Below are 115,343 nucleotides of genomic sequence, written 5' to 3' on the forward strand. Positions count from 1 at the left end.
GGTCCGACATCTAATCCGTCACCTTGGGGAAAAACCACTGGACCGGCATGATCCAGAAAGCACCATGCCCCAATTAAACGCTTGTGCTGGCTGGGCAAGGCTCGCTTAATCACGGTACCTTGTCCAATTTCCGCACTACGCAAAGGAAACTCCTGGATAAACCGGTTTACATATTTTTCACAATCGTCCGAATTGGAAAGCTCCGTATAGCTGCTATTGGTCATATGCCTATCCCTGAATTTCATGAACGTGACTGCTTTTGACAGTTTTTAATCTATTGTCATCAATCATATAGATTCTTCGTCATTCAGCCTATAGTTAAGTTAATACAGTGAATACCATGGATAGGACAATATTATTTTTGAAATTTTCTTCATAAAACAAGGTTTAAGCGCGATAAATTATTGGCTATTTTTACCCTATTCATATGAATTTTATAGGAAAAAAATTTTTTGTCACAATTATAGCAACGACTTACCGAGTATTCTGTATACAGATATTTTTCCTCAGCATACTATTTCCCCCTGACCAATCTGCTATAAGAAGAGGATAATCATGTCCCAGGGACAGCAGGAAAAGTTTCATTACTCTGAAAATCAAGAATATAATCATATTGGGAACAATGAAGATAAATATTCAAATATCGGAACTGCCATTTTACCCAAGCGGCTGTGTACGCTCGCCAATCAAAAACAGATAGAACAACAACTAGAATATCCTAGCACCCGTATTCCGGAACAATTTCAACAATACTATCTGGACTATCAAAATAAGCACCAACGACAGTTTTTAAAATGCGTCAATTTTATTGGTCAGCTGACTTTTTTAGGCTATTTCTTTGTCGATTGGGTTTTATTACCGGACATTGGCATGCTGTCTGGTATTGCACGGCTCAGTCTTGTCATCTTGGCACTGTCGGTCAACTGGCTGGCTTTCCGCTACTGCAAGAATATTAAAATTCTGGATAGTCTATTACCGGCTTCTGTTGCAGCTGCAGCAGCAATATGGCTTGAACTGCTGTATTTATCGCAGAGTCCCGTTGTGAATACGTATCTCTACGCCAGCATCATTTTTATTTTATTGGGCAATTTATGCATACAGGTATCTTTTCGTAATTCCATTTTTAGTTCCCTGCTGATTAGTGCTGTGATTTTTAATGGCGTATTCAGGTTAGTCAGCGTCCAGGAACTGATTTTATTTTCACTCATTTACGCGCCGGTTTTATTGCTCAGCATGTATATCAGCTGGAATAACACCTTAAATTCAAAACGTAATTTTTTGCGGGTGTTACTCAATGACTGGAACTATTACACCTTAACTGAAATGGCGCATACGGATGAACTGACCCAGCTGTATAACCGCCGACAATTTTTACAACTGGCCGAACAGAGCATACAGCAATGGCCCAAATATAATTTAACCTGTCTATTGATGTTTGATATCGACTTTTTTAAGAATATTAATGATACCTATGGCCATGATGTGGGAGATGAAGTGCTGCGGGTACTGGCTGATATTACCCGCCGGGAAATGCGTCATAGCGATGTACTGGCACGTTTTGGGGGTGAAGAATTTATTGCTTTGCTGCCAGATACCACACTGGAAGATGCGATGAACATTGCCAACCGCTTATGCCGAAAAATTGAAAGCCATCAAATTTGTGTTAAAGATAAGTGCTTCTTTAATTTCAGTGTGTCGATTGGAGTATCACAACTGCAGCCCAATCAAAGTGATTTAAACCTGCTCATTAAAAATGCCGATATTGCACTCTACCAAGCCAAGAAAAATGGACGCAATCAGGTGGCAATTTATACCCATGAATAATTAGAAATTATCCTCATCGAAACGGTCTTGGTCTATTTTATAAATATGAAAACTGCGCTCGACTTGCACCCCCAAACCAAATTCAATCATCAGTGATGTGAGTTTGTCACCATCTATTAGAACAATTCCTGATTTTCTGGCGGATTCGATGGCTTCTTTACTGAAATTAGATGTGGTAATAAATACGCCTTTCTTGGCTACCTGATCAGCCAATGCACCTTTAAATTGCTGAATATCCGGACGGCCAACGGTATTTTCCCAACGTTTGGCCTGAATATAAATTTTATCGAGTCCTAAACGATCTTCACTAATGATTCCATCAATTCCACCATCATTCGTTTTACCAATCGCTTGTGCTGCATCTTGATGTGATCCTCCGTAACCCATTTCAACAAGTAAATCGACCACAAGCTTTTCAAAAAATGATGGGCTATTTTCTTTAACCAGCTTCAACAAGTCTGTTTTCAAATTTGATAAAAGTAATTCAGTGGTTGTTTGAATAATTTCTTCAGGTGTACTGTTCACCTTATTATTTTTATATAGGTTTAATGCGACAAAGCTCTTTTCTGTAGAGTGAATCATATCTAAATTTTCAGCTCGTCCTAATTTAAACTCAGAAAAACCATCAAACTGGGCTAAAAACTCATTCGTTATAGCTGATAAGTTGTTTAAATCTATTGTTTTACCTAAATCACTAATTTCACAAAATGCTCTTTGTGGCTGTCTAATTAGACCAGCTTTAACTAAATACGTTTTCGCCCAAGATACTCGATCTTTAAAAATATTTTTCCCACTTGGAAGTGACTTATTTAAATCTTCTTCAGATAACTTCGAACGTTGTGCAAGTAATTCAGCTGCTTCAGAAATTTTTATTGCCCTTTCCTGCTCTGCTAATAACTTCATAAGTGGCAGCATGAGTTGATCATAAGTAGGCAATGACATTCTAATTCTCTTTAAACATTTAATTTTTAATAATTATATAAAAAAGAGCGCCTAAGCGCTCTTTTTAATTTCAATAATTCTAGGTTTCTAAACTGCCGCGAGCATCTTGCACAAAATTCGAAGCAACACTTTGAATTTTGCTCATGGCGTAAATTTGGCTAAAAGCTATCGCTTTTAGAAAGCCAAATTTACTCCCACTCAATCGTCGCTGGTGGTTTAGATGACACATCATAAACTACACGTGAAACATCTTTAATTTCGTTCATGATACGCGTTGAAATCTTGTCTACCAGTTCATATGGAAGATGCGCAAAACGTGCAGTCATAAAGTCCACAGTTTCAACGGCACGAAGTGCAATCACCCATGCATAACGACGACCATCACCTACCACACCTACCGATTTAACCGGCTGGAATACAGCAAAGGCTTGTGCAGTTTTGTCATACCAACCGCTGGCACGAAGTTCTTGCATGAAGATGTCATCCGCCAGACGAAGAATATCGGCATATTCTTTTTTCACTTCACCCAAAATACGCACGCCCAAACCTGGACCCGGGAACGGATGACGATAAAGCATCTCGTGTGGTAAACCTAAAGTGGTACCTAAACGGCGTACTTCATCTTTAAACAGGTCACGGATTGGCTCAACCAGTTCAAAGGCTAAATCATCTGGTAAACCGCCCACATTGTGGTGTGATTTAATCACATGTGCCTTACCGTTTTTAGTTGCAGCAGATTCAATCACGTCAGGGTAAATTGTACCTTGAGCCAGGAAATTTACGCCATCCAGCTTACGTGCTTCTTCAGCAAATACTTCAATGAATTCACGACCAATGATTTTACGCTTTTTCTCTGGATCGGTTTCACCTGCAAGTGCAGACAAGAAACGGTTTTCAGCATCGGCGCGAATTACACGGATACCCATGTTTTTCGCAAACATATCCATCACTTGCTCGCCTTCGTTCAAACGAAGCAAACCGTTGTCTACGAATACGCAAGTCAATTGATCGCCAATGGCTTTATGAAGAAGCGCAGCAACTACAGATGAATCTACGCCACCTGAAAGACCAAGCAATACTTTTTGGTCGCCAATCTGTTCACGTAACTGCTCAACACGCAGGTCGATGATGTTTTCAGAGTTCCAGAGATTACGGCAACCACAAATGCTGTGTACGAAGTTAGACAGTAACTCGGCACCTTTTGCAGTATGGGTCACTTCCGGATGGAACTGCACGCCATAGAAACGGCGTTTTTCATCGCTTACTGCTGCAAATGGACAGCTTGGTGTACTTGCAGTCACCTGGAAACCTTCCGGAATCGCACTGACTTTGTCACCATGGCTCATCCAAACATTGAGTTTGTTTTCGCCATCGTCTAAATCACCCAGAAGCTGGTCACGAACCAAAACGTCTACCGCAGCATAACCAAATTCATGTACGGTACCTGGCTCTACTTTACCGCCAAGCTGTTCTGACATGGTTTGCAAGCCGTAGCAAATACCCAATACAGGTACACCCAGGTTGAATACAACTTCAGGCGCGCGTGGACTACCTTCTTCATGAACACTTTCCGGACCACCCGACAAGATGATACCGTTTGGTTTAAATGCGCGAATGTCTTCTTCAGACATGTCATAGGCATACATTTCAGAATATACGCCAGCTTCACGTACACGACGTGCAATAAGCTGACTGTATTGAGAACCGAAATCCAGGATCAGGATGCGGTCTTCAGTGATTTGAGTATTGGTAGTCATGACAAACAACTATGCAAGGCAAACGAAATAAGCGCTGCATTCTATCATTTTTCGGCGCATTAAGCACACTATTCGCACAAGGCTTGCATTCAATTGATTGCATTATATTTCGATCATAAAAAAAGCACCCTGTTCGAGTGCTTTTTTATTTCTTAGATTAGCATTTGAACCGCATCTATATCTGTGGATTCATTCAAATCAGTATCGACTTCAGCAATTACTTTCACTGTACCAACCAAGTTCAAGCCTATCAGGCTGCATACGTCAGGATCCACGCTATACCCATTTCTCCCGAGCGATCTTTCAGTTCAAAATGATGCTTATGGGTTTTTCTGACAATGACTCCGGAGAGCGTGACCGCAGTTTCATCTGGAGGCTGCTTTGCTTCTGTAACCGTCACCATGTTTTGAGCAGCTTCATTCACGTTCATCTGATCACTTTTACCTGCCCATGATGCTGTAGAAAACATTATACCAGAGATAAAATTGCCCATAACATTTGCTTCTTGATTGACTTTACCAAGGTGACTCCATCAAGCTTTATTGAAGCAGATTTGCTTAATTTATGTACGCAGTTTTTTATATCGCATGTACAGCTTTTATGCAATTACAAAAATGGAAGATGCATGCTTAATATTTTTTATCTTCATATACTCACGATTTTTCAATCCTATAATCTACACTGAATTTTCCTGCCCCATGCAGCATCAAAAATAGCAGACCACCGGTCATCGCCATATTTTTCATCAAGTTAATACTATCTTCAGCACCCCCATGAAACAATAATGCGGTCATCAAACTGAATACTGCCAGAGCTAAAGCGGCAAGGCGGGCTTGAAACCCCAATAACAAAGCGATTCCCCCACCCAATTCAACCAGAATGGTTAAGGGAAGTAGCGCACCGGGTACTCCCATCGACTCCATATAACCCATGGTCGCAGTATAGGCTGTGATTTTCCCCCAGCCAGCTACAATGAAAATATAGGCTATTAATACACGTGCAACCAAAGCGATAAAGGCATCAGTTTGCAGGCCCTGCACCAGATTTTTTATAAAAGTATTCGGATTAAACATGAGGTCACCTTTTGATTTTTGTTTTAATGACCTCTACATCCTAAGCCTGTTTTTATCGGGGTCAATAAATAATTTGTAAGATAAATCGTTGCTCAAAAAGGGAAAGATGAAAATGCAATTAATTTTCTTTTTGGTACTGACTTTCATGCCCCAGACTGCTAGGATTTCAGCACATTTTTGCTATCTGTAGCGCCATGGAACTGCTTGATTTTATCTTACACGTTGATGCCCATCTGCTCGAATTTATCACCGATTACGGCGTGTGGATTTATGCCATTCTTTTCTTGATTATTTTTGTGGAAACCGGTCTGGTGGTGATGCCATTTCTGCCGGGTGACAGCCTGCTGTTTGCGGCAGGAGCCTTAGCGGCATCCACAGGCGCAATGAATCCTTATATTCTGGTCATCTTGCTGTTTATTGCCGCAGTATTGGGCGACACGCTGAATTATCATATTGGTAAATTTATTGGACCGCGTGTCTTTGAAATTGAATCACGTTTCATTAATAAAAAGCATTTAATGTATACGCAAAAATTCTTTGAAAAACATGGTGGTAAAACCATTATTTTTGCCCGCTTTGTTCCTTTCGCCCGTACTTTTGCCCCGTTTGTCGCCGGTGCAGGTCACATGAATTATAAATATTTCCTGAGCTTTAATATCATTGGTGCCATTTGCTGGGTCGGTTCTTTTGTAATTTTGGGCTACTTATTTGGCAATATGCCGATTGTCAAAGATAATTTTACCCATCTAATTTTTGGCATCATTATTATTAGTGTCTTGCCGGGCATTATTGGTTTTATTCGCCAGAAACTTAAAAAGGCGCATTAAAAGAAGCGAATTACAACGGGCAACATACACATAATCAGTAACATGGCCGATCCTTTATATAAGAGATCGGCTTTTATTTGCCTAGACTGTCCGGCCAAAATGGCCCGCCCAAAAAACATCCAGAACACCACCGTAGGCAACAGTACCAGACTGAACAGCGCAAATACCAAAACAAAATTGGTGGGATTGCTCCAGGTTTCAATCGGTAAAACACCAGCAGCAAATAATAAGGCTTTCGGGTTTTTGAAAGTAGAAAAGAACAGTTGGCGCGGCTGAATAGAACGATGATGTTGATTATGCTTTTCTAAATCTGACGCTTTCCACAAATGGAAGGCCAGCCATACCACATAAACAGCACTGCAAACATGCAGGATATGAATAAAGTTCGGCCACACCGGACTACATAAATGAATCAGTAATGCCCACAAATTAATGGCATAAAAATAGCCGAGCAATTTTGCCGGAATAAACAGACTGGTTCTGGCAATGCCTTGTTGATGCGCCGAGCTTGCAAGTAATGCATTGGTTGGACCCGGAATCATCAATACCGCAATCACCGCCAAGACAAAAAGCCAACTCTCGATCATACATACCCGACATTACCCTTAATTAGGGGCACACCTTATATGAAACAGATGAAAAGTGACAAGTATTTCTCGATAAAAAAACATCACCTGATGCGTTTAAAGATTCCATCGAAAAACAACAACCAATTGATATTAATAATATTTACATTGAAACATTTTGCTAATATTTTATCACCTCGCTGTCGGGCACAGCACCTCAACAGCGGGATAAATTGATGAATTATTGAACTTTATTGCGAACAATAATTGGGCAATTTTTGAATTTTGCCGCCTGAACCACAGCTTCCTGTTCACCCAATAGACGTGCCAATTCAGTGTTTTTGGTATTGGAAGATTGTCCCATATTGACTGAAACACTCGGACCAATTCCCCAGCCGCCATGACTGCCCCAACCGCCGCCCACCCCGACACCCACACCGACGCCAGTGCGTTTAGGTGCCTGCACACCATTATCGATATATTGCTGAATACGGTTATATTCACTTTGCAACTGCTGGCAATTCAGCGCTTGATACTGGGTCGGAGAAACATAACTCGGTTTCACCGTCGTTGCACAAGCACCCAATAAAACCGTACTTCCCAAAAGGAAGCCTAGATAAATCGTTTTCATGAGAAATCTCAATACTTATATATGCTCAATTTCATTGAACAACGATTGATAGGCTTGCGTCAATTTATGATCCGTTGCCAAATGGATTAAAGGCTGATTTTTAAGATGCGATTCCTTCATTAAAATGGACGGCGGCAACATGCTGTCTAATACAGGCAAGCTTTCATCCTTCAGCTGTTGCACCACTTCACGCGGTAATTTGGCCTGTGCCTGGAACTGATTCACCACAATCCCTTCAATTTCCAGACGCTCATTATGGTCATCCTGAGTTTCAATGACATTTTCAATCAGGGTCTGCAAGGCACGTTTTGAAAATACGTCACAATCAAAAGGAATCAGTACGCGACTGGCTGCAATCAGCGCCGACAAGGTAAAGAAGTTAAAAGCCGGTGGCGTATCGATATACACCCTGTCATATTGCCCTTGCAGTTGCTGCAAGGCATCCCGCAATTTATAAATCTTATGTTTCGACTCCAAGGCATGTGCCAGCGCACCCAAAGTCGGACTTGCAGGAATCACATCCAGATTTTTAAAAGGGGATTGATGCACATAGCGCTCCAGACCTTTATCCCGGTTCTTTAAAATGGAACCAATGGCATTGCTTAAAAGTCCTTTGCTTTGGGTGGCCCCCAGCACTTCTTCAAAATAGTTTTCAATATTGGGTTCCAGCGCCGGTTTATCCACGGTATAGGTCGCATCATCCCCCAATAGATATTGACTGGAATTGGCTTGTGGGTCGAGATCAATCAGCAAGGTTTTCAACCCCTGATGTGCGCTGATTGCAGCCAGATTGACGGCAATACTGGACTTGCCTACCCCACCTTTTTGATTAAAAACCACACGTATCAGCATTGGAAGCCCCTATCATTTATAGTTATCTATGAATTGCAGTTTAACTCACACGTCTTACATCTAAAATAATCATGTCTAACAATTAGCCAAAATTCGGCTTAATGATGACTAATCCCATAATGGCGATCAGTGCGACCACTGCAATCATTAAACCTGCGCGACGCTGCACCAGTAAAATACTGTCATCTTTTTTATAGGCTTTAATCAAGGAAGAAAATAACACCAAAAACAGGATGATCTTGGCATAAAACCAGGGTTGTACTTCAAAATTCTTGATCACTAATGAAGTTAGCCCGGTCAAAACAATAACCGTCATGGCAAGATGTTGCCAAGCGACCAGGAATTTTCGTGCCACCGGATTGGGCTGATTGTCCTTGACTCCAACAAATAAAGTAAAAGCACGTGCAAGGATTGCCCCAATCAATAAGGTCACAGCAATCATATGCACAATTTTTACCGTCAGCTGCATATCCATTGTTTAATCTTCCTTATTATTCTGCTTTGGGCGCATGTGCACATTCAGGACTTGGCGTGTCTTGTCCTTGCCATTCCGAAGGCAAAAAAGCATGAATGGCGAGGGCATGAATACGGCTTGGCGCAAGCAAGTCCCCTGCTGCTGCATAAATTTTTTGATGACGTTGCACTAAACGCAAGCCTTGGAAAATGTCACTGACCACAATCACCTTAAAATGCGATTCTTTACCCGGGAAATAGCCGCCATGACCGGAGGATTCGTTCACCACTTCCAAATGAACCGGTGATAACTCTTGCAGGCGTTGAATCAACTGTTGTTCTAAATTCATCAAGATGCTCCCAAATAGCTTAATCTCTGGTTTCAGTATAGCGTGTTCCGATTCAATCTTCGTGTCTGTCTACCCTATCATTCCTGCATTTCAAAATAAAAATTTCTTTTTAAATCTCAATTTTGTTTATAAAAGCAACAAATTTAAGCAAAATGGTTTTATTTTATGCAATCGACATAAGTTTTTTCACAAAGTTATTGACCCTATTTTTGCATAATGTATTATACACGGCATGCGGGAATAGCTCAGTTGGTAGAGCATAACCTTGCCAAGGTTGGGGTCGGGAGTTCGAGTCTCCTTTCCCGCTCAAAATTTTTTCATTTAGTTTTTTCACTTAAAAAACTTTATAGACTCCGCGGGAATAGCTCAGTTGGTAGAGCATAACCTTGCCAAGGTTGGGGTCGGGAGTTCGAGTCTCCTTTCCCGCTCCAAATTCTAAAAAGCCCTGATCGAAAGATTGGGGCTTTTTTATTGTTGATTTTAAACAATATTTTCTTTCCAAACTTATAAACTTAAAATGCTTAAAGCTAGTAAAAAGTTAAGATAGATCACTTGAAAATGGGCTTACGTGACCAAAAGTGCCCTGCAACCATCACATATAGATCAATATATTAAAGATTTTGCATAAATTTTAGTGAACATAGGCTGAGTAATTCTAAAAACTTAAAATACTTCATTCTGGCTTTTATTGAAGTCTTTTTCACTACTTTATAAAAATGGTGACCAAATTTGGTCACCAAAAATATATAATTAAAAAAAAAATCTTAAGTTAAAAAATTATTAATTTATGGAATAGTTTTTATTAAAAAACTTATTCTTCCTGCTTGAACTGGACTGTTCCCAGTATCCTAGACACGAGACAGCCTCATTTTGAAGCTGCCGCAAATGCTTCTGGGCTCATTCCTTAAATGACCGGCATTGTGGTAGGTATCGGGCTTTCATCATTCAATTTAGGAAGTGAGCAAATTGCGCAAGACATAGTGCAAGATCCCACCGGCCTTAAAGTATTCCACCTCATTCAAGGTATCAATACGACACAACACTTGAAAATGACTACACGTACCATCGCCATGTTGCACCTCTACATCCAGTATTTGATGCGGATGAATATCATCCGACAAGCCTGAAATTGATAGGGTTTCATGTCCGGTCAGGTTCAATATCTGCCGGTTCTGACCTTCCACAAACTGTAAAGGTAACACCCCCATGCCGACCAGATTGGAACGGTGAATCCGCTCAAAACTTTCAGCAATCACCGCTTTCACCCCCAACAGGTTGGTGCCTTTGGCCGCCCAGTCACGTGAAGAACCGGTACCATATTCTTTCCCGGCAATAATCACGAGTGGGGTTTGTTCTGCCTGATAGCGCATTGCCGCATCATAAATCGAGAGTTTTTCTGCACTTGGAATATGCAGGGTATTGCCACCCTCCTCGCCACCCAGTATTTCGTTTTTAATGCGGATATTGGCAAAGGTACCTCGCATCATCACTTCATGGTTACCACGACGGGATCCGTAAGAGTTAAAGTCTTTTACATCAACACCCTGTTGCTGCAAATATCGTCCGGCCGGACTATCTTGTTTGATATTGCCCGCCGGGGAAATATGGTCCGTCGTGACTGAATCACCTAATACCGCCAAAATCCGTGCCTGGCTGATCTGCTGAATTGGTTGTAGCGGCTGATCAATTTCTGCAAAAAAGGGAGGATGCCGGATATAGGTGGATTGTTCATCCCAAGCATAGGTTTGACTTTGGGGAATCTGGATCGCTTTCCACTTGGCATCGCCTTCAAAAACTTCCGCATATTCTTTATGGAACATCTCGGTATTCACATTTTGCAGTGCGGCATCGATTTCCGTCTGTGTCGGCCAGATATCTTTTAAATAAACCGCTTGGCCATCAAAGCCCTCACCTATCGGTTCAGTCGTGAGATCAGTTCGAATATTCCCGACCAGACCATAGGCAACCACCAAGGGTGGCGAGGCGAGCCAGTTGGTTTTCACCAGAGGATGCACCCGTCCTTCAAAGTTACGGTTTCCGGAGAGCACTGAAGCTACATTCAAATCAAAACATTGCACAGCTTCTTCAATTACTTCAGGTAAAGGTCCCGAATTACCAATACAGGTGGTACAACCATAACCCACCAGGTTATAACCCAGCTGATTCAAATAAAGCGTCAACCCTGCTGCATGCAGATAATCGCTGACCACTTTGGAACCTGGAGCCAGTGAACTTTTCACCCAGGGTTTCCGCTGTAAACCTTTTTCGATTGCCTTTTTGGCCAATAGCCCTGCTGCCAACATGACACTGGGATTCGAGGTATTGGTACAGGAGGTAATCGCTGAAATCACTACATCACCATGCTGCAACGGATATTTTGTACCATCAATTACACAAAAAGCATTTTCATGGGGCAGGTTGGCCTGTTTCGCTTCAACCGCTGTACCTCCCCCTCCTTCATTTTCCAGACGCTCTTTTTCTTCCTTGACCGGTTTTAAGGTCAAATCCATGAAGGCATGAAAGGTTTTTGGCACTTGTGACAAGAGTACACGATCCTGCGGGCGTTTCGGACCCGCCAGACTGGCTTCTACCGTCGACATATCTAAAGCCAGCGTGTCGGTGAAGACGGGCTCATCCCCCGGATTGCGCCATAATCCTTGCAACTTGCTATAGGCCTCTACCAAGGCAATTCTTTCCGGCTGACGTCCAGTTAAACGTAAATAGGAAAGCGTCACCTCATCAACCGGGAAAAAGCCACAGGTAGCACCATATTCAGGTGCCATATTGGCAATAGTGGCACGGTCAGCCAAGGGTAAGTCGGCCAGACCATCGCCATAAAATTCGACAAATTTTCCAACTACACCTTTTTGACGCAGCATCTGGGTAATGGTCAGCACCAGATCAGTTGCTGTAATACCTTCTTTGAGTTTACCGATGAGCTTAAACCCGATCACTTCCGGAATCAGCATGGAGATCGGTTGGCCCAGCATGGCCGCTTCCGCCTCGATACCGCCTACCCCCCAGCCTAACACGCCTAAGCCATTGATCATGGTAGTATGTGAATCGGTACCGACCAAGGTATCAGGAAAGGCAAAGCGCTGACCATCGACCTCATTACTCCAGACCACTTGTGCTAGATATTCCAGATTGACCTGATGGCAAATCCCGGTTCCTGGCGGCACCACGCGAAACTGATTGAGCGCAGCCTGCCCCCAACGTAGAAACTGGTAGCGCTCGCCATTGCGTTGCATCTCAATTGCGACATTCTGCTCAAAAGCTTGCGGGCTGGCAAAGTAATCGACCATAACCGAGTGATCGATGACCAAATCCACCGGTGACAGCGGATTAATTTTTTCCGGGTCACCACCGGCTTTGGCCACTGCGGCACGCATCGCGGCAAGATCAACCACTGCGGGAACACCGGTAAAATCCTGCATCAGCACCCGTGCCGGACGATACTGGATTTCCTGTTCTGAGGTTCGGTTGTTTAGCCACCCTGCCAATGCATGAATATGCTCGGTTTTCACCGTGAGCTGATCTTCAAAACGTAGTAAATTTTCTAGCAAGACTTTTAAAGATTTTGGTAGTCGGGACAGGTCACCTAACTGCACTTGCAATTTGGACAGGTTGAAAATCTGATAGTGTTCTGAACCGACGGTTAATGTTTCTAAAGTATTAAAACTATTGATATTACTATACTTAGCCATCTAGTTTCCCTCCGGCTTGATATGCTATTTTTATGATCACAGTCAACCATTCCTTTACTTACTGTATGCTAACTACACGGCGGGTTTGTTATTATTTATTATCAGATTGCGCTAGGTAGTTAAATGCAGGACTGCCAAGAAATTTTGCCAGAGAGTTGCCGACAGTTAATATCTGGCATTGACAATCTTTCTGCCAATTCCGTAAGGAGATTAAGGTAAATTGAACCGCGTATTTAACTGTATTTTCAGAGTGATTTCAGATCACTACGTAGCTAGGGCTGTTTTACAGATCGAAATGATAAAGTCATAAATTGCTTTTCAAAAAAGAAACTAATATGTTTCTTACAGGATCTAAAAGCAATAAATGTATCTACAATAAATAAGTCTTTACTTCAGCAAATCAAAAAAAAGACTAAAATTTCTCCAATAATTTCCTTCTTATTTAAAAATTACTCTTTTTTGTACTTCGACTGATAATCTAAGCCACTAAACTTTTATTCATCATCTTCCGCAAACATTGCTTCAATTTCATTCCACTGCGGAAATTTATACTTCTTTTTATCCACTTCAAATTGCAGGCCTACCGCATTAAGTACACTTTCAAATATGCTAAATGAACCTGTAAAATGGCCATTTTCTATCTCTGAAATTGTTGTTTTATTGACGTTGGTTTTGGCCTTCCACAAATTGTAAAACGGTTTCAAGCTCAGAAATATTTTGGATTTGATCCAACGGAATACCTTTCGTTATTTTATTCGGATATTTCATAAAATGTTGGATAGTTGAAATATTGCCGCCGGAGAGAGTATCTACGGCAACTGTGATATGTATAAGTTTGAGGGCAACTTCTTTTTGCGGTAATGAGAATCTGCAACAATCTATATTGGTTATCGATAAATTTATATCAAGAATCATGGCAAGTTGATCATGTGTTAGCCCAATTTTTTGTGCTGCAGTTAAAACAGCTTTAGCTAAGACCTTTTCGCTGTTAGTCATTTGTTCGATTACCCGCATTACAAAAGGTCTTTAGGTTCTACTACATAATTCGTACTGATGGTAGTAAAAATAGTTTTGAATGTGGTATTTGTAGTTGAATTGGGCTTTGTTGCATAAAGACTCTAAAGATAGAGCTGCCCCAAGTTACTTAAATTTAAGCGACAACTTGGGTATAAAGTTGACCTAATTCTATAAATTTATTTATGGACTGCCCCCACTTTCCTCACCAAATACGATTGATCCAATATGAACACATCCAATGACCCCTTACACGGCAAAAAGCTTGCTGACATTTTGAATGAGTTGCTAGATTACTATGGCGGCTTTGAAGGCTTGAGTCGTAAAATTGAAATTAGATGCTTTTGCATAGACCCAAGTGTTAAATCATCATTACGATTCTTGCGTACCACACCATGGGCACGTGAAAAAGTAGAAAGCTTATATTTGTACGTCTTACGCCAAAAGGCAAAACAGAAACCGTAGCCCCAGGCAACACCCCTCTCATCATAAAATTTGAACCGTACCGGGTTTGTGGGAGACTTTTATTTAACTGATGTTACGTAGTAATTGCATTTTAAGCATCTTCGCTACTACATGTTGTAGTCGATTTATAAATTACTAATAATCATTATATTAAACAATATAATGTTATTATTAATATGAAAAATCAGGATCAAAACATAGGTGACTTTTACAAACTAAAATGTCTAAAATAAAGTGACCAAAATAACATTAAATGATCTAAATTCATCAAAAATTTACCCTACTAAAAACCAAATAATACCAATTAAATCATATACTTATAATTAGTGTCATTTAATGGAATAAATCTCGGTGACCTTGCCAAGGTTGGGATCGCGAGTTCGAGTCTCGTTTCCCGCTCCAGATTTTAAAAAGCCCTGATCGAAAGATTGGGGCTTTTTTTATCCCAATAGTATACCCCACCCCATAAATCAGCAGCATTTCGCATAAGCTTGTCATTATTTATGTATTTCAACTGCTTAAAGATTCAGCATAATCGTGGCTTTTTAAAATAAAGTCCCCTTTTCAAGTGTTCAGGCACTGTGTATAACAATGAACCGGGAATGGAAACCGATAAGCATAGGCAAACATCGTAAAAAAACGGTAGACTATGCAACAATCAATGCAAGTAAAATGTCATTTGAGACAAAAAGAAGGTGAAGGTTGATGCCGCTCAATACCGTTGAAGAGCTCGTAGCAGATATCCGTGCAGGAAAAATGGTCATCCTGATGGATGATGAAGACCGTGAAAATGAAGGCGATCTGGTGATTGCTGCGACACACGTACGTCCTGAAGACATCAACTTTATGATCACCCACGCCCGTGGTCTGGTTTGCCTCACATTAAGCCGCGACCGTTGCCAGCAGCTCAATCTTCCGCTCATGGTCGATGCCAACGGCGCACAGCACGGAACTAACTTTACGCTTTCGATTGAAGCCGCCAACGGTATTACTACGGGTATTTCAGCCGCTGAACGTGCACATACCATTCAGACAGCTGTGGCCGCACATGCCAAGCCTGCGGACATTGTGCAACCGGGTCATATCTTTCCGCTGATGGCACAGCCCGGTGGCGTATTGCACCGTGCCGGTCATACCGAAGCCGGCTGTGATCTGGCCCGTCTTGCAGGACTCGAACCTGCTTCAGTGATTTGTGAAATCATTAAAGAAGATGGCACCATGGCGCGCCGTCCTGACCTTGAAATTTTTGCAGAAAAGCATGGTTTGAAAATCGGAACGATTGCGGATCTCATTCACTACCGCATGACCAATGAGCAAACGGTTGAACGTCTGGATCAGCAAACGTTAGATACCGAATACGGTACGTTTGAATTGTTCCGTTACCGTGAAATTGGTAATCCGGATATTCATTTAGCCCTGGTCAAAGGTGAGCCTAAACAGGGGGTCACTACCGTTCGCGTACATGGCTTTAGTCCGGCACGTGACTTGCTGAAAATTAACAAGCAAAATGGCGAACCGGCCTGGAATCTCGACAAAGCACTGAAAGAGATCGCATCTAGCGAGCGCGGTGTTTTGGTCTGGATTGGTCAGCGTCATTTACAGGACCTCGGTCCAGCACTGGAAAGCTTGACTACACCTAAGCCATCCAAATCCAGTGCTGCATTGTCACAGCAATACCAAACCATTGGTGTCGGTGCACAGATTTTACGTGATTTAGGGGTTGAGAAAATGAAGCTGCTCAGCTCTCCATTACGTTTTAATGCATTATCAGGTTTTAATTTAGAAGTGGTGGAATACGTCGCCGCAAATCAAACAACAGAGAAATAATCGAGGTTGCTATGGCAGTTCGCCGTATTGAAGGTATGTTACATCTCGCGAGCGAAGGCCGTTACGCGATTTTAGTGGGTCGTTTTAATAGTTTTGTTGTCGAACATCTTTTAGAAGGTGCAATTGATACATTGAAACGTCATGGTGTATCAGAGGATAATATTACCGTTGTTCATGCCCCTGGCGCCTGGGAACTTCCGGTGGTGGCTAAAAAACTGGCTGCTGCTGATCGTTTTGATGCCATTATTGCGCTTGGCGCAGTGATTCGTGGCAGCACGCCTCACTTCGATTTTGTTGCTGGTGAATGTGCCAAAGGTTTAGGCGTGGTTGGCCTGGACACTGGCTTACCAGTCATTAATGGTGTATTGACTACGGATAGTATTGAACAGGCGATTGAACGCTCGGGTACAAAAGCAGGTAATAAAGGCAGTGAAGCTGCCTTGACTGCAATTGAAATGGTTAACTTGTTAAAGGCTATTTAACGCTATGTCGCAAACACTTCAAGCAACTTATGCAGCAAAACGCAAAGCACGTCGTTTTGCTGTACAAGGAATTTATGAATGGCAGATGAGCCACAATCCGGTACATGAAATTGAAGCACGTACACGTGTGGAAAATGCCATGCACAAAGTGGATCTCGGCTATTATCATGAATTGTTGACTCAAGTGGTTGCCAATCATGAAGCATTGGATGCGCTCTTAATCCCTGTGCTTGACCGCGAAATTGATGCGCTTGACGGCGTTGAACTCGCTACTCTTCGTCTGGGTGCGTATGAATTGAAAGAACATCTTGAAATTCCATATCGCGTTGTTTTGGACGAAGCAATCGAGCTGGCTAAACATTTTGGCGGTGCAGACAGCCATAAATACATCAATGGTGTATTGGATCGTTTAGCAACAACTTTACGTGCAGCAGAAAAGCAACAAACCAACTAAATAAAGTAGATTTGTTGTATGGCTGAGTTCTCGATCATTGATACTTATTTTCATCGGCAGACTTCTGCGTCGGTCGATTTAGGTGTTGGTGACGACTCAGCCTTGCTCACCCCTCCTCCTCAGCAACAACTGGCCATCTGTGCCGATACATTGGTTGCCGGACGACATTTTCCCCTAGATACCTCTCCGCATGCCATCGGCTGGAAATCTGTCGCGGTGAATCTGTCTGACATTGCTGCAATGGGTGCCAAACCGCACAGCATCTTACTGGCATTGAGCCTACCCCAAATTGATCATGACTGGCTCAAAGGCTTTAGCCAGGGTTTATATGATTGCTGCGATCAATTTGGTGTGAGTTTAATTGGTGGCGATACCACCCAAAGTCCTCATCTCACTATTTCGGTTACCGCGCTTGGCTGGATAGAAACCGGCAAAGCCATCACACGTTCAGGCGCACAAGCCGGCGATTATGTCTGTGTCTCTGGTACAGTCGGTGATGCCGCATTTGCTCTGCACAATTTAGGACATCCGCTACAAAAGCGTCTAGATTATCCAACCCCACGTTGTCAGCTCGGTCAAAAGTTAAAGGGCCTGGCATCCAGCATGATTGATGTATCTGATGGATTGGCACAAGATTTAGGCCATATTTTAAAAGCGTCAAAGGTAGGGGCAACGCTGGAATTAAATCAGCTGCCGATCAGTCCAGATTTACAAAATTTAACTCAAGAACAGCAATGGCAATATGCCCTCGCGGGTGGCGATGACTATGAGTTATGCTTTACAATAAGCCCGCAAAATTATGAAAAGCTTTTGCAACAACAATTAGATGTCAACATTAGCAAGATTGGACAAATAACCCAACAAACTGAATTAACTTTTGTGCAGAATGGCGTAGATCATTCGCTGCAATTTCATGGATATCAACACTTTGCATAAACCTGCGATTCACTTTAAAGACATGTCCTGGTACAACCGCTTTATCGTTTTTTGCGGTGTCGGATTTGGTTCCGGGTTGTTACCCAAAGCGCCAGGCACTTTTGGTTCGGCCTTTGCATTGCTGTTTATTCCTGCCTGGCTTGCAATTGGCTTTACCGTCTCCATTATTGCCATGATTTTAATGTCACTTATTGGCATTTATATTTGCGGGCAAACCGCTAAAGTCATGGGCGTACATGACGATGGCCGCATTGTTTGGGATGAATTTGCTGGACAGTCAATTACGTTTCTGCCCCTGATTTACTTTGCACAAATGAGCTGGCTTTGGGTACTTGTCGGATTTGTCCTGTTCCGTTTATTCGATGTCTGGAAACCCTGGCCTATTCGTGTCATCGACCGTCAGGTCGGTGGCGGTTTCGGCATTATGTTTGACGATATTATTGCCGGCATTTGGGCCGCAATCTGTATTCTCGTGTACCTCAACATTTCAATGGCTTAAGCCAAGTTTTTAAGGTGTATTATGTCAACTTCTGTGATTATTCTTGCTGCCGGCAAAGGAACTCGAATGCGTTCGAGCCTACCCAAAGTATTGCAGCCGCTCGCAGGACGCCCTCTACTCGGCCATGTCATTGAAACTGCTAAAAAATTAAATGCCAAAAATATTATTACCATTTTTGGACACGGCGGTAATTTAGTTCAACAAGCCTTTGCACAGGAAAATGTACAATGGGTCGAACAAGCTGAACAGCTGGGTACAGGCCATGCGGTTAAAGTGACTTTACCGGTACTTCCTACCGATGGCGTTTCACTGATTCTTTCCGGTGATGTACCTTGCATTAGCCAGGACACCTTGGAAAAACTGCTTGCTGTTTCACGTGAAACAGGCATTGGTCTGGTTACCCTGACTTTAGCGGACGCAACAGGCTATGGCCGTATCGTACGTGAAAACAATAAAATTCAGGCCATTGTTGAGCATAAAGATGCCAGCGATGCACAGCGTCAAATCAAGGAAATCAATACCGGGATTTACTGTGTCAGCAATGCCAAACTGCATCAATGGTTACCCAAATTAAGCAACAACAATGCCCAAGGTGAATATTACCTGACGGACATTGTGGCCATGGCGATTGCCGATGGTCTTGAAGTGGCTTCCGTTGAACCGGAACGTGCCTTTGAAGTGGAAGGCGTGAATGACCGGATTCAGCTGGCCGCTTTGGAACGTGAATTCCAGGCCTATCAGGCCAAACTGCTGATGCAGCAAGGCGTGCATATCATTGATCCAAGCCGTTTTGACCTGCGTGGCAAGCTTACCACCGGTCAAGATGTTCGCATTGATATCAACGTGATTATCGAAGGTGATTGCGAACTAGGTGATCATGTTGAAATTGGTGCTGGCTGTGTAATTAAGAATAGTAAAATTGCTTCAGGCACCAAGGTCCAACCCTACAGTATTTTCGACAATGCCGTGGTCGGTGAAGATACGCAAATTGGACCCTTTGCCCGTTTACGCCCAGGTGCCAAGCTGGCCAATGAAGTGCATATTGGCAACTTTGTCGAAGTGAAAAATTCCACGATTGGCCTCGGTTCCAAAGCCAATCACTTTACCTATTTAGGGGATGCCGAAGTGGGCGCAGGTTCAAATATTGGTGCCGGTACCATTACCTGCAATTATGATGGGGCCAATAAATTTAAAACCATTATTGGTGATTCAGCCTTTATCGGCTCGAACAGTTCCCTGGTTGCCCCGGTCAGTATAGGCAATGGTGCAACTGTCGGCGCTGGCTCAGTCATCACACGTGATGTAGCAGAAAATAGTTTGGCCTTTGAACGATCTAAACAAGTGGCTAAAGAAAACTATCAACGCCCCCAAAAACTGAAAAAATAAGAGGATTATAAATATGTGCGGAATTGTCGGTGGCGTTGCAGAACGTAATATTAGCAATATTTTAATTGAAGGCTTAAAGCGCCTTGAATACCGTGGCTATGATTCAGCAGGTGTTGCGCTGATCAATGGCGGTCATGTCCTGCGCGAACGCCGTGTAGGTAAAGTGATCAATCTGGAACAGGCGGTAAGTGAATCGAATATCGAAGGTTCACTGGGGATTGCCCATACCCGTTGGGCAACCCATGGTAAACCGACTGAAAATAATGCCCATCCCCATGTTTCTGGTACGGTGGCTGTGGTGCATAACGGTATTATTGAAAACTATCAAGAACTGAAAGACGATCTTGAAGCCCTGGGCTATGTGTTTACCTCACAAACGGATACTGAAGTTGTCGCACATCTGGTCAATGATGCATTGAAATCAACTTCTAGCCTTCTAGAAGCGGTTCAGCAGGTTGTTCCCCAGCTCAAAGGGGCTTATGCACTGGGTATCGTGCATACCGATCATCCGAATGAACTGATTACCGTTCGTGAAGGTTCACCTCTGGTCATTGGGGTCGGAATTGGCGAGAACTTTATCAGTTCGGATCAATTGGCCCTGCTGCCAATTACTAACCGTTTTATTTACCTGGAAGAAGGTGATATTGCACGTTTAACCCGCAACAGCATTGAAGTGTTTGTGGATGGGCAATTGGTGAACCGTCCAGTAAAAGAGCTGGATGCCACCGTCAGCAATGCATCTAAAGGCGAATATAAACACTACATGCTCAAAGAAATTTATGAGCAGCCTGAAGCGATTCAGCAAACCATTTCCCAAGCCTTGAATGGCAACGATTTGCGCGAAGATTTCTTGAAAAATGCGGTGGGCGATTTTGAAAAAATTCAACAGGTGCAAATTATTGCCTGCGGGACCAGTTACCATGCCGGCATGATTGCAAAATACTGGTTTGAGCAGCTGATTGACCTGCCTTGTCAGGTGGAAATTGCCAGCGAATTCCGTTACCGCACCCCTGTGATTGTCAATAACACACTGTATGTCTGTATTTCTCAATCTGGTGAAACTGCCGATACTTTGGCTGCGCTGCGCGATACCCAAAAACGCGCTGCTGCAAAAAGTTTAAACATTACCACCATGACCATTTGTAATGTGGCTACCTCTTCAATGGTGCGTGAAACCAATTATAGCCTGCTAACCATGGCCGGACCTGAAATTGGCGTTGCGTCAACCAAAGCATTTACCACGCAGCTTGCCGCACTCATGCTGTTGGTACTGAAGATTGGTCAAGTCAAGCAAAGCATCTCGGCTGAACAAATTACTGCCATTACCACTGATTTATGGCATACGCCTAAAGTCATCCTTGATACCCTACAGCAAGATAAAGACATTCTGCGTTTATCTGAGCTGTTTGTAGAAAAACAGCACTGCCTGTTTTTAGGCCGTGGTACCGAGTTCCCGATTGCTCTTGAAGGCGCATTAAAACTGAAAGAAATTTCCTATATTCATGCCGAAGGTTATGCCGCAGGTGAACTGAAACATGGTCCATTGGCACTGGTAGACAATGACATGCCGGTGGTGATTCTGGCTCCGCAAGACGACATGCTCGACAAGCTGAAATCCAATATGGAAGAAGTTCAGGCCCGTGGTGGCGAACTGTTTGTCTTTGCCGACGAAAACAGCGGCATTAAAGGCAAAGAGCGTCAGCATGTGGTTCATGTGCCAAGCATCGCTCCGCTTCTTGCGCCAATTGTTTACAGTATTCCTGTGCAGCTGCTGTCCTACCATGTGGCTGTCTTGCGTGGAACGGATGTCGATCAGCCACGTAACCTGGCAAAATCGGTCACGGTGGAATAATAAATTTTGATATAAGGCTGGGTAACCGGCCTTTTTCTTGCAAAGGAAAGAGTAAAAAACATGACGCTGAGTTGTTTTAAAGCCTACGATATTCGTGGAAAATTGGGTGAAGAATTAAATGAAGACATTGCCTATAAAATTGGCCGGGCTTATGGACAAATCTATCAACCTAAAACAGTGGTCATTGGTTGTGACATTCGTCTCAGCAGTGAAGGCCTGAAACAAGCCACTATTCACGGTTTAAATGATGCAGGTGTTAAGGTACTCGATTTAGGCATGACCGGTACGGAAGAAGTTTATTTTGGAACATTCCACCTGGACGTTCAAGGCGGTATTGAAGTCACTGCCAGTCATAATCCAATGGATTACAATGGCATGAAACTGGTGCGTGAAAATGCCCGTCCGATTAGTGCAGATACGGGTTTAAAAGACATCCAGCTTTTAGCAGAATCAGGCGTATTTAAAGACGTTGAGCAAAAAGGGACGACCGAAAAATATAATATCCTGCCTGAATTCGTAGATCACCTCATGACTTACATCGAACCCTCAAAAATTGCACCAATAAAACTGGTAGTAAACGCGGGTAATGGTGCAGCGGGTCATGTGATTGATGCGATTGAAGAAAAATTCAAAGTCCTGAATGTACCGGTAGAATTTATTAAAATTCACCATGAAGCCGATGGCACCTTTCCGAATGGTATTCCTAACCCGCTGCTCGTTGAAAACCGTGACAGCACGCGTAAAGCCGTGATTGAGCATGGGGCTGATATGGGCTTGGCTTGGGATGGCGACTTTGACCGTTGCTTCCTGTTTGATGAAAAAGGCCAGTTCATTGAAGGCTATTATATTGTCGGTTTATTGGCACAAGCGTTCTTGCTGAAACAGTCAGGTGAGAAAATTGTGCATGACCCGCGCCTGGTCTGGAATACCTTTGACATTGTTGAACAATACCAGGGTGAAGCGATCCAGTCTAAATCAGGCCATTCTTTCATTAAAGAAAAAATGCGCGAGCATAATGCCGTATATGGCGGAGAAATGAGTGCACACCATTATTTCCGTGACTTTGCCTATTGCGATAGCGGTATGATTCCATGGCTGTTAGCGGTGTCGGTATTGTCAGAAACCCAAAAACCGTTGTCTGCCTTGGTAGAAGAAATGATTGCAAAATTCCCATGTTCAGGCGAAATCAACTTCAAAGTGGCAGATACCCAAACGACCATTCAAAAGATTTTTGATCACTATGCTGATCAAAATCCCGCCATTGATCAAACGGACGGTGTGAGCCTGGATTTTGGCGCATGGCGTGTCAATGTTCGTGCATCCAATACCGAGCCATTATTACGCCTGAATATTGAAAGCCGTCGTGACCAAAATCCACGACCGATGCAGGACTATGTCGATGAGCTGACCCAATTGATTCAAGGCTAAGGATTGCTGGTATTAAAAAAGGAGCTTGATCGAAAGCTCCTTTTTTATATCTACTGGTTGCGATAACCATTCGGATTTTGCTTTTGCCAGTTCCAGCTGTCTGCCAGCATATCTTCCAGAGTATATTGTGGTTTCCAGCCTAACTCTTGCACAGCACGGGTATTATCTGCAAATGAAGTCGCTACATCACCTTCACGGCGTGGCTCAATGCTATAAGCGACCGACACATGGTTGACCCGTTCAAACGTTTTCACCACTTCTAAAACCGATGAACCCTGACCAGTTCCAATATTCCAGGCACGACAGCCTTTTGCCATAAGGCGATTATTCAAGGCACACAAATGCGCATTCGCCAAATCCACCACATGGATATAATCGCGCACACCAGTTCCGTCAACAGTATCGTAATCATTGCCGAAGATCGCCAGTTTTTCCCGACGGCCCACTGCGACTTGAGTGACAAAAGGCATCAGGTTATTCGGAATGCCTTGCGGATCTTCTCCAATACGAGCACTTTTATGCGCACCAACCGGGTTGAAATAACGCAGTAGAGCAATTGACCAGCGTTCATCTGCCACGGATAATTTCTGTAAAAGCTGTTCAACAATCAGTTTGGTATAACCATAGTTATTACTTGGCATACCTGTAGGCATGTCTTCATTTAAAGGCGATACATTGGCCTCATCATACACGGTGGCCGAGGAACTGAAGACCAGATTAAATACCCCTGCACGCTGCATGGCCTGTACCAGTTGAATGGAACCAGAAATATTATTATCAAAATAAGCCAGTGGAATTTGCTGGCTTTCCCCTACTGCTTTTAGCCCGGCAAAATGAATCACGGCATCAATGTGCTGGTGCTGAAAAACCTGATCTAGAACCTGTGCATCGCGAATGTCACCTTGCACAAAAGTGAGCGTTTTTCCGCAGATCTGTTGTACACGGTTTAAAGATTCTTCCGAACTATTGCAGAGATTATCCAGCACAATGACTTCATGCTCTGAATTTAACAGCTCCACGCAGGTATGCGAGCCAATATAGCCTGCACCGCCAGTCACCAAAATTTTAGCCATGGGTTTTTCCTAATAGTATCTTTAATAAACCTTGAGTCGAGGCATCCAGCTCTGAAATATTCTGACTTGCGCCACTTAAAATCGGCAGCAGCTGATTGGCAATTTCCTTGCCTTTTTCAACCCCCCATTGATCAAAGGGATTGATATTCCAGAGTACAGACTGCACAAACACTTTATGTTCATACATGGCAATCAACATACCCAAGCTATAAGGTGTCAGTTCTTTGAGTAAAATGGTGCTACTGGGCTGATTGCCTGCATATTGTTTATAGGGAGGTAAATCATTGAGTTCAGTCTGATCTAATGCCTGATTACCAAATGCCAGCAAGCGTGACTGTGCCAGACAGTTGGACAGTGCCAAATGGTGCTGCTCAATCAAGGCATCGGCATTGTCTACATAAGTAAATTGCTGGGCATTATAGCGTTTTACCGGTGCAATAAAATCACAGCTGACGGCTTGTGTGCCTTGATGCAATAACTGATAAAAAGCATGCTGGGCATTGGGACCGACTTCACCCCAAACAATCGGACAAGTATTGGTTTCAACGTGCTCACCTGTACGTTGAATCGATTTGCCATTCGATTCCATTTCCAGTTGTTGTAAATACGAAGCAAAGTATTTTAAACGGCCGTCATAAGGCAAAATGGCATGGGTCTGGATATCTAGAAAGTTGGTATTCCAGGCACCCAGCAAGCCCATCAACACCGGAATATTCTGTGCAAAAGGAGCATTCCGGAAATGCTGATCCATGGCATAAGCCCCGGCCAGCAGCTGCTTGAAGCCTTCAACTCCAATGGTTAATGCAATCGGCAAGCCAATACACGACCAGAGCGAATAACGTCCGCCGACCCAGTCCCAGAGCAACAACTGATTTTCAGGCGCAATGCCCCATTCGGTCATTTTCTCAGGTTTGGTGGATACTCCGATAAAATGGTGCTTGAGAATATGTGGATGTTGACCAAGTGCTTTTTCCAGCCACAAACGCACGGTTTGCGCATTGGATAAAGTATCAATGGTGCCAAAAGACTTGGATGAAATGATGAATAATGTCGTTTCAGGGCGTAGCTGATGCAATAATGCTGAAAGCTGGCTGCCATCTATGGTCGAGACAAAGTGTACATCTAAAGGCTTGGTGGTCTGTTTTTTAAAATCTGATAAAGCATGACTAACCATTAATGGCCCAAGATCCGACCCTCCAACACCAATATTGACCACATCCTGAATCACTTCCCCGGTTGCACCGCGAAACTGACCGGCATGAATTTTTTCCACCAGGGCATACATGCGCTGAAGTTGCTGATGAACCTGCTCTGCAACTTCAGCATGCTGTTGATTATGCGGAGGCAAACGTAATGCCCAGTGCATCACTGCACGCTGTTCGGTATAGTTAATGGCTTCACGAGAAAACAGCCGTTTAATCCAGGGCTTGAGTTCTTGTGCATGGGCCCATTCAACCAAACGGTCAAGTACAGCCGGATTGATCCGATGCTTGCTAAAATCGAAGACAATGGTCTCTAAATTTACAGAGAATTTTTGAAAACGGTCATCTTCTTCTGCAAAAAAATCGCTTAAATGCCTGTTCTCGTATTCATTTTTCAAGTTCACCAGCTTGTTTAGAACAGTATCAATCTCTTCTACTGGATAAGGTTGTGCTTGAGTCATCATTTAACGTCCTACCCCCATATAGGCAAATCCCTGCGCTTTCACATAGTCGGGATCGTAAATATTTCGACCATCCAAAATCAGCGGATGCTGCATGATTTTTAATAAAGTCGGGTAATCCGGACTCCAATATTGTTTCCAGGCAGTTAACAGGCATAAGGCATGTGCGCCGTTTACGGCTTCATACTGGTCTGTACAATAAATCAGGTCCGCACGATGTCCATAGACTTTCTCAATTTCCGCCAATGCCTGCGGATCATGCAATTTGACCGTCACGCCTTGTGCCCATAAGGCTTTCAGCATGATATGAATCGGTGACTGCTGGATACGTGCCGTATTTTCTTTAAAAGAGGCACCCCAAATTGCCACCGTTTTAGCTTTTAAATCGCCATGGTAATAATTCCACAGTTTTCTAAACAGCAGCTCTTTTTGCTGTTCATTGATTTCCCAAACCTGCGCCAACAGCTGACTTTTGGTTCCTGTACCAGACACGGTATTGGCCAAAGTGAGAATATCATGTGAGAAATTCTCTCCACCAAAACCCGCACCTGGATACAGATACGACGACCCGATCCGGCTATCCGCTGCCATGCCCTGACGCACATGCTCGATATCAATGCCCAGTTTTTCAGCCACGACAGCCAGGTCATTGATATAACTAATGCGTGTCGCCAACATGCCAGAAATGCTGAGTTTGGTAAATTCAGCATCCAAAATGGGCATAAATAAATATTGCTGATGGCGCGGAAATAGTGGCCGCAATAATTCCTGGATTTTGAGTTGAACCTTGCTTTGCTCACAGCCCACAATCAACTGTTCGGCTTGAGTCATGCTGGCCAAGGCATTCCCCTCCTGAATAATATCGGGTAAATACACCCAGTCATCTTCAGGTAAATACTTTTGTAATTTGTCCGTGCCATGCAAGCCTAGTGTGGACGCGTTAATCATCAGTTTAGGATGAATAATTTGACGCTGGCCGATTTCTTTTAATATTTCAATGCCTAAATTTTCTTCAGTCGGATTAAAACTAAAGAAATAGGCATCGATATCCAGGGCAATATCATTCAGGTGAGAGTATTTTAAAAAACCATTTTTTTCCTGTTTATCCAGTAACTGTTTGACTGCATCATCTTGGGCATAAGCGTGTTCTAAAGCACTTTTTTTTAGAAAATCACACCAGTACACCTGATGACCGCATTCGGCCAACAATGCTGAAAGAACACCTGAATACAGGGTTTGTCCAAATACTGCAACCTTCATCATTCACCGCCTTATAATGCAAGTTCCTGGATAAGTGCTTTAAAGTCCTCACCCAATTTAGGATGATCTACACCATAATGTAACACGGCTTTGAGATACCCCAGTTTGCTGCCGCAGTCAAAGGTTTGACCTTTCATTCGATAGGCTTCAACCGTTTCCGTCTTTTGTAATTCCGCAATCGCATCGGTGAGCTGAATTTCGTTGCCTGCGCCTTTGGGGGTATTTTCCAATAACTGCATAATCTTGGCAGGTAACACATAACGCCCTACGACGGAAAGATTGGAAGGTGCAGTCCCAACTGCCGGTTTTTCTACAACCCCTCGCATCACGCTACTTTCACCTTCTAAAGGTGAGCTTGCAACATCGACAATACCGTATTGATCGACCAGATGATCAGGCACTGCTTCCACCATAATTTGTGAAGCTTGAGATGCGTTAAAACGTTGAATCATCAAGCTTAAATCATTAACCGGATCAGAGTCTTTCACCAGTACATCAGGCAGTAAAACGGCAAAATCCTCTTCTCCTATCACATCTTTAGCACAGAGCACGGCATGACCCAAGCCTAAAGGCTGTGGCTGACGTACGCTGATCACACTGACATGTGGGGGTAAAATTTCGGCAATTTCTTTCAGCAAATCGAATTTCTTTTTGTTTTCTAAAGTCGTTTCCAGCTCAAAGTTCCGGTCAAAATAATTTTCAATGGAGGCTTTGGAAGAATGGGTTACCAGGATAATCTGTTCAATGCCTGCCGCCACAGCTTCTTTCACTACATATTCAATGGCTGGACGGTCGACCACAGTCACCATTTCTTTAGGAATGGATTTACTGGCCGGTAAAAAACGGGTACCCAGACCTGCAACCGGGAGAATGGCTTTTTTGATCATAATGTTTACAAGATTGGAAATGAACAGAAATTTATTTTATCTATTTTTCGACAGAGTGGTGTCCGAAATATTTTTACTCGAAAAACGCGCTGCACCTACTTCCTGATCTGGAGCATTAATACCTTCTTTTTTTAACATAACTTTAACGGTTTTAAACATAATCTTAAAATCAAGCCAAAGGGATTGTTGTTCGACATATTGCACATCTAATTCAAATTTTTCTTCCCAGGATAAATGATTCCGACCACTCACTTGGGCAAGTCCCGTCATACCAGGTTTTACTTCATGGCGACGCATTTGCTCAGGGGTATAGTGTTCCAAAAAATCTTTCATTTGAGGACGAGGACCCACAATACTCATATCCCCCTTTAGAACATTAATAAGCTGTGGCATTTCATCGAGGCTTGTAGAACGCAATTTATGCCCAAAAGGAGTAATGCGTTGATCGTCAGGTAAAGGATTTCCTTCTTTATCGGTTGCATTTAGCATAGACCTGAATTTAATCATTTTAAAGATTTTTGCATCTTTACCAGGTCGTTCCTGCAGAAAAAATATAGGTGAACCAATATTTTTACGAACTTTATAAGCGACCCAAAGAAAAATTGGACTCAACAGAGCTAATGCTGTTAAAGCTATTAGAAAATCAATTAAACGTTTCATTTATATAACCTTAATTATCCTTATGTAGTCCTCAAGAAAGTTACAAAATTAAAATTATTCAATGCTTATGAATGCAGCAATTTTTATGAAGATGCTCATATTCCACAACTTTTCTCTTAAAAAGTATTATATCTTGAAATAAGGTATTTTTGATGTAAATTTACTTAAATCATAGATATAAGCTTTTCAACTGTAACATCACGTAAATACTCAGCTTTTATTTTTTCTCTATTTTCCACACATAATTGCTGATATTTACCGCTTTCCTGAATCTGCTGAATTTCATCCTTCAAGGCCAGAATATTACAAGGGGGAATTAAAGACACATTCTGAAAATTTTCTAGTGTTTTTCCTGCTACTCCTACACCACCATATAATACATATTTTCCGGTAGATAAATATTCATATAATTTAGAAGGCATAGCAGTAGCAAATTCTGGAGTCAATTGTGCATATAAAACGTCAGATTGGGTATATATTTCTAAAAGCTCGTTAAACTGACGACGACCCAAGAAGTTCAAATTCTGCTGGTTAGGATTAGCTAATGTATGTATTCTTTCAAAATCAGTACCTGCACCTACAATGTTAAAGATAAAATCAGGTAATAATTTACTTACTTCAACCAAAGTTTCGAGGTCTTGGGCTAAACCTACATTACCAACATATGTAATCGTAAATTTGTTCGTAGTATTACACTTAATATTTTCTAATTTTTCAAAAATTGAAAGTGAGACCCCATTGGGTACCTTAATAATTGATTGTGAATCAGATTTATTTTTAGAAACATAATCAAACTCATGATCATTTGTGACACTAACAATATCGAATCTCTTTAAGTTGAGCAGTGCACTTTGTGTAAAAATCTTTTTAGCAGTTCTATTCACTAAAGATTTTTCATCTAAATATTCCCAGCTTAAATCACGAATATCTAAAATCTTAGTTTTTCCTGTTTTTAATAAAAAGCTTAAATGCAGTAAAAACATTGATGGAATCGTGATTAAATTAATGTCACAATTAAGCTCATTGGCTTTATTTAATGCCAGTGAAGCTATTTTCATTTCCAAAAAAGCACGTTTGATAAAAGAGGGAATCTTGGTATCAATAAATGGAATTTTAAAATGTGTGAAGTTTTCATTTTCCAATAAATTAAAACCTTCATTATCCATAGAAATCAATTTAACTTGATGTCCAGCTGCTATAAATGAATTTACAAAGCTTAACACACGATTTCTTGAAGCATTTTCATTTTCGAGACTATTGGCACTAATAATACATATATTTGACATTTTAAAAACCTGTATCTCTGCAAGAAATTGAAATTTCATAATTGTTTGATAATAAAATTATTTTTAAACAAACATTTGAAATTGATTTGCCAAACTCAGGATGCCAATAATCATCCTTAAATACAGTTTCAATCTCCCCTTTGAGTTGAATATCAATGATGTGATCATTTAATTCACATACAAAATCGTGATTTGATTCTTTTTCTATTTTTACATCAGGATGAAAATGAATATATGAAATTGCAGAGTTAAATCGTCCTAGTAAATTATCTTTTAAAATAATCTGGTTATCTTGAAAATCTACAGTACGGTTATGAACCACCCCAGTTAAACTTTTATAAGATGCTGAAAAATTCAGGATTCTATTATCATTATAATGGATTGTATTTAATTTAGGACTTACCCTTCTGGCAACTCTAAAACCCGACCACACTTCACTGGAATTTTGCTGATCAATTTCGATTGTATTATGAGCGGACGTTCCGCGCTGGTATAGCCTTTCACCCCCTAAACCATATTGAGATATACCAGAATTTACTATAAATCTTGAATTCCAGATACTTAATTCAAAACTGAGAGTATCTGCATGCGCATGTCCTGGTTGATAACTTGGCCCAACTTCTGCAACATCCATAATAAATTTATAGGCTTCACGTTGGACAGCAATATAACCGCTTTCAGTCAAACTGACATCCGTCATATCTGTTGAGGCTACACTTATTTCTAAGTTTTCAGCATAATTTCGCAAATTTTCATAGGTGGATGCAATACCAAAGGCAGCATCATTAAAAAAGGAAATTTCGCCATCTGGATGAGATAAATGCTTAAGCCATTCAAGCATTTTAATAATTTTATTTTTTAAATGGCTAACATCAATTAAGTCATTAGCTGAATAACAAATAGCAATTAATTGGTAAATATCTAAAAGATCTTCCAAAAAAATTGCATGGTACATTGGTGTTAATTCAAAATTTGCACCATCAGACAGAACCTGTTCATCAATTTCTTTTTTATAAATTTTTAGCCCCAAGTTCAGCCATTTTTTCGATTCAGTAGTATCAAAATACAGTCCTGCAAAAATCAGCGCTTTTGCATTGGCAAATAAATGATTAGCCAAGATATGCCATTCAACGGTTTTAGATAAATGTTCAGCTTGTAAAGCCAAACTCTGGAGCTGAACCTCATTGAGTACATTTCCTTGCAATGACCATTTAACCCAATTCACGATTCTTAAAGAATTTGGATAAGGTTCCCAGGCATTACCTGAAGAATAGGGATTTGCATCAATCCATTTATGAATTAAATCATTATGCCAATCTTTACGCTCAATAGCATTTTCTGCGTTAAGATCGTCAAAATAATGTAAATTATAGAGCCATAATTTTTCTTGCTGATTGGTATTCCAATCTTGAGCGGTATTTAACTGACCGAGATGATTCAAAAATAAAAACTGGGAAGGGCTTAACATACTAATAGGCTTAGCTACTGTATTGTGCCAATTTCGGGCTACATTTCTAAGCTGAATGTTAAATACTGTTTGCTTCGTTTTTGGCTTAAGCAAAAGATAATGTAAACGATAGTATATTTGTATAAATTTTAAACACTTAACAGTGTTTATTAATCTTAATACTTTCATTTGGACTCTTCTATCAAATTCTCGATTGCATTAAATAAATCATCATTTTTCAAATTAAAAAGCTTTGTTCCAGCAGGCCTACAAACTACATCAGTCGCTAAGACTGGACAATCAAAAAATAACGACTCCTTCAAACTTACTGAATCGCCATCTGTTGTCGTTATGCGTAGAAAAACCAGTCCAAATTTAAATAGTGGCCAAATAGGAGTATTGTTTGTTAATAAAATGAAGTTGTTATACTTACTTTGCAAATTTTCTGACATCTTCCTGATTTTTAAACCAAATTCATCATTAGAGAATTCAGCAATTGCCATAACGAATATTAAATTTGGATGCTCATTCGCCAGTCTGTCATAAGCTTTTAATGTAAGTTCCAAGCTATAAATATCTTGTCCAGAAATATCTAAATTTGTTTTTGATGCACTAGCGATTACTAAATTTTTTTTTAAAAGATTACTTTTTAATTTATCTGGATAGATAGAATTAATAATATTCTCGGCTTCTTCAACATTAGGTGGAATAAATGCCTGTTCTATTTTAAAATTTAAATTATTATAAAAATTAATTTTTTTATAATTATCTTTTAAATGCGAGCTAACCAATACTATCTCTTTAGCATTTTTTAAAAATTTTAAACAAATATTTTTCTTAAAACCACCAAAATCTTCGATATGTCTAGACGTATTATGATCAATAAAATAAAAACCTTTGGTTTTACAAATTACCGCAATAAAAACAATTAAAAAGTTAAATGTACTAATATATATAAGATCTTTCTTAAAAAGAAAGATATATATAATTTTCCATAAAGTATTTAGGTTTGGTTCAATTACACAAACGTCATAATCTTTCTGAAGTAGGCCAACTTTTCTTTTATTAAATATAGTAACTCCACCTGTAGGTTCAGGTAATGTACCAATAAAATATAATTTTTCTTTCATTACATTACAATCCAAGTTCTTTTAAAAAAGTATTTACAGAATTAGAAATACTAATGGAACTAAAATTTTCTTGAAAAACTTCTAAAGCTTTTTCTTCATTTGCTTCAAATTTAATTTCTCGAATAGAATCTAAATTTTTATCATCAACAATATATCCAGCCTGTTCAATTAAATTTCTATAAGAAGTAATACCTTTAGTTGAAATTACATTAACTCCACATGATAAATACTCAGCGAGTTTAATTGGCGAAGCAACATTATTTACTACAATGTCATCCCTAATTAAAAAACCAAAAGAAGCAGCAGATAAGAAATTTTCTATTTCTTGCTTAGAAACTAATGATACTACTGATGTTACTTTCAATAATTTTTCTGTTGCTAGTTCTTCCAGTTTAGCCTGACATACTGTTAAATCATTAGTTGCAACTGAAAATTTAACTTCATTATTATGTTCAACAATTATATTCATCATTTTTATAATTGTTTCAAAATTTTGCCATTTTGACATACCACCAATATAACAATAATTTTCAGAATCACGCTTAATTTTAATATTCTGATTGAGATCAGAAATACATGGTATTACTATACTTTGCTTACTTGAAGTGAAAAATTTCTTTTCATAATAATCTTTCATATAGGGTGAAACATAAATGTAAAAATCACTTAATATTAGAGAAATATACTCTAAAAACCATAATATAAAAAAACGAAAATAGGATTTATTTTTTAAAAAACTTTCATGGGCGACAGCGCCTTGAACCCAAAAAATAATCTTTATTCTTTTCAATTTAACTAAAGCTTTATATTTCAAATATAAAACATGCCAAATGTTAGCACAAACAAAAATTTCATCATTATCATCTTTTAATGATAAGTAATTCTCTACTTCTTTCTTATGATAAATTTTTACCTTATTAATATCAAATAAGTCATAAATTCTATCATAAGCTTTTTCTACAGCTTTATTATTAAGATTAAGATATAAAAATTTCATCAAAATTTCCCAATATTAGTTTTTTTAACACCATTAATCAGCATTAATACTAAAAATATTAAAATACCACTATAGACTAAATTGAAATAAGCAACATTTATACTTCCCCTCAAAGAAACGAATATAAATCCACCTAATAGAACAGGTGCTATTGCTTGAGAAAAACTAAATTTTGACATTAAATAATAATATAATCTCATTATTGCTGCAAAAAATATAGCCAAGAATACTCCTAAAAATCCTAAATCAAAATATGCATATCCTATTAATGTAGGATGAATAGAGCCAAAATCAAAGTCACCATATCTCAACTGATATATTTTATAAGTTGCTGTTTTTTCTGGAAGAAATAATTCTCTATTTATAAATGGTGGTACAACTCCAACAGATATTAAAGCTAAACTAGAGGAACCTTCTGTAGTTAAATTAGGATCTATATCTCTGATATGAAAAGAATAATAAGCATCACCAATACTGATATCCCTGATCATCTTATTTACTAAAAACAATGTTTTATTATCTGTATAATAAATACCATAATCATCATTGGTAGCAATTTTAACAAATTGAGTTAAGCTGAGAACTAAAATTACATATATAAGAATTTTTTTAAATTCTATTATTTTTGCAGTAAATATATATGACATTATAAGTGCAACAGGTACTAGAATAAATAGAGTTCTAGATTGACTTAAAAAAGAAATTATTAATATAGGAATACAAAAAATAAAGCCTAAAAAATATTTTTTATTATTAAATAAATTATATGCAACTATAGCACCAATCGGCAATAAAATATATGAATTTTTAGCCGTTTTACTTATATCTAACCCTTCTTTTTGATTAGAAATAAAATTAAAACCCTCTTGAAACAAGAAAACACATGGTGTTATAGCCAACAAAAATAAAATGATTAGCTGAATATAGTTGTAATCGTAACTTTTTCTATACTCAACTCTAAATATTTTTTTAAAAATAGTATCAAAAAAAATAAAAACAAAAGCAAAACCAAAAGTAAAAGTATTTATTTTAAGCAAAATTTCATTATTAACACCATCCCAATAACTTGGTGTATCTTCTAATATAATTGAGTTTAAACTTTCTAAACCACCAAAAAAAATTAAAAAACTATCGATTAATACGGGTACTGCACAAAAATATAAAAGTCCTCCCCAAAAAACAAAAACAAAATCTCTTGTTATCAGCTTTTTATAGAAAAATATTGAGCATACAAAAAAAATTATTAAAGAAAGTAAGACATTCAATAGTCCTAAAAAATCATCAGTCATTTAAAATTTCCTTTTCAGCATCAATTGAAAAGATATGAGGATTATATAAGCTATTCCTGTGGATATGAATATTGATTCAAATCCCATGTTATTTAACATTAGTATCCAATTTAACAAAATTACAAATATAGCCCATATTAAATTTATAAAAAAACCTATTCTTGCAAAATTTTGAGAAATCCAATATCCAGAAAAAGATGAATTCAATATATATAAAAACATTGAAAATATCATACAATAATATAGTGTATTTATATCTTCACTACCTTTTAATTTAGATATAAAAAATATAAAATCTTTTAAAAATATTAAAGATAAAGAGCAAATAATAGAAAATATTAAATAATATTTGAAGATTTTATTTAATCTTGACTTATCTTCATTAAATTTCTTAAGTGTAAATCCCACTATTACACTTGGAAAAAAAACTGCTATATTATATATTTGAAAAAACCATGAAAACTCACCTAATTTCTCATATGACAATCCATAGTATTTTCCTAAATTAATACAAATAAAATATACTGGAGCTACACATAATGCCGATAAAAATATCGGAAGAGAGTTTTTTTTCAAATATTGAATATTTTTTTTTGAAAGAATAAAAGCTAAAGATTCTTTTTTTATAAAAATCAATCCATCCGATTTATATAAATTTAAAGCTAATAAAATAAATCTATATAATAAGAGCGCAAATAAGGCACCCGCTATATTATATTTTTTTATAAAAAAATAAATAAGCGGAAGCATAATTATAAAACTGATAATTGCATTTACGGCCATGTTTTTATAATTTTTAGTAGCATACATTTTACCTTCAATTAAGGCTGATGCGCCCATAAAAAAAGATATAAAAATAGCCAAAATATAATATAAGTTATAATTAAAATATAAAAAGAATGAAGCTAATATAGAAAGTATGAGCAATATTAGAAAATGAGAGGCTAAAATAGCCTCTTTTTCTAAAGTACTTTTTATATTTGAAGAATATGCCTGATTAACTGATAAACTTCCACCACATATAAAAAATATACTTAAATTCGCAATTAACATAGTATAATAGGAAAACAGACCATAATCATGCTTATTCAACATAAGCAAACCTAAATAACTTGATAATAATATGCTAATTTTTGAAAATAGATTATATATTATAGAATAGACTAATCCTCCCACTACAGTTGAATTCCTTTAGTATTCACCGTATATGGGGATTCAATAGCTAAATCTTGTTTAAATTGTTTATGATCGACTAGAATTAAATGAATATCAGCATTATCTCTTTCATCTAAATCAATTAATTTCACATTAGCTGGTAATTTTGCCGGCAAATCAGAAATATTCGGCTCAATCGCTAAAATATTTAAGCCTTGTTCCGCTAATTTCTTTGTAATTTCTAAAGCAGGGCTTTCACGCAGGTCATCAATATCTGGTTTAAACGCCAGTCCATAACAGGCAACTGTTACATCTTGAATAGTTTTTTCCGGGTTTGCCTGTAAAAAATCTGCAATTTTAATTTTTACCTGATCAATCACCCATTCAGGTTTTGCATCATTCACTTCACGCGCAGTACGAATTAAACGCGCCTGTTCAGGAGTTCTTGCCACAATAAACCACGGATCAACCGCAATACAGTGCCCGCCCACACCCGGACCCGGCTGTAAAATATTGACACGCGGATGACGGTTTGCCAAAGCAATCAGCTCCCACACATTAATATCGAGCTTGTCACAAATCACCGATAATTCATTGGCAAAGGCAATGTTTACATCACGGAAAGAATTTTCAGTAAGCTTGCACATTTCGGCTGTACGTGCATTAGTTTCAATGCAACCGCCTTGCACAAATGTTTTATACAAATTACTTGCTGCTGTTGAACTCAGCTGATTCATACCGCCAATAATTCGGTCATTACTAATCAGTTCTTGCAAAACCTTGCCCGGCAATACACGTTCAGGACAGTGTGCAACTAGAATATCTGCTGCTTCACCTGCCTGCTCAGGGAATGTTAGGTCAGGACGTGCTTCAGCTAACCATGCCGCCATTTGTTCGGTTGCACCTACCGGTGAAGTTGACTCGAGAATAACTAAATTACCCGGTTTTAAATAAGGTGCTAACGCTTTAGAAGCTGCTTCAATATATTTAAGATCGGGCTGGTAATCATCTTTAAACGGTGTCGGTACAGCAACAATATAAGCATCTGCTTCAACCGGTTTTGTGCGTGCAGATAACATACCTTTTGCAACAACTACTTTCACCAAGGCATCCAAGTCCGGTTCAACAATATGTACTTTACCTTGGTTAATCATATCGACAGCATGCTGATTGACATCTACACCTGTAACTTTAATGCCATGTGCAGCAAAAGTCGCTGCTGTAGGTAAACCGATATACCCTAAGCCAATAACACAAATATGTTTAAATTGATTATTCATAATATTACTTAATTGCTCAGTTATTCTTTAAAAATTCAATAATTTGCTGACATGAAGTTCCGTCACCATAAGGGTTGTGGGCTTCTGCCATTTGTTGATACAGTTCGGTATTTACTAATAAATCCGTTACAGATTTTTCAATTAGGTCTGCATCCGTTCCTACCAGTTTAACCGTACCCGCCTCTACAGCTTCAGGACGTTCAGTGGTATCTCGCATAACCAATACCGGCTTGCCTAATGAAGGTGCTTCTTCCTGAATACCGCCAGAGTCGGTCAAAATTAAATAACTGCGATTCATTAAATATACAAATGGCAGATAATCCTGTGGTGCAATTAAATGAATATTTGAAATTCCAGATAGAAGCTCATTTACAGGCTTTTGCACATTTGGATTTAAATGCACTGGATATACAATCTGTACATCTGAATATTTTTGAGCAATATTTGCCAATGCCTGACAAATATTCAAGAAACCTTGACCAAAGTTTTCGCGACGGTGGCCGGTAACTAAAATCAATTTTTTGCTTTCATCTAAAAAGCTGAATTGGGCTTTAAAATCAGCGATAATTTTGTAATCAGTTTCTACTTTTTCTTTCACCTTTAATAAAGCATCAATTACAGTATTTCCTGTAATTGTTATATTTTCCGGATTAATATTTTCTTTTATTAAATTATTATAAGAGGACTGAGTCGGCGCAAAATGATAATTTGCCAATGCTCCCGTTAACTTACGGTTTGCTTCTTCCGGCCACGGCGAATAAATATCGCCAGTGCGTAATCCGGCTTCAACATGACCAATCTTCACCTTATGATAATAAGCAGCCAGGGATGCTGCAAATGTGGTTGCGGTGTCGCCATGCACCAGTACTACATCTGGTAACCATTCTTCAAAAACTGCTTCCAAACCCTTTAGAACACCAGAAGTCACATCGGAAAGCGTTTGGCCCGGTTTCATTAAGTTTAAATCAAAATCGGGAGTTAAATTAAATAGTTCAAGAACTTGATCCAACATTTGACGATGTTGGCCCGTTACACAAACCTTTGTTTCGAAGCTTTCATTATTTTCTTTTAACTGCAACGCCAAAGGCGCCATTTTAATTGCTTCGGGCCGTGTACCAAAAACAAGTAGAACTTTTTTCACGTAAAATCCCTATCTAAATTATAGTAAAAATAAGATTTAATTAAGGTCAACATTCTAGCAATATTAATGATTATTTTAAATAAAAGATTTTGTTTACTTTTTTTATCACGACTTTATTTATGGGACTACGGGACTAAAAAATATAATGATGCCCAGCACTAAAATAACCGCATTCATAGTTAGCGATTAAAACCAGCAACATATTTATTTAATAACGTATATAGCAATTTTGTTTCAGCATTTTCTCTGCTAAGCATATTTAAATGATCAAAAACGCTTAAAATCTCTTGCCATGAATAATATTTTTCATATGACTTTAAAATCCGTTCATGTTCAGTCTTCTCTACATTTTCCTGATCAATCAGCAATTCTTCATACAACTTCTCACCAGGACGAAGTCCAGTAAACTGAATCTCGATATCACCCAGGCCATTTTCATCAATAGGACGAAAACCGCTTAAGCGAATCATCTGTTTGGCCAAATCGACAATTTTTACCGGCTCACCCATATCCAATAAAAATACGTCACCGCCTGTACCCATCGCCCCTGCCTGAATTACCAGCTGGGCTGCTTCAGGAATGGTCATAAAGTAACGTGTCACTTCCGGATGCGTCACCGTGACAGGTCCGCCTTGGGCAATCTGCTTTTTAAACAAGGGAACCACGGAACCCGAAGATCCCAATACATTGCCAAAACGCACTATACTGATTTGTGTTTGCGGTTTTGTTGCAGCCAAACCCTGACAGTATAGTTCTGCCATCCGTTTAGATGCCCCCATGACATTGGTCGGGCGCACCGCTTTATCGGTGGAAATTAAAACAAAAGTTTCCACCCCTTGCTTCACCGCTGCATCGACACTGCGTGCAGTACCAATTGAAGTATTATAAATGCCTTCAAACGGATTGGCTTCCACCAATGGCACATGTTTGTAGGCTGCGGCATGATAGACCGTTTGTACCTGATACTCGGCAATAATACGTTCTAATTTGGCCTGATTGGTGACAGAACCCAGAACAGGAACAACCTGGATACCCGAATTTTGCAGCTCACGGTCAATCGAATACAGCGCAAACTCTGACATTTCAAACAGAACCAATAGCTTGGGCTGATGTTTGACAATCTGGCGACACAGTTCCGAACCAATCGAGCCGCCTGCCCCGGTCACCATCACCACCTTATTTTTAATGTTTTTTTCTAGAAGTTCCGGCTTTGGCGGTACAGGGTCACGGCCCAGCAAGTCAATAATATCCACCTCACGGATATCGGAAACCTGCACCTGCCCCCCGACCAGTTGGGTCACGCCCGGCAATTCCATGATTTTGACATCAGCCAGCTCAAAGGATTCAATCATCTCTTTTTTACGCGCCCGGCTGACCGAGGGCATGGCCAGCAAGATTTCTTCAATATGAAATTTGCCTAATTTACCCAAGGCTTTTTTCGGCGCATAAATTTTTAAACCGCTGAGCGACTGACCGTGCAGCGAGGCTTTATCATCAATAAAACAAATCGGCAGATAATCATCAGATCGATGCAAGGCAGCCGCAATCTGTTGGCCCGCAAGCCCGGCGCCATAAATGGCGACCCGCTTACGGTTCTGTTTTTTGGCAAAAGTACGCAGCGTGGCATAACGAATCACCGCGCGGCTCCACCACATATAAGAGAACAGCACAAAGCCGTACATGAGTGGAATACTCATAGGAATAAATGCCAAGTTAAGTTTTTTTATGGCATATAAACCCACAATCTGGATAAAGGTCGCAATGGATAGACGCAGCAAATAGTCTTCGTTAAAGGAGCGGACAATGGCGCTATAAATACCCAATAAGGTAAAAACCAGAACACCAAAAACGCCGACATAGACATACCAGAAATCAAGCCCCTGCATGACTGCAACGTTTGGCGTTGCCAAACGGATGGCATAGACCAGCCACATGATCACAGGCAAAACACAGATATCCATTGCCACCAACACGATTTGTTTTTGGCGACGCGGCAAAGATGCTAAATATCGGATGATGTCTTTCACTAAGGGCTCTAAATCGGTAAAAGTCAGAAAACTGAATGGCGCATATTATACGCCCATTCCGCTTTAAATATCTGCCATCACCGTCTGAATTGCAGTTATGGTTTTTTGCATGCTCTGTTCAGACAAGGTTGGATGGACCAGGAACATCAGGCTGCTTTCACCCAAAGCTTGCGCATTGTGCAAACGCTGTTCAGGACGCCAAGGCGTATGCTCAAAGGCTTTTTCCAGATACACCTCTGAACATGAACCGCTAAAACATGGTACGTTCAGCGCATTAATTTCTGCCATGATGCGGTCGCGTGACCAGCCTTCTGGCAAGGCATCGACATTGACTTGCACATAACATTTATAGGCAGCATGCACATAATCACTGGATGGTTTTGCCACGGTAAAATATGGGCTATTTTCAAATGCTGCCTGAATACGTGCCATATTTTTATTACGTTTTTCTGTCCAGGCCGGCATTTCCAGCAATTGCAAACGTCCAATCACCGCCTGCATTTCCATCATGCGCCAGTTGGTGCCAAATGAATCATGCAACCAGCGAAAACCTGGTGGATGTTGCCTGTTATACACACTGTCAAAATTTTTGCCGTGATCCTTATACGACCACATCTTTTTCCACAATGTTTCATCATTGGTGGTGACCATACCGCCTTCACCACCGGTGCTCATGATCTTGTCCTGACAGAAGGACCAGGCGCCAATATGACCGATGGAACCGGCAGATTTTCCTTTATACATCGCGCCATGCGCCTGGGCGCAGTCTTCAATTACATAGAGGCCTTTTTCCTCGGCCAATTGCATGATCGGGTCCATATCGCACATCCAGCCGGCCAGATGCACGCAGATAATCGCTTTGGTCTTTGTGGTTAATACGGCTTCAATGCTACGGCGTGAAATGTTTTGCGAATCCAGTTCAACATCGGCAAAAACCGGATTGGCCCCGGCTGTCACAATTGAACTTGCCGAAGCCAAAAAGGTGCGTGAGGTGACAATCACATCATCACCCTGACCAATGCCCAGTGCTTTTAAAGCCAGATCCAGTGCTACGGTGCCATTCGCCACAGCCACGGCATAATCCGTCCCGGCAAATTGTGCAAATTCCTTTTCAAATTCACGACATTCCTGACCGGTCCAGTAATTCACTTTATTGGATAAAAGGACTTTTGAAACCGCATCTGCCTCTGCTTGCGTGAAACTTGGCCACGGCTCAAATGCACTGTTTAACATGGAATTTTCCTAGCTTTAAATTCTATCTGGATTCAACGATACGCGCCGGATTGCCCACCACGGTAACGCCAGCCGGCACACTTTTGGTCACCACGGCGCCCATACCGACAATCGCACCACGACCGATAACCAAAGGTTGATCGGGGCTGCCCTGCTTGATCATGGCACCGGCACCAATGTAGGCGTGGTCTTGAATATGAATATTGCCGTTGCATTTTACCCCTGGTGCAAAGGTAACGAAATCCCCAATCACGCAATCATGCTCGACATAGCTGTATAAATTGGCGTGGAAGCATTTTCCAATTTTAATATTCGAGGTAATAGTCACAAATGGACTCAAGGCTGCACCAGCTGCAATCTGGACATCATCCATCAGCACCACATTATCTGCCATAACCGACCAGAGCTGAATACCATCCGCTTCCAGGCGATTGGCGATTTTTTCACGCACCTGGCTATTGGCAATTGCAATCAGCACCTGTTTTTGCACAGCGGGTTCAACCAGAAAGCTGGCATAGTTCATGGCACGATGAGCATTGACCGTGGTGATGGCAGTCTGTGCATCATCAATAAAAACAATTTCAGATCGGTCCTGTTCACGGGCCAGTTGCTGCCGCGCCACCGGCATCAGGCTACGCCCACAGCCCGAAGCCCCATATATGGCATAGAGTTTAGTCATTTTTCTGTTCCGGTGTACCGGTAAATTTTGTCATGGTTGCCTCGCCTTCGGCACTGATGTCATCCTTGGCCAGCACTTTTTTTACGGTTTTCAGCATAATTTTAAAGTCCAGCCACAGCGACTGATTTTCCACATACCAGGTATCCAGCTTGAATTTTTCTTCCCAGCTGATGGCATTACGCCCATTGACCTGTGCATGTCCGGTCATGCCGGGACGCACATTATGGCGCTTGGCCTGCTGGCTATTGTATAAAGGCAGATATTCCATTAACAGTGGCCGTGGTCCAACGATACTCATCTCACCTTTAATCACATTCCACAGTTCCGGCATTTCATCCAGACTGCTTGAACGCAGCATTTGACCAAAGGGCGTTAAACGTTCACTGTCGGGTAATGGATTTCCGTTTTCATCCACCGCATCTTTCATGCTGCGAAACTTGATCATTTCAAAGGGTTTGCCATGCAGACCCGGACGCACCTGACGGAACAGCACCGGTGAGCCTAAATTTTTACGGACCTTATAGGCGACAAAAAAATAGACTGGAGACAGCAGCAGCAAGGCCGTGGAGGCAATCACGACATCCAGAACACGCTTTAACATTCATTTCACTCATTTTATATATTAAAGATCAGTCCAACGTCTATTCACCAATCCACCCGGATTGTTCATATGCAACACTTTTGCATAATTGCCCGCAGCGGTGGCACCTTCTGGAATATCTTTGGTGACGACACTGCCCGCGCCAATCGTTGCATTAGAGCCAATTTTAACCTGGTTCACAATACAGACCTGAGGACCAATATAAACATTATCACCGATTTCGGCAGCCTGACGTCCCCCATTCGCACCAATGGTACTAAATTGCGACAAATTTACATTATTCCCAATGATTGTTGAAGGATTGACTACCAATGGCCCACCATGACCGATATACAAGCCATAGCCAATCTTTGTGGTGATATGAATATCAATGCCGTATTGCTTTTTCTTGTAATAATAAATGGGATAGGCAAATTTTGCCCAAATGGATTTTGCGCTGGCGAGTCGCAACCAGACTGAAAAGTTAAAACCACGATTAAACAAATAGTTTTTTAAAAAGAGTTTAAAGCTGATCTTTCCGGTATAGCGATACAAGTCACTTTTAATGTATTTCACGATCATAAGACCATCTCTGAATTATTTATCCTGTCCAGCCAATTCATCTCGGTCATGGCTTAGCAATGATCTGCATTTCTGTCAGCATATGTCGGTTCACTTGATGCACATCATATTTATTGAGTGCCATTTCCCGTGAACGCTGTCCCATATAGGTAATCAGCTGGGGATCTTCAATAAAATACTGCATGCTTTGCACCAGATCATTGACCGATTTAACCGCCACCAGATAGCCATTTACGCCATTGCTCACCGTTTCACGGCAGCCCGGAGCATCGGTGGTAATAATGGCTCGTCCCATCGCCATGGCTTCCAGCACGGTACGCGGGGTTCCTTCCCGGTAAGAAGGCAATACATAGACCGAACTTGCCGCGATGGCCGGACGTACATCACTCAGTTTACCCCAATACTTCACGGTTTTTTCCTGTACCCAGGTATCCAGCTCAGCTTGCGAAATCGCAGAAGGATTGTCATCAATCCAGCCGACCAGATGAAATTCTGTTTCAGGATATTGGACCTTGATGATGCGGGCTGCTTCAGCATATTCGCGTACACCTTTATCACCGAGTAAACGGGCAATCAACAGGAATGAGGCTTTCACTTGTCCGTCTTCATTGAGCGGTAAAGGCATGAGCTCAAAATCCTGCACATTCACGCCTGAACCATTGACCACCACAGTCGGCTTGTTTGAATCAAGTAAATGCATCTGCTGGAACAGCTTTAAATCGTCAGGATTCTGGAAAAACACTTTATGGGCATGTTTTAAAGCCTGGGCATACAAGCCATGCACCAGTTTTTGAAAAAAGCTGCGTTTGCCCGATTCTATATTTTGAAAGGCATAACCCAGTCCGGTGATTAAGGCAAAACGCTGTGGTACCCGCGCCAGCCATGCCGCCAAAGTGCCATAAATCACCGGTTTAATGGTATAGCTCAGCACCATATCCGGCTGAATCTGACGGATCATCTGATACAGGGTTTGCAGCAGCTTAAGATCGGCCAGTGGATTGGTGCCTGCGCGCTGCATGGGAATGCCATGCACCTGATAGCCCAACTGCTGCAACTGCTTTAATTCATCGGGAAAATCCGTCAGGTCCGGTGCAAACACATGAATTTCATAACCCTGAGCATGAATCGCTTCTAACAGTTTGCCCCTAAAGTTCAAGGCTGAAGGTAGATAGCTACAAATCATCAAAAACTTCATGCACCTTGTCTCCACATGTCCAGATACTGCTGACTCACGCTTTCAATACTAAAATGTTGTTCCACCCGTGCACGGCTGGCTTGTTTCAACTGTAATTTTTCCGCCTGGCTGGAATGTACATAGTCCAAAATGGCATTGGCCAGCGCCTCCGGATCGCGTGGCGGCACAATGGCACCCAGCTCATCGACTATATATTTGGCATCGCCGACATCGGTACTGATACAGGGCAGACCGGATGCCATGGCTTCGACCAGCACATTGGGGAAGCCTTCGGTAATCGAGGTCATCAAAAAGGCATCCACCGACTGATAAAATGCCGGCATATCAGAAACCTGATCGAGCAAATGGACTTTATTTTTATCCAGTTGATATTGTTCGAATAAAGCTTTTACTTCGGGATTCTCTAAGCTTGCCCCACTGCCGGCAATTTTGAAAATAATCGGCTGATCTTTCAGTTTTGCCAGAGTCGCAAACAGATACGGATAGCCTTTTGCCGTATGATAACGTCCGGCAAAACCAATGCTGATCGGTTGATGCAGTTCAGAATTGGGCTGGAACTTGTCCAGAAACACGCCATTGGCAATCACCTGAGCATTGCTATTTTTCAGGCCAAAGCGTTGATGCTGTTGCAAGGATGAATGCGCGCAATAAATCACGCCTTGGGACTGCGCAGCGAGAACTTTACTCATGACCAGGGCGACTTTGGTACTCAGTGACTCTTCTTTGGGAGATGCCAGCGAATGATGAATGCCCCAAAAAATATCGGGTTTTGGGCTGAGACCGATGCAACTTAAACTGGTCAATACATTGGCATGGTACATCCAGCATTGCACTGTTTTTGGCGCGATGGACTTGAGTAAATGCCTCAATTTGGCAATCGTCCCCAGTGTATTCAGCCCATTCCAGCCCAATGCATGATGGCTTTGGCAACGCGCTAAAGTTTCGGCATACACCTCCGAAGTTTTCATCAATGCAATAATCACATGCGTATACTGATCCTGGGTCTGCTGAATCAGGCGTGCCAACATCATCTCTGCCCCGCCCACTCCGGCAAAGTTGGTAATCACATGTACCATGACTGGTTTCGGCTGATTCATGCGGAGGGCTCCATCAGCTGCAGATAACGCTGTTGCACGGTATGTTTATGGAATTGCAGACAATGTGCAGCCAGTTCAGTGTCATCATACGTGACATATTCACCGAAAATCGCCTGCTGCATTGCCACAGTCATGCCCGCCTGATCATTACATTCCACCAGCAAGCCAAATTTAGCATCCGCCAAAATTTCCTTTGGACCGCTGGGGCAATTGGTGCTCACCACTTTAATTTTCGAGGCCAAAGCCTGAATCAGCACCCCGGGCAAGCCTTCCCAGTTGGAACTCAAGACAAACAGCTCGGCATATTTAAAATAGGCATAGGGATTGGGATCAAAGCCGGGCAGGTCGACCACCTCAGCCAGCCCCAGTTCCAGGATGAGGGATTCAAACTCGGCACGCAGCTCCCCTTCACCCAGAATAATCAAGCGGGTTTCCGGGTGCTGTTGATACAAGGCATGAAAAGAACGAATCAGGAAGCCGAAATTTTTCGCTTCGGTTAAACGCCCGACTGCCAGAATGACTTTATGTGCAGGCTGGAAGAAACGATGCTGAACGGGCACTTGCAGTTTTTTAGCATAGGTCTCGTCAATCACCGGGTTATAGATGGTGACTAAATTGTTCTGGGCATAGGCATAATATTCACGAAAATCCTCCAGCACGCCATTGGACACACAGACCACCTGACTGGCGGATGGATAGGTCATTTTAACCAGGGTTTTCAGCAGCCACTTTGCCATGCCCTGCAATTTCATATTTTTGGAAGGTGTGGAAACCTCGCGCAGAATCAACCGGACCTGACTTTTGGCCAAACGTCTGGCCAGGGCTGCAATAATATTGCTATGGGTCTGGGTCGCCACCAGCACATCATAGTCCACCGCCTGCAACAGTTTTTTCAGTGGAAAAATGGCATTGGCAACACGGCCACAGCTTAGATCGATCAATTGAATCTGCGGATCAACCTCGGGCAGGAGTTTACCTTTTACCCCGCTGATGTCACAGACCACCACATCCACTTTGCGTCCCTGCTGGACCAGGTTATTGGCCAACTGAATCACGGTACGTTCTGCCCCACCACCCCCTAAGCTCGGCAAAAAAAACATGATTTTATTGAGCATAATAGTACCTGAAAATGGGAGAAATTAATGAACGTTTTTGGAGTCTTGCAGATCCATCGCACGTTGCACACGTTGCTGATAATCCTGGATGCCGGCGAGTTCAGAATCACTGGCACAACTGGCTTGAATCTTGGTCGCATAGTCCGCAAAACTTGAAACCACCTTGGCGGGCACACCAATCGCCACACTGTTATCCGGAATATCTTTGGTCACCACCGAACCGGCACCAATGACGACATTGGAACCAATCTTCACCCCCGGCATAACAATCGTATTGACCCCGATAAACACATGCGAACCAACCTGAATCGGAGCAAAGCGTTGATAGCGTTTGCCGTGCTGGTCTTTGACCAGACAGGTACTGCCATCATGAGTGATGAATTTTACCCCTGAGGTCACGGTGACGTCATCGCCAAGGCTGACCAGAAATGGCTCTGAACCCCAACTGCGAATATAAATCCGGCAGTTTTCCCCGACCGTTACCCCTTTACGGCGTGCATAAGCCACGCTGCCCTTCGCGAAAAAATAAGCGAGATCAAACAGCTGTCGAAAAGCAGAAACCATAAATGCCATACGTATGACCTGAGTAGAAGGACCTAAATTGGAAAGGAGAAAAATTAGTGCAATATTTTACGCTGAAAATGACTTAAACGATATGGATACGCCATCACACCGATTTGATTTTTTTAGCCGGAATCCCGACATAAACACCGGACTCAGGCAAAGGTTTGGAGACCAAACTACAGGCACCAATGACGCTGTCATTGGGGATCACGACGCCATCCAGAACCGTCACCCGGGCACCCAGCCAGATATTTTCCCCCAGGCTGACCCCCTGCTTGGTAATCTGGTCTTTCACCAAGATATCCGGATCATCAAATTTATGGTTACTGGCAATAATGATACTTTGCGTGCCAATACGGGTATTGTCGCCAATGCTGACTCCACCACAGCCATTGATAAATGACTTGGAATTGATGCTGACATCCTGACCAATACTGATATTGCCACCAAAACATTTGATATAACAACTTTCACCAATAAAGCTGTTGTCGGCAATGCTGAGCGTTGCGCCTGGTTCCACAATCAGGCTGACCTGATCGCCGATATAGACATTTTTACCCATACGCACCTGACCTGCAATTTCAAGCGTAGTGCCTTTGCCAAAATATTTAAACCGGGTAGCAAAGGCCTGATTATAAACAACCTTGCGGCATTGTGCAGTGAACCAGTTCATGAGTTTTAAAGCTTTAAAAAACATCACTTTTTGCTACTCCACACAGAGAATAAAATGGCAAAGTTATAAAAAATCAAGGCAACCGGTACGGCAAGCAGCATATAGATTTTATCTTCTACCAGTAGATACAGGCCGAAAAATAAAACGAATTTAATCAATAACTCAATAATCTGCAATCTAAACAGCACATGGCTACTACGCTGTGCAATCAGGAAGGCCGAACTGGGCGGATTACAAAAAATGGCCCAATAGCCCAAAGCCAAAATCTGGAAATAGGTAGAGATGCCGACCCAGTCTTGGCCAAATACCCATAAATACAGGGATTCTGGCAGCACAAAAAACACGGCAAACAGCGGCAAAGACAGCAGACTCAGCAGCACACTGCTTTTCAGGGCTTCCTGACTATTTTCCAGATGTTTAAATTTGCGGATAAAAAACTGGCGAATGGTTTGCGACATTAAATTAATCGGCACCCGCAAAGTCCGCTCCACAATGGCATAGAAGCCCATCGCCTGCACGCCGACAAAATGCGAGACCACATAATAAGGCAAGTTATGCGAAAAGCTGTTCAGCAAGGCATGTGGCGTATTGGAATAAATAAAATCCTGATAGTGCTTAAATGCCTGCCAACTGACCTGATAAAGCTGATTTTTTACAATATAAATCAGTACAAACAGCAGCATCAGCACTGAACTGACACTGTAACTGTTGACCAGACTGATGCTCATCAACAAAGGCAAGCCTAGCTGTACCAGCACCACAATCAGGCTACGCAAAATATTCAGTCCGGCACAGAAATATTCGGCATGTGCGGCAAATTTATAGTTATAGATAGTTTGAATCAGGGTATTGGCCAACACACCACTGCAAATGGCAGCGACCACAGCAACATCAAAAATAAAACTTAAGATGATAGCACTGACCGCTACAATACCTGTAGAGAACATCGCTCCTTCAAAGATCAGGCTTTTTTTGTCCTGCTCTTCCGCGACCAGTAAGGCTTGATCGAGACGCAAATTGGCAATGGTCGATAAAACGCTGACTACAGCCAATGCAATGCCATATTCACCAAAATCCTGAACCGAATAAAGGCGCGTTAAAAAAGGAAGTGCGATAAATGTGATTATCGCACCTACTAATAAACTCGACGTGATTAAGCCAATCGACTGATATTTGGCAAAAATACGTGCAATCATGTCAGATTTTTAACGTACCAGCGCATGGCCAGCTGAATACCGGCATTAATTCGAAACTCAGGTGCATAACCCAGGGCTTTCTCAATTTTGGCAATGCTGGCTTGGGAGTGACGTACATCTCCGGCACGGAAGTCACGGTACACCGCATCTTTCGTATAGTTCACGCCATTTTCAACCAGTGCAGCCTGAATCGCACGATACAAATCATTCAAGGTGGTACGGTCACCGACTGCGACGTTATAGACCTGATTTTTTGCGGTATCATCGGCTGTGGTCGCTGCCAGAATGTTGGCTTGCACCGTGTTATCGATAAAGCAGAAATCACGGCTGGTTTCGCCATCACCATTAATGAATACATCGTCACCGGCAATCATGGCTGCGGTCCATTTCGGAATCACCGCCGCATAGGCTCCGTTCGGATCCTGACGCTGGCCAAAGACATTAAAGTAGCGCAAACCAACCGCTTTAAAGCCATAAGTTTTAGCAAAAACATCGGCATAGAGCTCATTGACATATTTGGTCACGGCATAAGGCGACAAAGGCTTGCCAATGTTTTCTTCCACTTTCGGCAATGCTGGATGGTCACCATAGGTTGAGCTGCTGGCTGCATAGGTAAAGCTGGAGACTTTGGCATCACGCGCCGCAGTCAGCATGTTCAGGAAACCGCTGATATTGGTTTCATTGGTGGTGATCGGGTCGGCAATTGATCGTGGTACTGAGCCTAACGCAGCTTCATGCAAGACATAATCCACACCGGCACAGGCTTTTTGGCAATCTTCCAGATTGCGGATATCGCCTTCATAGAAGGTGAATTTCGCCCATTGCGCCGCACTGACCAATGACTGTACTTCATCTAAGTTATATTGATGACCGGTAGCGAAGTTATCCAGACCGACAACCGTTTGATCGAGTTTCAACAGTGTTTCTAACAGATTGGAGCCAATAAAACCGGCAACCCCCGTGACTAGCCAGATTTTAGGGCTCTGCTTTAATTGCTCGCATACTGTCTGATATTGGCTCATCTTTATAATATCCTTATCAATTATAAACGAAGATCAGATTCAGACTGTGCAAGTACATATTTCAAATCATATAAAACATGTTCTGCTTTGCCCAAGGCACGAATTTTCTCTACGCCCATCTCTTTAAACTGATGATGTGCCACCGCCAAAATGATGGCGTCATAGCTGTGGTCTGTTAATGTCGAAACAGGCTGAATCCCATATTCATGCTCGGCCTCGGCACAATCTACCCATGGATCATAAACATCTACATTCACGTGATATTCTTTCAGCTCATTGACAATGTCGATGATGCGGGTGTTACGGATATCGGGACAGTTTTCTTTAAAACTTAAGCCTAAAATCAGCACCTTGGCATCTTCCACCTGAATGCGTTTTTTCAGCATGCCTTTCACCAGCTGAGTCACCACATAGGCACCCATGCCATCATTCAGACGGCGGCCGGCCAAAATAATTTCAGGGTGATAACCAATCGCTTGTGCTTTATGGGTGAGATAATACGGATCCACCCCGATACAATGCCCACCGACCAGACCCGGACGGAACGGCAGGAAATTCCATTTCGTTCCCGCAGCCTCAAGCACCGCTTCAGTATCAATCCCCATTTTATTGAAAATCAAGGCCAGCTCGTTAATCAGCGCAATATTGACATCCCGCTGGGTATTTTCAATCACCTTTGCCGCTTCGGCCACTTTAATGCTGGTGGCTTTATGCGTGCCGGCTTCAATAATCAGGTTATAGACCTGATCAACAAAATCAGCGACTTCAGGCGTAGAACCTGAAGTGATTTTGAGAATATTGGTCACGCGGTGCAATTTGTCACCCGGATTAATACGCTCTGGACTATAACCGGCAAAGAAATCCTGATTAAATTTCAAGCCTGAAACTTTTTCCAGTTCAGGAATGCACACCTCTTCAGTGGCTCCCGGATAAACCGTTGACTCATAAACAACAATGTCGCCGTCTTTTAGTACTTTACCAATACTTTGTGAGGCTTTGACCAATGGCGTCAGATCGGGCTGTTTATATTCATCAATCGGGGTCGGCACCGTCACAATAAAGAAGTTGCAGTCTTTTAGATCTTCTAGATTTGCAGTATAGGTTAAATGAGTAGATTGTTTTAATTCTTCAGGCGAGACCTCTAAGGTATGGTCTTGACCACTTTTTAATTCATCAATACGCTTTTGATGAATATCAAAACCAACAACAGAAACCTGTTTTCCAAACTCTACAGCTAAGGGTAAACCTACATAACCTAGCCCAATAATTGCTATTTTCAGTTCAGAGAGTTGTAACATATAGAAGCCTATGCGATCGATGAATTCTTGATCATCGTGACGTTGTAAATAGCATTATAATATAACAGAAATTGCAGTAATTTTAATTGTAAAATATTGTCTTTAGAGGAGAGATCATTCAAACGGGCAATTTAAGTCAACCTTAAAATGAGGACTTATAAACGCGAAAAATATCATGCAATAAATAAATTTCATTTTCCCACAATTCCTTATTTAATGATAACCAAGTAGTATTTCCTCTCCTATACCTAACATCTTACGATTCAACAACATCTTAGACTAGGTAACAAAACATTAATGGTATAAAATAATAGGGTTCAAATTTATTTTTGGACGAATTAGACCTATATATTTAATTTAAAATTATTTTTATAAACAGGATTTCGAGTGAGTTATTACCGTTATAGCGTTATGTTTGCACTGAGTTTAGGAATGACTGGTTGTGCTATTACATCAGGTCTTCAAACTTATGACTTACCAAGCGAAGGAGTTTATCAAACGGATTTGGGCACTCAAGTCAATGTAATCAAACTCACCCAAGAATCGTTGTTTGCCGTGCAACCTGCTGAAATCAATATTCGTCAGGATTATGCCCATTTATTTAATACTTCCCATAAAAATTATAAATTGAGTCCTGGAGATATTCTTTCCATTTATCTTTGGGCCTATCCTGAAATTACTCCACCGACCAATACAATTAATAATGAACAAGCCGTTCAGGCCAACGGTTATCAAATTGACCAAAATGGCTATATCCAGTTTCCCATGATTGGACGTTATAAGGCCGCAGGAAAGTCATTGACTCAGGTCAATCAGGAGTTACGTAGCCAACTTTCCCATTATTTAAAAACCCCGGATGTGATTGCCCGGGTATTGTCTTATCAAGGTCAGCGTTTTTCCGTGCAAGGCAATGTGATGAAAGGTGGGCAATTTGCACTGAGTGATCAACCGGTAAGTGTGTATACAGCTTTAGGTATGGCGGGTGGGGTGAATACGCAACAAGGCGATAACACCTCGATTACGCTGGTCAGACAAGGTCGTAGCTATCAACTCAATAGTATTGAGCTGGAAAAAGCCGGACTGTCCTTACATAACCTGCTGCTCCAACCCAATGACACTTTATATGTCAATTCACGTGAAAACCAAAAAGTTTATGTGATGGGTGAATCGGGTAAAAACCAATCCCTGCCAATGCGCGATCAAGGCATGAGTTTAAGTGATGTTTTAGGTGAAAGTTTAGGTTTAAATCCGCTGTCTGCAAGTCGAAGTAAAATTTATGTCGTCCGTAGCAATGCTGTAGATACCTCCACAGAAGTGTATCAACTGGATTTAACCAGTATTGCCGATTTTGGTTTGGCCAATAAATTCAAAATGCGCAGCAATGATATTGTCTATGTCGATGCTTCAGGTTTAGCCCGCTGGCAACGTGTGGTCAACCAAATTATTCCTTTCTCGAACGCACTTTATAATTTGGATCGCCTGGGGCAATAATGCAAATTCAGAATATTCTCGTGGTTTGTGTAGGCAATATCTGTCGTAGTCCGATGGCTGAATATTTCTTAAAACAGCAGTATCCACAACTGCATATTGAGTCTGCAGGTATTTCCGGTTTAACCGGTCATGCTGCAGATCAAAAAGCTACCCTGTGTATGCAGCGCCTAGGCATTGATATGAGCGCGCATATTGCCAAAAAGCTGAACGCCAATCTGATTAAAAAGGCCGATCTGATTTTAGTCATGAGTCAAAATCAGCAAAAGCATATAGAGCAGACCTGGCCTTTTGCGAAAGGAAAAACTTTTCGCTTAGGGCATTGGCAAGGCAAAAACGTTCCTGACCCTTACCAGCATGAGCAATTGGTCTTTGATGAAACCTGTCAGTTAATACAGGATTGTATTAGTGACTGGACACAACATATTTAACTTTTTGATAGCAAAATTATGAGCCAAAATACCAATACTGAAGATACTATTGATTTAAAAGAACTTTTATTTTCACTGATTGCGCAATGGAAACTTATTGCACTCTGCATCATTTTAAGTCTGGTTTCTGCACTGCTGTATTTAAAAACAACGCCGGATACCTATTCAGTGGATGCCCTGGTACAAGTAGAGGAAAGTAAGGGAACCTCTGCTGCTTTATTGGGTGATTTATCCAATATGATTGAGCAGAAGCAACCAGCTCAAGCTGAAATAGAACTGCTCAAATCACGGTTAGTACTTGGCTCTGTCATTAAAAACCTAAACCTGGATTTAAAGATTTCCGGGACAGAAAACAGTTTTTTTGATCGTTTATTACACCCCCATGATTATCAAACCCAATATCAAAACAAATCTGTTTTATTTAAGGATGATGCCCAGTCCTTTGAGGTTCGCAAGTTTGAAGTTCCACCTGACTATTTAGACAAAAATTTGCTGCTTAATTTTAATGACAATAAATTCACTCTAACAGATACAGCAACCCAGCAAGTGGTTTTTAGTGGCCCGATCAACCAGGAGAGCCAACACAGCTCAGCATCTGGGACCTGGAAAGTCGCCATTTATACTCAAGGCCAGCTAAAAGACAGCTACAACATTCAAAAAATGTCTTTACCCGCAGCCATGAGTTCAATCACAAATAACTATTCTGTGGCCGAAAAAGGCAAAATGACCGGCATCTTGGGTCTAAATTATCAAGGTCAGGACAAAGAACATATCACCAAAGTCCTTAACTCAATTCTGGTTGCCTATAGCCATCAAAACATTGAACGCCGTTCCGCTGAAACTGCACAAACACTTAAATTTCTTGAAGAACAGTTACCGGAATTAAAACAGCAGCTTGATGTGGCTGAACGAGAATTCAATAAATTCCGTCAACAATATAATACTGTTGATGTGACCAAAGAATCCGAACTGTATTTGACCCAGAGCATTCAGCTTGAAACCTCTAAAGCTGAACTGGAACAGAAACTGGCGGAAGCTTCTGCAAAATACACCAGTGAACATCCAGTGATGGAACAGATGAATGCTCAACTGGGCGCAATCAACAAGAAAATTGGCGAGTTGAATGGCACCTTAAAACAGCTGCCTGATTTGCAGCGCCGCTATTTGCAGCTTTACCGTGAAGTTGAAGTCAAACAGCAGCTTTATACCGCCCTGCTTAACTCATACCAGCAATTGCGTATTGCCAAAGCCGGTGAAATTGGCAATGTCCGGGTTGTGGATACTGCGGTATTACCAATTGAACCGATTAAGCCAAAGAAACTGCAAATTTTAATTTTGGCCATATTCTTGGGTGGTTTCCTGGGAACCTTACTGGCTTTATTTCGCAATATGATGCACTCCGGGATTAAAGATTCCGATCAAATTGAAAATGAACTGGATTTGCCGGTCTATGCCACTGTTCCACGTTCACCGATTCAAGAAAGTCGGATTAAGCTTCTGAAAAAGAAAAAGCATATTCCTATCTTAGCCATTAAAAATAGCGATGATATTGCGATTGAAAGCTTACGCAGTATGCGTACTGCCATTCATTTTGCTTTAAGCGAAGCCAAAAACAATATCATCATGATTTCCGGCCCTGCCCCTGAAGTGGGTAAATCTTTTATTTCAGCCAATTTAGCGACAATTTTGGCGCAAAGCAATAAACGGGTCTTAATTATTGATGGCGATATGCGTCGTGGTTATTTACACAAATATTTCAACCAGGACAATCAATCCGGTTTGGCTGAATATTTAAATGGTCAACAAGCACTTGAGAGTATTGTTAAATCCACTGAAGTTCCCCATCTGGATGTGATCACTCGTGGCAAAAGCCCAGCCAATCCTTCAGAGCTTTTAAGTTCGGCAAAATTTTCGGAACTTTTAGAGCAAATTTCACCCCGCTATGATCATGTTATTATTGATACCCCACCTGTACTGGCAGTAACAGACGGTATTATCATTTCACAATATGCGGGTGTGAATTTAGTTATTGCACGATATGCAAAATCGCAGATGAAAGAACTGGAGTTAACGATCAATCGTTTTGAACAGGTCAATGTGAAAGTGAATGGCTTTATTCTGAATGATATTCAACGTGGCTCGGGCGCTTATGGCTATGGATATGGCTATAACTATGCTTATAGTTATAAGGCTTCGAAAAATAATGATTAAATCTGTTTCATGAATATAATTTGAAGCGTTGTAGGCTAAAAGCCAGTGGAAATCACTGGCTTTTGTTTTTTATAATTATTTTTATAAAAATAAAAAACAGATATTTTATTGTATGAGAAATGTTTTATATATTCAGACTGTTATAGAATAGTTGGGTTGATAAGAATATATTGGGTTTCTATACACCACGATTCGCTCGAAACGTGCTGGATAGAAAAGTCTGCTAAAATTAATGCAACTTTTTTAATATAAAATGATTTTGGGAAAACCTATGAGTAAAGCCTTACCCATCGCTGTCGCTGTTCTTTTAGGCGGTGCTGCACTTGTACCTGTTTATTATGCAACTCAAAACCCGGCTACTGTGACATCAAAAGCATCAAAAAATGCCTCTGCTGTTGAAAAAATCAGTTATGCGCTCGGTTATGAAGTCGCACATCAAACCCCGCCTGAACTAGACATTAACAGCTTTGTTACAGGTGTGCGTGAAGGACATGCTCGTAATAAACCGGCTTATACAGAACAAGAACTTCAACAAGCCTATCAGCAGTTCCAGAAAGAGATGCAACAGAAACAGCTGGATCAAGCCAAAACAGCTCAATCCTCAAGTGACAATTTTCTGGCTGAAAATGCGAAAAAACCGGGTGTGAAAACCACGGCTTCAGGCTTGCAGTACAAAATCACCAAAGAAGGTACCGGTAAGCAGCCGACCGCAACTTCTGTTGTTACCGTTCATTACAAAGGCCAACTGGTCGATGGTAAGGTATTTGACAGCTCGATTGAACGTGGACAACCGATTGAATTCCCGCTCAATCAGGTCATTCCGGGTTGGACTGAAGGTCTACAACTGATGAAGGAAGGCGGTAAAGCTACCCTTTATATTCCTTCACAATTGGGCTACGGCGAACAAGGTGTTCCAGGCATGATTCCTGCCAATAGCACCCTGATTTTTGATGTTGAACTGATTAAAGTAAAATAAAAATTTTAAGGAGAGCTTTTGCTCTCCTTATTTATCTTGAGATAAGAAAATGAAAACATCTATAACACTCCTTTGTTTATGCATGTGTACCACGGCAAGTTTTGCAAAAACGGTGACCAATAGCAGCAGTTTAAAGGAACAGGTTGGTTACAGCTTCGGTTACTTAATGGGGCGTAGCAATGCTGACTCGTTTAAAGATTTAGACCTGGAGGCTTTCATTCTGGGTCTAAAGACAGCCACGCAGGGCGGTAAATCTGCCCTGACCGATGAAGAAATGGTTCGTGTTTTGAACCAGCATAAAAAACAGAGTGAAGCAAAACAACTGATTGAGTTAAAACAAAAGGCTGAAGCCAATGCCAAAATTGGGGCTGAATTTTTAGCTGTCAATGCAAAAAAAGAAGGTGTTCAAAGCACCAAATCCGGTTTGCAATATCAGATTTTAAAACAGGGTACAGGAAAATCACCGAAGGCCAATTCCGTGGTTAAAGTCAATTATGAAGGCCGGCTCATTGATGGAACCGTGTTTGACAGCTCAATCGCCCGGAACCAGCCAGCGGAATTTCAGGTCAGCCAGGTGATTCAAGGCTGGACGGAAGGCTTACAGCTGATGAAAGAAGGGGCCAAATACCGCTTTTTCATTCCGGCACAGCTTGGCTACGGTCAAATTGGTTCCGGCGATGTGATTGAACCGAATAGCACCTTGATTTTTGATGTCGAACTGCTTGAAGTATTGCCTAAATCCAGCAAGTAATCGATCAGCCCATGTTTCATGTAAAAATAGCGAGTGAGTTAACCTGAACCCCCCCCACAGTTAGGGCTGCTCGCCATTTTTAACATGGATGAAATGCATTAGACCATTTGCACTTCATGCTGGCAGAGGTCATTCTTTTGAAATCCTGCCGATCTATTTTCTCTTTTGCCACACCCTAGAAATAAGATTAACCCTATATTTATTCAACATTTAGATACATATCCTGGTTAATTAAAAGCATGTTTCAATTTATGCAGAATAGTTGCTGCCAAAACTGAACGATCTTGTACAATCATTAAAGAAAATTCATTTCTATCTTTTTAATTTAGACATTTTTTATTTATTACAAGGATCAAATCCATGGCTCTCAGCATTAAAACTCGCGAAATTCAGTACACCGCGCCAGACGGAACCCAGTTGATTGGATATTTTGCCGCACCTGAATCAGAGAAACCGCTCGCGGGCATTATTGTTGTGCCAGAATGGTGGGGACGAAACGATTACACCGAACAACGCGCGCGTGAGCTGGCCGAACATGGTTATGCTGCTTTTGCCATTGATATGTACGGGGATAAAAAAGTCACTACAGCTGTGCCTCAAGCCAGCGAATGGATGATGCAAACCTTTGAAGATCCGGAAACAATTGTGACTCGTGCGTCCGCAGGTTTGGCCACATTAGCTGCGCAAGAAGAAGTAAATGCAGATAAACTGGCAGCTATAGGCTTCTGTTATGGCGGCAAGGTGGTGCTGGATCTGGCACGTTCCGGTGCCGATTTAAAAGCGGTCGTGACCTTCCATGGCAACTTGACCCCGAAAACTCCTGCACAACCCGGACAGGTGAAAGCAGAAATTCTGGTGCTCCACGGAGAACTGGACAGCATGGTCAGCCTGGATGATGTAGCTCGCTTTAAAGAAGAGATGCATGCTGCTCAAGTCGAGCATGAAGTGATCATTTTTGAAGGCTCCAAACATGGCTTTAGCAACCCGCTTGCAGATGAGCGTGCCAAAGCCAATGGTATTGATCTGGGCTATAACGCAGCAGCTGAGCAGCAAGGCTTATCTGCTATGTATGAATTATTTAAAACGCGACTTGGTGAATAACAATGAAGGTAAAGATGGCCCTGCTATTTTTACCCATCCAGTGATGGATCATTTAGAGAGGATACAATAATGACGACAAACAATTGTGTATATTGCAATTTTGATGAATATGACATCATTGATAAGAATGATTTCGGTGTAATTTTGCCCGAGCCAAATGCTTTATCTCAAGGTCACTCGGTTATTGTTCCCCTGCGCCATGTCAGCTCTTTTTTTGATATCACCGACAAAGAACGTAAAAGTCTGATGTCCCTGCTTGAGCTTGCCCGTAATGAGTTGAAGCTACGTTATCATCCTGCCGGCTTTCATATTGGCTTTAATGATGGTGCGGTGTTTGGTCAGGCTGATGAACATCTGCATATTCACATCATTCCACGCTATGAAGGTCAGACATTGAAGCTTGATGAGCGTTGGGGCATGATCAGCGATTAAAAATGGATTGTGCGTTATCACTCAAAAAATGATGCTTCGGCATCATTTTTTTTGCTTCGGACAACGCCGCAGTACTGGGCAATTTTCGTTATACTATTCATCTATTCTCACGCTACGGTTCACATGTCACAGTTTTCTTTTGCCGATGCCCTGCTTTCCTGGTTTGACGTTCATGGCCGTCATGATTTGCCCTGGCAAATCGCGGATGATCCCTACAAGGTCTGGGTTTCTGAAATTATGTTGCAGCAAACTCAAGTGAAAACCGTGCTGCAATATTTCGAGCGTTTTATCGAACGCTTTCCGACGGTAGCAGATTTAGGACAGGCCAGTTGGGATGATGTAGCCCCGTATTGGGCAGGTCTGGGGTATTATGCCCGCGCCCGAAATTTGCATAAAGCGGCGGGAATGGTGGCTGGTCGAGGTCATTTTCCAGCGACATTAGAAGAATGGATTGAACTTCCCGGAATTGGCCCATCCACTGGCGGAGCACTGATGTCCCTCGGTTTGCGTCAGTACGGCGTGATTATGGATGGCAATGTCAAACGGGTATTGGCGCGTTTCTTTGCCATTGAAGATGACCTGTCCAAACCGGTGCATGAACGTGCCATGTGGCAACTGGCAGAACAGCTGTGCCCGGTTGAGCGCAATCATGACTATACCCAGGCAATTATGGATTTGGGAGCAACCATCTGTACGCCGAAAAAACCCTTGTGTTTATATTGCCCGATGCAGCAGCACTGCAAGGCCCATCAACAGGGACTGGAAACCGAGCTGCCGTTTAAAAAAGCCAAAAAACCTGTTCCGCTAAAATCAGCGCAAGTTTTGCTGATTCAGTCTGATGATCAATGGTTATGGCAACAACGCCCCAATAGCGGACTATGGGGCGGCTTGTGGTGCCTGCCCATTCTTGAAGATCCTGCCGAATTTGAACAACTGTGCCAATCTTTAGGTTTAAAAAAAGTGATTCAACGGGCGCAAATCACGCATAGTTTTACTCACTTTACCTGGCAACTGGAAGCTCTCTGCTTTGCAGTCGATCCTGACCAGCAGGAACATCTGGCGATCGAACTGAATGGCACATGGTTAGACCCCGAAACTGCAACAACCATGGGGCTGCCCACCGCAATGAAAAAATTGATCTCTGCAGTAAATTTATGAGATAGTCAGGCACTGTAGTTCGAATAATTTCATATAGATTAGAATGAAAAAAGGATGAACAGTGCTACGTTTTATTTCAACCTTATTGTTGGGTTTTAGCATTTTGTGGATTGCGGCATGTACCTCGACACCGCATAAACCATCTACTTCCCCCCTCCCCCCGGCTCAGGTGCAAAAGCTGAAAAGTATGCAGCTGAACGCGTCATTGCCTATTCCGGTAAAGAATATCAAAGCCAGACAGTTAAAGGATACCTGGGGAGCTTCGCGCAGTCATGGCCGCACCCACGAAGGCATTGATATTATGGCTCCACGTGGAACAAAAGTACTGAGTGCCACAGAAGGTCTCATTGCCGACTTACGCAATAACAATTTGGGTGGTAAAGTGGTTTGGATTCTGGGACCGGGTGGAACCTGGCATTACTATGCCCATCTTGATGAGCATAAACGCGGCCTAAGTGTCGGCGATTATGTCAAAAAAGGTGATCTGATTGGTTATGTCGGCAATACCGGCAATGCACGCCATACGGCACCGCATTTACACTATGGCATTTACCTTGAGGGTAAGGGTCGTGGTGTGGTCAATCCCTATCCTTATTTACGTTAATTTTTTAGGAACTATTCATGTCAGAAGCGTTGATCAATCGTTTGGTCGAATTTGCTGAATCAGGCAATCAACAAAAAATTGTGTTGGCGGGACAAACCCATCAAGGCTGGGTGATGGAAATTACCGAAGAAGCGCTTTTGATCAGCACCGGTTTTGCAGAAAAAACGGGTAAAGACATGTGGATTCAGTTCACTGACTTACCGCAAGCCGAACTGTATTACTGGGATAACCAGCACGATCAATGGACTGAATTTAAGCTATAAGTGCTTAAGGAGCATCAGAAATGTCGATTCAACGCTGTGGTTGGTGCTCAAATGATCCACTGTATATGGTCTACCATGATCATGAGTGGGGCAAAGCCAGTCATGATGAGGCGCATTTATTTGAAATGCTGTGCCTGGAAGGACAGCAGGCCGGTTTGTCTTGGATTACCGTGCTGAGAAAGCGTGAAACTTACCGTGAACATTTCTTTCAATTTCCGATTGCCAAGATCGCCCAGTTCAGTGATGCAGAGCTGGAAAATAAACTCCAGGATGCTGGCCTGATCCGGCACATCGGCAAGCTCAAAGCCATTCGTGACAATGCCATGGCCTGGCAGCATTTAAGCCAAGAACTAAAACCACAACAGAGCAATGTCAGCGACTGGTTATGGAGCTTTGTTGAATATCAAACCCTATACAATGATGTACCCAATTATCGTCAGGCACCGGCCCAAACCGACATCAGTCTTGCACTCTCAAAAGTTTTAAAAAAGAAAGGTTTTAAATTTGTTGGACCCACCACCTGTTATGCCTTTATGCAAGCGGTGGGTATGGTCGATGACCATGAAAACCATTGCTCTTTTAAAACAATTTCATCATTAAAATGATCAGGAAAGGATTTTGCCATGAGTAATAATATTATCCATGCTTATGCAGCCATGCAGGCAGGTGCAGCACTTGAACCCTATCAGTTTGATGCGGGAGAACTGCAGCCGCATCAGGTTGAAGTTAAAGTTGAATACTGCGGTTTATGCCATTCCGACATTTCAGTGATTAATAATGACTGGAAGTCTTCGGTTTATCCCGTGGTGGCCGGGCATGAAATTATCGGCACCATTGTACAGCTGGGTTCAGAAGCCAAAGGCCTGAAAGTGGGACAGCGCGTGGGCATCGGCTGGACAGCAGAAAGTTGCCAGTATTGCGATCCCTGCGTATCGGGTCAGCAAGTGCTGTGTAGCGGTGAAAAAAAAGCGACCATTGTAGGCCATGCCGGTGGATTTGCCGACAAGGTCCGTGCCGGCTGGCAATGGGTGATTCCCCTGCCCGAAGATCTGGATCCGGAAAGTGCCGGTCCGTTACTTTGTGGCGGCATAACCGTATTTGATCCGATTCTCAAACACCGGATTCAGGCTATACATCATGTAGGAGTAATCGGGATTGGCGGCTTAGGTCATATGGCAATCAAACTGCTAAAAGCTTGGGGCTGTGAAATTACCGCCTTTACTTCAAATTTGGACAAAACTGAAGAGCTGAAAGGCATGGGCGCTGACCATGTGGTGAATAGCCGTGACCTTCAGACCATTAAATCGCAACGCGGCAAGTTTGATTTATTACTCAGCACCGTCAACGTGACCTTGGACTGGCAGGCTTACCTTGCTACTCTTGCGCCAAACGGTACCGTGCATATGCTGGGGCTTCCCCTGGAGCCCATGCAGATCTCAGCCGGCACATTGATTGGCGGTGCAAAATCCGTGACCGGTTCTCCTACAGGCTCCCCTGCGGCACTACGCCAATTACTGAAGTTTGCAGCGCGTAAAAATATCGCACCGCAAATTGAAGTTTTTCCAATGTCACAGCTCAATCAAGCCATTGAACATCTCCATTCGGGTCAGGCCCGTTACCGGATTGTACTCAAAGCAGATTTCTAGTTCATTTTTCAATTTAATTTTCACTTAAATCCAATCTGCCAAGAGCTATAGCGCTTGGCAGATTTTTATTCATTCTGACAACTTGGTCTTTAAATCGCTTATAAATATACAGCCAGTTTTTGTGCCAGAAATTCGATAAATAAGCGCACCCTTTTCGGCAGATGTTCTTGTCGATAGTACACTGCATGGATGTTCTGATAATGCAGACGAATTTGGTCTTCAAATAAGGCCTTCAGGCGACCGGCCTGTAAATCATCTTCGACCAAAAAGCGCGACAAACAGGTTATTCCCAAGCCTTGTAGAGCCAGTTGCCGGACCGTTTCTCCATTGGAGGCTTTTATTTGGGGATGAACCGTCAAATCTTCACCATTCAACTGAACCGGCCAGGTATTTAAATGCGTCGGCTGACTAAAACCCAGTAAAGTATGCTGGGATAAATCCGCTGGAGATTGCGGTACTCCATATTGTTCCAGGTAAACAGGGCTCGCCACAATATACAGACGGCTGCGGCATAATAACTTGGCATGTAAACTTGAATCGTGCAGTTCTCCAAACCGGATCGCGACATCGGTTTTATGCTCCAGTAAATCAATCACCTGATCATGATTATTCAGTTCAATTTCGATGTTGGGATATTGCTGCATAAACTCCTGCATCAGCGGCACAATGACATGCAAGATAAAAGGGGTCGCAGAATCTATCCGAATCCGTCCCGAAGTATCGCTATCAGATTTCAGCAAGGCATCTTCAGCTTCGGCTAAATCGTTTAAAATTTTACGGGCTTTTTCCAGAAATAGTTGCCCTTCCTGGGTCAATTTCAACTTGCGTGTGGTACGTTCCAGCAAGGTCACATTGAGCTTATTCTCCAGACGTTGCAAAGCTCGACTCACCCCGGATGTGGTTTGTCCCAGACGCTCGGCTGCCATCACAATCGAGCCACTATCGACAATAGTCACAAAAGCGTGGAGTTCTTCAATGGTCGATTTCATCTTCCACTCATGTATTGATTATTCATCAATAATATTGTGCAAAGTAATGTATTCTTTAACAACAACAAACCTTTAAAATTACGTTTATCTTCAAAACTTAAAAATTGCATACATACAGCAATCCATCGCTTGCATTGGCATTCAATAGTTACGGTCCAGCCACCTTTGCCCTAGCTCACTGCTGTAAAGCAGGAGATGATCCATCCTGTTCATAAAATATTTAGAAAAAAGTCCGCACAATGCGGACTTTTAGTTTTTTAATTAGCGTAAAGCTTCAGGCAACAGCGGAATACTCGAGGGTTTGGCCAGTTCAGCTTTCATCTTCTGCAGCATCTGATAAGGTTGCTGCTGTACAAACATATTCACAAAGGTTAAAGGAATAGAACCTTCAGGGTTGGCATAACCATACGTGGAAACTTTGACTTTGTTATTGGCTAATTTCTGAAAAGTCCAATCGCCTTCATAATGGGTCAAACGTACATAATTCGGATTTTTGGCATACGCTTTATCAACCGCTTTATTTTTAATGGTGATCATGCCTTGAGCATCTTTCATCATTTTGCCTTGCACCACCAGATCACGATCTTTCAGCGGGAAAGGAAAATCCAGCACCATATACAATAAAAATTCGCCTTTTTTGTCATCCCGGGAAAGGACCTTGATACTGCCCATATACGGCACCCATTTCACCGCATGGTCGACATCCAGAATCAGACCAACGGCCTTTTCAAAAGGCGTATCGTAGGTGGTTTCAGCTTTATATAAAAATACCGGGTTCTGGCTGTTTTGATAGGTCCAGACCTTAATATTATTTTTGTTAATACTGAGTTTGGCATTATCCACAGGTTTAGCTTGCGCAGTAGCAAGCATTGCTACTGCACAGGCCATCAATATCACTTTTTTCATTCCATTGTGCTTCTTATTTTAATTTTGCTAGATATTGTTATAAATGATTTTAACGATTTTTTATACTTAAATATCGTTAAAACCCAGTACATCTTTCATGTCATATTTACGGGCTTCACGTCCCACTACCCAAGCTGCGGCACGAACAGCACCCGCGGCAAAGTTCATACGGTTGGTTGCTTTATGGGTAATTTCAACACGTTCGCCTTCGCCAATAAACATTACCGTATGTTCACCGACAATATCACCACCACGAATGGTTTCAAAACCAATGGTTTGGCGATCACGTGGACCAGTATGACCTTCACGGCCATACACTGCCACTTCTTTCAGATTGCGTCCCAAAGTATCAGCAATCGCTTCACCCATCATCAGTGCCGTACCTGATGGTGCATCGACTTTATGACGGTGATGCGCTTCAATCACTTCAATATCCACTGTGTCGCCAAACACTTTAGAAGCAAGTTCCAACAGCTTGATGGAAACGTTCACGCCAACCGAATAGTTTGCGGCATAAACTACAGGGGTTTGCGTTGCGCTGTCATCTAGAAATGCTTTTTGTTCGTCATTCATACCCGTAGTACCAATGACAATGGCCACGCCGGCTTCACGGCACAATTTCAAATGCTGTGCAGTCGCGACAGGTGCCGTGAAATCAATCACCACGTCACAGTCTTTTAATACGTCTTGTAAATTGCCAACAACCTTGACCCCAACTGGACCAATACCAGCAAGCTCGCCTGCATCTGCACCAATCAGGCTGCTTTCAGGGCGTTCAACTGCTGCTGCAAGCTGATAGCCGGCTTCTTTCACGGCTTGAATAAGGATGCGTCCCATACGACCGCCTGCACCTAATACACCAATGCGTGGAGCTGCTGACATAACATATTCCCAATGTTGATTCTAAATTGTTGTTACTATATCAAAACTCTGTACCGAGACTAAGTTTCAGCCTGAAATTTTTTATTTAAAAAAGAGAAACCGGTCATGACGAATGTTTATGCCAAAGCAAGATACAATGGCTCAACCCCGACTGGTTGCTGTATTGAAAGTTCAGCGTTAAAAATAAATGATTTTGCTGCTGATTTTCATCTCCCTGTAAACATCACTGCGCAGACTACGCGACACGAGTGATAAAAAGATGAATTATAAGGAGATCAGCATGCATTCGAAAAAAATCGCGTTAACCGTTTTTATGGCAACCATCGTCAGCACAGCGTGGGCAGAACCGGCAATCCAAGCGGGAGATACTTTGGAAAGCTTATCGCAAGTCAAAATAAATATTCGTACCCATAGCACTACACCGGCTCAAGCTGAAAATAATCCGGCAGTGACCAAGCAAGAACCGGCTAGCGAAGCAGTAACGCAATCGGTAGATGTCGAAGCGATTGACAAACCAATCGTCGAATAAGGGCTTAAATGGCTATAAAAAAGGGGGAATATCAATATCCCCCCTTTTTTTCAAACTGTGTCTGAAATCAATCAAACAGACCAAAGAACGATTTTTTCTTAGGCGATGATTTATTGTCATCACCATCCATCGTTTCTTGCAATTCTTTTAACAATTCACGTTGACGCGCAGTCAAGTTTACTGGTGTTTCGACCACTACGCGGCAGAGCAAGTCACCCTGCATGCTGGTACGTACCGGTTTAACCCCTTTACCACGCAGGCGGAACAGTTTTCCGGTTTGAGTTCCCTCAGGAATTTTCAGGCTGACACGGCCATCCAGGGTTGGAATCTGGATTTCTTTACCCAATGCAGCATCCGCAATAGATACCGGCACATCCATATACAGGTCTGCACCGTCACGCTGGAAGATGTCATGCTCGCGCACCACCACTTCTACGTATAAGTCACCGGATTGACCGTCACGAATCGCTTCACCTTTACCGCTTAAACGTACGCGGTCGCCGTTGTCCACCCCTGCAGGAATGGTCACTTCCAGGGTTTGCTGACGGTCTTTTACGCCTGAACCATGACAGGTATTACATGGGTTCTTGATGATTTTGCCTTGACCGCGACAGGTACTACAGGTTTGCTGAACAGAGAAGAAACCTTGCTGCATGCGCACTTGACCTGCACCATGACAGGTTTTACAGGTTTCAACATCGTTCGGGTTTTTAGAACCTTTACCGTCACAGGCCTCACACGGTGCCGGTGCAGTAAAAGTAATGGTTTTTTTCACGCCCTTGACCGCTTCTTCAAGCGTCAATTCCATTACATAGCGCAGGTCTGATCCGCGGCGTGCACGTTGCTGGCCACGGCCACCACCACCACCGAATGCGCCACCAAAGATGTCGCCAAACTGACTAAAGATGTCTTCTGCGCTGAAACCGCCACCGAAGCCACCACCACCCATGCCGCCTTCAAAAGCGTTATGCCCCATACGGTCATACATGCTGCGTTTTTCGCTATCCGATAAAATTTCATAAGCTTCAGCAGCTTCTTTAAATTTTTCTTCAGCTTCAGGGCTGTCCGGGTTACGGTCTGGATGATATTTCATCGCCAACTTACGGTAGGCTTTTTTAATTTCATCATCACTAGCGGTTTTAGCGACGCCCAAAACCTCATAATAATCACGTTTAGCCATGTCTGGCGATGCTCCTCACGGAATTTTATTTAATACTTAACTGTGGAGTGAAATTGGGGATGCAAACAAATTTTACAAGGGGACGATGGGAAAAAAATTTATCCAGATTAGAAAACGGCTTTATTTTTGAAAAACCGGGAAATTCCTTTCAGCCAGGCATTCAACAAAAATAAAAAGGCAATCAGGGCGAAAATCACGCCTGTAACAGTACAGCCTTTTACCCAGACTGCACTATCCCAATAAAAGAAAATCAGCGGAATAAACCAGAGGGCCGCAAAACACACCAGAATCATATAAATCACAATATTACGCATGATCCAGAGGGCTTGAGCCTGAAGCCAGACCTCCACTTCATTCACTTGTGTGACTTTGCGCGCAAACCAGTAAGCAAATATGCCGCTAATCACAGTAAACAAGGCCAAAAACATCAAGACATAGGAAATCGCAATAGAACGGCGAAGTCGGCTTAAGTTGTCTTGCTTCATGTGCGTTTTAACCCCATTTACCACATCTTTAGATTTTTAATATGCAGTAAATTGCTTTATAGAAATGTGTACGAATATTAGGTGCTACTATATTGAAATTTTCAATATTTCGCACCTGCTTATTGTCAAAAAATTACACCGTTTGGCTATTTTTTTTCACTTTAAACCATTGTGCATACAATGCCGGTAAAAAGAACAAGGTGAGAACCGTGGCCACAATCAAACCGCCCATAATGGCGACAGCCATCGGACCAAAGAAAATACTGCGTGATAATGGAATCATCGCCAGTACTGCGGCCAGGGCAGTCAGCACAATCGGCCGGCAACGACGTACGGTTGCCTCAATAATGGCATTCCAGGGATCATGTCCAGCCTGAATGTCCTGTTCAATCTGGTCAATCAGGATTAAAGAATTGCGCATGATCATGCCCGACAGGGCAATGGTTCCCAGCATCGCGACAAAACCAAAGGGTTTATTCAGCAACAACAGGAACAGGACCACCCCAATCAGGCCCAAAGGTGCCGTCAAAAACACAATAAACGCGCGGGACATACTTTTCAGCTGAATCATCAGCAAGGTCATCACCACCGCGAGGAAAAACGGCATACCGGCATTGACCGAGTTTTGTCCACGTGCCGACTCTTCGACCGTACCGCCCACTTCAACCAGATAACCGCCTGGCAATTCGGCACGCAGCTGATCCATTTTATCGGCCAGTTCCCCGACCACGGTTGCAGGCTGCAATTTGGTCCGTATATCGGCACGCACGGTAATGGTCGGCAAACGGTTACGATGCCAGATCAGGCCATCTTCAAATTTATATTCAATTTTGGCAATTTGCGCCAGAGGTACAGAACCGCCATTGGCCGTCGGTACGGCCAGACTGGATAAGGACTCTACATTGACCCGTTCGTTCCGATCTCCACGCAAACGGATTTCAATCAGTTCACGTTTTTCACGATACTGGTTAATCACGGCACCACTGATGGAGCTGTTCAGGAATTGCGACAAATCTAAAGTCGATACCCCCATTTGACGGGCGCGGTCCTGGTCAATCTTCAGCTGGATGACCTTGCTCGGTTCGCCCCAGTCCAGATGAACGTTGGTGGTGTTCGGATTCTCTGCAATGACGGCGGAAACCTTATGTGCCCACTGACGCACCAGATTCAGGTCTTCCCCGGAAACACGGTACTGCAAGGGATAACCGACAGGCGGACCATTTTCCAGCAGCGAGACCCGGGTACGCACATCTGGCAGCAATTTACGGATTTCCTGATCCAGAGATTTGCGGATTTCATCGCGGTCATCCAGGGACGAAGCCAAGACCACAAACTGGGCAAAACTGGCCTGTGGCAGCTGCTGGTCCAGCGGCAAGTAGAAACGGGTGGAACCCGTGCCGACATAGGCCACATAATTGTCGATGCCCTGTTTGGTCGACAGGAATTTTTCCACTTTCTTCACGGCATTTTCTGTGGCGGTGAGGGATGCACCTTCTTCCAGTTTTAAATCGACCAGAATTTCGGCACGGTTGGACGGCGGGAAAAATTGCTGCGGCACCAGTTTAAACATCAGCACCGACAGCACAAAAATTCCCACCGTGGTCGCAATCACGGTTTTACGGTAAGTAATACACTGACTCACCCAGCCTCTAAATTTTTGATAAAACTTGGTTTGATAAGGGTCATGATGCTCACCGGCATGATGCAGCACAGCTGGCGGTTCGGGTTGCCTGCGTAAGCGCGCCCATAAGCGCTGATACCACGGCGCTTTTTGCAGCAGGTCTTGATTAAAATCTGGCAGCAGTTTATCGCCCAGATAGGGGACAAAAAGCACCGCCGCAAACCATGACACCACCAGGGCAATCGTCACCACCTGGAAAATGGAACGGGTATATTCACCGGTACTGGACGCAGCAGTGGCAATCGGTAAAAAGCCGGCTGCGGTAATCAGGGTGCCGGTCAGCATTGGAAAAGCCGTGGTTTTCCAGGCAAAACCTGCCGCCTCCAGCCGGCTATAGCCCTGCTCCATTTTCACGGCCATCATTTCAATGGCAATAATGGCGTCGTCCACCAATAAACCGAGCGCCAGAATTAAAGCGCCCAGTGAAATTTTATGCAGCCCGACATCAAACAGATTCATGCCGGCAAAGGTCATGGCCAGCACCAGCGGAATGGAAAATGCCACCACCAGACCGGTACGGAAACCCAGTGAAAAGAAGCTGACCAGCAGGACAATAATCACTGCTTCTGCCAGCACTTTCATGAATTCATTCACGCTGCGTTTGACCGCAACCGGTTGATCGGACACTTTTTTCAGTTCCATCCCCAAGGGCAAAGATTTTTGCAGATGGGCAAATTCAGCCTCTAAATTTTTACCTAAAGCCAGAATGTCGCCACCTTTGCGCATGGATACGGCAATGCCAATCCCGTTTTCGCCCATAAAGCGCATGCGTGGCTGGGCCGGCTCGCTGAAACCGCGATAGATTTCGGCAACATCGCCCAGCTGAATGGTTTTTCCTGCCACCAAAAGCGGCATCTGCTTGAGTTCATCGACACTTTGCAGCTGGCCGCTGACCCGCATTTGAATGCGGTCGGTCCCGGTTTCAAAGAAACCGGCACTGGCTACGGTATTTTGCTGTTGCAGGGCTTGCTGAATCGCCGTGACCGGAATGCCGAGTTGAGCCGCCTTGGTATTGGACAGTTCAATCCAGATTTTCTGGTCTTGCAGCCCCACCAGATTAACCTTGCCGACATCCTTGACCCGTTGCAGTTGCAGTTGCAGACGGTCGGCATATTCCTTCAATATGGCATAGTCATAATCTTTGCCGGTCAGGACATAGATATTCCCGAAGGTATCACCAAATTCATCATTAAAAAACGGCCCTTGTACCCCACTCGGAAGTTGATGCTGGATGTCACCGATTTTTTTGCGCACCTGATACCAGACATCGGGAATCTGGTTTGAGCGCAGCGAATCCTTGGCAACAAACGTCACCAGTGACTCACCGGGACGCGAATAGGCCATGATGCGTTCGTAATTGCCGGTACTCATCAGTTCTTTTTCGATGCGATCCGTCACCTGCAAAGACACTTCCTGTGCGGTTGCGCCCGGCCAGTAAGTCTGGATCACCATCACCTTAAAGGTAAACGGCGGATCTTCACTTTGTGCCAGCTTGGAATAGGAAACAATGCCGACAATGCCGAGCAGCAGCATGAAATAAAGGATCAGGCCCTTATTTTTCAGTGCCCATTCCGACAGGTTAAAGTTCGTGCCTAAATTCATGATGCAGCTCCTGACTGGATGTTCACGGCACGGTTTTCCCGGTCAATCGGCTGGATTTTCTGTTTTTCACGCAATAAGTGCACACCGCCAATCACCACATAATCTTGCGGATTCAGACCGGACAATACCGGCACACTGTCACGGCCATAGGCCCCCAGGGTCACCGCCACCTTATGGATGGTCTGATCCGGTTTCACCACCCAGACATAGGCCTGCTGGCCATTGGCCGAAACACTGGACAACGGCACGCTAAGTACATTGTTTTGGCTATTGTTAAAAAATACCCGGGCACTCTGGCCCAGCTGAATGGCAGCGTTGCCTTCACGCAAGGCCACCTTGACACTAAAGGTCCGGGACTGATCGGCTGCCGGAGAAATTTCACGCACATAGCCTGCAAATTTATCTTCCGGCTTGGACCATAAGGTCACCCACGCTGCCTGACCGACTTTAATCTCTGAAATGGCCTGTTCCGGCACCCCGATCACCACTTCACGATCACCGGCAATCGCTATCTGATAAGCCGACTGTCCTGCAGCGACCACCTGCCCCACTTCAATATTACGTGCGGTAATCACGCCATTTTTATTGGCAATCAGCTGGTTATAACCGGTTTGGTTACTCGTAACCTGATAATTGGACTGCGCCTGTTTCAGCGCGGACATCGCTGATTTATACTGGTTATCTACCGCATCATATTGCGAACGGCTCACGGCATTCATCGGCAGCAGTTGCTGAAAGCGCTGCAGTTCATCTGCGGCAATTTTTGCTGCCGACTGGGCACTTTCTAGTTGAGCTTTTGCTGCATTAAGCTGCAGCTGGGCATCTTTCACATCCAGTTTTGCCAGTACTTGCCCCACTTTGACCTGATCGCCCACATCGACATAACGTTCGATAATCTGTCCGCCCACCCGGAAAGCCAAAGCCGTTTGCTGGCGTGCCTGCACATCTCCAGCATAGCTTTTCTGTTCATTATGAGTACTGTTCGGCTGAGTCACCATCACAAACGGGACCTGTTCTGTTTCGGTTGCCTCCGTGCTGCAGCCCAATAAAGTCACACTGCAAATAATCATCATGCTGGCCAGGGCGGTTTTTACTGCAATCTTTACTGTGCTCATGAAGTTCGCTCTTATCTCAAAATGTTTTTTAGGGCAAAATAAGCAATATCTTAAATTGATCATTTTTTAATTAATATACTGCCTGGTACAGTAATTATAATAATCAGGTCAAAGCAATGACCTTTTTCATTTTTTTGGAAAAAATTGTGCAAATAAATGTTGGTCGTCCCAAGGACTTAGAAAAACGTCAGCGTATTTTAAATGCGGCGAAAAGCTTATTTTTGAAGTGTGGTTATCAGGGTTCCAGCATGAACCAGATTGCCCAGGAAGCCGGTGTCACCAAACTGACGGTCTACAATCACTTTCAGGATAAAGCCAATTTATTTGTTTGTGCCATTGTTGCCACATGCGAAGAATTACTCAGTGCTCGCCCCTTAAACCTGCAAGCCGACAGTAATTTTTATCAAGAATTTGTGCATGCCTGTGAGCTGGCCCTCAATATCACCAATTTGCCAGAAGCCATCAAACTGGAACGCTTATTGGTGGAACTGGCGGCGGAACAAAATCCACTGGCACAGACATTTTATAATGCCTGCCATCTGCGTATGAATGCACTGTGGGAAAACTTTTTTCAGCAGGCTATAGAATTGGGCTTTATTCAGCCAGAAGCTTTAAAAAACCTGACCTTACTGATCCTTTCTTTACTGTTGGGCCTGCGCCATCATGAAGTGCTGCTTGGGGTCCGGGAAGTTCCAACTGCTGAAGAGAAACAGCAGATTATCCTGAACAGTATTGAAATCTTTATGCTGAAATATCAAAAAAAACCTTAAAATCTGTAATTCCATTTTCCTGACTGCACAAACAGCACCTCAATTGCCAGTTTTAGCAACAAAAGATACCGACTTTTGTCTGCCCCCTACTTGGAATGTCATCGAATCGGGGTATATTCAAAAGAGTAGCCTAGGAGAATGAAAAAAATGATTCAACAAATTGATGCTCCACTGCGTGAGGATGTACGCTTACTTGGGAACCTACTGGGAGAAACCCTCAAGGAACATGCAGGACAAGATTTGTTTAATCAGGTGGAGCAGATTCGTGCGCTGTCCAAAGGTGCACGTGATGGGCAGGTGGAAGCCGAAAAACAGCTTGAACAACTTTTTTTAAGTCTGGAAGATGATGAAATTCTTCCGCTCACCCGGGCATTCACCCACTTTCTGAATTTTGCCAATATTGCCGAACAGTACAATGTGGTGCGCAGTCGCCGTAAGAGTGAATTCGATGAAAATGCGCCTTCCCCTAATCCGCTTGATCATCTGTTCCAGAAGTTTAAAGATCACGAAATTTCAGCCGACACGCTATTCCAGCAAATCTGTGAACTGAAAATTGAACTGGTGTTGACTGCGCATCCGACTGAAGTCAGCCGTCGTACCTTAATTCAAAAATATGACGATATTAATGACTGTCTGTTTAAGTCTGATCAACAAAAACTGACCCCACGTGAACGCAAGGCCGTACTGGCAGAACTCAAACAGCTGATTTGTTCCGCCTGGCAGACTGATGAAATCCGCCAGCACCGCCCGACCCCAGTCGATGAAGCGAAATGGGGCTTTACCACTATTGAGCAAACCCTGTGGAATGCAGTTCCCAAGTTTATTCGTGAACTGGATGAAATGGTTGAAGATCACTGTGGCCAGCGTTTACCCCTAACCGTTGCACCGGTGCGTTTTGCCTCCTGGATGGGCGGTGACCGTGATGGCAACCCGAATGTTACGCATAACATTACCCAGGAAGTACTGTGGCTGTCGCGCTGGAAAGCGGCGGATTTATATCTGCGTGATATGGAAGACCTGCGCTGGGAACTGTCGATTCAGAATGCCAGTGATGAACTGTTACAGGCACTGGGTCATAACCACCCCGAACCCTACCGTGAATATCTGCGTGACACTCGCGAACGCCTTAAAGCCACCCGTCACTGGCTGGCGCAAAAACTGCAAGGGCAAGATGCCGATGATAGCCAGGTCATTAAAAGCAAAGATGAACTATTACAGCCTTTATTGCTGTGCTACCGTTCACTGATTGCCTGCAACCTGCCTGAAATTGCCAATGGCAAACTGCTGGACTTTATCCATCGCGTCAACTGCTTTGGCATTGAACTGCTGAAACTGGATATCCGTCAGGAATCCGGTCGCCATCGTCAGGCCATTTCTGCCATCACTGAATATCTGGGTCTGGGCAATTTTGAAACCTGGACCGAACAGGCACGCCAAAACTTCCTGTTGCAGGAATTGCAAAGCAAACGTCCGTTGTTGCCTAAACATCTGAATGAACCGAAACAAAGCCTGATTGAACATCCGGATGTGCAGGAAGTGTTTGCCACCATGCGCACGCTGGCTGAACAGCCGGAAGAAAGCCTGGGCGCATATATTATTTCCATGGCGGAATATCCGAGTGATGTACTCGCGGTCTTACTGCTGCAAAAAGAAGCCGGCATCAAGCATCCGCTGCGTGTGGTGCCATTATTTGAAACCCTGAAAGACCTGGACGGCGCAGCCGCAACCATGAACACCCTGTTTAATATGCATTGGTACAAACAGCATATTCAGGGCAAGCATGAGGTAATGATTGGCTATTCGGATTCTGCCAAAGATGCCGGATTCATGTCAGCCAACTGGGCGCAATACCGTGCGCAGGAAGAACTGACGGCTGTTGCAAAAAAACATGCCGTGCAACTCACACTGTTCCATGGGCGTGGCGGTTCGATCAGCCGGGGGGGCGCACCCACCCAGCAGGCGCTGTTTTCACAACCGCCAGGTTCGATTTCCGGTGCCATCCGCGTGACCGAACAGGGCGAAATGATCCGCTTCAAGTTTGGTCTGGAAGGCATTGCACTGCAAAACCTGGAAATTTATACCGCAGCCACATTAGAGGCAACCTTGTTGCCGCCACCGGTGCCTAAAGATGAATGGCGTCAGTTGATGCATACCATGACCGATTTATCGGTACAGGTCTACCGTCAAACCGTGCGTGAAAATCCGCATTTTGTGAAATACCTGCGTACGGTTACACCTGAACTCGAATTGCAAATGCTGCCGCTCGGTTCACGGCCGGCCAAGCGCAAGGTCAGCGGCGGGATCGAATCTTTACGTGCCATTCCCTGGGTATTTGCCTGGACCCAAATCCGTTTGATGCTTCCGGCATGGCTGGGCACTGGAGCAGCCATTAACCAGATGATTGATCAGGGGCAAAAACAGCTGCTGGATGAGATGCTGCAACAATGGCCGTATTTCCAGACCCTGATTGACATGCTGGAAATGGTCCTTTCTAAAGCCGATAGCCATGTAGCACTCTATTACGAATCACATTTGACCGATGATGAAGATTTAAAAGTTCTCGGAAACGAACTGCGTCAACGCTTAAAAGATGCGGTACAAACCTTGCTGGCTCTGAAAGGTGAATCTCAACTGCTGAGTAGCAATGAAGTGCTGGACCAGTCTATGCGGGTACGCAAACCGTATTTATTGCCGCTGCATTTACTCCAGGCGGAACTGATGAAACGCCGCCGTCGCTATCTGGCAGAACGTCAGGCAGAACATACCCCAGTCGATCATGCCTTAATGGTAAGTATTGCCGGGATTGCGGCCGGACTGCGTAATACCGGTTAAATTCTGATTTTCCATAAAAAAAGCACATTTCCGCAATGTGCTTTTTTTTAACCTTATGGTCAAAAGCTTCCCATTATTTTTTATAAATAAAACAAAAAATATTTATGAATTGATCAAGACATCTTCATTCCTATTAACTGTTGATTTAGCATTATTTTTAAATAATTAAACTTTTACCATATGGTAAAAACACTTGAAAAGTCATGGCATTAGTTTAAACAAAATTTTGTTTCAATGATTAAATCTTCCAAAAAAGAAGCGTATGATGTGCACAATTTGTTTTTAGAGTGCTCAAAAAATGTCCAATTGGTTTCCCAAATGGCGCCCGTATGAAGGCAGCATCGATGCACGTCCTGTCGGTACCAATGAATATCTGCCACCTGCACAGAGTGTTGTATTAGGGGTACAACATGCCTTTGCCATGTTTGGTGCGACGGTACTTGCACCCTTCCTGATGGGTTTTGATCCGAACCTGGCCATTTTAATGTCAGGGATCTGTACCATTCTGTTTTTCCTGATGACCGGGGGACGTGTACCAAGTTATCTGGGGTCCAGCTTTGCCTTTATTGGGGTGGTGATTGCGGCAACAGGTTATGGCGCTTCGGGTACGGGCGCACCCAATGCCAATCTGGCCCTGGCTGCTGGCGGTATTATGGCCTGTGGTGTGCTGTATGCCATTTTTGGCTTTATTGTGATGGCTACCGGCACCAAATGGATTGAAAAACTCATGCCTCCTGTAGTGACCGGCGCTGTGGTTATGATCATTGGCCTGAATTTGGCACCGGTGACGGTTAAAGGCGTGGCGGGGAATAACTTCAATATGTGGATGTCACTGGTCACCGTGATGTGCATGGGCTCGATTGCAGTATTTACCAAAGGCCTGCTGCAACGTCTGCTGTTATTGATTGGTTTATTGCTGGCTTACCTGATTTATTACATTGTTTCCAATGTTATGGGACTTGGCACGCCAATTAATTTCGCTCCAATTCAGCAAGCAGCCTGGTTTGGTCTGCCAACTTTCCATTCGCCGGTATTTGATGCCAATGCCATGCTGATTATTGCGCCGATTGCCCTGATTTTAGTGGCTGAAAACCTGGGTCATATCAAGGCAGTAGGTGCCATGACCGGTGAAAACCTGGATCCACACATTGGCAAAGCCTTTGTTGCCGATGGTCTTGCAACCACTTTATCGGGTGGTGTCGGTGCGCCGGGGATGACCACTTATGGTGAAAATATTGGCGTGATGGCAGTGACTCGTGTCTATTCCACCATCATCTTTGTTTTTGCCGGTGTATTTGCAGTTTTCCTGGGACTTTCACCAAAATTTGGTGCCATTATCCATACCATTCCGACTGCCATCTTAACCGGTGCATCGATTGTGGTGTTCGGTTTAATTACCATTGCCGGGGCAAAAATCTGGATTGAAAACAAGGTGGATTTCTCTAAAAACAAAAACCTGATGGTGGCTGCGGTGACCATTATTTTAGGCACCGGTGACTTTGCCCTGCAATTTGGCAGCTTTAATCTGGGAGGTATTGGTACCGCTACGTTTGCTGCCTTAATCCTGAACTGGTTCTTTAGCTTGGGCGATAAATCATAAAGATAACTACACATTTTCAGGCAGCCGCAAGGCTGCTTTTTTTATGTTTGCGGCTGAGAAAATTTTAGTATGATGGTTCAAATTTCACTGAGCAGACTCAGCAGATGCGTCTCGACTTTTTTGATTTGCAACTTTTCCTGAATATTGTAGATACGGGTAGTTTGACCAAGGGTGCAGAGCGCTCCGCGATTTCCCTGCAAGCCGCCAGTGAGCGGATTAAAAAAATTGAACAGCAGTTTGCTGTGCATTTATTTACCCGACATGCTTCCGGAGTCAAGCTTACCCTTGCTGGACAGGTGTTTGCCTCGCAGGCGCAGATGTTGGTTCACCAGGCTCAACAATTGCAACAGCAGATGCTGCCCTTCGCTACAGGCGCGCAAAGTGCAATGACGCTGTGGTGTAATTCCTCGGCTCAAAGTGAATATCTTCCCCTGCTTTTACCCTCTTATTTGCTTGAAAACCCCAATATCCAGATTGAGCTAAAAGAAGCGGAAAGTAACGACATTATTCAGGCACTGGAAAATGGCAGCGCACAGCTCGGCTTGATTTCAGGTTTTTTTAATTCAAAAAAGTTACAAACCCTAGAGTTTTCCGATGATCCTCTGGTGCTGATTTGCCCCAAGGATCATGAACTGCAGCAGCAATCCGCCCTGCAATTAGCCGATGTGCTGAATTATCCCTTTGTCGGCCTGATGCAATATCATTCCTTGCAGCAATCAATCGAAACCCAAGCCAAATTACTGGGCTGTTCAATTCAGTACCGTTTACGCTTACCCAATTTTGCTGCGATTGCTCAGGTCGTTGCCAATGGCGTCGGGATTGCCATTATGCCGAAACGCGCAGCCAATCGTTTACAGTCAGTTTATTCTTTTCAGCAAATTGAACTGACTGGAGACTGGGCCAATCGCAAGCTGTTACTGGCAGCAAAAAACTTTGATACTTTGCCAATCGCTTATCAACATTTCAGTCAGTTTTTAGTTTCCCATACATCCAGATTGCCGAGTTAAAAACTTTTGCTCAGATGGCTTTATTGCTGACTTTAAAGCAGACCCAACTGATGCAGCACCATATAACCACCAAAAATGACCAGCCCGCAAAAGAATACTTTACGAAATTTTTGTTCGGGAATGCGATAGCGAATTTTGGTTCCCACCCACATTCCCACCAAGGCCGGAAGCAGGGCAATAAATGACATCTTATAGTCGATAGGAATATTTTCCACCGGATGCTGATGCAGAAATACAGCCAGACAAATCGTGGAGGTGGTAAATGCTAAACCCAGCGACTGCACCAGGTCATCACGTTTGAGATGCAACGATTGTAAGTAAGGCACCACAGGAATAACGACCACACCAGTAGCGACTGTGAGTGCCCCGCCCAAATATCCCATAATCGGAGATAACCATTTTTCATGCGCGGCCAGATTGGGCATGTTCTTGGCAAATAGACCGTACAAACCATACAAGGCCAGCATTCCACCGAGCAGCGCCTCACTCTGAAATTCTCCATGTCCTAGTGTAGGAAAAATACTCCAGATGGAACCAACCACAATGCCCAGCAACAACGGCCAAAAGCGACGAACCAGTTTCAGCACCTGACCTTCAGCAAACAGTTGCCAAAAATTGGTCACCATCGACGGTACGATCAACAAAGTGGCTGCTTGAAAGGGACTGATAAAAATCGTCAGTAAGCCCATGGAAACCGCAGGCAAACCCAGTCCAATGGTGCCTTTAATTATGCCTGCAATGGCAAACACCCCAATCACAAAGCCAATCATATTCAACACCCGTTAAATTTTAAGCTGATCATAGGTGACTCAGAGCCCTTTAAAAATCACTATTTTCCAGAGTAAGCCTCAAGAAAAAGTTGAGGCTTTTCAGGCGAAGGAATGTTAAAAAAAAGCACTCTAAATATGACAAAATGTTAATTATTGATTAACAATTGAGCAATTAATTGCATGTTTACATAAAAATTCCATCAATTAATAACATATTATTAAGTTTTTCTTAACTGTATGATTTATGAACTATCTTGGGTTTATTTTTTGCCCTGATTGCAGCAAATTTAGCGCTTTTTTCAGCCTAAAACGGTCTTTTTTTAATCTAAAACGGGTGGATTTTCAAACAAAAGCTCTTTAAAGTACGCGCTTCGCATGAATGGGCTATGTAATAACATAGCATTTGTACCATTGAGAGAAAAAATATTCGGGTTTTAGTTCTGAAAATGCTGTCTATTTTTTCTAAAAGCAATTGAAGATAAGGTAGAGATTGAAGAATGATTTATGATGGACATCATAGCAATATGATTAACACTGCAGATCAGAATACTGCAGTAATCTCCCAAAATTTCCAGAAAAACCAGGCAGGTTCAGGCGCTAAAAATTCCAAAAATAAAGGCATTCCCTATCTGGATGTACGTAAATTCACACAGAAGTTACATAGCATGTCGTCAGCGACCAGTACCAAAAAATGTGCGCGAAGTATCCGGATTGCATTGCAGTCTGCGGGTGCCCGAATTTTGAATCATCCGGTGGCAGCGGCAGATTGGGGACATACCCTCCAGACCATTGGCTATAAAAAAATCAATCCATCTTTCGATAATCCGAAAGAAGGCGATATTTATATTATCCACAGAACCCAAAAGCACATTTATGGCCATATTGCTGCCTATACCGGCCGTCAATGGGTGTCTGATTTCAGGCAAAAAAGCCATGCTGTCTATAAGAATGATCAAGTTCGCTATACTTATTACCGCCTGGCGTAATAGATAGACTTCAGCCCTAAGACACCTTTTCAGGTGTCTTACTTTTTATAGACGTTAACAGGGTAAAATTAAGGACGAAATTCTCGCAATTCACGTTGAATAAAACGCTGGATCATTTCACGATATAAGTGTTCCACCAGATCCGGATCGGTGCCCAGGTCCAGTGCTTGTGCTCGTACTTTCTGAATGACCTGTTCTACCCGCTCAGGTGATTGTACGTCCTGTACAGTTCGCTTAAAACGCGCAGCCTGATCGACATAAAATTGACGGATGGCAATCATTTCAATGAGTGCGGTATCAATGGCATCAATCTGTGCACGGGCTTGTTCTAAAGACTCACATTTCTCTTTCTTCATCTTTGCTGTCATCATTTTCACTTTTATATTGGTCTTCTAAAACATTACTAAAAATACTTTCGATCATCCAGACCCGGTACAGGCTATTAAACACATAACTTTGGCCATCAATGCGCAGTTCGAGCACAGGAAAATCGGGCTGAGACTTCATTTCACAGAGTATGTCATTTTCTTTTAATTTGGCAGCAATATCTTCAGTGCTCAGTTCATTGATCTCTAAATCACGCTTGATCTGGTCAAAATGCGACCTGAATGACAGGTCTTTGCCTTTGGTCCAGACTGCTTGCAAAATGCTGTACATGGCTTCCACACGCTGCTCTTCAGGCACGCTATAAAACAGTTTCGCCATCTCATAAGTTGCTTGCTGGGTAGGACGACAAAACGGGGTAAATTTTACTTCGGTACGTTTGGACAAACGGGTCGCCAGCCCCCAGTCAAACAGGTCTCGTCCGTGATAAGATAGCGGGTAAACATTGAGGTGAATATTATAAAAATTAGCCAGCTCTTCTTTAATATAGGCCAATAATAGCCAGGAAATCGGATCTTCCAGGGCAATATACAAATCCAGTTCCGGATCCAGCGCCTGAATCTCGTTCAGTTCTTCTGCATCACTGATCAGATGTTCGCGCCATTCAATATGGTTAATCAGGAAGATGGGATTGTCGGTCAGCAATTTTTGTTGTTTTAGACGGCGGGTCAGACGCAGCAGATCATCCACCGCATGATATTTGCGTCCACCAAATTCAAAGTAACTGACCAGCACTTCGGCATCGTTAAAAATCCGTTCCGGAAAGTTTTGCGCTGGATGATGGCGGCTGGCCATGGCGTGCAAGGTACGTAATTTTCCATACTGTTTTTGCCACAGCATGTGGAACACGTCTTCAAGTAAATACAGGAAATCTTGGCCGCGTAACGGCGTATTGCGAAGGATGGTTTCTGCTTGAGTGATGGCCTCAAGCGGCGGTTGTTCTGGGGTTTCATGGAAACTAAAGCGATGCTGTTTGGACAGAATTTTGGCATCGTTCAGGCAGTAATTTTGCCACTCCATTTTTGACATGTTATTGGGAGGTTCTGCCGTTCGGCTGGAAATGATCACCTTTAAGGGTTTGATCTCATCACTCAAGATTTCTTCAAGTTCAGGTAACTGCTGTGCAGCCAGATAGCTATAGACATCATCCAGACGCAAGTGGATGGTTAAACCCTGCTCCGTAGATAATTCCACCTGACGGGTCGGCTTTTGGTAAAACCAACTCGATCGAAGTGGATCAAACCAACGGCGTAACAGTGACATGAGATCAGCCTCGAAAAAAAACCCTTGTGTGCTACAAGGGTTTATAACAATTTGTTAGGTAATGATCAATTATACATCTAAATTTAGATCGGTCACTGCCCCTTTTTCCGCACCTGTGGTCAATTTGGCAAACTTCGCCAAAGCACCATAGCGATAATTCGGTTCAGGCTTGACCCAGGCCGCTTTACGCGCCGCCAGTTCTTCATCGGAAATATGCAGCGTCATCTCACGGGTTTCGGCATTAATGGAAATTTTATCGCCATTTTTCACCAGACCAATCGGTCCGCCTTCATAGGCTTCAGGGGTCACATGACCAATTACAAAGCCATGACTGCCTCCTGAAAAACGGCCATCGGTGAGTAGTGCCACCGATTTTCCTAGTCCTTTACCAATAATGGCCGAGGTCGGTTTCAGCATTTCCGGCATACCGGGTCCGCCTTTCGGTCCTTCACCACGAATCACCACCACTTCACCTTCCTGCACTTCACCATCCAGAATACCGCGCATGGCACCAATTTCACCTTCAAACACGCGTGCCGGACCTTCAAAATACAGCCCTTCTTTACCGGTAATTTTTGCTACCGCACCGGTCGGTGACAGGTTGCCTTTTAGCACTACCAGATGCGAGTCTTTTTTAATCGGGGCATCAAAGGGCAGAATAATTTGCTGACCTTCCGGATAATCCTCGACATCCGCCAGGTTTTCCGCCAGGGTTTTACCGGTGACAGTCATACAGGAACCGTCCAGCATGCCGGCATCCAGCATGCGTTTCATCAGCGGCTGAATCCCGCCAATCGCAATCAGTTCCGACATCAGGTACTTACCGGATGGACGCACATCCGCCACCACCGGAATGTCCTTGCCAATGCGCACAAAATCATCCAGGGTCAGTTCCACCCCGGCCGTATGTGCCATGGCCAGTAAATGCAACACGCCATTGGTCGAACCACCCAGTGCAATCAACACTTTAATGGAATTTTCAAATGCCGCCTTGGTCATGATGTCACGCGGTTTAATGTCCAGACGTAACAGATTCATCACCGCTTCACCTGCACGCAGACAGTCGATTTTTTTCTCTTCAGATACCGCTTCCTGCGCCGATGAGCCCGGCAGGCTCATGCCAAGTGCTTCAATGGCGGATGCCATCGAGTTGGCGGTATACATGCCGCCACAGGAACCTGGACCCGGCAGTGCCACTTCTTCAATCTGCTTGACCTGAATTTCATTGATTTCACCCTTGGCATGCTGACCCACTGCCTCAAACACGGAAATCATGTCGGTATGGCCGGCACCCGGTTTAATGGTTCCGCCATAAATAAACAGGCCCGGACGGTTTAAACGTGCCAGTCCCATAATGCAGCCCGGCATGTTCTTGTCACAGCCGCCAATCGCAATCACCCCGTCATAGGCCTGACAACCCACCACCGCTTCAATGGAGTCGGCAATAATTTCACGGGACAGCAATGAGTATTTCATGCCTTCGGTACCATTCGAGATCCCGTCTGAAATGGTAATGGTATTGAAGATAATGCCCTTGCCATTTGCGGCATTCACGCCTTTTTCCACTTCACGCGCCAAGCCATCAATGTGCATATTGCACGGCGTGACATTGGCCCAAGTTGAGGCAATGCCAATAAAAGGACGGCTAAAGTCGGCATCTTTAAAACCGGTGGCACGCATCATGGAACGTGCCGGTGCATTTTCAATCCCTTCATAAACGGGTGCTGAATGTTCGCGGATATTGTCTTTACTCATTGGTTTCTTCCTTGGCGATGACCGATTTTCAGCTTCAGTCTTTGGCAATTTATTCTAAGATCATTGTATAGAAATACCACTCGTGAAGAAAACATATACTCCAGATAAACTCATATCAGATTGAATATTCAAGAACTTAAAATATTAATCGTGACAGGTGACAGGATGTCACCTGTTGTGCTGTGGTATAGGGATATACCATCAGCACAACAAAGGCTTTTTGTTACTTTTGAGCCTTCAAAAGTAAAACATCGTCTACGCAATGCTATTGCAAGAGCACAAAGTAAAATGCGACCGTGCTATTTTCAATAATCAATAAAAAAGCACCCCATCTGGAGTGCTTTCTAAAATTTGTAAAAACTACAAATTAAATTTCACGTACTGCACCTTTCGCCGCACTGGTAGTATGCATGGCATAGGCTTTCAGGGCTTTGGAAATTTTACGTGGACGCTCTTCCACTGGGTGCCAGCCTTTGGCTTCTTGCGCTTCACGGCGAGCGGCCATGGTGGCTTCATCTACAGCCAGGTTGATGGTACGGTTTGGAATATCGATTTCGATTAAATCGCCATCTTCAACCAGACCAATGGCACCGCCTTCAGCCGCTTCAGGTGAAACGTGACCAATCGACAAACCTGAAGAACCGCCAGAGAAACGACCATCAGTTAAAAGCGCACACTCCTTACCTAGACCTTTCGATTTCAGGTAGCTGGTTGGGTACAGCATTTCCTGCATACCTGGACCACCACGTGGGCCTTCGTAGCGAATCACCACGACATCACCGGCTTTAATTTCGTTGCCCAGGATCGCCTCTACCGCAGAATCCTGGCTTTCAAACACACGTGCCGTACCATTGAATTTCAGAATCGAATCATCTACACCGGCAGTTTTGACGATACAGCCATCCAATGCGATGTTACCGTAAAGCACAGCCAGACCACCGTCTTTAGAGAAAGCGTGTTCTGCATTACGGATCACGCCATTTTCACGGTCACCATCTAAACGTGAGTAGTAACGGTCTTGCGAGAAAGCCGTTTGCGTTGGTACACCGCCCGGTGCTGAACGGAAGAACTGGTACACTTCTTCATTTTCAGTACGGATGATGTCCCATTTATCCAAAGCATCTTTCAGGGTTGCTTCATGGACTGTACCGACTGAGGTATCCAGCAAACCGGCACGGTCCAGCTCACCCAGAATAGACATAATGCCGCCGGCACGGTGCACATCTTCCATATGCACATCGTTTTTCGCCGGAGCAACTTTACACAGTACTGGCACTTTACGAGACAAACGGTCGATATCATCCATGGTGAAATCAACGCCTGCTTCATTGGCAGCTGCCAGCAAGTGCAGCACGGTATTGGTTGAACCACCCATGGCGATGTCCAGCGTCATGGCATTTTCATAGGATGCTTTGGTCACCATTGAACGTGGCAGTACGCTGTAATCGTCCTGTTCATAATGACGTTTAGCCAGCTCCACAATTAACGAGCCTGCACGTTCAAACAGTTTTTTACGGTTTGCGTGAGTTGCCAGTGTCGAACCATTACCCGGTAAAGACAGACCCAATGCTTCAGTCAAACAGTTCATTGAGTTGGCTGTGAACATGCCTGAACATGAACCACAGGTTGGGCAGGCAGAACGTTCGTATTCCGCGACTTCTTCGTCGGTATAGTTGTCATCTGCCGCCACGATCATCGCATCGATCAGGTCGATGGCTTTGTCGTTACCGCGGATTTTCACTTTACCCGCTTCCATTGGACCGCCCGACACGAATACCACTGGAATGTTCAAGCGCATCGCAGCCATCAGCATTCCCGGAGTGATTTTGTCACAGTTGGAAATACACACCATGGCATCGGCACAGTGCGCACTGACCATGTATTCAACCGAGTCAGCAATCAGGTCACGTGAAGGCAGTGAATACAGCATACCGTCATGACCCATCGCGATACCGTCATCGACGGCAATGGTGTTGAATTCTTTGGCCACACCGCCTGACGCTTCAATTTGACGAGCCACGAGTTGACCAAGGTCTTTTAAATGAACGTGACCTGGAACAAATTGCGTGAATGAGTTGACGACGGCAATAATCGGTTTACCGAAGTCTTCATCTTTCATCCCAGTTGCGCGCCATAAGCCACGCGCACCCGCCATGTTTCTTCCGTGTGTCGATGTTTTTGAACGATAGTCAGGCATTGTGTTATTCCAACAAAGTTTGTGCTTGAGTTGAATGAGCTCATTCACTCTGGCGAAATCTTACAGATCGAGAGCATGAAATCAGTCGAATTTCGAACCTATCATACACCAAGCCATTGTTTTTCAAGAGGGCATTTTCATCTTAGATATGGGCAGATGGGTCTATAAATTGAACTTCGTGATTTGACGACAAAAATCTTTAACTGAAATCTACTATACCGCCATCCCCGGCCAGACAATGCAAAACTTTCATGAATAATTTTTAAATTTTGCATAAGTTTTTTTTATAAAAATAGACTTCTTCCGTCTGTATTCAGACTCAATTTAGGTGAATAAATGCTTTTGCCTTATAATAGGCATCACGTTTATTTGGAAGCTTTTGTGTGAAAATCATCTTTGCGGGTACACCAGAATTTGCCGCCACTGCATTGGCTGCACTGCTTAAAACCGAACATGACATTGTTGCGGTCTATACTCAACCGGACCGCAAAGCTGGACGAGGACAAAAACTCACGGCTTCTGCTGTAAAGCAGCTGGCTTTAGCCAATAATATTCCGGTCTATCAGCCGCTTCATTTTAAATCTTCGACTGAAGAAGGCTTGGCCGCGCAAGCCGAACTGGCCGCGTTAAATGCCGACGTGATGGTGGTGGCAGCTTATGGCTTGATTCTGCCGCAAGTGGTTCTGGATACGCCTAAATATGGCTGCCTGAACATCCATGGTTCACTGTTGCCACGCTGGCGTGGTGCAGCGCCAATTCAGCGTGCCATTGCCACAGGCGATACTGAAACTGGCGTGACCATTATGAAAATGGCGGCGGGTCTGGACACCGGCGACATGATGTTTAAAACCATCTGCCCGATTGAAGCCAGCGACACCTCTGCAACGTTGCATGACAAACTGGCCGAACAGGGTGCAAGCGCAATTGCAGCTGTTTTAGCATCGGAAGAAAAACTGCAACACTACCTGGCGACCCGTGAAGTGCAAGACGAAGCTTTGACTGTCTATGCGCACAAGCTCAGCAAGGCCGAAGCAGAAATTGACTGGTCTATGGATGCCTTACAGGTTGACCGCAATATCCGTGCCTTCAATCCGTGGCCGGTGGCATTTATCATCCTCGACGAGAAAAACAACTTGCGGGTATGGAATTCCAAGTTATCTCATGCCACTGCGGAAAATGCGCAACCGGGTGAGATCCTTGCTATTGATAAAGATGGCGTCCATGTTGCCTGTGCAAATAACACGGTCATCACGCTGACTGCTTTACAATGGCCGGGCGCTAAACCGCTTAACCCTGTACAAATTTTACAAACCCAAAAACTGACTATTGGACAAATTTTATAATGAAGCAATCTCCCAACGCCTCTACCCGAGATCTCAATTTACGTGCTCAGGTGGTGAAGACGTTATTGGCTGTCCAAAATGGTCAATCGCTGCAATCTGTGCTCGCGCAGCAGATGAACATCGTGTCAGACAAAGATCGTGCTTTGTTCCATGAATTGGTACTGGGTTGTTTACGTCAATGGCATGCATTGAAACAACTGACTTTACCATTACTCTCTAAACCACTGGACAATCAAGTGGTTGAAACTTGTTTGTACCTTGGTTTATATCAATTGCTTTGTACACGTGTGGCTGCCCATGCGGCCATTTCAGAAACCGTTGAAGCGACCAAACAATTGGGCATGGAAAGTTTAAGTGGCGTGGTCAATGCCATTTTACGTCGTGCCACCCGTGAAACTGAGCAGTTCTATGACGTGCTTGAACAAGCAACGAATTTACCAAGCTGGTTGTCTAAACGTCTGAAAAAAGACTGGGGCGATCAATTTGCACAGCTCAGCTATGAGCTGAAACAGGTTGCGCCACTGACTTTACGCGTCAATACTCGCCAGGTTAGCCGGGATGAATATCTGGATATTCTGGAAGATGAAGGCATTGAGGCACATGCCTGCGAATGGTCAAATGTCGGTATCGTTCTGGATCAAAATCTACAGATTCCAAGTCTGCCGGGTTTTGAAGCGGGCGGCTTTTCAGTACAGGATGAGCATGCCCAGCTGTGTGCCACTTTATTGCCGAACTTGAATGGCAAAATGGTGATCGATGCCTGTGCGGCACCGGGCGGCAAAACTGCACACATTTTAGAAAAATATCAGCCGAAAAAACTGATTGCACTTGATCAGGATGAAAAGCGCTTAAAACGTGTGTCTGAAAATCTGGAACGTTTGGTTCTCGATGGCAAAAATGTCGAAATTGTCGCCGCAGATGCCGTGACGTGGACGGCCCCTGAACAAACCGATTGTATTGTGCTGGATGCACCCTGTTCAGCCATTGGCGTGATGCGTCGTCATCCCGATATCCGTTTACTGCGTCAATCGGGTGATATTGCCAAAACAGTCCAGCTGCAAAAACAGATTTTGGACAATATGTGGCAGCAACTCAAAGTCGGTGGCACCTTGCTTTACATCACCTGCTCCATTTTAAAAGCTGAAAATGAACAGCAAATGGTTGAATTCTTTGCTACGCATGCCGATGCCAAAGAAGTGAAAATTGAAGCCGATTGGGGCATTGAACAAATTCACGGTCGCCAATTATTGCCACAAGTGGGTCGTGGTGATGGATTCTTCTATTGCCGTATCCAGAAAACGGCTTAACCGATGTAATGAAAAGAGGTGGCTTAGAGCCACGTGTTTTTATTGGTGTGCCCCGTCCTGCCAGAAAGGTCATTGCACATGCGATCCAGACCTGGTCCTGCAAAATGGTGTGCACCTCTGATGCTGCATTTTAAAAATAAGAAAGCCATTATCATCAATGATAATGGCTTTCTTTTGTAACAGTATGAACTGAAGTCCTTGCAGATTTAAAGCGTGTGCTGATCTTTGACTTCTTCCAGCACTTCATCCAGTTCCTCAGGATGTTTCATCAAGTGCAGAATGGACAAGACCAGTCCGCCCCACAAAAACAGCATGGAAATAATCATCATCACGATTGCAGAAGTATTCATCTTTATTCTCCTAGCGGTCTTTGACGCGAGCCAAAATAAAAGCAATGACAGCACAGAAAATCACGCAGCCCCAGCCAAACAGCCACTGCATGCTTACACTATAATCACCATAGCCTTTTAATAACAAGTTATAAATGGTCATGGTTAAGGTGACCAACAGAATCAACGAGGTAATCACGGTCAGGGTAAAGTCCCAGCCTTTGCCCAAATGTACCGTTGAAATGGCATTGACGTGATTCCGGATTTCAGCCAGTGCCGAACGCTTGAACCAGGCAATACAGATAATCGACAGCAACGCACCGCCGATAATGCCGATGTTATTGATGAAATGGTCAATAATATCCACCAGTTTAATCGAGTTCACACTGGAGAATAAAACAATCGATACCAAGGCACTACCGCCACCAACAATAGTGACCGCTTTCTTACGGCCCCATTTCAGCTTGTCCATCATGGCAGAAATCGGAACTTCCAAAATACTCACCATCGATGAAATGCCAGCCACAAATAAGGACGAGAAGAACAAGATACCGAACAGGTCGGCACCCGCACCCAGGCTGGAAATAATTTTAGGGAATGCAATAAATGCCAGACCAATACCGCCACTCACCACATCCTGAACATTGCTGTTCGCAGCATAAGCCATAAAGCCCAGCGCAGAGAAAATCCCGATACCGGCCAAAATTTCCGTAGAGGCATTAGCAAAGCCCACAATTAAACCCGAACCGGTTAAATTGGTTTTTGGCTTTAAGTAAGAAGCATAAGTCACCATGATCCCGAAACCGACGGACAGCGAGAAGAAGGTATGACCATAAGCAGCCAACCACACCTTGTAATCCATCATGGCAGACCAGTTTGGAGTGAAGAAGGCATTTAAGCCATCGACCGCTCCCGGTAAACGCAGTGCCTGAATCACCAGAATGGTGAATAAAACAAACAGTAATGGCATGAAAATCTTGTTGGAAAGTTCAACGCCCTTTTTCACCCCACCGTATAAAATGATTAAGGTGAGTGCCCAAATTCCTGCCAATGGCCAGAAAATATGGCTCACAAAACGCGGATCAAAACCGGTCGCTTCGCTGGTTTGTAAATAGGTTTTAAAGAAGAAACCTTCCGGATCATTGCCCCACATCTGACCTATGGAGAAGTACACGTAACTGCCTGCCCAGGTCAAAACGCTGGCATAATACAAACCAATAATGATACATACACTGACTTGCCACCATCCCAAGGTTTCACCGCCACGAAACAGTTTACGGTAGGCTTTTGGCGGTGAGCTATTACTTCTATGCCCTACAGCATAATCGAGGAATAACAGCGGTAGGCCTGCCGTAATTAAAGCAATCAAATAAGGAATAAGAAACGCGCCGCCGCCATTTTCATAAGCCACGTAGGGGAAACGCCAAATATTACCTAAACCGACAGCCGATCCGACAGCTGCAATAATAAAGCCGGATCGTGATGACCAGTTTTCACGAGAATCTGTCATAAAACACCTAAACCTTAGGTATCTTTAAATGCTGCTTGTTATCGGGTTTATATCGCAAGCACAAAAAGTACCCTTCAAAAATAATTCTTGTGTTTGATTTAGAGGTCACCTTTTGGGTGCAGTATTCTAAATGGCAAACAGATCAGTAAGGTTCAAATTTTGCTTAAAAATGTTGATCAATACTCATCCTTTATATGAACTTAACAATACTCACTTTTATAAAAATTTTCTGTAATTTATTTACCAAACATTTCATTTTTATAATCTGTTGAGTTTGAATGCTCATTTAATCGGCTGAATTTTAATCCTGCTTTATTATTCACCTATAAACTTCTGGGAATACATAAATTACATATAAAAACCTAAAGTTATCTTAAGATGATTCAATCTGCTTATTTATGGTTGTGAAATAACAATTTAAAAATTAAATGCCACATGCCTTTTTCAACTCGTATGCTAAAGATGAGAGATAAACATTCTGTAATTTTGAGAAACAACAACAATGCAATTTTTAAGCATTCAATATATGATGCGCTATAAATTGGGTCTCAACTCATGCTATTTAACTCACAAAAAGATTTTTCAAAATAACGGATTAAACAATGTCAGGATTCTCATGCGATCATTCAAAATTCTTTGTCTAGCCCTTGGACTGGGCGCGTTCAGTTCCACTCAAGCCGATGTTATTGCGGTCAAAGGCAATATCGATTACTGGCACTACAGCACCGATTTAACCCAACCGGCATCTTCGCTACCACAAGCACAAATGGAAAATGATCAAGCGTTGACATTCTCGGTTGCGCTAGAACATCCGGTGCCATTGTTGCCCAATGCAAAAATCAAACATAGCCATTTACAGGCTGACAGCGATCAAAGTTTGGCGGGTGTAAAAAGCCATCAGGTCGACCTCACTTATACAGATTTCATTCTGTATTATGAAGTGCTGGACAATATTGTCGATGCAGATGTCGGCATTGGTGCCAAACGTTTAAGCGGAGATATTCTGCAAAACTATACCAACACCTTAGATGTGAGTAGCACGCTACCGATGCTTTATGCCCAGGCCGGGGTAAACCTGCCTTTTACCGGTTTAAGTGCAAGAGCTGAAGCCAGTTTTGCTGCACTGGATGATGAGCAAATTAGCGATGCTCAGGCGGAACTCAAATATAATTTCATTCATACCCTGTTACTCGACGTGGGTGCCCGAGTCGGTTATCGCATTCTGGACATTCAGCTGGAAGAAGGCTCAAATGCAGAAACCAAACTCAAATTTAAAGGCTCTTATCTCGGCATAGAAGCACATTTCTAAAGCACTCCTGTACGCTTTTGCTTACATAAACTGCAGAAAATGAAGGCTATGCACGCAGCAAAGTTCAGATTATATTTAACTCATACAGAAACAGGATGTTTCTAAAATAAGAAGAATAAAAGTAAAAACAGCAGGAAGCTGAGGTAGAACAGGAGTGATACCTTTAACCAATACGAAAAAGCCTCGACAGGATGTCGGGGCTTTTTTATGTCCGTATAAATACCTATCAATAGTTAAGGGAACCTAAAATCTTAGCCAATCTTTAGCTCACTAACTTCGTGTTGAATAAAATCACCGCTAAACTCTACGAACCCCTTTTGAATCATTCTTCTTTTTAATAAAAATTCTACGCATAAAAAAAGCCCCCTCATTAGAGGGGGCTTTTGAATAATGAGCTGGCGATGACTTACTCTCACATGGGTAATCCCACACTACCATCAGCGCTAAGAGGTTTCACTTCTGAGTTCGGGAAGGGATCAGGTGGTTCACTCTTGCTATGGTCGCCAGCACAACTGTTTATGGACTTGTTCGGGTCTTATTTAACTGCTTTGCAGTGTATGCCTTACTTGGTACCAAATAAAATTCATTAACAGGTTATATCTGAGTTTCGTATTTTGTTCTTTAGCGTTTACTAAATCAAGTATTTTACTGTTCTTTCGATCAGTTATGAATCGATTAAGCTTTAATACAACAACTGTTTGGGTGTTGTATAGTCAAGCCTCACGAGCAATTAGTATTGGTCAGCTTCACATGTCACCATGCTTCCACATCCAACCTATCAACGTCGTAGTCTTCAACGGCTCTTTAGAGGACATAAAGTCCTAGGGAAATCTTATCTTGAGGTAGGCTTCCCGCTTAGATGCTTTCAGCGGTTATCCCTTCCGAACATAGCTACCCGGCGATGCGACTGGCGTCACAACCGGTACACCAGAGGTTCGTCCACTCTGGTCCTCTCGTACTAGGAGCAGATCCTCTCAAATTTCCAACGCCCACGGTAGATAGGGACCGAACTGTCTCACGACGTTCTAAACCCAGCTCGCGTACCTCTTTAAATGGCGAACAGCCATACCCTTGGGACCTGCTTCAGCCCCAGGATGAGATGAGCCGACATCGAGGTGCCAAACACCGCCGTCGATATGAACTCTTGGGCGGTATCAGCCTGTTATCCCCAGAGTACCTTTTATCCGTTGAGCGATGGCCCTTCCATACAGAACCACCGGATCACTAAGACCTACTTTCGTACCTGCTCGACTTGTGGGTCTCGCAGTTAAGCGCGCTTTTGCCTTTATACTCTACGCGTGATTTCCGACCACGCTGAGCGCACCTTCGTACTCCTCCGTTACTCTTTAGGAGGAGACCGCCCCAGTCAAACTACCCACCAGACATGGTCCTCGTCCCGGATAACGGGACAGAGTTAGAACCTCAATATTACCAGGGTGGTATTTCAAGGACGGCTCCATCAGAACTGGCGTCCTGATTTCAAAGCCTCCCACCTATCCTACACAAGTAAGATCAAAGTTCAATGTCAAGCTGCAGTAAAGGTTCACGGGGTCTTTCCGTCTAGCCGCGGGTACACCGCATCTTCACGGCGATTTCGATTTCACTGAGCCTCTGCTGGAGACAGCGCCCCCATCATTATGCCATTCGTGCAGGTCGGAACTTACCCGACAAGGAATTTCGCTACCTTAGGACCGTTATAGTTACGGCCGCCGTTTACTGGGGCTTCGATCAAGAGCTTCGCTTACGCTAACCCCATCAATTAACCTTCCAGCACCGGGCAGGCATCACACCCTATACGTCCACTTTCGTGTTTGCAGAGTGCTATGTTTTTAATAAACAGTTGCAGGGGCCTGGTTTCTGTGGCTGCTCTCAGCTCAGGAAGCAAGTTCCATCACCAAAAGCAGCGTACCTTCTCCCGAAGTTACGGTACCATTTTGCCTAGTTCCTTCAGCAGAGTTCTCTCAAGCGCTTTGGTCTACTCGACCTGACCACCTGTGTCGGTTTCGGGTACGATTCCAGTGTAACTGAAGCTTAGAGACTTTTCCTGGAAGTATGGTATCAGCCACTTCACTGTACAAGTACAGCTTGCTATCAGATCTCAGCATAGAGCACCCCGGATTTGCCTAAGATGCATGCCTACTTCCTTCCACCTGGACAACCAACGCCAGGCTGACTTAACCTTCTCCGTCCTCTCATCGCATTACACTGAAGTATTGGAATATTAACCAATTTCCCATCGACTACGCCTTTCGGCCTCGCCTTAGGGGTCGACTCACCCAGCCCCGATTAACGTTGGACTGGAACCCTTGGTCTTTCAGCGAGCGGGTTTTTCACCCGCTTTGTCGTTACTCACGTCAGCATTCGCACTTCTGATACCTCCAGCAGACTTCTCAATCCACCTTCATCGGCTTACAGAACGCTCCCCTACCACGTATACAATGTATACATCCGCAGCTTCGGCACATAGTTTTAGCCCCGTTACATCTTCCGCGCAGGCCGACTCGACTAGTGAGCTATTACGCTTTCTTTAAAGGGTGGCTGCTTCTAAGCCAACCTCCTAGCTGTCTATGCCTTCCCACATCGTTTCCCACTTAACTATGATTTTGGGGCCTTAGCTGGCGGTCTGGATTGTTTTCCTCTTGACTACGGACGTTAGCACCCGCAGTCTGTCTCCCGGATAGTACTCATTGGTATTCGGAGTTTGCATCGGTTTGGTAAGTCGGGATGACCCCCTAGCCGAAACAGTGCTCTACCCCCAATGGTATTCGTCCGAGGCGCTACCTAAATAGCTTTCGGGGAGAACCAGCTATCACCGAGTTTGATTAGCCTTTCACCCCTATCCACAAGTCATCCCCTGGCTTTTCAACGACAGTGGGTTCGGTCCTCCAGTCAGTGTTACCTAACCTTCAACCTGCTCATGGATAGATCACCCGGTTTCGGGTCTATACCCAGCAACTAAACGCCCTATTAAGACTCGATTTCTCTACGGCTCCCCTATACGGTTAACCTTGCTACTGAATATAAGTCGCTGACCCATTATACAAAAGGTACGCAGTCACCGAACAAGTCGGCTCCCACTGCTTGTATGCATGCGGTTTCAGGATCTATTTCACTCCCCTCACAGGGGTTCTTTTCGCCTTTCCCTCACGGTACTGGTTCACTATCGGTCAGTCAGGAGTATTTAGCCTTGGAGGATGGTCCCCCCATATTCAGACAAGGTTTCACGTGCCTCGCCCTACTCGACATCATCATATAAGCCCTTTCGTGTACAGGACTATCACCTACTATGGTTGCACTTCCCAGAGCATTCCACTAAAGCTGATATGACTTAATGGGCTTTTCCCCGTTCGCTCGCCGCTACTGAGGGAATCTCAATTGATTTCTTTTCCTAAGGGTACTGAGATGTTTCACTTCCCCTCGTTTGCCTCATACACCTATGTATTCAGTGTATGATACCTACCTTATGGTAAGTGGGTTCCCCCATTCAGAAATCTCCGGATCACAGGATATTTGCCGCCTCCCCGGAGCTTATCGCAGGCTATTACGTCTTTCATCGCCTCTGACTGCCAAGGCATCCACCACATGCACTTAATTACTTGACTATACAACCCCAAACAGTCGTTTGATCCTACAAGTCAGATCAACCAACATAACAGTTTAGAGCACTGTGAACTTAATCACTGTACAGCTTCAATTAGATTCATATACCAAAACGCTTGATTCAGTTTAATCGCTAGTAACTCATTTCTTGTAGTTGCCTACTTAAAACGAGTATGAACAATTTATTTCAACTCAAATATATTCTGTTAATGATTAACTGCCATCTCGTCGATGCACAGTAAACTGTGATAAATCACAGAGGTTAATAAGTATGAACTTACTAAGCTCTATAATCTATGGTGGAGACTAGGAGAGTCGAACTCCTGACCTCCTGCGTGCAAAGCAGGCGCTCTACCAACTAAGCTAAGTCCCCAGCTTATCAATAAGTCAATGTATCGTATGAGTATGTCATGGTGGGTCTGACAAGACTTGAACTTGTGACCCCACGCTTATCAAGCGTGTGCTCTAACCAACTGAGCTACAGACCCTCAGATACATCGTCATGAAGAACAACTTGTTGTGGATTCTTACCAATCGTCAATCTTTCGTTAAGGAGGTGATCCAGCCGCAGGTTCCCCTACGGCTACCTTGTTACGACTTCACCCCAGTCATCGGCCACACCGTGGTAAGCGTCCTCCTTGCGGTTAGACTACCTACTTCTGGTGCAACAAACTCCCATGGTGTGACGGGCGGTGTGTACAAGGCCCGGGAACGTATTCACCGCGGCATTCTGATCCGCGATTACTAGCGATTCCGACTTCATGGAGTCGAGTTGCAGACTCCAATCCGGACTACGATCGGCTTTTTGAGATTAGCATCCTATCGCTAGGTAGCAACCCTTTGTACCGACCATTGTAGCACGTGTGTAGCCCTGGTCGTAAGGGCCATGATGACTTGACGTCGTCCCCGCCTTCCTCCAGTTTGTCACTGGCAGTATCCTTAAAGTTCCCGGCATGACCCGATGGCAAGTAAGGAAAAGGGTTGCGCTCGTTGCGGGACTTAACCCAACATCTCACGACACGAGCTGACGACAGCCATGCAGCACCTGTATCAGAGTTCCCGAAGGCACCAATCCATCTCTGGAAAGTTCTCTGTATGTCAAGACCAGGTAAGGTTCTTCGCGTTGCATCGAATTAAACCACATGCTCCACCGCTTGTGCGGGCCCCCGTCAATTCATTTGAGTTTTAGTCTTGCGACCGTACTCCCCAGGCGGTCTACTTATCGCGTTAGCTGCGCCACTAAAGCCTCAAAGGCCCCAACGGCTAGTAGACATCGTTTACGGCATGGACTACCAGGGTATCTAATCCTGTTTGCTCCCCATGCTTTCGTACCTCAGCGTCAGTATTAGGCCAGATGGCTGCCTTCGCCATCGGTATTCCTCCAGATCTCTACGCATTTCACCGCTACACCTGGAATTCTACCATCCTCTCCCATACTCTAGCCTCCCAGTATCGAATGCAATTCCTAAGTTAAGCTCAGGGATTTCACATCCGACTTAAAAAGCCGCCTACGCACGCTTTACGCCCAGTAAATCCGATTAACGCTCGCACCCTCTGTATTACCGCGGCTGCTGGCACAGAGTTAGCCGGTGCTTATTCTGCGAGTAACGTCCACTATCCGGTAGTATTAATACCAGTAGCCTCCTCCTCGCTTAAAGTGCTTTACAACCAAAAGGCCTTCTTCACACACGCGGCATGGCTGGATCAGGGTTCCCCCCATTGTCCAATATTCCCCACTGCTGCCTCCCGTAGGAGTCTGGGCCGTGTCTCAGTCCCAGTGTGGCGGATCATCCTCTCAGACCCGCTACAGATCGTCGCCTTGGTAGGCCTTTACCCCACCAACTAGCTAATCCGACTTAGGCTCATCTATTAGCGCAAGGCCCGAAGGTCCCCTGCTTTCTCCCGTAGGACGTATGCGGTATTAGCATCCCTTTCGAGATGTTGTCCCCCACTAATAGGCAGATTCCTAAGCATTACTCACCCGTCCGCCGCTAGGTCAGTTACCGAAGCAACCTCCCCCGCTCGACTTGCATGTGTTAAGCCTGCCGCCAGCGTTCAATCTGAGCCATGATCAAACTCTTCAGTTTAAAATCATTAGTAGCTTATGGCTACAAATCTTGGCTCATCAATTTTCTGACAAAAAATTTGCTCAAATAAACTTCGAGTAATTTCTACCATCAATCAATGAAAATAATTTCGATCAATCAACCAGTAAAAATCCACACAAGTTGTTCTTCATAATCTCTTAATGATCTTTCCAACACCTCGTCAGTGCCAGAAGCTGGATTCAATAAACTTAACAACTCAACGCTTCGCGCTTCGTTCGTTTCCGTCTATCTCGTCGGTATGGGGTGCATTCTAGAGGATTTCAGAATCATTGCAACCCCCAATTCACTATATTTTTCACGTATGTATCTTTTTTCTACGAATTTTATTAAAAAATCACTTTTTTATCTAAATTTTGAGCATTTTTATCAAAAAAATACCATATTCATTGCTTTTCAAATATAAATAGCTGGATTTTTTAAGACCTGATAGCTATCAAAAAATCATAAAAAATACATAAGAGCTAAAAAATGAATCTCGATCTGCAAAATTTTTCTAAATTCTCTAAACAAGATGAGCAATATTTCCTACTTTTCTATCAGACTTATAGATCGCACACCCGATTTGACGTCTACTGAATATTTTTATATTTACTTTCCCTATCCATCTAAACTTTTTAGTTAGAAAGTATCGAGCTATTTCGTGATAGCTTTATCTCCCTTACAAATAAACTCGATATTTACAGCATACCGGACAAGAATATAAACACTCATTAAGCCGCATGTTCCTGAGAGTTACACCCCACCCAGTGCCGCATTACTTCCATAATCACTTCTTTCTTGCCACTATAGTCTTCAGCAGCAAATAACAATTTAGCCCGACGTGGTAATCGTTCTTTGACCAAAGAAAACAGAAGATAGTGTGATGCAAGATCTAATTGCTGAAACAGGGCTTGTGCTTGGGCAAAGGATTGTCGTTTCTGTTCAGGCGAATCGTATTCGAAAAGGAAACGTAAAATGAAATCAATTTCCTGGTCAAAAATATTTTGAGTCTGATAATGGTACATAAATAATACTTATCCTCTTTTTATAACTTTTATAGATCTTCTTTGAGACCTCATATCATGAGCATGCTGATAAGGTGATTCAATTTCAACACTTACACTGCAGTCTAACCTGTATTTTAAATAAATGAAAAATGCAGCAATTGAATATAAAGTCAAAGGAAATAACGAAAATTTGGAAATAAAAAAGGAAGAGATCTCTCCCAAAATCTCTTCCTTGGAGTTGAATCTTTATTCGATCCATCGTGTCATTATTATAGTTATCTACAAAAATTTAAAAAAGTCTCCGGGGGAAGAGACTTAAAAATTGTGGAGCTTTTCTTATAGAGTTACCCTCTAGATATGTTTTCTACACAATGTCTAGATGAATAAATCTTAAACATAAAATATGACAAAATCAAGACAATTGGAAAAATTTAAGTATTGTTTTTATAAGCTTTTTTTTGAATTTATTTATTTAAAATATTCATATACGGTACAAAAAATAAAAGCAGGATAAAGCCTGCTTTTATTTCAATGGCTTAGCACATGCTTAATCAATAAAAGTTACTTTTGCAATTGCTTTTTTACTGGCTTGAACGATCAAAGTCACGTTCTCTTTCACAGAAAAATTAGCATCAACCACATTCCAATCTACTTTAACAGCACCACGACCAATCGCATCTTTGGCTTGAGCCGCATTTTTGGTTAAACCCGCAGCACGTAAAATAGAGGTAATAAAGATTTCACCGCCAAATTCCCCACGTGAAATGGTCACCTCAGGTGTTCCTTCAGGCAATTCACCTTCAGTAATCAGGTTACCCGCACCTTTATGTGCAGTTGCCGCAGCTTCTGCACCGTGGAAACGCTCAACCAGTTCAAGCGCGAGAATCTTTTTCACTTCTTGCGGATTACGGCCTTCAGCCACTTCTTTTAACAGCTGCTGGATTTCTTCAATCGACTTGAAGCTTAACAGATCAAAATAACGCTCGATCAGAGAGTCTGGCATTGAAAGGACTTTTTGATACATCGCACCCGGTGCATCAAACACGGCAATGTAGTTACCCAAAGATTTAGACATTTTATTCACGCCATCTAAACCTTCAAGAATCGGTACCGTAATACAGACTTGTGCTTCCTGGTCATAACGACCTTGCAAAGTACGCCCCATCAACAGGTTAAAGGTCTGGTCTGTACCCCCCAGCTCCACGTCAGCATGTAATGCGACCGAGTCATAACCTTGCACCAACGGATATAAAAATTCATGGATCGCAATCGGTTGGTGGCTGTTGTAGCGTTTGGTAAAGTCATCACGCTCCAGCATACGCGCTACAGTCTGCTGTGAAGCCAGCTGGATTAAATCAGCTGCAGTTTTTTGAGCAAACCATTCAGAGTTGAATACCACCTTGGTTTTAGCCGGATCAAGAATTTTAAATACTTGTTCTTGATAGGTTTTTGCATTTTCCAACACTTTTTCACGGGACAATGGCGGACGAGTCGCGCTTTTACCTGTGGGATCGCCGATCATGGCGGTGTAGTCGCCAATCAGGAAATAAACTTCATGCCCCAAATCCTGGAACACTTTCAATTTATTAATCAGAACCGTATGACCCAAGTGCAAGTCAGGTGCAGTTGGGTCAAAACCCGCTTTAATTTTAAGCGGACGATTTTCTTTTAATTTCTTCAGAAGATCTTCTTCGGAAATAATTTCATGCGTGCCTCGTTGAATGAGGGCAAGTTGTTCTTCAGCCGGCAGGAAATTTGACATCACAAAACCCAAACACATCAGTTATTCAATTTGTGCGATATACTAACACTTTTTCAGCACATTGCAGGCTTAAGAATAATCATGACAGCGATCTATATTGGGGTAATGACCGGCACAAGCATGGATGGTGTCGATATTGTTGCTGCTTCTTTTGATCCCTTACAGCTTCACGCGACCCTCACTTTGCCTTTTGATCCCGATCTTCGTGACGAACTGATGGCACTCACCCTACCGGGCGACAATGAAATTGACCGTATGGGCAAAGCTGACGTTGCTTTAGCCACCATGATTGGTCAGGGCATTAATACACTCATTGAAAAGAACCATTTAGATCGTAGCCAAATTAAAGCCATCGGTTCGCATGGTCAAACCATCCGCCACCGCCCTGAACACGGTTTTACCCTGCAAATCGGTGATCCCAACATCATTACAGAAATGACGCAAATTCAGGTCATTTCAGATTTTCGTCGTCGCGATATGGCGGCTGGCGGTCAAGGTGCCCCACTGGTTCCTGCATTTCATCAAGCCCTGTTTCAGCATGACAGCATTCATCGTGTGATTCTGAATTTGGGCGGGATTGCCAATGTCAGCATGCTGCCTGCCGGCAAACCCGAAGCCGTTTTTGGTTTTGACACCGGTCCTGCCAACATTCTCATGGATGCCTGGTGTCACCGCTATACCGGTCAACCCTATGATGAAAATGGCAACTGGGCAGCATACGGACAACCGATTCGCAGCCTGCTGGACCGCTTGCAGGCGCATGAATTTTTCTCCAAAGAACCCCCGAAAAGTACCGGCCGTGAAGACTTCAACCTGGAATGGCTGGATGAACAGATTCTCGACTGGCGTAATGACCTAGAATATGACGAGCTAGAAGATACCCCTGAAAATGTTCAGGCAACCTTAATGAAACTCACTACCCGTGCCATTAAAAAAGCCATTTACCGTTCTGACATGGATACCGGTGAAGTCTATGTCTGCGGTGGCGGAGCCTATAACTCGAACCTGCTTGAGCAATTGCGCTGGCGTTTACGCAAACACGAATGGACAGTACAAACCACTGCCGATTTAGGACTGAACCCAACCTGGGTGGAAGCCACTGCTTTTGCATGGCTGGCGATGCGTTTTGTGAATCAGCAAAGCGGGAATCTGCCTGCAGTTACGGGTGCAGCGGGCTATCGTATTTTAGGCAGTATTACCGCAGTCTAAACATTTTTTGTTTCAAAGCTTCAGCATAGAAAAGGTCTGCATCAAGCAGACCTTTTTATCTCTATACGGTTAGGGTCTGTTGACATTTCATAATGGTAACCAAATAAATATACAGGCTAAGGCAACTGAACTTTCATAGTTTTGCTTTAGCTTGTCATATCGTGTGGCAATCCCTCTAAAATGTTTTAGCCTACAGAAGGCATTTTCTACTAAGTGCCTGATTTTATATAAATGCCAATCCATGTGATCATTATCAGATTTAGTGTTAGATTTCCTTGGGATATTCGCTTTAGTATCTGTTTCGATAATTTTTTCTCTCAATTTTTCAGAGTCATATCCCTTATCAGCACATAAAATCTCTGTCGATTCCAAATCTAATGAATCAACTAGGTTGGGTGCAATTTTTACATCATGTTTTGTCCCATCGCTCACTATAAATTTAATCGGATTCCCATGAGCATCTACGGCCAAATGTATTTTTGAGCTGTTTCCACCAATGCTTTTTGAAATGGATTGATCTTGTATGCCAGTTGCATGCTGATGAGCCCGAGCAAATGTAGCATCAATAAATACCCACTCTAAGTCAGCAGAATTAGACATTAATTCAAATATTTTTAATAACTTAGATTTTTTTGACCAACGACTAAATTTCTTAAAAATCGAATTAGAATTACCAAAATATTCAGGTAAATCACGCCAAGGACAGCCTGTTCGAATTCTATAAAGAATCGCTTCAAAAAATAATCTTAGATTCTGTTTGAGATAAATACGGAAATTAAGGAGAATAGATTTCATCTTAGACCAGTGTTGATCATTCAGCATAGTTCGAGGCATAGCGAGAAGTGAATTTGGTTTGGCGATTGAATTTTACTTTCTCGCTATTTTTTTAAACAGCAAATGTCAACAGACCCTAGTAGTTCTATACTTTACAGGATCAGTTACCTCATCAGATTTTTGGCATTTTCCTGACGAAAAGCATTCAAAATCTGTTGTCCGGCCCGTCCGGTTGGACTAAGACCCAAACGAATCTGCTCCTGACAGATCGCTTGACGGGTTTTATCCCCAATCAGGCCATCTACGCTGCCAATGTCATAACCGCGATTGATCAGGAACTGCTGAATTTCACGACGTTCTGCACGTGAGGTTCCTGCATCATCGGTAGGCCAAGCTTTACTAAAACCGCCTTGACCTTGTAAACGGTCTGACAAATGTGCAATCGCCAAGGCATAACTTTCCGCCGCGTTATAACTATATATAGCATCAAAGTTCTTGAAGACTAAAAATACCGGCCCATTTGCACCTGCAGGTGCCATAAGGCCCGCAGCAGATGACTCGCTTAAATTACCCTGAATGAGCGCTGTACCATCCGCACGCACCACACCACGACTCACCCAGCTGCTTAAAGCCTTTTTATTGCGACGGCTTTCCCCGGTAATGGACATGCCATCAGGGATTTTAACTTCAAAACCCCAAGGCATGCCGGTTTGCCAACCGCGTTTTTTCAGAAAATTTGCAGTAGATGCCAAGGCATCGGTGGTACTGGACACCAGATCACGACGACCATCGCCATCAAAATCCACCGCCAGCTCTTCATAGGTGGAGGGCATAAACTGGGTATGGCCAAATGCTCCCGCCCAGGAGCCTTTCATTTGCTGCTCGCTTAAGTCACCGCGTTGTAAAATTCGCATGGTGCTAAAGAATTCGCCACGAAAAAAACCTTGCCGACGCCCTTCACAACTTAAAGTACCCAAAGCCTGCAATAAAGGATAACTTCCAGAAATATCGCCAAAGTTACTTTCCACACCCCAAACGGCGACCACTGTTTCAGCCGGCACCCCATAAGTGGCTGCAACACGATTCAACACATCACGGTGCTGGGCTAATTTTTGTTGTCCCAACTGTACTCGCTCTTCATCCACCAGACCGGATAAATAGTCCCAAATCGGAGTCGAAAATTCAGGCTGATAATTCAATTTATCAATCACGGAATAATCGGGCACTAAATTTTGGGTATAGCGATCATAGGTAGAACCACTCACACCCGAATTCATGGCCTGAGTACGTAAATTAGCAATACATTGCTGAAAATTATTTCGTGGAGTCAAAATTTGATTTGAAGGTGTCGTGGAAGTGACTGTGACAGGTTGACCATTAATAATCAGCTCAGCATTGGCTTGAGTCATGGCAAGGAAAACTGAACCTAAAACGAAAGCTAAGCGCTGCATAGTATCCTTTACGATCTTTGAATTTAAATTATGCTTTTACCATACCACCATCAGCACATCGTTTCTGAATCAAATCGTAAATTTAAATTCATTTTCTTCATTTTAAATTCATATTTCACTTTTGAATTTAAAAATTTTATCCACAGGCTTTATTTTTAGATTTTTAAATTCAAAACACAGGCAAATATGAATTTAAATTTATTATTTTAAATTTAAAGCAAAATTTTAAATTCAAATGACTTGTGGATAAGTTAATTCCAGCTATTTTTATAGTTTTAGAAAGCGAATACTTTAAATTCAAACTCCTATTTTTCAAATTTAAAAGTTTAAATTCATTTCCCCTCAAACCATTTGAATTCATATTTTTTTAAATTCAAATGTGCGAGTTTAAATTTAAATTCATATTTTTGAATTTATTTTTATCTTTTGAATTTAAAAATTTCTGCATTGTTTTACAACAATAAAACTGAAATACAGAGCCATTCTATTTGTTTGTTTTTTATTAAGTCTATTTATAAATCATTGTACAAATAACATACAATTATTTTTACCTTGTTCCGATAAATGGCATCTTCCTCGAAAAGAGGCGCAATCATGCCCGAACTGCAGGCATAAAAAAAGCGATCGTTGGCATGACCGCTTTTTTATCATTCAAACTTGGGTTTAAATGCTCATATCTTCGCTAAGTGCCAGTGGATTCGGCAAAATTTTCGCCAATGCGCGGCATAATGCAGTCAGATCAGCACTGTCATTTGGCATCAGGGTGATATGGCCAATCTTACGGCCTTCACGCTCAGTCTTGTTGTAAAGGTGCAAATGAGCACCATTTAAAGCCAAGACATCTTCAGACTTAGGATGTTGACCAATAATATTGATCATTACCGTTGGGCGAACCACTTCAGTTGAACCCAATGGCAAGCCAGCCACCGCACGAATGTGGTTTTCAAACTGCGAGCAAACAGCACCTTCAATTGACCAGTGACCCGAGTTATGCACGCGTGGTGCCATCTCGTTGGCATACAAGCCTTTGTCAGTGACAAACAGCTCTAGCGTCAATACACCGACATAATTCAAATGATTGAGCAGGCGAGTGATGTAGTCTTGTGCAACCGGCTGTAAATCGGCGCTGTTGGGTGCCGGTACAATCGAATGCGACAAAATGCCGTTGTAGTGATGGTTTTCAGCCAATGGCCAGGTTTTCACATCACCATTTTGGCCACGTACCGCAATAATTGAAACTTCACGTGAGAAAGTCACAAAACTTTCTGCAATGAGTTCACCGGCAGGACCAAGTTCTGCCCAAGCCTGATCAATCTGATCGGCTGTACGCAGCACAAACTGACCTTTACCGTCATAACCACCACGTGAGGTTTTCAAAACGATGGGTAAACCAAGTTCTGCCACAGCAGCCTGCAAGCTCTCAAGTGAAGTAACCGCTTTATAGGGCGCTACCGGAATCTCCAGCTCATCAAACAAGGCTTTTTCAGACAGACGATGCTGGGCAATTGCCAGAGCCTGACGTGGCGGATGCAATTGTTTTTGCTGGGTTAAAACATCCACATCTTCCAGTGGGGTATTTTCAAATTCCAGGCTGAACACATCTGCACTGTGAATGAAATCTTGCAGACCATTTTCAGCTTGACTTGAGATGACCTGGCCCAAAGCTGCAGAAGGGCAATCTGTATTGGCTTCAAAGAAGGTGCATTGAATATTCAGCGGTAGAGCAGCTTGCGCCATCATACGGCCGAGTTGACCACCACCAAAAATACCGATGGTTTTATCCATAACATGTGTCCCGTTTTAAGCTTGGCTTTAGTTTTGGCCTGGAATATTTTTGCTTGCCACTTTTTCAGTTTGCGCAGCGCGGAATTCAGCAACATTTTTGGCAATGTCAGGACGTGTCAGACCTAAAATCTGTGCTGCCATAATGGCGGCATTGGTTGCACCGGCAGGACCAATTGCCAAGGTACCCACTGCAATACCGGCTGGCATTTGCACGATCGAAAGCAATGAATCTACACCGTTGAGGATTGAAGATTTCACCGGTACACCCAGAACAGGTAAATCGGTTTTTGCCGCACACATACCTGGAAGATGCGCTGCACCGCCAGCACCAGCAATAATTACCTGAATGCCACGCTCACGCGCTGTTTCCGCATATTCAAATAAACGGTCTGGAGTACGGTGTGCAGAAACAACTTCCGCTTCAAATGGGACGCCAAGCTGTTTCAGCATATTGGCAGTGTGTTCCAGAGTTGCCCAGTCAGATTGGGAACCCATGATAATTCCAACGAGAGGTTGAGTGTCTGCAGCAGCCGCATTCATTGCAAATGTTCCATAAACGAATGTAAGGAAGGATAAATCTCGACAAGAGCCAAGTTTTAAATGAATCACAAGCCCGATATTATAGACTGATTTTTCATCTCACCAAAATTTAACAGCACAAGCAGGCGGATATTTTCATTTTTTTTATAGAAATCGCTGAAAATAGGGCAGTGGCCAATTTACTGGCTACGGAATACAAAATAAATACAGCCCACCAAACAGAGACCTGCCCACACATAATCCAGTTTAAAAGGCTGTTTAAACAGAAAAATCATAAAAGGCACAAACACCAGCAAGGTCACCACTTCCTGGGTAATCTTCATTTGTCCCACGGCCCAGCCTTGTTGGGCAAGCAGGCGAGTGGCCGGAATCATAAAGCTATATTCAAGCAGGGCAATCACCCAGCCAAATAAAATTGCTTGCCAGATTGGCGCCCCATGTAAAAATTTAAGATGACCATACCAGGCCAAAGTCATAAAGCAGTTGGAAATAATTAAAAGCAGCAGGGCAAAGTACATAGTCAGTTCATCTGGAATAACTGCAAATATTTTACGTTTTTACCATAAAAAAGCATGTGATTTCCTGACTGATTTTAGCTCGGAGAAATCCCGATCCCAAAGCCTCCTAAACTACTGGATGTAATGCCGGGAATAGATACAAGAAAGACTATCTTTTCCGCAAAACCCTTGATATCGTTGCTTTCAAATTGAATAAATCATGACAACACCACCAACAACAACGTGATGTGTCTAAAAAGCAGTGGAGTTAAAACGCATGCATCTGCATATTTTGGGTATTTGTGGCACCTTTATGGGCTCGCTGGCACTCTTGGCACGTGATTTGGGACATAAGGTGACGGGTTCAGATGCAAACGTCTATCCACCCATGTCGACACAACTGGAAAATGCAGGCATCAGCTTGATGCAGGGTTATGACCGCAGTCATTTGCAGCCGCATCCGGATCTGGTCATCGTCGGTAATGCCATGAAGCGTGGCATTGATGCTGTGGAATATATGTTAAATGAGGGTTTACCGTATATTTCAGGTCCGCAATTTTTAGCCGATCATGTTTTACAAGGCAAACATGTGCTGGGTGTTGCAGGAACCCATGGTAAAACCACAACGACGACCATGCTGGCTTGGGTACTGGATCAGGCCGGTTTAAACCCGGGTTTCCTGATTGGTGGCGTACCTTTGGGTTTTAGTGAAAGTGCACGCTTAGGTGGCGGTAAATATTTCTGTGTAGAAGCCGATGAATATGATTCTGCCTTCTTCGACAAGCGTTCCAAGTTTGTACATTATCATCCTAAAACCGCAATTTTAAATAACCTTGAATTTGACCATGCCGATATCTTTGATGATCTGGCGGCGATTCAAAAACAATTCCATCATTTGGTCCGCACTATTCCAAGTGAAGGCCGCATTATTGCCCCAATTACTGAAACCAATATTGATGAAGTTCTGGACATGGGTTGCTGGACCCCTGTGGTTCGCACTTCATTGGATGCCAATGAGAAAGCATCACTTTCTGCCGAGCAACTGTCCGCAGATGGCTCGCACTTTAAAGTGCTGGAAAACGGCGTAGTTAAAGGTATCGTGAAATGGAATATGACCGGGCAGCACAGTGTGGCCAATGCCTTGGCGACCATTGCCGCAGCTGAACATGTCGGTGTATCCATTGAAACGGCATGTGAAGCACTTTCAAATTTTGGGGGTGTCAAACGCCGTATGGAATTGCTGGATACGGTGAAGGGGATTGAAGTGTATGATGACTTTGCCCATCACCCAACCGCGATTGAAACCACGTTGGACGGCGCACGCAAACGCCTGGGTGAACGTAAACTTTGGGCCATTATTGAACCGCGTTCCAATACCATGCGTATGGGTAGCCATAAAGAGGGCCTGGCGCACTCGGCACGTTTGGCCGATGAAGTGATCTGGTATCAACCGGAAGGGCTGGACTGGGATCTACAGCCCGTGATTGACGCTGCACCGAACAAAGCCGTGGTGGCACGTTCGCTGGATGACATTATTCAAACGGTGACCACAGAAGCAGGCGAGGGCGATGCTGTAGTGATTATGTCAAATGGCGGTTTTGGCGGCTTACACCAGAAACTGATTAGTGCGTTAAAAGCGTAGAGGTTGAATATTCAAAGCCCACATCATGTGGGCTTTTTTTTTTAAAAATAATTTTGATAGCCGCGGTTTTTGATGCCGACTTTGGCTTTTGTGGTATGTCCGCTTTCTTCCATTCTTAACAGTAAATCTAGAAACTGGTTGATTTGCTGATGATTCAATTGATGGGGCAAGAATTTATCTAAACCCATTTTCTTGAACAGGGTGGTGATTTTTCCATGCTGATTGACGTATTTCATCGACCATTGCTTGAAGTGAATTTCTTCAATGGCATGATCTGGAAAACGGTGGATCTGATGATGGCGAGCATCCTGACTGATCTTTGAAAATAAGCCTTCCAGCTGCTGTTTTTCACCTTCAAGACATTGAAAATAAATGCCTTCAGCATAATAAAGCACGCCATAAATATCATGTGCCTGATTAAAAGATCGTGCCGTCGCTAAAATATCGCTTAAATCCTGTAATAGATCATTGCCGGATTCAACACGACTACTGGCATAACATAATTGAATCAGCATAAAAATTCCTATTTTGACTTATGCAACTTGGTAATCGGCCGTTTTCTTTCACGGCTCAATATCCTAAGCCCATACCATAATTGATTGTTTTTTAATCAAATGTAATTTTATTCTTACATGCTCATTTGATCAGGACGGCTTAATTTTTCAATGAGATGCTATTAACTTAAAGTTAAACAAATAAAAAATAAACAATTTTCTAAAATCAGGAGATAAGCATGTTAAAAAAAGTTTTTATCATGACTGGATTATTGTGCCTTTATTTAAGCTTTATTATTGTGTTACACCGCTTCGGTGTGGAAGAAATGCTGAATATCGCAATTTCATCTTGCCTGTTGGGAATCTCGCTTAAATTTTGGGTACATCAGCATTTTTATTTAATGGTCAGTCTGGTTATTTTAGCATTGCCTTTTTTCTGGCTCGAACAGTATAAAATGCTTGAAATGATGCTGATGACAGCCTTGCTGGGCGTCACCCTGACTCACCTGGTCCAGTCCCGTAAAAAATACCAGTTAAAGTCCAAACCCTATAAATCTGTTTTAAGAGATTGATCAGTCAGATAGAACAGGCAAAATCTGTCCAATCTTTCCTGACATTTTATGAACGCCGATCAGGCTAAACCTATTGCTGTAAGCCCACAATTTCAGGCTTTGTTGAAATCACATCATTCTGTAAGCAAAGCTGTCTGAGTAATGACTTTGTCAACTACTATTGCTAGCTTAGATATACAAACTCTGCGTATTCATGCTCAATACTTCAACGTCCTATAAATACGGCAGGGCATCTGATTAACTTCTTTCTTCCTATCATCATTCAGTGTTCCTCTAATTAAATATTCTGCTTTAATTTTTTTAAAGAGGAGATTAATTTGATAGTGTGAAAGAGATGAAATAACAAAGGAATAAGCTGATGACAACAATGAAAGCAATGGTCTATTACGGCGAAAATGATATCCGCTTTGAAGAGCGCCCCATTCCCCAAATTATTAATCCCGATGATGCTGTGATCCGAGTCACCAAAACCACCATTTGCGGTACCGATTTAGGCATCTGGAAAGGTAAAAACCCTGAAATACAGGAACATGCCAAGACCCTAACCGGACAGTTTAATGGCCGTATTTTAGGTCATGAAGGTATCGGTATTGTTGAAGAAGTCGGTTCCGCAGTCAAAAAATTCAAGAAAGGCGATCGAGTCATTATCTCCTGTATTAGCCACTGCGGTATCTGTGAGAACTGTCAAAAGCAACTGTATTCCCACTGCCAGAATGGCGGAGGCTGGATTATGGGCTACATGATCGATGGTGCTCATGCGGAATATGTACGGACTCCTTTTGCCGACACTTCGCTTTACCTTTTACCTGAAGGCTTAAATGAAGATGTCGCGGTGTTTTTATCCGATGTACTGCCAACTTCACATGAAATTGGCGTGCGATATGGCAATGTGAAACCCGGTGATAGTATTGCCATTATCGGCACAGGACCAATCGGGATGGGTTGCGTGCTGACCTCACAATTCTATTCGCCTTCTGTCATTATTGCAGTCGATACGGATGATCACCGTTTGGCACTGGCCAAGGAATTGGGTGCAACCCATACCATCAATTCAGCTCAAGAAGATGCCATTCAGCGCATTTTGGACATTACCGAGGGTAGGGGGCGTAGATTGCGCCATTGAAGCCGTAGGTGCAGAACCCACCTGGAATATTTGTCAAAATGTGGTGAAAGAAGGCGGGCATCTGGCCAATGTGGGGGTCCATGGCAAGTCGGTCAATTTTGAAATCAATAAGTTATGGATTAAAAACTTGACCATTACCACGGGTCTGGTGAATGCCAATACTACAGACATGCTCCTCAAAACCTGCTGTTCCGGAAAATTGCCTATGGAAAAACTGGCATCACATCATTTTAAATTTGCTGAATTTGAGAAAGCTTATGATGTGTTTAAACATGCCGCAGACCAGAAGGCCATGAAAGTCATTATTGATCTGGATCAGTAGGTTCAAAACATAAAAAGCCCAAAAAATTGGGCTTTTTAAATCACTTTATAAACTTAGGCGACAACGTCTGCCAAACTCTGATCACGTTTAAATATCACATCGACATAAGAACAGGTGGGCACAATTTTCAATCGTTTTTGACGGGCAAATTCAACTAAAACATCTAGCAATTTTCGTGCTACGCCTTGGCCACGCAAACAATCATCCACCCAAGTATGGTTGGCGATAATTTTATGCTCACCAGTCCAGATATAAGTGATTTCCGCAATTCGTTGACCTGCATCATTCAAAGTAAAAAATTCACCTTGTTGGCCATTATCGTGGTGTTGAAACTGCATCGCTAGTCCTCACTTTTTATTTGACTGAAACCAGAATACGTTAAAAGTAGATTATTTTAAAATATTTGGAATAGATAAAATTTGCACAATTCACATAAATATGCGATTCTTCAGCTACATTTGGATGAAATCCAAAAAAAAATTAAGTTGAACAAGGGGAGTAGCCTCCTCCAGACCTGATCTTTTAATCTTACTCAAAGATCAGGTGTCAGAATATCGTCATTACACTTTGCAAAAAGTCGGTATCTGAGCATTTGAATTTACAAAATATAGATATTCAGATGTAGGCAAGACCTTGATCATGTTGACAGAGATTTTTAAATCATCTGGCAACAGGTCAAGGTTTTTTATGGCCAGTTGTCAGATGTGGAGATTTTTATGGAATCCATTGGCAACCCTGGATTGTACCTGGCCTTTTTTGCGATGATAGCAGTCATGCTGATTATCGACTTTATTGGTTTTAAACACACCGAAGACCAGCCCGTTAAAGTGAAGGTAGCCGCCTATTGGAGTGTGGCCTGGGTTACTGCTTCAGTCCTGTTTGCAGGCGGTTTATGGCTATATTTGCAGCAAACTGCAAGTGTGGCCTTAGCCAATCAAAAAACCATGGAGTTTTTTGCGGGTTATCTGTTAGAGAAATCGCTGGCGATTGATAATGTATTCGTCTGGTTAATGATTTTTGCAGCCTTTGCCATCCCTCCTGCCTTACAGCGTAAAGTGCTGCTTTATGGCGTACTCGGCGCGATTGTTTTACGTACCATCTTTATCTTTATTGGCGCGTGGTTCGTGCAAGAATTCTCCTGGATTCTCTACATCTTCGGGGCCTTTTTGGTCTATACCGGCTTTAAATTCCTGAAAGGCCATGAAGATAATCCAGATATTGAAAACATTGCCCTACTCAAGTGGTTACGTAAACATATGCGTATTACGCCGCATCTGGACGGACATAACTTTTTCGTGCGTCAAAACGGCGTGTTATGGGCCACCCCCTTATTTTTAGTGCTGGTTTTGGTTGAAGGTTCCGATGTCATTTTCGCAGTCGATTCTATTCCGGCAATTTTTGCAGTCACCACCGATCCCTTTATTGTGTTAACCGCTAACCTGATGGCGATTTTAGGCTTACGTGCCATGTTCTTCTTAATGGCCGGGGCGGCCTCTAAAATGCATTACCTGCCTTATGGCCTAGGGGTTATTTTACTGTTTATCGGTTTTAAAATGCTGATGCTGGATGTGTTCCACATGCCAATCTGGATATCGCTCAGCTTTATTGTAATTGTCCTGTCCATTACCGCATGGCTGTCGATTCGCTACAACAAGCAGCAACAGCAACTTTAATTTTTCATTCAAATGACCGAGCCTTTCATCGCTGCGATGGAAGGCTTTTTTATTGCCCATCTTTCAAGCGACGAGATAGTTATCCATGCAGTTTTTCATCCTTGCGCATGCCGCTCCATGCATCGCACAGGGGAGAGCATGAAACCCATCCGATCGGGTTTAAGGGCAAAATTTCAGGTACAATCAATCGAAAAAATTCAAAATTGCAGGTTTTCAATGTCTTCTGTAGTTGCAACGACGGCGGTTCGCGGTCGCTTCCTAGATATTCAGAATACGGTTGCCCAAGCGCGTGATATTCACGACCAAGTGCGATATGTAGAAGATGGTTTACTGATTGCCGAAAATGGCAAAATTCGCTGGTTTGGTGACTGGCAAAGCGGCCAGCAGCATGTTCCGGCTGATGTTGAAGTTCATCATTATCCCGACAAGCTGATTGTGCCAGGTTTTATTGATACCCATATCCATTTCCCGCAAACCGAGATGGTCGGGGCCTATGGGGAACAGCTGCTCGAATGGCTGAATACCTATACTTTTCCGACGGAATTGCAGTTTAAAGACAAAGCTTATGCCGACAAAATCGCGCAGTTTTTTGTCCAGGAATTATTAAAAAACGGCACCACCACAGCTTTGGTTTTTTGTACAGTGCATGCGGAATCGGTCGATGCCTTATTTGCAGCCGCAGAACAGTATCAAATGCGTTTAATTGCCGGCAAAGTGATGATGGACCGTCATGCACCAGAAGATTTGTGTGACACGCCAGAGACCGCTTATCAGGACTCTAAGGCATTGATTGAAAAATGGCATGGCAAAGGCCGCAACCTGTATGCCATTACCCCACGTTTTGCACCGACCTCGACGCCAGAGCAACTGGCTAAAGCAGGGCAGCTAAAAGGGGAGTATCCCGATGTGTATGTGCATACCCATTTAAGTGAAAACAAAAATGAAATTGCCTGGGTCAAAGATTTATTTCCTGAGCAAAAAGGCTATCTGGATGTCTATCACCATTATGGTTTAACCGGGCAACGTTCGGTATTTGCCCACTGCGTACATTTAGAAGATGCCGAGTGGGACTGTATGCATGCCACCGACTCGGCCATCGCCTTTTGTCCGACCTCAAATCTATTTTTGGGCAGTGGTTTATTTCCCTTAAAAAAAACCTGGGAAAAACAGGTTAAAGTCGGTTTAGGCACAGACATTGGCGCAGGCACGTCCTTCAGTCAGCTGCAAAGCTTGAATGAAGCCTATAAAGTACAGCAGCTTCAGGGCGATAAACTCTCGGCATTCGAGTCTCTGTATCACGCGACCTTGGGCGGCGCCAAAGCCTTGGATCTGCAGGATAAACTGGGTAACTTTAACCTGGGCAAAGAAGCCGATTTTATCGTGCTGGATTTAAAAGCCACTGCATTGCAGTCACTGCGTCAGGAACGCGCCAAAGGCATTGAAGATGCCTTATTTGCCCTGATGATCATTGGCGATGACCGTAATATCCATGCCACCTATATTTATGGAGCAGCAGCCTATGTCAAAAAGTGTAGTGAAGAAAAAATCCGCTAAAAAGATCATTGTGTGGAGTGGAATTGCCCTGGTGTGTGCATTTTTACTGAAACGTGATACGGCGCAGCACAAGGCCTAATGAGATTTACAAGCGCAAAAAAGATGCATCTCTTAAACAGATGTATTAAAATTAAAATAGCTTTAGAGGTGTTGCTGGTCAACACCTTTTTTATTTTTTGATTTGCTTTTAGGTATCTCCCCATGACCGTTCATATGAGTGTGATGATCTCAACTGAAGAAATTCAAGCCAAAGTCAAAGAGCTTGGTGCAAAAATTGATGCTCACTATGCCAATAGTGACAAAGAATTGGTGCTGATTGGCTTGCTTCGCGGTTCTGTCATTTTTATGGCGGATTTATGTCGTGCAATCAGCAAGCCACATGAACTCGATTTTATGACCGTATCCAGTTACGGTGGCGGTACGGTTTCAAGCCGTGACGTCAAAATTCTAAAAGATTTGGACGGCGAAATTCGCGGTAAAGATGTGCTGATTGTGGAAGATATTATCGACTCTGGTAATACCCTGAGCAAAGTTCTGGAAATCTTGAGCACTCGCGGTCCCAACTCTATTGAACTGTGTACGCTTATCAGCAAACCCTCACGCCGTGAAATTGAACTTGAAGTGAAATTCCTGGGCTTTGAAGTGGAAGATAAATTTATTGTCGGTTATGGCCTGGACTATGATCAAAAATATCGCCATATTCCATTTATTGGTGAAATTGGTTTATAAGACTAAGCAAAGATACTTAAAGTGGCCGAAGGCCACTTTTTTATGCTTTAAATTGCAAGCGGCACAAAAAAACAACAGTTATTAGCAGGATTCATCTGTTTCGTGTTCGATAAATGATTAATTATAAAAATGAAAGCGAATTGAAATTAAATAAATGATAACAAAAGGAGAAGACTGATGTGGTCACTTATCGTTGCTATCGTGGTCGGTTTTATTGCAGGTTTAATTGCACGCGCTATTCATCCGGGTGATGATAAGGCAGGATTCTTCATTACTGCCTTGCTCGGTATTGCAGGTTCTTTATTGGCTACTTATGGTGGACGCTTGCTCGGCCTGTATGGTGAAAACTCTGCAGCAGGTTTTATTGCTTCGGTGATCGGGGCCATCATTATTCTGTTTCTTTATAATCTGGTGACCAAGAATTCCAGGGGTTAAATGTCCTGTCAAATCATGCAGTCAGCCATAAAAAAGCACCGTACACGGTAATGCCAGTCAGTTAAGAAATTGACTGGCATTTTCTTTTCTTAAATTCATGACTGTATTTGATTTATGGGAAAAGTCATCCGCAACTGTTTGAGGCCGGACTACATTAAAAAACGACTGTTTCTGCGACAAATTTGTTAGTTGATAGTGGCTGACGAGTTTTGCGGTGAGGAGCATTGCTCCGCAAGATGCCTTTGGTCTTACGAAGCAGTGCTTCTCAGGGCAAAACCAAAGTAACAAATGAGCTGCAAGAAATTGATTTAAAATGGTAAGACTCCGCCATGAATTACTAAAAAATTAAAGAGTTTATTTCTAAACTCCTTAACTGATCAGCATTAACCGTACATGGTGCTTTTTTATCGTTCCTTGCATCAGCACAAATCTATTTTATAA

The 115,343-nt window shown here is 43.1% G+C and carries 105 protein-coding genes, 4 tRNA genes and 3 rRNA genes (2 of these 112 cut by a window edge); 44 read left to right on the plus strand and 68 right to left on the minus strand.

All coding sequences use genetic code 11. The features are described 5' to 3' along the window. A protein-coding gene (locus E0H88_RS06205; protein ID WP_131273495.1) for a pirin family protein crosses the window boundary here: on the minus strand, positions 1–224 show its 5' end (the start). 724 nt of this gene lie to the left of the window's left edge; only the first 224 of its 948 coding nucleotides appear in the window; it begins with the start codon at positions 222–224; the stop codon falls past the left edge of the window. Positions 225–555: 331 nt separating this feature from the next. Between E0H88_RS06205 and E0H88_RS06210 the strand changes: the two genes are divergently transcribed. After that, positions 556–1,824 (plus strand): GGDEF domain-containing protein, encoded by a 1,269-nt coding sequence (locus tag E0H88_RS06210; RefSeq protein WP_131273496.1) that lies wholly within the window; start codon positions 556–558, stop codon positions 1,822–1,824. Here the strand turns inward: E0H88_RS06210 and E0H88_RS06215 are convergent, their stop codons facing one another. From E0H88_RS06215 to E0H88_RS06230, 4 genes are all read right to left on the minus strand, one after another. After that, a complete protein-coding gene (locus E0H88_RS06215) occupies positions 1,825–2,766 on the minus strand; it encodes a restriction endonuclease (protein ID WP_131273497.1) in 942 nt (313 codons plus the stop codon). 188 nt (positions 2,767–2,954) lie between these two features. Beyond that, on the minus strand, positions 2,955–4,523 hold the full coding sequence (gene guaA / locus E0H88_RS06220) for a glutamine-hydrolyzing GMP synthase (protein ID WP_131273498.1): 1,569 nt from the start codon (positions 4,521–4,523) through the stop codon (positions 2,955–2,957). A gap of 250 nt (positions 4,524–4,773) precedes the next feature. After that, positions 4,774–5,016 carry a NirD/YgiW/YdeI family stress tolerance protein gene (locus E0H88_RS06225; RefSeq protein ID WP_131273499.1) on the minus strand — a complete coding sequence of 81 codons (243 nt, stop codon included), beginning with the start codon at positions 5,014–5,016 and terminating at the stop codon, positions 4,774–4,776. A 160-nt stretch (positions 5,017–5,176) separates the two neighbouring features. Beyond that, positions 5,177–5,596, minus strand: coding sequence for a DoxX family protein (locus E0H88_RS06230; protein ID WP_131273500.1), 420 nt, complete (start codon positions 5,594–5,596; stop codon positions 5,177–5,179). A gap of 194 nt (positions 5,597–5,790) precedes the next feature. Here E0H88_RS06230 and E0H88_RS06235 point away from each other — a divergent pair, with 194 nt between their 5' ends. Beyond that, complete coding sequence (locus E0H88_RS06235; RefSeq protein WP_092820052.1) at positions 5,791–6,423, plus strand: DedA family protein; 633 nt, start codon at positions 5,791–5,793, stop codon at positions 6,421–6,423. On the opposite strand, the gene E0H88_RS06240 is transcribed toward E0H88_RS06235, so the two are convergent. The 5 genes from E0H88_RS06240 to E0H88_RS06260 all read right to left on the minus strand — a co-directional run bounded on the left by E0H88_RS06240 (position 6,420) and on the right by E0H88_RS06260 (position 9,275). Next, on the minus strand, positions 6,420–7,010 hold the full coding sequence (locus E0H88_RS06240; protein ID WP_092820053.1) for a LysE family translocator: 591 nt from the start codon (positions 7,008–7,010) through the stop codon (positions 6,420–6,422). The genes E0H88_RS06235 and E0H88_RS06240 overlap by 4 nt on opposite strands. Before the next feature lie 220 nt (positions 7,011–7,230). Next, positions 7,231–7,620, minus strand: coding sequence for a hypothetical protein (locus tag E0H88_RS06245; protein ID WP_131273501.1), 390 nt, complete (start codon positions 7,618–7,620; stop codon positions 7,231–7,233). A gap of 15 nt (positions 7,621–7,635) precedes the next feature. Then, positions 7,636–8,472, minus strand: coding sequence for a ParA family protein (locus E0H88_RS06250; RefSeq protein WP_131273502.1), 837 nt, complete (start codon positions 8,470–8,472; stop codon positions 7,636–7,638). A gap of 82 nt (positions 8,473–8,554) precedes the next feature. Then, complete coding sequence (locus E0H88_RS06255; RefSeq protein ID WP_131273503.1) at positions 8,555–8,947, minus strand: SirB2 family protein; 393 nt, start codon at positions 8,945–8,947, stop codon at positions 8,555–8,557. A gap of 16 nt (positions 8,948–8,963) precedes the next feature. Continuing rightward, the gene (locus tag E0H88_RS06260; protein ID WP_092820057.1) at positions 8,964–9,275 is read right to left on the minus strand and encodes a BolA family protein; all 312 of its coding nucleotides are present in this window, start codon (positions 9,273–9,275) and stop codon (positions 8,964–8,966) included. 234 nt (positions 9,276–9,509) lie between these two features. Here E0H88_RS06260 and E0H88_RS06265 point away from each other — a divergent pair. Continuing rightward, positions 9,510–9,582, plus strand: a tRNA-Gly gene (locus E0H88_RS06265). A 48-nt stretch (positions 9,583–9,630) separates the two neighbouring features. Then, positions 9,631–9,706: transfer RNA gene (locus E0H88_RS06270), tRNA-Gly, on the plus strand. Positions 9,707–10,225: 519 nt separating this feature from the next. Here the strand turns inward: E0H88_RS06270 and acnA are convergent. From acnA to E0H88_RS06285, 3 genes are all read right to left on the minus strand, one after another. After that, positions 10,226–12,982: an aconitate hydratase AcnA gene (gene acnA / locus E0H88_RS06275; protein WP_131273504.1), complete on the minus strand. Its 2,757-nt coding sequence runs from the start codon at positions 12,980–12,982 to the stop codon at positions 10,226–10,228. A gap of 494 nt (positions 12,983–13,476) precedes the next feature. Continuing rightward, complete coding sequence (locus E0H88_RS16070) at positions 13,477–13,698, minus strand: hypothetical protein (protein WP_409449186.1); 222 nt, start codon at positions 13,696–13,698, stop codon at positions 13,477–13,479. Continuing rightward, positions 13,640–13,978, minus strand: a complete 339-nt coding sequence (locus tag E0H88_RS06285; RefSeq protein ID WP_252151998.1) for a DUF2384 domain-containing protein — start codon at positions 13,976–13,978, stop codon at positions 13,640–13,642. The genes E0H88_RS16070 and E0H88_RS06285 overlap by 59 nt, the downstream gene beginning before the upstream one ends. 246 nt (positions 13,979–14,224) lie before the next feature. Between E0H88_RS06285 and E0H88_RS06290 the strand changes: the two genes are divergently transcribed. From E0H88_RS06290 to E0H88_RS06330, 9 genes are all read left to right on the plus strand, one after another. After that, complete coding sequence (locus tag E0H88_RS06290; RefSeq protein WP_131273506.1) at positions 14,225–14,461, plus strand: VF530 family protein; 237 nt, start codon at positions 14,225–14,227, stop codon at positions 14,459–14,461. Between the two features lie 705 nt (positions 14,462–15,166). Then, positions 15,167–16,288 (plus strand): bifunctional 3,4-dihydroxy-2-butanone-4-phosphate synthase/GTP cyclohydrolase II, encoded by a 1,122-nt coding sequence (gene ribBA / locus E0H88_RS06295; protein ID WP_131273507.1) that lies wholly within the window; start codon positions 15,167–15,169, stop codon positions 16,286–16,288. Between the two features lie 11 nt (positions 16,289–16,299). Continuing rightward, a complete protein-coding gene (gene ribH, locus E0H88_RS06300) occupies positions 16,300–16,770 on the plus strand; it encodes a 6,7-dimethyl-8-ribityllumazine synthase (RefSeq protein WP_092820061.1) in 471 nt (156 codons plus the stop codon). 4 nt (positions 16,771–16,774) lie between these two features. Next, positions 16,775–17,224 (plus strand): transcription antitermination factor NusB, encoded by a 450-nt coding sequence (gene nusB, locus E0H88_RS06305; RefSeq protein ID WP_092820062.1) that lies wholly within the window; start codon positions 16,775–16,777, stop codon positions 17,222–17,224. Between the two features lie 18 nt (positions 17,225–17,242). Further along, positions 17,243–18,160, plus strand: a complete 918-nt coding sequence (thiL, locus tag E0H88_RS06310; protein WP_131273508.1) for a thiamine-phosphate kinase — start codon at positions 17,243–17,245, stop codon at positions 18,158–18,160. Beyond that, complete coding sequence (locus E0H88_RS06315; protein WP_131273509.1) at positions 18,138–18,659, plus strand: phosphatidylglycerophosphatase A family protein; 522 nt, start codon at positions 18,138–18,140, stop codon at positions 18,657–18,659. Before thiL ends, E0H88_RS06315 begins: the two co-directional genes overlap by 23 nt. A gap of 21 nt (positions 18,660–18,680) precedes the next feature. Then, positions 18,681–20,045 (plus strand): bifunctional UDP-N-acetylglucosamine diphosphorylase/glucosamine-1-phosphate N-acetyltransferase GlmU, encoded by a 1,365-nt coding sequence (gene glmU / locus E0H88_RS06320; protein ID WP_131273510.1) that lies wholly within the window; start codon positions 18,681–18,683, stop codon positions 20,043–20,045. Positions 20,046–20,058: 13 nt separating this feature from the next. Further along, entirely contained in the window at positions 20,059–21,897 is a 1,839-nt protein-coding gene (glmS, locus tag E0H88_RS06325) for a glutamine--fructose-6-phosphate transaminase (isomerizing) (RefSeq protein WP_131273511.1), read from the plus strand. Between the two features lie 60 nt (positions 21,898–21,957). Further along, the gene (locus tag E0H88_RS06330) at positions 21,958–23,325 is read left to right on the plus strand and encodes a phosphohexomutase domain-containing protein (RefSeq protein ID WP_131273512.1); all 1,368 of its coding nucleotides are present in this window, start codon (positions 21,958–21,960) and stop codon (positions 23,323–23,325) included. A gap of 50 nt (positions 23,326–23,375) precedes the next feature. Here E0H88_RS06330 and galE read toward each other — a convergent pair whose 3' ends face one another. From galE to tviB, 26 genes are all read right to left on the minus strand, one after another. Beyond that, complete coding sequence (galE, locus tag E0H88_RS06335; RefSeq protein WP_131273513.1) at positions 23,376–24,398, minus strand: UDP-glucose 4-epimerase GalE; 1,023 nt, start codon at positions 24,396–24,398, stop codon at positions 23,376–23,378. Then, positions 24,391–26,064: a glucose-6-phosphate isomerase gene (gene pgi / locus E0H88_RS06340; RefSeq protein WP_131273514.1), complete on the minus strand. Its 1,674-nt coding sequence runs from the start codon at positions 26,062–26,064 to the stop codon at positions 24,391–24,393. Before pgi ends, galE begins: the two co-directional genes overlap by 8 nt. Beyond that, positions 26,065–27,321 (minus strand): nucleotide sugar dehydrogenase, encoded by a 1,257-nt coding sequence (locus E0H88_RS06345; protein WP_131273590.1) that lies wholly within the window; start codon positions 27,319–27,321, stop codon positions 26,065–26,067. It abuts the gene before it with no gap. Between the two features lie 11 nt (positions 27,322–27,332). Beyond that, positions 27,333–28,208, minus strand: a complete 876-nt coding sequence (gene galU / locus E0H88_RS06350; RefSeq protein ID WP_131273515.1) for a UTP--glucose-1-phosphate uridylyltransferase GalU — start codon at positions 28,206–28,208, stop codon at positions 27,333–27,335. 36 nt (positions 28,209–28,244) lie between these two features. Then, positions 28,245–28,868, minus strand: coding sequence for a sugar transferase (locus E0H88_RS06355; RefSeq protein ID WP_131273516.1), 624 nt, complete (start codon positions 28,866–28,868; stop codon positions 28,245–28,247). 164 nt (positions 28,869–29,032) lie between these two features. After that, a complete protein-coding gene (locus E0H88_RS06360) occupies positions 29,033–30,154 on the minus strand; it encodes a glycosyltransferase (protein WP_165493286.1) in 1,122 nt (373 codons plus the stop codon). A 1-nt stretch (position 30,155) separates the two neighbouring features. After that, a complete protein-coding gene (locus tag E0H88_RS06365; RefSeq protein WP_131273518.1) occupies positions 30,156–31,790 on the minus strand; it encodes a heparinase II/III family protein in 1,635 nt (544 codons plus the stop codon). Continuing rightward, complete coding sequence (locus tag E0H88_RS06370; protein WP_131273519.1) at positions 31,787–32,731, minus strand: hypothetical protein; 945 nt, start codon at positions 32,729–32,731, stop codon at positions 31,787–31,789. Before E0H88_RS06370 ends, E0H88_RS06365 begins: the two co-directional genes overlap by 4 nt. A gap of 4 nt (positions 32,732–32,735) precedes the next feature. Beyond that, a complete protein-coding gene (locus E0H88_RS06375; RefSeq protein ID WP_131273520.1) occupies positions 32,736–33,728 on the minus strand; it encodes a glycosyltransferase in 993 nt (330 codons plus the stop codon). Continuing rightward, the gene (locus E0H88_RS06380) at positions 33,728–35,017 is read right to left on the minus strand and encodes an O-antigen polymerase (RefSeq protein WP_131273521.1); all 1,290 of its coding nucleotides are present in this window, start codon (positions 35,015–35,017) and stop codon (positions 33,728–33,730) included. Before E0H88_RS06380 ends, E0H88_RS06375 begins: the two co-directional genes overlap by 1 nt. Continuing rightward, positions 35,018–36,112 (minus strand): MATE family efflux transporter, encoded by a 1,095-nt coding sequence (locus E0H88_RS06385; protein ID WP_131273522.1) that lies wholly within the window; start codon positions 36,110–36,112, stop codon positions 35,018–35,020. 80 nt (positions 36,113–36,192) lie between these two features. Next, the gene (gene wecC / locus E0H88_RS06390; RefSeq protein ID WP_131273523.1) at positions 36,193–37,452 is read right to left on the minus strand and encodes a UDP-N-acetyl-D-mannosamine dehydrogenase; all 1,260 of its coding nucleotides are present in this window, start codon (positions 37,450–37,452) and stop codon (positions 36,193–36,195) included. Positions 37,453–37,468: 16 nt separating this feature from the next. Beyond that, complete coding sequence (gene wecB / locus E0H88_RS06395) at positions 37,469–38,593, minus strand: non-hydrolyzing UDP-N-acetylglucosamine 2-epimerase (RefSeq protein ID WP_131273524.1); 1,125 nt, start codon at positions 38,591–38,593, stop codon at positions 37,469–37,471. 179 nt (positions 38,594–38,772) lie between these two features. After that, positions 38,773–40,620: a polysaccharide biosynthesis protein gene (locus tag E0H88_RS06400; protein ID WP_131273525.1), complete on the minus strand. Its 1,848-nt coding sequence runs from the start codon at positions 40,618–40,620 to the stop codon at positions 38,773–38,775. A gap of 63 nt (positions 40,621–40,683) precedes the next feature. Continuing rightward, a complete protein-coding gene (locus tag E0H88_RS06405) occupies positions 40,684–41,853 on the minus strand; it encodes a DegT/DnrJ/EryC1/StrS family aminotransferase (protein ID WP_131273526.1) in 1,170 nt (389 codons plus the stop codon). 22 nt (positions 41,854–41,875) lie between these two features. Beyond that, on the minus strand, positions 41,876–42,532 hold the full coding sequence (locus E0H88_RS06410) for a NeuD/PglB/VioB family sugar acetyltransferase (RefSeq protein ID WP_131273527.1): 657 nt from the start codon (positions 42,530–42,532) through the stop codon (positions 41,876–41,878). Further along, the gene (locus E0H88_RS06415; protein WP_131273528.1) at positions 42,525–43,133 is read right to left on the minus strand and encodes a sugar transferase; all 609 of its coding nucleotides are present in this window, start codon (positions 43,131–43,133) and stop codon (positions 42,525–42,527) included. Before E0H88_RS06415 ends, E0H88_RS06410 begins: the two co-directional genes overlap by 8 nt. A gap of 21 nt (positions 43,134–43,154) precedes the next feature. Continuing rightward, complete coding sequence (locus E0H88_RS06420; RefSeq protein WP_131273529.1) at positions 43,155–43,694, minus strand: serine O-acetyltransferase; 540 nt, start codon at positions 43,692–43,694, stop codon at positions 43,155–43,157. 46 nt (positions 43,695–43,740) lie between these two features. Further along, entirely contained in the window at positions 43,741–44,889 is a 1,149-nt protein-coding gene (locus E0H88_RS06425) for a glycosyltransferase family 4 protein (protein WP_131273530.1), read from the minus strand. Then, positions 44,886–45,986: a glycosyltransferase gene (locus E0H88_RS06430; protein ID WP_131273531.1), complete on the minus strand. Its 1,101-nt coding sequence runs from the start codon at positions 45,984–45,986 to the stop codon at positions 44,886–44,888. Before E0H88_RS06430 ends, E0H88_RS06425 begins: the two co-directional genes overlap by 4 nt. Then, a complete protein-coding gene (locus E0H88_RS06435) occupies positions 45,983–47,101 on the minus strand; it encodes a glycosyltransferase (protein ID WP_131273532.1) in 1,119 nt (372 codons plus the stop codon). The genes E0H88_RS06430 and E0H88_RS06435 overlap by 4 nt, the downstream gene beginning before the upstream one ends. Before the next feature lie 24 nt (positions 47,102–47,125). Continuing rightward, positions 47,126–47,674, minus strand: a complete 549-nt coding sequence (locus tag E0H88_RS06440; RefSeq protein ID WP_131273533.1) for an acyltransferase — start codon at positions 47,672–47,674, stop codon at positions 47,126–47,128. A 94-nt stretch (positions 47,675–47,768) separates the two neighbouring features. Further along, complete coding sequence (locus tag E0H88_RS06445; protein ID WP_131273591.1) at positions 47,769–48,362, minus strand: acyltransferase; 594 nt, start codon at positions 48,360–48,362, stop codon at positions 47,769–47,771. Then, a complete protein-coding gene (locus E0H88_RS06450; RefSeq protein WP_131273534.1) occupies positions 48,362–49,534 on the minus strand; it encodes a lipopolysaccharide biosynthesis protein in 1,173 nt (390 codons plus the stop codon). Before E0H88_RS06450 ends, E0H88_RS06445 begins: the two co-directional genes overlap by 1 nt. After that, positions 49,531–50,556: an NAD-dependent epimerase/dehydratase family protein gene (locus tag E0H88_RS06455; RefSeq protein WP_131273535.1), complete on the minus strand. Its 1,026-nt coding sequence runs from the start codon at positions 50,554–50,556 to the stop codon at positions 49,531–49,533. Before E0H88_RS06455 ends, E0H88_RS06450 begins: the two co-directional genes overlap by 4 nt. Before the next feature lie 20 nt (positions 50,557–50,576). Next, entirely contained in the window at positions 50,577–51,854 is a 1,278-nt protein-coding gene (gene tviB / locus E0H88_RS06460; RefSeq protein WP_131273536.1) for a Vi polysaccharide biosynthesis UDP-N-acetylglucosamine C-6 dehydrogenase TviB, read from the minus strand. Between the two features lie 411 nt (positions 51,855–52,265). Between tviB and E0H88_RS06465 the strand changes: the two genes are divergently transcribed. From E0H88_RS06465 to ahr, 12 genes are all read left to right on the plus strand, one after another. Next, positions 52,266–53,345, plus strand: a complete 1,080-nt coding sequence (locus E0H88_RS06465) for a polysaccharide biosynthesis/export family protein (protein ID WP_165493290.1) — start codon at positions 52,266–52,268, stop codon at positions 53,343–53,345. Continuing rightward, complete coding sequence (locus tag E0H88_RS06470) at positions 53,345–53,773, plus strand: low molecular weight protein-tyrosine-phosphatase (RefSeq protein ID WP_131273537.1); 429 nt, start codon at positions 53,345–53,347, stop codon at positions 53,771–53,773. Before E0H88_RS06465 ends, E0H88_RS06470 begins: the two co-directional genes overlap by 1 nt. 18 nt (positions 53,774–53,791) lie before the next feature. After that, a complete protein-coding gene (locus tag E0H88_RS06475; protein ID WP_131273538.1) occupies positions 53,792–55,984 on the plus strand; it encodes a polysaccharide biosynthesis tyrosine autokinase in 2,193 nt (730 codons plus the stop codon). 271 nt (positions 55,985–56,255) lie between these two features. After that, a complete protein-coding gene (gene bamJ, locus E0H88_RS06480; protein WP_092820100.1) occupies positions 56,256–56,960 on the plus strand; it encodes a BamJ family beta-barrel-assembly machinery protein in 705 nt (234 codons plus the stop codon). 49 nt (positions 56,961–57,009) lie between these two features. Continuing rightward, positions 57,010–57,711: a BamJ family beta-barrel-assembly machinery protein gene (bamJ, locus tag E0H88_RS06485; protein WP_131273539.1), complete on the plus strand. Its 702-nt coding sequence runs from the start codon at positions 57,010–57,012 to the stop codon at positions 57,709–57,711. A gap of 360 nt (positions 57,712–58,071) precedes the next feature. Further along, on the plus strand, positions 58,072–58,812 hold the full coding sequence (locus E0H88_RS06490; RefSeq protein WP_131273540.1) for a dienelactone hydrolase family protein: 741 nt from the start codon (positions 58,072–58,074) through the stop codon (positions 58,810–58,812). Between the two features lie 69 nt (positions 58,813–58,881). Next, positions 58,882–59,244 (plus strand): HIT family protein, encoded by a 363-nt coding sequence (locus E0H88_RS06495; RefSeq protein ID WP_092820103.1) that lies wholly within the window; start codon positions 58,882–58,884, stop codon positions 59,242–59,244. A gap of 123 nt (positions 59,245–59,367) precedes the next feature. Then, on the plus strand, positions 59,368–60,402 hold the full coding sequence (gene mutY, locus E0H88_RS06500; protein WP_131273541.1) for an A/G-specific adenine glycosylase: 1,035 nt from the start codon (positions 59,368–59,370) through the stop codon (positions 60,400–60,402). Between the two features lie 61 nt (positions 60,403–60,463). After that, on the plus strand, positions 60,464–61,006 hold the full coding sequence (locus E0H88_RS06505) for a M23 family metallopeptidase (protein WP_092820105.1): 543 nt from the start codon (positions 60,464–60,466) through the stop codon (positions 61,004–61,006). A gap of 17 nt (positions 61,007–61,023) precedes the next feature. Then, positions 61,024–61,269, plus strand: a complete 246-nt coding sequence (locus tag E0H88_RS06510) for a hypothetical protein (RefSeq protein ID WP_092820106.1) — start codon at positions 61,024–61,026, stop codon at positions 61,267–61,269. 20 nt (positions 61,270–61,289) lie between these two features. Then, positions 61,290–61,874 carry a DNA-3-methyladenine glycosylase I gene (locus E0H88_RS06515; protein WP_131273542.1) on the plus strand — a complete coding sequence of 195 codons (585 nt, stop codon included), beginning with the start codon at positions 61,290–61,292 and terminating at the stop codon, positions 61,872–61,874. Between the two features lie 18 nt (positions 61,875–61,892). After that, positions 61,893–62,915: an NADPH-dependent aldehyde reductase Ahr gene (ahr, locus tag E0H88_RS06520; protein ID WP_131273543.1), complete on the plus strand. Its 1,023-nt coding sequence runs from the start codon at positions 61,893–61,895 to the stop codon at positions 62,913–62,915. A gap of 98 nt (positions 62,916–63,013) precedes the next feature. On the opposite strand, the gene E0H88_RS06525 is transcribed toward ahr, so the two are convergent. The 3 genes from E0H88_RS06525 to dapB all read right to left on the minus strand — a co-directional run bounded on the left by E0H88_RS06525 (position 63,014) and on the right by dapB (position 65,692). Beyond that, positions 63,014–63,904 (minus strand): LysR family transcriptional regulator, encoded by an 891-nt coding sequence (locus tag E0H88_RS06525; RefSeq protein ID WP_131273544.1) that lies wholly within the window; start codon positions 63,902–63,904, stop codon positions 63,014–63,016. 261 nt (positions 63,905–64,165) lie between these two features. After that, positions 64,166–64,810 carry an START domain-containing protein gene (locus E0H88_RS06530; protein WP_092820110.1) on the minus strand — a complete coding sequence of 215 codons (645 nt, stop codon included), beginning with the start codon at positions 64,808–64,810 and terminating at the stop codon, positions 64,166–64,168. 66 nt (positions 64,811–64,876) lie between these two features. Further along, positions 64,877–65,692, minus strand: a complete 816-nt coding sequence (gene dapB / locus E0H88_RS06535) for a 4-hydroxy-tetrahydrodipicolinate reductase (protein WP_131273545.1) — start codon at positions 65,690–65,692, stop codon at positions 64,877–64,879. Positions 65,693–65,972: 280 nt separating this feature from the next. Between dapB and E0H88_RS06540 the strand changes: the two genes are divergently transcribed. Further along, complete coding sequence (locus E0H88_RS06540) at positions 65,973–66,221, plus strand: hypothetical protein (RefSeq protein ID WP_131273546.1); 249 nt, start codon at positions 65,973–65,975, stop codon at positions 66,219–66,221. 67 nt (positions 66,222–66,288) lie between these two features. Here the strand turns inward: E0H88_RS06540 and dnaJ are convergent, their stop codons facing one another. From dnaJ to E0H88_RS06560, 4 genes are all read right to left on the minus strand, one after another. Further along, positions 66,289–67,401, minus strand: coding sequence for a molecular chaperone DnaJ (gene dnaJ / locus E0H88_RS06545; RefSeq protein WP_131273547.1), 1,113 nt, complete (start codon positions 67,399–67,401; stop codon positions 66,289–66,291). Between the two features lie 107 nt (positions 67,402–67,508). Beyond that, positions 67,509–67,886, minus strand: coding sequence for a hypothetical protein (locus E0H88_RS06550; protein WP_092820114.1), 378 nt, complete (start codon positions 67,884–67,886; stop codon positions 67,509–67,511). Between the two features lie 133 nt (positions 67,887–68,019). After that, positions 68,020–71,169 (minus strand): efflux RND transporter permease subunit, encoded by a 3,150-nt coding sequence (locus E0H88_RS06555; protein ID WP_131273548.1) that lies wholly within the window; start codon positions 71,167–71,169, stop codon positions 68,020–68,022. Then, positions 71,166–72,284, minus strand: coding sequence for an efflux RND transporter periplasmic adaptor subunit (locus E0H88_RS06560; protein ID WP_092820116.1), 1,119 nt, complete (start codon positions 72,282–72,284; stop codon positions 71,166–71,168). Before E0H88_RS06560 ends, E0H88_RS06555 begins: the two co-directional genes overlap by 4 nt. A 146-nt stretch (positions 72,285–72,430) precedes the next feature. Here E0H88_RS06560 and E0H88_RS06565 point away from each other — a divergent pair, with 146 nt between their 5' ends. The 4 genes from E0H88_RS06565 to E0H88_RS06580 all read left to right on the plus strand — a co-directional run bounded on the left by E0H88_RS06565 (position 72,431) and on the right by E0H88_RS06580 (position 78,493). Next, entirely contained in the window at positions 72,431–73,054 is a 624-nt protein-coding gene (locus E0H88_RS06565; RefSeq protein ID WP_092820132.1) for a TetR/AcrR family transcriptional regulator, read from the plus strand. Positions 73,055–73,201: 147 nt separating this feature from the next. Then, positions 73,202–75,886: a phosphoenolpyruvate carboxylase gene (gene ppc / locus E0H88_RS06570; RefSeq protein WP_092820133.1), complete on the plus strand. Its 2,685-nt coding sequence runs from the start codon at positions 73,202–73,204 to the stop codon at positions 75,884–75,886. A gap of 298 nt (positions 75,887–76,184) precedes the next feature. Next, complete coding sequence (locus E0H88_RS06575; RefSeq protein ID WP_131273549.1) at positions 76,185–77,486, plus strand: solute carrier family 23 protein; 1,302 nt, start codon at positions 76,185–76,187, stop codon at positions 77,484–77,486. Positions 77,487–77,590: 104 nt separating this feature from the next. After that, a complete protein-coding gene (locus E0H88_RS06580; protein ID WP_131273550.1) occupies positions 77,591–78,493 on the plus strand; it encodes a LysR family transcriptional regulator in 903 nt (300 codons plus the stop codon). Positions 78,494–78,525: 32 nt separating this feature from the next. Here the strand turns inward: E0H88_RS06580 and E0H88_RS06585 are convergent, their stop codons facing one another. Further along, positions 78,526–79,263, minus strand: a complete 738-nt coding sequence (locus E0H88_RS06585; RefSeq protein ID WP_131273551.1) for a sulfite exporter TauE/SafE family protein — start codon at positions 79,261–79,263, stop codon at positions 78,526–78,528. A 497-nt stretch (positions 79,264–79,760) separates the two neighbouring features. Between E0H88_RS06585 and E0H88_RS06590 the strand changes: the two genes are divergently transcribed. Further along, a complete protein-coding gene (locus E0H88_RS06590; RefSeq protein WP_092820120.1) occupies positions 79,761–80,249 on the plus strand; it encodes a hypothetical protein in 489 nt (162 codons plus the stop codon). Positions 80,250–80,317: 68 nt separating this feature from the next. Here the strand turns inward: E0H88_RS06590 and E0H88_RS06595 are convergent, their stop codons facing one another. The 4 genes from E0H88_RS06595 to ilvD (E0H88_RS06610) form a co-directional block, all read right to left on the minus strand. Continuing rightward, the gene (locus E0H88_RS06595) at positions 80,318–80,605 is read right to left on the minus strand and encodes a chorismate mutase (RefSeq protein WP_131273553.1); all 288 of its coding nucleotides are present in this window, start codon (positions 80,603–80,605) and stop codon (positions 80,318–80,320) included. After that, the gene (locus E0H88_RS06600) at positions 80,586–81,896 is read right to left on the minus strand and encodes a hypothetical protein (protein ID WP_131273554.1); all 1,311 of its coding nucleotides are present in this window, start codon (positions 81,894–81,896) and stop codon (positions 80,586–80,588) included. The genes E0H88_RS06595 and E0H88_RS06600 overlap by 20 nt, the downstream gene beginning before the upstream one ends. 69 nt (positions 81,897–81,965) lie before the next feature. Continuing rightward, the gene (gene ilvD, locus E0H88_RS06605) at positions 81,966–83,651 is read right to left on the minus strand and encodes a dihydroxy-acid dehydratase (protein ID WP_131273555.1); all 1,686 of its coding nucleotides are present in this window, start codon (positions 83,649–83,651) and stop codon (positions 81,966–81,968) included. Positions 83,652–84,018: 367 nt separating this feature from the next. Then, positions 84,019–85,848 carry a dihydroxy-acid dehydratase gene (gene ilvD, locus E0H88_RS06610; RefSeq protein ID WP_092820124.1) on the minus strand — a complete coding sequence of 610 codons (1,830 nt, stop codon included), beginning with the start codon at positions 85,846–85,848 and terminating at the stop codon, positions 84,019–84,021. 383 nt (positions 85,849–86,231) lie between these two features. Between ilvD (E0H88_RS06610) and fmt the strand changes: the two genes are divergently transcribed. The 3 genes from fmt to E0H88_RS15885 are packed head-to-tail and all read left to right on the plus strand — an operon-like array spanning position 86,232 to position 88,632. After that, positions 86,232–87,191, plus strand: a complete 960-nt coding sequence (fmt, locus tag E0H88_RS06615; protein ID WP_131273556.1) for a methionyl-tRNA formyltransferase — start codon at positions 86,232–86,234, stop codon at positions 87,189–87,191. Then, complete coding sequence (rsmB, locus tag E0H88_RS06620; protein WP_131273557.1) at positions 87,191–88,498, plus strand: 16S rRNA (cytosine(967)-C(5))-methyltransferase RsmB; 1,308 nt, start codon at positions 87,191–87,193, stop codon at positions 88,496–88,498. The genes fmt and rsmB overlap by 1 nt, the downstream gene beginning before the upstream one ends. Next, complete coding sequence (locus E0H88_RS15885; protein WP_165493287.1) at positions 88,474–88,632, plus strand: hypothetical protein; 159 nt, start codon at positions 88,474–88,476, stop codon at positions 88,630–88,632. Before rsmB ends, E0H88_RS15885 begins: the two co-directional genes overlap by 25 nt. A 72-nt stretch (positions 88,633–88,704) precedes the next feature. On the opposite strand, the gene E0H88_RS06625 is transcribed toward E0H88_RS15885, so the two are convergent. Both E0H88_RS06625 and E0H88_RS06630 read right to left on the minus strand, forming a co-directional pair. Next, positions 88,705–88,848, minus strand: a complete 144-nt coding sequence (locus E0H88_RS06625) for a methionine/alanine import family NSS transporter small subunit (RefSeq protein WP_086197760.1) — start codon at positions 88,846–88,848, stop codon at positions 88,705–88,707. 10 nt (positions 88,849–88,858) lie between these two features. Beyond that, complete coding sequence (locus tag E0H88_RS06630; RefSeq protein ID WP_131273558.1) at positions 88,859–90,337, minus strand: sodium-dependent transporter; 1,479 nt, start codon at positions 90,335–90,337, stop codon at positions 88,859–88,861. Between the two features lie 616 nt (positions 90,338–90,953). Here E0H88_RS06630 and E0H88_RS06635 point away from each other — a divergent pair. Then, positions 90,954–91,646 carry a TIGR04219 family outer membrane beta-barrel protein gene (locus tag E0H88_RS06635; RefSeq protein ID WP_131273559.1) on the plus strand — a complete coding sequence of 231 codons (693 nt, stop codon included), beginning with the start codon at positions 90,954–90,956 and terminating at the stop codon, positions 91,644–91,646. Positions 91,647–92,039: 393 nt separating this feature from the next. Here the strand turns inward: E0H88_RS06635 and rrf are convergent. From rrf to tyrS, 7 genes are all read right to left on the minus strand, one after another. Continuing rightward, positions 92,040–92,154 (minus strand): 5S ribosomal RNA (gene rrf / locus E0H88_RS06640). Positions 92,155–92,355: 201 nt separating this feature from the next. Then, positions 92,356–95,248, minus strand: a 23S ribosomal RNA gene (locus E0H88_RS06645). A gap of 295 nt (positions 95,249–95,543) precedes the next feature. Next, positions 95,544–95,619, minus strand: a tRNA-Ala gene (locus E0H88_RS06650). 38 nt (positions 95,620–95,657) lie between these two features. Then, positions 95,658–95,734, minus strand: a tRNA-Ile gene (locus E0H88_RS06655). Between the two features lie 61 nt (positions 95,735–95,795). Then, positions 95,796–97,333 (minus strand): 16S ribosomal RNA (locus tag E0H88_RS06660). The 16S, 23S and 5S rRNA genes sit together here with 2 tRNA genes alongside, the layout of an rRNA operon. A 731-nt stretch (positions 97,334–98,064) precedes the next feature. Continuing rightward, positions 98,065–98,358 carry a hypothetical protein gene (locus tag E0H88_RS06665; RefSeq protein ID WP_131273560.1) on the minus strand — a complete coding sequence of 98 codons (294 nt, stop codon included), beginning with the start codon at positions 98,356–98,358 and terminating at the stop codon, positions 98,065–98,067. A gap of 529 nt (positions 98,359–98,887) precedes the next feature. Continuing rightward, positions 98,888–100,120 (minus strand): tyrosine--tRNA ligase, encoded by a 1,233-nt coding sequence (gene tyrS, locus E0H88_RS06670; RefSeq protein ID WP_165493288.1) that lies wholly within the window; start codon positions 100,118–100,120, stop codon positions 98,888–98,890. A gap of 63 nt (positions 100,121–100,183) precedes the next feature. Between tyrS and E0H88_RS06675 the strand changes: the two genes are divergently transcribed. Next, positions 100,184–101,311: an anhydro-N-acetylmuramic acid kinase gene (locus E0H88_RS06675; protein ID WP_131273561.1), complete on the plus strand. Its 1,128-nt coding sequence runs from the start codon at positions 100,184–100,186 to the stop codon at positions 101,309–101,311. Positions 101,312–101,398: 87 nt separating this feature from the next. Here the strand turns inward: E0H88_RS06675 and E0H88_RS06680 are convergent, their stop codons facing one another. The 5 genes from E0H88_RS06680 to E0H88_RS06700 all read right to left on the minus strand — a co-directional run bounded on the left by E0H88_RS06680 (position 101,399) and on the right by E0H88_RS06700 (position 106,379). Beyond that, positions 101,399–102,145: an IS5 family transposase gene (locus E0H88_RS06680; RefSeq protein WP_131273562.1), complete on the minus strand. Its 747-nt coding sequence runs from the start codon at positions 102,143–102,145 to the stop codon at positions 101,399–101,401. Between the two features lie 104 nt (positions 102,146–102,249). Continuing rightward, complete coding sequence (locus tag E0H88_RS06685; protein WP_131273563.1) at positions 102,250–103,536, minus strand: lytic murein transglycosylase; 1,287 nt, start codon at positions 103,534–103,536, stop codon at positions 102,250–102,252. A 663-nt stretch (positions 103,537–104,199) separates the two neighbouring features. Further along, on the minus strand, positions 104,200–105,321 hold the full coding sequence (locus tag E0H88_RS06690; protein WP_131273564.1) for a 5-(carboxyamino)imidazole ribonucleotide synthase: 1,122 nt from the start codon (positions 105,319–105,321) through the stop codon (positions 104,200–104,202). Positions 105,322–105,348: 27 nt separating this feature from the next. Continuing rightward, positions 105,349–105,861, minus strand: coding sequence for a 5-(carboxyamino)imidazole ribonucleotide mutase (gene purE / locus E0H88_RS06695; RefSeq protein ID WP_131273565.1), 513 nt, complete (start codon positions 105,859–105,861; stop codon positions 105,349–105,351). Positions 105,862–106,040: 179 nt separating this feature from the next. Beyond that, the gene (locus tag E0H88_RS06700) at positions 106,041–106,379 is read right to left on the minus strand and encodes a DMT family protein (protein ID WP_092820924.1); all 339 of its coding nucleotides are present in this window, start codon (positions 106,377–106,379) and stop codon (positions 106,041–106,043) included. Positions 106,380–106,635: 256 nt separating this feature from the next. Between E0H88_RS06700 and mpl the strand changes: the two genes are divergently transcribed. Beyond that, the gene (gene mpl, locus E0H88_RS06705; RefSeq protein WP_131273566.1) at positions 106,636–108,000 is read left to right on the plus strand and encodes a UDP-N-acetylmuramate:L-alanyl-gamma-D-glutamyl-meso-diaminopimelate ligase; all 1,365 of its coding nucleotides are present in this window, start codon (positions 106,636–106,638) and stop codon (positions 107,998–108,000) included. 41 nt (positions 108,001–108,041) lie between these two features. Here mpl and E0H88_RS06710 read toward each other — a convergent pair whose 3' ends face one another. Continuing rightward, positions 108,042–108,515 carry a BLUF domain-containing protein gene (locus E0H88_RS06710; protein WP_131273567.1) on the minus strand — a complete coding sequence of 158 codons (474 nt, stop codon included), beginning with the start codon at positions 108,513–108,515 and terminating at the stop codon, positions 108,042–108,044. A 218-nt stretch (positions 108,516–108,733) separates the two neighbouring features. Here E0H88_RS06710 and E0H88_RS06715 point away from each other — a divergent pair, with 218 nt between their 5' ends. The 3 genes from E0H88_RS06715 (at position 108,734) to E0H88_RS16210 (ending at position 110,511) form a co-directional block, all read left to right on the plus strand. Continuing rightward, on the plus strand, positions 108,734–109,066 hold the full coding sequence (locus E0H88_RS06715) for a hypothetical protein (RefSeq protein WP_131273568.1): 333 nt from the start codon (positions 108,734–108,736) through the stop codon (positions 109,064–109,066). 358 nt (positions 109,067–109,424) lie between these two features. Further along, the gene (locus E0H88_RS06720) at positions 109,425–110,189 is read left to right on the plus strand and encodes an alcohol dehydrogenase catalytic domain-containing protein (RefSeq protein WP_286364008.1); all 765 of its coding nucleotides are present in this window, start codon (positions 109,425–109,427) and stop codon (positions 110,187–110,189) included. Next, positions 110,131–110,511, plus strand: coding sequence for a zinc-binding dehydrogenase (locus tag E0H88_RS16210; RefSeq protein ID WP_286364009.1), 381 nt, complete (start codon positions 110,131–110,133; stop codon positions 110,509–110,511). The genes E0H88_RS06720 and E0H88_RS16210 overlap by 59 nt, the downstream gene beginning before the upstream one ends. Before the next feature lie 53 nt (positions 110,512–110,564). Here the strand turns inward: E0H88_RS16210 and E0H88_RS06725 are convergent, their stop codons facing one another. Beyond that, positions 110,565–110,849: a GNAT family N-acetyltransferase gene (locus E0H88_RS06725; protein ID WP_131273569.1), complete on the minus strand. Its 285-nt coding sequence runs from the start codon at positions 110,847–110,849 to the stop codon at positions 110,565–110,567. Between the two features lie 378 nt (positions 110,850–111,227). Between E0H88_RS06725 and E0H88_RS06730 the strand changes: the two genes are divergently transcribed. The 4 genes from E0H88_RS06730 (at position 111,228) to E0H88_RS06745 (ending at position 114,902) form a co-directional block, all read left to right on the plus strand. Then, a complete protein-coding gene (locus tag E0H88_RS06730; protein ID WP_131273570.1) occupies positions 111,228–112,184 on the plus strand; it encodes a TerC family protein in 957 nt (318 codons plus the stop codon). A gap of 216 nt (positions 112,185–112,400) precedes the next feature. After that, on the plus strand, positions 112,401–113,738 hold the full coding sequence (guaD, locus tag E0H88_RS06735; protein WP_131273571.1) for a guanine deaminase: 1,338 nt from the start codon (positions 112,401–112,403) through the stop codon (positions 113,736–113,738). Positions 113,739–113,939: 201 nt separating this feature from the next. Further along, positions 113,940–114,467: a hypoxanthine phosphoribosyltransferase gene (gene hpt / locus E0H88_RS06740; protein ID WP_092820932.1), complete on the plus strand. Its 528-nt coding sequence runs from the start codon at positions 113,940–113,942 to the stop codon at positions 114,465–114,467. 177 nt (positions 114,468–114,644) lie between these two features. After that, the gene (locus E0H88_RS06745; RefSeq protein ID WP_092820933.1) at positions 114,645–114,902 is read left to right on the plus strand and encodes a GlsB/YeaQ/YmgE family stress response membrane protein; all 258 of its coding nucleotides are present in this window, start codon (positions 114,645–114,647) and stop codon (positions 114,900–114,902) included. A gap of 435 nt (positions 114,903–115,337) precedes the next feature. Here E0H88_RS06745 and E0H88_RS06750 read toward each other — a convergent pair whose 3' ends face one another. Beyond that, positions 115,338–115,343 carry the 3' end of a DsbC family protein gene (locus E0H88_RS06750; protein WP_131273572.1) on the minus strand. The gene runs 696 nt beyond the window's last position, so 6 of the gene's 702 nt are visible here — the last part of the coding sequence; its start codon lies off the right edge, out of view; the stop codon is at positions 115,338–115,340.

This window comes from Acinetobacter sp. ANC 4216 (assembly GCF_004331195.1).
Classification (GTDB): domain Bacteria; phylum Pseudomonadota; class Gammaproteobacteria; order Pseudomonadales; family Moraxellaceae; genus Acinetobacter; species Acinetobacter kookii.

Coding starts and splice junctions, on each gene's coding strand:
- E0H88_RS06210 (WP_131273496.1), top strand. CDS start 556: ATGTCCCAGGGACAGCAGGAAAAGTTTCATTACTCTGAAAATCAAGAA.
- E0H88_RS06215 (WP_131273497.1), bottom strand. CDS start 2,766: ATGTCATTGCCTACTTATGATCAACTCATGCTGCCACTTATGAAGTTA.
- guaA (WP_131273498.1), bottom strand. CDS start 4,523: ATGACTACCAATACTCAAATCACTGAAGACCGCATCCTGATCCTGGAT.
- E0H88_RS06225 (WP_131273499.1), bottom strand. CDS start 5,016: ATGGGCAATTTTATCTCTGGTATAATGTTTTCTACAGCATCATGGGCA.
- E0H88_RS06230 (WP_131273500.1), bottom strand. CDS start 5,596: ATGTTTAATCCGAATACTTTTATAAAAAATCTGGTGCAGGGCCTGCAA.
- E0H88_RS06235 (WP_092820052.1), top strand. CDS start 5,791: ATGGAACTGCTTGATTTTATCTTACACGTTGATGCCCATCTGCTCGAA.
- E0H88_RS06240 (WP_092820053.1), bottom strand. CDS start 7,010: ATGATCGAGAGTTGGCTTTTTGTCTTGGCGGTGATTGCGGTATTGATG.
- E0H88_RS06245 (WP_131273501.1), bottom strand. CDS start 7,620: ATGAAAACGATTTATCTAGGCTTCCTTTTGGGAAGTACGGTTTTATTG.
- E0H88_RS06250 (WP_131273502.1), bottom strand. CDS start 8,472: ATGCTGATACGTGTGGTTTTTAATCAAAAAGGTGGGGTAGGCAAGTCC.
- E0H88_RS06255 (WP_131273503.1), bottom strand. CDS start 8,947: ATGGATATGCAGCTGACGGTAAAAATTGTGCATATGATTGCTGTGACC.
- E0H88_RS06260 (WP_092820057.1), bottom strand. CDS start 9,275: ATGAATTTAGAACAACAGTTGATTCAACGCCTGCAAGAGTTATCACCG.
- acnA (WP_131273504.1), bottom strand. CDS start 12,982: ATGGCTAAGTATAGTAATATCAATAGTTTTAATACTTTAGAAACATTA.
- E0H88_RS06285 (WP_252151998.1), bottom strand. CDS start 13,978: ATGACTAACAGCGAAAAGGTCTTAGCTAAAGCTGTTTTAACTGCAGCA.
- E0H88_RS06290 (WP_131273506.1), top strand. CDS start 14,225: ATGAACACATCCAATGACCCCTTACACGGCAAAAAGCTTGCTGACATT.
- ribBA (WP_131273507.1), top strand. CDS start 15,167: ATGCCGCTCAATACCGTTGAAGAGCTCGTAGCAGATATCCGTGCAGGA.
- ribH (WP_092820061.1), top strand. CDS start 16,300: ATGGCAGTTCGCCGTATTGAAGGTATGTTACATCTCGCGAGCGAAGGC.
- nusB (WP_092820062.1), top strand. CDS start 16,775: ATGTCGCAAACACTTCAAGCAACTTATGCAGCAAAACGCAAAGCACGT.
- thiL (WP_131273508.1), top strand. CDS start 17,243: ATGGCTGAGTTCTCGATCATTGATACTTATTTTCATCGGCAGACTTCT.
- E0H88_RS06315 (WP_131273509.1), top strand. CDS start 18,138: ATGGATATCAACACTTTGCATAAACCTGCGATTCACTTTAAAGACATG.
- glmU (WP_131273510.1), top strand. CDS start 18,681: ATGTCAACTTCTGTGATTATTCTTGCTGCCGGCAAAGGAACTCGAATG.
- glmS (WP_131273511.1), top strand. CDS start 20,059: ATGTGCGGAATTGTCGGTGGCGTTGCAGAACGTAATATTAGCAATATT.
- E0H88_RS06330 (WP_131273512.1), top strand. CDS start 21,958: ATGACGCTGAGTTGTTTTAAAGCCTACGATATTCGTGGAAAATTGGGT.
- galE (WP_131273513.1), bottom strand. CDS start 24,398: ATGGCTAAAATTTTGGTGACTGGCGGTGCAGGCTATATTGGCTCGCAT.
- pgi (WP_131273514.1), bottom strand. CDS start 26,064: ATGATGACTCAAGCACAACCTTATCCAGTAGAAGAGATTGATACTGTT.
- E0H88_RS06345 (WP_131273590.1), bottom strand. CDS start 27,321: ATGAAGGTTGCAGTATTTGGACAAACCCTGTATTCAGGTGTTCTTTCA.
- galU (WP_131273515.1), bottom strand. CDS start 28,208: ATGATCAAAAAAGCCATTCTCCCGGTTGCAGGTCTGGGTACCCGTTTT.
- E0H88_RS06355 (WP_131273516.1), bottom strand. CDS start 28,868: ATGAAACGTTTAATTGATTTTCTAATAGCTTTAACAGCATTAGCTCTG.
- E0H88_RS06360 (WP_165493286.1), bottom strand. CDS start 30,154: ATGTCAAATATATGTATTATTAGTGCCAATAGTCTCGAAAATGAAAAT.
- E0H88_RS06365 (WP_131273518.1), bottom strand. CDS start 31,790: ATGAAAGTATTAAGATTAATAAACACTGTTAAGTGTTTAAAATTTATA.
- E0H88_RS06370 (WP_131273519.1), bottom strand. CDS start 32,731: ATGAAAGAAAAATTATATTTTATTGGTACATTACCTGAACCTACAGGT.
- E0H88_RS06375 (WP_131273520.1), bottom strand. CDS start 33,728: ATGAAATTTTTATATCTTAATCTTAATAATAAAGCTGTAGAAAAAGCT.
- E0H88_RS06380 (WP_131273521.1), bottom strand. CDS start 35,017: ATGACTGATGATTTTTTAGGACTATTGAATGTCTTACTTTCTTTAATA.
- E0H88_RS06385 (WP_131273522.1), bottom strand. CDS start 36,112: ATGTTGAATAAGCATGATTATGGTCTGTTTTCCTATTATACTATGTTA.
- wecC (WP_131273523.1), bottom strand. CDS start 37,452: ATGAATAATCAATTTAAACATATTTGTGTTATTGGCTTAGGGTATATC.
- E0H88_RS06405 (WP_131273526.1), bottom strand. CDS start 41,853: ATGTTAAACAGTGCATTTGAGCCGTGGCCAAGTTTCACGCAAGCAGAG.
- E0H88_RS06410 (WP_131273527.1), bottom strand. CDS start 42,532: ATGACTAAACTCTATGCCATATATGGGGCTTCGGGCTGTGGGCGTAGC.
- E0H88_RS06415 (WP_131273528.1), bottom strand. CDS start 43,133: ATGTTAAAGCGTGTTCTGGATGTCGTGATTGCCTCCACGGCCTTGCTG.
- E0H88_RS06420 (WP_131273529.1), bottom strand. CDS start 43,694: ATGATCGTGAAATACATTAAAAGTGACTTGTATCGCTATACCGGAAAG.
- E0H88_RS06425 (WP_131273530.1), bottom strand. CDS start 44,889: ATGAAGTTTTTGATGATTTGTAGCTATCTACCTTCAGCCTTGAACTTT.
- E0H88_RS06430 (WP_131273531.1), bottom strand. CDS start 45,986: ATGAATCAGCCGAAACCAGTCATGGTACATGTGATTACCAACTTTGCC.
- E0H88_RS06435 (WP_131273532.1), bottom strand. CDS start 47,101: ATGCTCAATAAAATCATGTTTTTTTTGCCGAGCTTAGGGGGTGGTGGG.
- E0H88_RS06440 (WP_131273533.1), bottom strand. CDS start 47,674: ATGGCATTTATGGTTTCTGCTTTTCGACAGCTGTTTGATCTCGCTTAT.
- E0H88_RS06445 (WP_131273591.1), bottom strand. CDS start 48,362: ATGTTTTTTAAAGCTTTAAAACTCATGAACTGGTTCACTGCACAATGC.
- E0H88_RS06450 (WP_131273534.1), bottom strand. CDS start 49,534: ATGATTGCACGTATTTTTGCCAAATATCAGTCGATTGGCTTAATCACG.
- E0H88_RS06455 (WP_131273535.1), bottom strand. CDS start 50,556: ATGAGCCAATATCAGACAGTATGCGAGCAATTAAAGCAGAGCCCTAAA.
- tviB (WP_131273536.1), bottom strand. CDS start 51,854: ATGTTACAACTCTCTGAACTGAAAATAGCAATTATTGGGCTAGGTTAT.
- E0H88_RS06465 (WP_165493290.1), top strand. CDS start 52,266: ATGTTTGCACTGAGTTTAGGAATGACTGGTTGTGCTATTACATCAGGT.
- E0H88_RS06470 (WP_131273537.1), top strand. CDS start 53,345: ATGCAAATTCAGAATATTCTCGTGGTTTGTGTAGGCAATATCTGTCGT.
- E0H88_RS06475 (WP_131273538.1), top strand. CDS start 53,792: ATGAGCCAAAATACCAATACTGAAGATACTATTGATTTAAAAGAACTT.
- bamJ (WP_092820100.1), top strand. CDS start 56,256: ATGAGTAAAGCCTTACCCATCGCTGTCGCTGTTCTTTTAGGCGGTGCT.
- bamJ (WP_131273539.1), top strand. CDS start 57,010: ATGAAAACATCTATAACACTCCTTTGTTTATGCATGTGTACCACGGCA.
- E0H88_RS06490 (WP_131273540.1), top strand. CDS start 58,072: ATGGCTCTCAGCATTAAAACTCGCGAAATTCAGTACACCGCGCCAGAC.
- E0H88_RS06495 (WP_092820103.1), top strand. CDS start 58,882: ATGACGACAAACAATTGTGTATATTGCAATTTTGATGAATATGACATC.
- mutY (WP_131273541.1), top strand. CDS start 59,368: ATGTCACAGTTTTCTTTTGCCGATGCCCTGCTTTCCTGGTTTGACGTT.
- E0H88_RS06510 (WP_092820106.1), top strand. CDS start 61,024: ATGTCAGAAGCGTTGATCAATCGTTTGGTCGAATTTGCTGAATCAGGC.
- E0H88_RS06515 (WP_131273542.1), top strand. CDS start 61,290: ATGTCGATTCAACGCTGTGGTTGGTGCTCAAATGATCCACTGTATATG.
- ahr (WP_131273543.1), top strand. CDS start 61,893: ATGAGTAATAATATTATCCATGCTTATGCAGCCATGCAGGCAGGTGCA.
- E0H88_RS06525 (WP_131273544.1), bottom strand. CDS start 63,904: ATGAAATCGACCATTGAAGAACTCCACGCTTTTGTGACTATTGTCGAT.
- E0H88_RS06530 (WP_092820110.1), bottom strand. CDS start 64,810: ATGAAAAAAGTGATATTGATGGCCTGTGCAGTAGCAATGCTTGCTACT.
- dapB (WP_131273545.1), bottom strand. CDS start 65,692: ATGTCAGCAGCTCCACGCATTGGTGTATTAGGTGCAGGCGGTCGTATG.
- E0H88_RS06540 (WP_131273546.1), top strand. CDS start 65,973: ATGCATTCGAAAAAAATCGCGTTAACCGTTTTTATGGCAACCATCGTC.
- dnaJ (WP_131273547.1), bottom strand. CDS start 67,401: ATGGCTAAACGTGATTATTATGAGGTTTTGGGCGTCGCTAAAACCGCT.
- E0H88_RS06550 (WP_092820114.1), bottom strand. CDS start 67,886: ATGAAGCAAGACAACTTAAGCCGACTTCGCCGTTCTATTGCGATTTCC.
- E0H88_RS06555 (WP_131273548.1), bottom strand. CDS start 71,169: ATGAATTTAGGCACGAACTTTAACCTGTCGGAATGGGCACTGAAAAAT.
- E0H88_RS06560 (WP_092820116.1), bottom strand. CDS start 72,284: ATGAGCACAGTAAAGATTGCAGTAAAAACCGCCCTGGCCAGCATGATG.
- ppc (WP_092820133.1), top strand. CDS start 73,202: ATGATTCAACAAATTGATGCTCCACTGCGTGAGGATGTACGCTTACTT.
- E0H88_RS06575 (WP_131273549.1), top strand. CDS start 76,185: ATGTCCAATTGGTTTCCCAAATGGCGCCCGTATGAAGGCAGCATCGAT.
- E0H88_RS06580 (WP_131273550.1), top strand. CDS start 77,591: ATGCGTCTCGACTTTTTTGATTTGCAACTTTTCCTGAATATTGTAGAT.
- E0H88_RS06585 (WP_131273551.1), bottom strand. CDS start 79,263: ATGATTGGCTTTGTGATTGGGGTGTTTGCCATTGCAGGCATAATTAAA.
- E0H88_RS06590 (WP_092820120.1), top strand. CDS start 79,761: ATGATTTATGATGGACATCATAGCAATATGATTAACACTGCAGATCAG.
- E0H88_RS06595 (WP_131273553.1), bottom strand. CDS start 80,605: ATGAAGAAAGAGAAATGTGAGTCTTTAGAACAAGCCCGTGCACAGATT.
- E0H88_RS06600 (WP_131273554.1), bottom strand. CDS start 81,896: ATGTCACTGTTACGCCGTTGGTTTGATCCACTTCGATCGAGTTGGTTT.
- ilvD (WP_131273555.1), bottom strand. CDS start 83,651: ATGAGTAAAGACAATATCCGCGAACATTCAGCACCCGTTTATGAAGGG.
- ilvD (WP_092820124.1), bottom strand. CDS start 85,848: ATGCCTGACTATCGTTCAAAAACATCGACACACGGAAGAAACATGGCG.
- rsmB (WP_131273557.1), top strand. CDS start 87,191: ATGAAGCAATCTCCCAACGCCTCTACCCGAGATCTCAATTTACGTGCT.
- E0H88_RS06625 (WP_086197760.1), bottom strand. CDS start 88,848: ATGAATACTTCTGCAATCGTGATGATGATTATTTCCATGCTGTTTTTG.
- E0H88_RS06630 (WP_131273558.1), bottom strand. CDS start 90,337: ATGACAGATTCTCGTGAAAACTGGTCATCACGATCCGGCTTTATTATT.
- E0H88_RS06635 (WP_131273559.1), top strand. CDS start 90,954: ATGCGATCATTCAAAATTCTTTGTCTAGCCCTTGGACTGGGCGCGTTC.
- E0H88_RS06665 (WP_131273560.1), bottom strand. CDS start 98,358: ATGTACCATTATCAGACTCAAAATATTTTTGACCAGGAAATTGATTTC.
- tyrS (WP_165493288.1), bottom strand. CDS start 100,120: ATGTGTTTGGGTTTTGTGATGTCAAATTTCCTGCCGGCTGAAGAACAA.
- E0H88_RS06675 (WP_131273561.1), top strand. CDS start 100,184: ATGACAGCGATCTATATTGGGGTAATGACCGGCACAAGCATGGATGGT.
- E0H88_RS06680 (WP_131273562.1), bottom strand. CDS start 102,145: ATGCCTCGAACTATGCTGAATGATCAACACTGGTCTAAGATGAAATCT.
- E0H88_RS06685 (WP_131273563.1), bottom strand. CDS start 103,536: ATGCAGCGCTTAGCTTTCGTTTTAGGTTCAGTTTTCCTTGCCATGACT.
- E0H88_RS06690 (WP_131273564.1), bottom strand. CDS start 105,321: ATGGATAAAACCATCGGTATTTTTGGTGGTGGTCAACTCGGCCGTATG.
- purE (WP_131273565.1), bottom strand. CDS start 105,861: ATGAATGCGGCTGCTGCAGACACTCAACCTCTCGTTGGAATTATCATG.
- E0H88_RS06700 (WP_092820924.1), bottom strand. CDS start 106,379: ATGTACTTTGCCCTGCTGCTTTTAATTATTTCCAACTGCTTTATGACT.
- mpl (WP_131273566.1), top strand. CDS start 106,636: ATGCATCTGCATATTTTGGGTATTTGTGGCACCTTTATGGGCTCGCTG.
- E0H88_RS06710 (WP_131273567.1), bottom strand. CDS start 108,515: ATGCTGATTCAATTATGTTATGCCAGTAGTCGTGTTGAATCCGGCAAT.
- E0H88_RS06715 (WP_131273568.1), top strand. CDS start 108,734: ATGTTAAAAAAAGTTTTTATCATGACTGGATTATTGTGCCTTTATTTA.
- E0H88_RS06720 (WP_286364008.1), top strand. CDS start 109,425: ATGACAACAATGAAAGCAATGGTCTATTACGGCGAAAATGATATCCGC.
- E0H88_RS16210 (WP_286364009.1), top strand. CDS start 110,131: ATGCCATTCAGCGCATTTTGGACATTACCGAGGGTAGGGGGCGTAGAT.
- E0H88_RS06725 (WP_131273569.1), bottom strand. CDS start 110,849: ATGCAGTTTCAACACCACGATAATGGCCAACAAGGTGAATTTTTTACT.
- E0H88_RS06730 (WP_131273570.1), top strand. CDS start 111,228: ATGGAATCCATTGGCAACCCTGGATTGTACCTGGCCTTTTTTGCGATG.
- guaD (WP_131273571.1), top strand. CDS start 112,401: ATGTCTTCTGTAGTTGCAACGACGGCGGTTCGCGGTCGCTTCCTAGAT.
- hpt (WP_092820932.1), top strand. CDS start 113,940: ATGACCGTTCATATGAGTGTGATGATCTCAACTGAAGAAATTCAAGCC.
- E0H88_RS06745 (WP_092820933.1), top strand. CDS start 114,645: ATGTGGTCACTTATCGTTGCTATCGTGGTCGGTTTTATTGCAGGTTTA.